This is a genomic window from uncultured Winogradskyella sp. (assembly GCF_947501905.1).
GTDB lineage: Bacteria > Bacteroidota > Bacteroidia > Flavobacteriales > Flavobacteriaceae > Winogradskyella.
The window spans coordinates 402,198-517,540 of record NZ_CANMXL010000004.1 but is presented as its reverse complement, the minus strand read 5'-3'; the positions used below and the strand labels follow the sequence as shown (position 1 = coordinate 517,540).

Below are 115,343 nucleotides of genomic sequence, written 5' to 3'. Positions count from 1 at the left end.
CCAGTTGTTTGTAAACTTCTAGAGGTTTGCCTTTGTATATGGCTAAACTACTTTTATAGTCTTGCTGTAGTGTTTCTCTTAGGCTTTGAAGTGTGTTGTGTATGAAGGTTACTCTAGCATCCTTTTTAGGAAGCTTATCTAATATTTCAGTATCAAAAATAAAAATAGGTAAAACGGGTAAGTTACTATTCAATGCATGATAAAGGCCTACATTATCATCGAGCCTTAAATCGCGCCTAAACCAAAATATATTTACTTTTTCAGGCTTTTTCATACTTGCCAAATAACGCTTCTAATTTGTTGGTTCTATAACTGAAGATTTCTTCTAATTTGGGTTTTACCAATATCGGATGTACTAATTGACCTAAGATACCAAAAGGGATTTTATAATCTATAATGTCTTCCATCTCAATACCGCCATCTATTTCTTTTATAAAATGCTTGTGATGCCAAAGTGCATAGGGGCCAAAACGTTGTTCATCCACAAAATATTCATGGTCTTTTACATGTGTAATTTCTGTGACCCATTTTGTTTTTATTCCTAAAACGGGTGTGACTATATATTGAATGATTTGCCCAGGAAACATTGGCTTGTCTGCACCAGATAAGATATTAAAACCCATATAATCTGGTGTGATGGTTTTTAGATTTTTTGGACTAGATAGAAACGCCCAAGCCTCTTCTTTAGTTATTGGGAGATTTTGTTTTTTATGGAGTGTGTATATTTTCATTTATAAAGGCATATAATTGATGATAGTTCTAGTTATTAAGTACAATGTATGCATTGAGAGATGTTGCAATACACAACCAAATTAAATAAGGAAGTAGTAAGTATTTAAAATTCTTTAAACGCTCATTTCTGAAGGTAATAAAATAATAGAAAAGAACTAAGGTTAACAGAATTATGATGACCATGCCAACTTGCATTAAGTGTTGATCAAAGAACACCCAATTCCAGCTTACGTTAAGCAACACTTGAAAACCGTATAAAATCCACAAAAATTTTGAAGCTCTTAAATAAAAAAGCTCTGCGAGATACCAAGAAAAACATAGCATAATTGTCGTCCATGCCGCTCCAAAAACCCAACCTGGCGGCGTCCAAGGTGCTTTACTAAGGTTATTATACCATTCTCCTGTTGAACCTCCATCCATGAGCCAGCTACCAAGAGCAAGGCCTCCAAAGTTTATAACTAGAAAGAGTATAAAAAAGTAAATTTTTTTCATTTTACTTTGAAGAAAGGATTTCTATTTGTTCTAAAATTAGTTGCGCTTCTGCTACTTTTTTATCACTAGCCGAGCGGTTTGTTGTAGACAATTTGTGCGACTCAGCTAAAAGCTTTTCGTATTGCTTTTGAAGCTTTTCTAATTCTGATGTTTTTTTGAATAACCCAAACATACTATTTTATTTTAGATGAGATGTAATACGAGAATTCATAGGTTTAGTAATAGAGTAGAAGTAGTCTAAAAATTCACCATCTTCGTCCACCAAATATTTTTGAAAATTCCACTTAACGGTAGAATTCTGTTTACCGTTAATCGCTTTTTTAGTTAGCCAAGCATAAAGAGGGTGTTGTAGAGATCCTTTAACATCTATTTTTTCTGTAATTAAGAAAGTAACGCCATAATTAACCTCACAAAACTCTTCAATTTCATTAGAATTGCCAGGTTCTTGTTTTCCAAATTGGTTGCAAGGCACACCAATAACTACGAGTTTATCTTTGTAACTATCACTTAACTTTTGAAGTTCTCTATATTGTGGTGTAAACCCACATTTTGAAGCTACATTTACGAATAAGATTTTTCTGCCTTTGAATTCGGATAAATCAATCGGATGACCTTGTAAAGAATTAATAGCAATATCATGTAAAGATTCTGTCGCATGTTGTCCTATATGTTTTTCTGTTGTTGATAGCGTACCAACAAAAGCTTTTAATGGATTCATAAGTCAATTATATTTTGAAACTAGTTATACCACAATCCATTTTAAAGATTTGACCAGATAAAGCTGCAGCTTTATCAGAAAGTAAAAATGTTGCCATATCTGCAACTTCTTGTGGTTGTAGGTATTTTTTTAGCGGATGACGTTCTTTCATATTCTCTATCATCCGGTCATTACGTAATAATTTTGAAGCTAAATCTGTATCAGTAACCGTAGGCGCAATTGCATTTACACGGATTGTTGGTGCTAATTCTGCACCTAAAGATTTGGTTAAACCCTCTACAGCAGATTTTGAAGCAGCCACAGAAGCATGAAATGGCATACCTAAATCCGAAGCCACTGTACTAAAAAATACAATCGAAGGATTATTACCGTTTTTTAAAGCGGATAAATACTTCTGAACAGTTTTTACCGCTCCAATGACGTTAATTTCAAAATCATTTTTAAAATCCTCTAAACTTAGTCTATTAATAGGCTTTAGATTAATACTTCCTGGGCAATATACCAAACCATCAGCTTCGTTGATATCAGGTAAATCTCCACTAACTATATCACAACTTAGGTGTGTGAGATTATGATGATTATTTTCTGGCTCAGTCCGGCTAATATTAATTACTTCATGATTTTTCAATAAGTTATTTACAATAGCATTACCAATGCCTTTGCTACCACCTACAACAATATATTTCCCCATTATTATGCAGCTGTTAAAGGACGTCCTTTAAGGCGCTTTTCTATCTTTTGTTTAATTACTGTTAGACGCTTCATTAGGTCCATTAATTTTGCATCTTTCTTTTGTTTGTAGACTTCATTAACAGCAAGAATTAATTCTTTTGCTTCTCTTGCAGCTACAATTCTATCACTTGTGGTTTTGAATGAAAACTTTCTGTTTTCAAATTCAACAGCTCTTTTTAAAATATCCATATTTAACTGTTTATATAATTTTGAAGTTCATTAATTTTTTCTGGCGTATTAAATGCACCGCCATAGTATGTTGTAATCGTGGTAGAAGTGTCATCTTTAACACCCCTTGAAGATACACATAAATGCTTTGCATCTATAACAATGGCAACATCTTCTGTACCTAACACATTTTTAAGCTCATTAGCTATTTGCTGTGTTAAACGCTCTTGTACTTGTGGGCGTTTAGCATAGTATTGTACAATTCTATTCAATTTTGATAAGCCTATGACCTTACCAGAAGAAATGTAAGCGACATGAGCTTTGCCTATGATTGGTACAAAGTGGTGCTCACAGTTTGAGTAGAAGGTAATGTCTTTTTCTACTAACATCTGGTTGTATTGATACTTATTATCAAACAACGCGACTTTAGGTTTGTTTTTTGGGTCTAAACCCGAGAATATTTCTTCGATGTACATTTTAGCAACTCGGTCTGGCGTTCCTTGAAGGGAATCGTCCGTTAAGTCCAAGCCCATAACATCCATGATTTCTGAAAATAATATAGAGATACGTTCTTTTTTCTCTTTATCAGACATATCAAAAGCATTGGGATTCATTGGTGTGTCTAAACTTGTAAATAAATGGTCGTCTCCAATATCTTCGATACTGAATCCGTTTAAGGCATGACCATTTTTAGTGGGAATTGTTTTTGTTTCCATTAAGAATCTTTTTAATGTGCTGTCTTTAAGAACTCCAACCTTAAATCAAAGCACGGTTTATCGTTTTGATATAGAGTTATTTGATATAGATTTTTGTCTCGAGCATTTAAATCTGCCTTCTTCAAAATTTCTTTTTTTGCTATGTTTTGTAGCTCTCCCTTGCACACGTGCTCTCCACATTTTGAAACTGCTTGGTTTCATTTCTCGACGCATGAGGTTAATCACTTCCTGTTCTTTTAGACTAAACTGAAACTTAATAGCATCGAAGGTTGTTCTGTCTTCCCAAGCCATTTCAATAATACGGTCTATTTCTCTTTCTGTTAATTTCATTTTACATGGGCATGGCGTGTGCCATATCATACTTTACTTTTTCGTTTAAAAGCTTGTCAAAAAACTTTTTATTTTCTTTGAAGGTTTTGTTATTTCTATAATGAACAAATCTTCCTTGTGCGTGTATGCTACTACCATTTGTTTTGTATATGACCAATTGATAATATGGAATTATCCATGTAAAATTCTTTAGTCCTTGGTTAATCATTAGTAATATACCTTTTGGTCGTAATTCTATGTTAGAATAATTAATGTCCGATACCAAATTAATCATTGATTTCATATTAGGACTTACTTCATCAATTATCATACGTTTGCTACCTACACCATTCATCTTCAACTTTTGTACCAAAGAAAATTCTGGACCTACTAAATCCGCTATTACTTGCTTATGCTCTTTATTGTAATAAGTTGTATCAATAATCATGTTATTTCAAAATTACGAATGTTTAATCTTTTTTTAAAATGATTAAACAAAAATTAACAGAGAATTATGATTGTAATTTTTTTACAGTAGAGACAGTAATTAATCAGTTTTAAGCATACGATTTCTATCGCTAATAGTATGTCGTTTTAGTATCCTAAAACTTTCACGGATAACATCAGGGTCTTTTTTCATATTCCAAAGAATATCACTAGCTTTTTTGCGGTTTATTTTAATATCTACAATAGGCTTGGGATAGTCTTTACCAAGCTCAAAATTATAAAAGCCAGATTCCATTGGTGTCATAAGATTAGGCTCATGTATAAAATGGATGTCTAAGTGAGCTAACTCTGGGACCCATTTTTTTATGAATATAGCATCAGCATCATACTTTAGACTATTGGTTGTTGGATTGTAAATTCTTAAGTTGTTAATGCCTGTTTCTCCTGCTTGCATTTGCAATTGGGGGAAATGAATACCAGGTTCAAAATCTAGAAACTGTTGTGATAGGTGTGTGGTAGCAGCTTGCCATGGTTGCCATAAAATATGTGTAAAAAATGAAGCGAGCATAGCACGCATTCTAAAGTTAACATAACCTGTTTCTATTAAGCATCGCATACTGGCATCTACAAGTGGAAATCCAGTTTGACCTTCTTTCCAAGCTTTTTGGTACTCATCAGATATACTCTTTTTGAGTTTATGGTACCCTTTATTTACACTAGCATGTTCCATGGTATGCTCCATTTCAAACTTTTGAATAAAATGAGCTTGCCAACGTAACCGCGATAAAAAAGCGTTAATATGTCTTTTATCTTTACTCTTTTCTTTTACGGCTTTACCTTTTTGAAATACTTGACGAATAGAAAGATTGCCCCAAGCTATATACGGAGATATACGACTACAACTAGTTCTGGAGTTTTCAGGTTTTGAAATGTTGAACATATAGTCTTTATATCGGTCTTCAAAAAAGGAGTTAGCATATTTCCATCCAGTTGTTGAGCCACCTTTTTGGAAACTTGTATCTATTGGTGTAGTTAAGTCCGTAAAAGATAAAAAGCTTTCTAAACTTGCAATTTCTTCTAAACTTAAGAATTGATTATTGGATGGTTCAAAGACCTCTAAATTCTGAGACATATAATCTTCCCAATTTTCAAACCAATTATCTCTATTTAATAAACCACGTTCTACACCATTATTTTTATTTTCTTTCCATTTAATAAAGTTATTTCTACAATAACGATTGAATTCTTTATCACGATTGTAAGTGACTAAAATTCCTGTTTCAGTATGAGAGAAAACAGTATCTATTTTATAAAGCTCTTGGAGCGCATTAAGAGTACTTATAATATCAGAGTTAATAGCTAGTACTTTAGTGTTATGTTGTTGTAGCTGACAGTTTATATCTCTAATTGATTCCCTTATAAAATTAAAATGTCGGTCACTATAATGATTATCATTTAATAATATATTTTCAAAAACATAGAGTAGTAGTGTTCGCTTTTCAGATTTAAGCGCATTAGAAATGGCTTCATTATCCTGAAGCCGAAGGTCACGTTTAAACCAAATAACATTAATAGGTTCTCTTTTTTTAAGCATTATCAAGTTTTTTAAAAAATGACTGTGCTGAATTGAAATGATTTTCTAACTTTTTTTTATCCATTCTGTCTAAATTTCCGAGTAGCATACCCAGCCTTGGATTACATGCAAAGAAGTCACGATGTTTGTCCATAAAAGTCCAAAACAAACCATCCCATGTTTCTTGCCAATCGCCCTTGCCATAATTACTCATTTTCTTTATATAATTACTGCTACTTATATAGGGTTTAGTAGACATTAAACCACCATCAGCAAACAAACTCATACCATAGACATTTGGTACCATAACCCAATCATAAGCATCTATAAAAAGCTCCATAAACCATTGGTATACATCGTCTGGGTCAAATTCGCAAAGCACCATAAAGTTTCCTAAAATCATAAGGCGTTCAATATGATGTGCATACGCCGTTTTGTTGACTTTCTTAATCACATCATCAACTGGTTGAATACCTGTTGTACCATCATAAAATGATTTTGGAATTTTTCTTTTAAAACCCCAAAAATTTTTGGTCCGTTCTTCTGTGCCTTTGACCTCATAAACACCACGAATAAACTCGCGCCAACCTAATATTTGACGTACAAAACCTTCAGTTGAATTTATAGGCACGTCATTTGAATTGGCATAAGAAATGGCTTTTTCAATAATATTTATTGGATTTAAAAGTCCGACATTGATTAATGGTGATAGTAAACTATGGTTCAGGAAATATTCTTCTTTGACAATAGCATCTTCATAGGCACCAAACTCATGAAAACGATACTCAAAAAATTGTTCTAACCAGGCTTCAGCTGATTTAAAATCTATCGGATAGACTATAAAATCACTTAACTCGCCATAATTATTTGGGAAGTTGTCCAGAATATAATTCTCAGCTTCCTTGTGATAATCTGTTTTACTAGGAAATTGAATATTTGGAGGTGTCTTATCTTTTGGGTATTTCTTTCGGTTTTCAGAATCGAATGTTAGTTTTCCTCCTTCTGGAGAATAACCATCCATTAAAATGTTTCGATTCTTCCGCTCATTTTTGTAAAACGAGGTTTGAAAGAATTTCTTTTTTGTAGATTTAAAAAATGATGATAAATCGCCTTTTGTGTTGATAAACAAAGGATTTTCAGACCATTTGATATCTAAGCCTTCTGCAGCATTTTTTATATGTTTTTCTAACCAATTATCTGTAGGGTCAATGATATGCACAATTTCTACACCTTCTTTTTTAAGATATGGTAGTAGTTTTCTAACATCACTTTTCTGATCTGTTGCATCAATATATTTAACGGTTTTACCTTCTTCTTTGAGGTATTTTGCATAGGCTTTCATACTTGCACGATGAAAAGCTATTTTTTGTTTGTGAAATTTATACTGATTAAAAAATAGATATTCTTCAACAAGATAAATAGTATCTACTTGCTCAAGAACTGCTGTAGTTTTAAAGAGTTGATGTGGAAATATGATATGTATTTCTTTAATGTTCATTTCTAAAATAAACTGGCTTGTAACCACAGACGTCTAAAATTTCCATTAGCGTCGTACCGCTCGGCTTGTAGGTTGACGTTGAATTTTCTATCTCTTGGGTCGTTACCTACGCCAGCCACATACATCCAATTGCCAAAGTTGCTGTGGACATCATAGTCGAGTAGGAGCGACTCAAAATATGCAGCGCCAATGCGCCAATCTAGCTTGAGCTCTTTGGCAAAATATGAGGCTACGTTTTGGCGTCCACGATTACTCATCCAGCCAGTTTCCTTAAGCTCAATCATATTTGCGTTTACAAAGTCGGATTGAGTTTCTCCATTTATCCATTTCTCAATTAGGTTTTTGTTGGTGCTCCAATTATACTCTTTTTTGAGAATTCCTTCTAATTTGAATATTTGGCTGCCATGTTTTAGAGAAACGTATTTAAAATAGTCGCGCCAAATCAACTCAAATATTAGCCAATATGTGGATTGATTTTTAACGTGTTCTTTTTCGAATTTTTTGACTTGCCAGTAAATTGTCCTTGCAGAAATACTACCATTTGCTAACCATGGCGAAAATTTTGAGCTGTAATCTAAACCCACCAAACCGTTACGTGCTTTTTTGTAAAATCCAAGCCTTTTAGTATTGAAGAAATAATCTTCTAACCTTATTAAAGCTTCGCTCTCACCACCTTTAAAGGGAAATGCAGAGTTTGGATGTGTCTCAAAATCATCAAATCCTAAATCTTGTAATGTTGGAATTTTTGTATTGTTTTCAATACGATTAGAAAGCGGTAAGATTTCGTTGATAGCTTCTTCTCGAATACCGACATACTTCTCCAATTTTTTTCGAAATACAGTAAAGACTTGAGGTAGATTATTAATCTCAAAATTAATATTATCAGGATGATACAATAATTGATTGTAATACTTGTGGAATTTTACATCAGGAATTAAAGATTGTACAGTTGTTTCACTTGCCATTTCATCTTTGGTCCAATCGTTTTGAAGGTAAATGTCGGATACATTATATGTCGATACAATTTCCGAAATCGTATCTTCTGGTGCGGATTGATATACTAATAAATCAATATTAAGTTTTTTAAGTTGAACTTTTAAATCGATGATGGTTTCTAATAGAAATTTTGCTCTGAATTTTTCAGTAGTTTTAAATCCGTACTTGTTGTCTTTAAAATACTTTGGATCAAAACAATATAAACCAACAACACGCTTTTTGCTTTTTGTTGCTTCTGAAAGTACAATGTTATCAATGGTTCTTAGGTCGTTTCTAAACCAAACTAAGCTTGAGTTATTTTCTGTTTTTTGCATTTATCACTACAGTATTTTACGTTTTCCCAATCTCGTTCCCATTTTTTTCGCCATGAAAATGGACGTTTGCAAGTCGGGCACATTTTGCTTGGTAGGTTTTGTTTTTTTATTCCTTTGGGCATTATTTTTTTTCTATCAGAGCATTTATCATTCCTCTAAAAACAAAGGCATGAAACGGTAATACAGAATACCAATACAGTCGTCCCCAAACACCTTTTGGTCTAAAAACTGCACGTTGATACAATTTATTTTTTACTATTTTAAATTCTAACCAAGCTTCGCCTGGTAGTTTCATCTCTGCAAAAAGAAGTAATCTTTTTTCTTCTTTGTCGGCAAATAGAACGCGCCAAAAGTCTAATGGGTCGCCAGGTTCTAGATAAGTATCGTGAGTTCTTCCACGCCTAAGTCCAACACCTCCAAAAAGCTTGTCGACATAGCCTCTTATTTTCCATAGTGTATTAAAACTATACCAACCATTACGACCTCCAATATTCCAAATTTTGTTAATTGTATAGTTTTCATCTTTTATTTCACGAGAACGGACATCTTTAAAGCATCCGTATTGAGGCAACTCTATGTGTTTTGATAACTGATCTTTGAAAACACCGCTACTCACTGCATCTTTCCAGCTAGAAACTACAGCATTTTGCTGTATTTTCTGAAATGCCAAATCCACTGCAGTTTTATAAGGCATTGGTATGATATCGATATGCGAATTGATATCACTGACTTTGCCGATGACTTCAACTTTCATACTATCTACCAAAGCAGCTGCGAGTTGAAATGAAGTAGACGTTACAAAATAGAGCCAGTATGATGATAGCTTTGGCGTTAAAATAGGTAGTGTGACGATATAACGCTTGAGCCCACGAACTTGAGCAAATTGAAGTAGCATTTCTTTGTAAGTTAATATTTCAGGGCCAAAAATATCATAAGAATTGTTGTAAAGTTTTTGATTTCCGAGTGAGTTAGATAGGTAAGTTAAAACATCTCTTATACCAATAGGTTGCGTTTTTGTGTTCAACCATTTTGGAGTAATCATAAAAGGTAGTTTCTCAACAATATCTCTAATAATTTCGAATGATGCACTTCCACTACCAACTATAATACCAGCACGGAAAGTTGTGAGCGCATATTTTTCAGATTTTAAAGTATTTTCTACTTGAAGTCTTGATTTTAAATGTTTAGATAATGAATCGTCATTAACAATGCCACTTAAATATATGACTTGTTTGCATTGAGTCTTATTGACTAAATCTTTAAAGTTTTGAGCGCATTTTCTTTCTAGTTCTTCAAAATCACTTGTAGAATTAGACATGGAGTGAATGAGATAATAAGCGGCTTCAATATCTTTAGGAATTTCTGCTGATTCTGGTTTAAGAAAATCGACTTTAATGAAAGTACACTGGGGATGCTCTTCGATTTCATCAGGAATACGTTCCATATCTCGAACGCAGCATATTAACTCATGGTTGTCTTCAAGTAGTTGTAATGCCAAGCGTTTAGCAATATAACCTGTAGTTCCTGTGAGTAATATTTTCATTGATTAGTCGTCTCTGTGTGCGTATCCTTTTTTTGGGCGTTGATAACCTAGACGGGTCTTCAATGTAGGAATAGCATAACCATCCAAGCCATTTATTGTCGCTGTCTTTCCTTTTGATAAGTCTACAAAACCATCTTTTTCCATTAAGTTATCAGCTACGTAAAGCTTTTCTATTTTACCAATGACTAGAATGGTGCTATTTGTTTTTATGTGGTATTCTTCAACAAATGTCATGGCTATTTGAAGCGGACAGCCTTTTACAAAAGGCGCATCAAAATTATCTTTGTATTCTTCTTCGAGTTTGGTAACATCAAACTCTGAAATAGATTTATCGTATTTAGCAGATGTATGATGCGCATCCTCAATAATATCTTGATGTATATGGTTTAATGTAAACTCACCAGTATTTTTAATATTATCGTAAGTATGCCTCATTACGGTTGTAGGTCTAGTAAAAAAACCAAACATAGGAGGATTTGAGCCAATATGTGTAACAGAGCTAAAAACAGCAACATTACTATTACCATCTTTATCTTTAGTACCGATTAAGTTTGCAGATTTGTATCCAGAGCAACTATTAATTAAATTAATGCGATAAAGATGGTGCATCTCATTAATATCATCTATACTAAACTCTGCCATTAAAGGTTTATAAAATTATTAATCTTAACGTTTTCGGCTTTTAAATCAAACATCAGGTTATACAATCCAAAAAAGGTTCTGTTGATATATATGAAGTGAGTTGAGCCTCTATTACCATTCATTTTTCTAAGTTCTGTACTTTTAGAGTAACGTTGTCCCATTTCTGCAACTTTGTTAAAGAATTCTGGATTAGAAAAATCGAAAGTCTCGTTATGAAACGGTTGCGTAAATAAACTTAATAAGTCATGAAACATGGCGCTAAAGAATTCTATTTCTTCAGGAGAATCGTCAGGGCGTAAGATTTCTAATTCATATAATTTTTCTGTAAAAATTTTTGGATTTTCTATGCTTTCTTTTTCAGCCAATTCAAAATAAGGAATGTAGAAATCATCAGGAATCGCCTTCATACATCCAAAATCTAGAGCTATGAGTTTACCTTCTTTAGACACTAAGAAATTTCCTGGATGTGGGTCTGCATGTACTTTACGTAAGTTATGAATTTGGAACATGTAAAAATCCCAAAGTGCTTGTCCTAATTTGTTTGACATATTTTGATCTTTATTATGCGCAACAAACTCTGAAAGATGTTCACCTTTCATGTAGTCCATGGTGATTATACGTTTAGAAGATAAGTCTTCATAATACTCCGGAAATTCAAGGTTTGGGATATGTTTACAGGCGTTTACAACAGCTTTACTCTGTTCTACTTCTAAGATATAGTTAGTTTCTTCTGTTAACTTATCTTCAACTTCTTTAAAGTACTTGTCAGAGTCTTTTCCTTTGATGTTAAACATTTTAATAGCAATGGGTTTTACTAAAGCCAAATCTGAGGCAATACTTTCTGCAACCCCAGGATATTGAATTTTCACAGCAAATTTTTTCCCATCCTTTTCTGCAAGATGGACCTGCCCAATACTGGCAGCATTTACTGAGGTTGCATTGAAAGTATCGAACAAATCTTCGGGGTGTTTTCCAAAATATTTTTTGAATGTTTTTATCACCAATGGCGGTGATAATGGAGGAACCGAAAATTGTGATAATGAAAATTTTTCGACATAAGCTTGCGGTAAAATGCTTTTTTCCATGCTTAACATTTGTGCGACTTTAAGAGCACTACCTTTTAGCTTTTTTAAGCTATCGTAAATATCTTCAGCGTTATTTTTATTAAGACGTTCTTTGGCTTCATCTTTAGAATTCACCATTTTGTCGCCGTAATACTTTAAATAATTAACACCAACTTTTGCTCCAGTAGTCACCAATTTAGATGCTCTAGATATTTTAGAAATGGGTATACTATCTATTGTTTTCATCTAGTTTTGGTGCATTTTTTCTTTGAACAAGAATTTGCCAAGGTCAATGATGCTTTTTAGTGGTGTGGTATCAATCAAATCAAAACTTGCTTTGACTGATTTCTCTATAAAAATATCTGTCTTCTCAAATGAAGGTGAGGTATCATCTAGCCAAAATTTCATGGTTACTAGTAACTGAAACCATGCAGATTCTTTGATACCTCTATTTTGAATTTTCTGTAATTGGTCTTGTTGTATATCTATTAGGTTTATATCTAAATGCTCGATATAGTTATTGAAGTTCTTTTTTAAATGGGATAGCGTTTTTAGAGACTTCATACTTTCTTTTTGATTTCCGATTGCATGAACTACGTAGCTCCTGTTAGCAGTTAGGTTTTCAAAAAAGGTATAATAAAAGCTTAATAGTTTGTTACGAGCATCGAAAGATTGATAATCTTCACTTTTTTCTAAAGTAGCGTGTGTGTTGTTGAAAAATATTTTGAATATGGACTGTTCAAGCGCTTCGAAAGAACCAAAGAATTCATAAAATTTAGATTCTTCGAAATTATTTTCCTTCGCGAATGCATATACCGATTTTGGTTTGTGGTCGTGCATTAGCACGTAATCCATATAAAAATTGATTAAGTCTGATTGAGATATAGTTTTCTTCTTTGCCATTACATAAAATTTACAATGTAAAGATAAGAATGTTTAACTATTTTTATTAATAGTTAAACAAAATTTAACAAGAATACTAATTTACTTTGCAATCTTCTGCACAGCAGTTATCATCTTTAACCAATTTGCAGCTAAAAACAGCAAGGATAGCTCCAATAAAAGGGGCGCTTAAGTATAGCCATAAATGCTGTAAGTTTCCTGAGATTACTGCAGGTGCAATTGACCGAGCAGGATTCATTGAGGCTTTTGTCATAGGACCAGCAAACATAGCTTCTAATAAAATGATTCCGCCTACCGCTATTGCAGCCATTGTGCCAATTTCTCTACTACCTGTAGATACATTAATGATAACAACCATTAGAAAGAAAGTTAATATAAGCTCTAAAACAAAGGCTTTGTAAGGTGAAAAACCTTCAGCTGGATATGTATGCCCAAAACTTTGACTTTCGGGAAATAAAAACCATAATAATCCAATTGCGAGAAAGGCACCAATAGTTTGAAATATGATATATCTTGGTACAGCTTTCCAATTGAACTTTTTTGCAACTGCAAATGCAACAGTAACAGCTGGATTAAAATGTGCGCCAGAAATCTCACCAAATGCATATATCATCGCCATTACAATTAAACCCCAAGTTATGGCTACGCCCACATGAGAAATATCTCCACCAGTAATTTCATTAATGGTCATGGCACCACAACCACAAAAAACCATGGCAAAAGTGCCAACCAATTCTGCAATTTCCTTTTTCATATTTAATTAATGTTAGAGAAAATGTATTTCATTTCTGTAGCAATTTGTAGACTACGCTCTTCATATTTCTCTAATTGCTGTGGCGTGTTATCAAATGCTTTTGGGTCATCATAACGTACAGGAATCCGTTGTTCTGCACCAGCAATAAATGGGCAGTTTTCATCAGCATGAGAGCATGTCATCACAGCAGCAAAGTTATTTTTAGGATTAAAATTTGCATCAAAAGTCTTTGAGAAACATATAATTGGATACAGGTCTTCAGCAAATTTCACAGCATAAACAGGGTTTTTCTCATTTGAAAGTTTATTAATCTCAAATCCTTGTTTTTTAAGTGTATCTCCAACTACAGGAAACATTGCAGTAGCTTCTGTTCCTCCAGAATAGCAAAATACATTTTTAACTTGGAAATAGCTTGCTATGGTTTGCGCCCATATTTGTGATAAATGGCTTCGCCTTGAGTTGTGAGTACAAATAAAGTTTAGATTGATATCTTGGTTATTATCTTTTTTAGTTTGAATATATTCTTTTAAAACATTTAAACCTGTTTTGCGGTCTTCAGGGATAGCAGATATATCTAAAGAATTTATTAGATTATTTAAAGTATTGAATTGCATATGATAGTGGTTAGAGATTAGCAACAACCAGATTCTGGTGAGCAACAATTAGCAGTTTGAGATTGAATTTCTGAAAGCTTTAATTTTTGCTTTTCTAATGGTATACCGCAGTTATCTTTTGCCAAACAATTTGTTTGTTTAGAAAGTAGTAAAAAGCTGCCTTCGGAATATCCTAAATTGTATTTTCCTATGGTTTCGGATTGGTACTCAACCTCAATTTCTACATCTTTCAATCCTAATTTATCTTCAGAAAGATTGATGATGTTTAATAATTTTTCTGGGTGCAATCTATGGTCATAATCGTTAGCTTCCCAAAGTTGAAAATTAATGACACTTTCTTGTCTTAATGTCCCACCACAATCAATAAATGTTTTTGAGATTTTTCCAACTTCTGTTACGTGAAAATGTCTTGGTACTAAGCTACCGTTTGGTAACTTAAACTCAATAGTTTCAAGTTGTTCCAAGTATGTTTTTATTTCTGATAGTTTCATGATTTATACGTTTTAGCAGCAATTATTGTCTAATGCATCTTGATTTAAAAATTCGTTTATAATACTTTTCATACTAGACCAATTATCTTTATGAATACAATAGCAAACACTTGTACCTTCAATATTTCCTTTAATTAATCCAATATTTTTTAATTCTTTTAAGTGTTGAGATATGGTAGATTGTGCCAAACCAATTTCTTCTACTAAATCACCACAAATGCACGAATTTGATTGAAAAATATGCTGTAAGATTGCAACTCTTGCCGGATGCGCAAAAGCTTTTGCTAAAAGAGAAATCTTGTTTTGCTTATCTGTAAATATTTCAGATTTAACTAGTCCCATATCCTATTTATTTATTTATTGCAATATTACGATTAATATATTTTCTACCCAACATTTTATCAAAAAATGATTTGTTAAATCATCATTAATTGATTTTAAGGGTTTCTTAACATCTTCTACTTTAGCTAAGCCTTAATTTTACACACTAACAAATTCTAACACTATATAAAATGAAAAAATTAGCACTATTAACTTTTGCATTTGCATTATTTTTTTCTGTAAATGCTCAGGTTGAAACGCCACAGCCAAGTCCTTTTTCTAAAATCGAGCAGAAGGTCGGATTAACAGATATTACTATAGAATATTCTAGACCAAGTGTTAAAGGACGTCAAATATTTGGTTCTTTAGAACCTTACGGAGGAAATATTTGGAGAACAGGAGCAAATAAGAATACAATCATTACTTTTAGTGATGATGTAACTATTGCTGGACAAAATGTAAAAGCTGGTTCTTACGCCATTTTTACAAGATTGAATTCTAAAACTGATTGGGATGTTATGCTATATTCAGATACAGAAAACTGGGGAGCGCCAGGAGAGTGGGACGATAGTAAAGTAGTAGCTTCGGCAAAAGTTGAAGTAATGGAAATTCCTTTTAATGTTGAAACATTTGCTATAGATATTAATAGTATTACAAACAATGGTGCCAATCTAGAGTTAATCTGGGAAAAAAGCTATGCCGCTGTTCCATTTACAGTTCCTACAGGAGATAAAGTTCAAGCTACGATAGACAAAGCATTAGCTGGACCGGGTATGGCAGATTATTATAATGCTGCAGTTTATTATACTACTGAAGGGAAAGACCCTCAACTCGCTAAGAAATGGATGGATAAAGCCTTAAGTATGGTAGATAAACCTCGTTTCTGGCACTTAAGACAAAAATCTTTGGTATATGCTGCTGCTGGAGACAAAACAGGAGCCATAAAAGCTGCGAAAGCTTCACTGGCTGATGCTGAAGCTTCTGGAAATGCTGGCTACGTAAAAATGAATAAAGATTCATTAAAAGAATGGGGAGGACTATAACACTTTAGTTAAACTATAAAATAAAAAAGCGACTTTTAAGTCGCTTTTTTATTGACACTATTTAGATTTTGTAAATCCTTGAATGAGATTGGTAATCACAATAACAAGCACGCAACCAAAGAGATTTAGCCATAAATAAGGCATCCAATCAAACCACCAGCCAACTATTATAATAACTTGAGTAATTAAAGCTCCTGTAAATACTGCATTTCCTTTAATGTGTTTAAAGAAAAATGCCAATAAGAAAATACCGAGTACATTTCCATAGAATATGGAGCCTATAATATTTACCAATTGAATAAGGTTCTCAGCAAGATTAGCAAAGCAAGCAATAATAATGGCAATAATACCCCAGGCCAATGTAAACCATTTGGTAACTCTAACCATTGAAGCATCATCCTTTTTGCCTTTTATATTGCGACTATATAAATCTATTGAAGTAATTGTTGCAAGCGCATTAATTTCAGACGCTGTCGATGACATTGCTGCTGATAGTATTACCGCTAATAATAAGCCAATAAGACCGACTGGTAATTGATTTAGAATAAACCGAATAAACATATAATCTCTATCATTAGTCTGTGTGTCTTTTGCTGCTGACTTGTACAACGTAGTTAATTCTTCAGATTTTGTGATATATGTTTCATTTTCAGGATTAGATTTTAATGCTTCGACTTCAGATTTTAGACTATTATATTCTGAAGTGTATTCTGGGTCAATTGCTTTTTTGATAAGAAATTTAGATTCTAATCGATACGTTTTTTCAATACTATCTAATTTTGAAATTTCTTTTTTTAGAGCTTGACTGTCGTTTTTGGCTAAAGAAATACTCAATTCTTTTTTCTCAGTAAAAAGAAGGTTCTGTTTTTGTTGTAATGACCTATACTCATCTCCGTATTCTGAAGCTAAAACTGTTTGAGTAGAAGCATCAATAAAGTTAAGTGGTGCAGGATTAAATTGATAAAAAACAAATACCATAATACCAACAAGTAGAATAAAAAACTGCATTGGCACCTTAAGTAAACCGTTAAAAAGCAGACCCATTTGCATCTCTTTCATACTTTTTCCGGAGAGGTAACGCTGTACTTGACTCTGATCCGTACCAAAATATGAAAGTGCTAAAAATGTTCCTCCAATCAGACCAGACCAAACGGTGTATCTATTTTCTAAATCAAATGAAAAATCAAGAACTTCCATACGTCCATTTGCACCAGCAATTTCTAATGCATCGCCAAAAGACACTTCGTCTGGGATTAAATTTAAAGTGATAAAGAGTGCAGCTAGCATCCCGGCAAAAATGACAAACATTTGCTGTTTTTGAGTTACGGTAACGGCTTTGGTTCCACCAGAAACGGTATAAATAATTACTAAAACACCAATGATAATATTAAGGTAAACAATATTAATACCTAATACGATAGACAAAATAATTGCAGGAGCAAAAATAGTTATACCCGCTGCTAAACCTCGCTGGATTAAAAACAGAATAGCGGTTAAACTTCTTGTTTTTAAGTCAAAACGATTTTCTAAAAATTCATAGGCTGTATAAACCTTTAAACGATGATACAGCGGAATAAAAATGGCACAAATAATGACCATTGCTATAGGCAGACCAAAATAGAATTGTACAAACCCCATACCATCAGAAAAGGCCTGTCCTGTAGTAGACAAAAATGTAATAGCACTAGCTTGAGTAGCCATTACAGATAGACCAATAGTCCACCATTTTGTGGTGTTACCACCTTTTATGTAATCTTGAGCACTCTTATTATTTCTAGTAACCCAAGTACCGTAGCCAACTATTGTTAATAGGGTAGCGGCTAGAACCGTCCAGTCAATCCAACTTAAAGCCATACTAAAATGCTTGAGTTATGAGGTAAAACAAAATGATGTAAATAAGATTTGCAACAAGTACAATGGTATACGATTTTAACCATGGTTGCTTTTCTGGAGATTGTTGTTCCATAGATTAATCGTTTAGTTTTGAGTTAGGTGCATTCTCTTTTCCTGCAGATAATAAATTTGCGAATAGGCGATAGGCTCCAGGAACTCCAGCAGGGAATTCTCTAAAGAAGCTTAAACCAGTATAGATGTAATTACCTTTTCCGTATTTGGCGACTAGTAGACTTCCCTTTTTTGGTGACTCTCCTTTATCATTAGATGAAAAAAGTGGTGTAAATTCTTCTCCCCAATTATTTGGAAAGTACAAGCCACGCTCCTGAACCCAACCTTTAAAATCATTTTCTGTAATCTTATTTGGAAAATTTAATACTGGATGATTTGGTTCAAGAATTGTAATCTCAGCATTTTCGTCGGTAACTCTGTCACGTGAGAGCTTTAGTTCATATGGTGCAATTTTATCGACTTTTATTCTTCTGCTAGTATTGTATTGTACAATTAGGTTTCCACCATCATTTACATAATCTAACAGGTATTTTTGCTTGAACTTTAATTCATCCAAAATATTATAAGCTCTAATACCAACAACAATAGCATCAAAATCACTTAGATTATCGGCAGTAATTTGCTCAGGTTTAATAATAGTAACATTATACCCAATTTGTCTTAAGCTTTCCGGGACTACATCTCCAGCGCCTTCAATATAACCTATGTTATTTCCTTTTTTCTGAATATCTAGACGTACCAATTTACTCTCGCTAGGCAAGTAAACTGTTTGAAATGGTATGTGCGCATAATCAATTTCTACAAGCTCTTTGGTATAAAACTCGCCATCTAAATTCACCATTGGCGTAATTAAGCCTTCACTCTGATTTTTTGGAGGAATAACTGTAAACACTAATGTTTGAGCATCTCCTTTGTTTTCGATTTCAATTTTTTGTTTCTCAGGAAAAACACTCCAATCGTTTGGGTACGCCATTTGCACATACCCTTCAATATTATTTTTACCAGCTTTAACAACAACCTCGATTTCTTTTTGCCTATCATTTTCAAAAATGAATACCTTGTCTTTAAGGCTAGCAGATACAGGAGGCACAATCTCGAAAGGGCGATATAATTCGCCTTTATCAGGTTTAGAATATCTGTAAACGACAGGTTTAGTAATTGGAATTAATACATTTTCAATGTTTAAATTGAATGTAACATTAATTGCTCTTGGTGTTTCTGGCTTACCAATTAAAGTTTGGTCCCCAACATTGTACATACCTAAACTCCCTTTTTTATTTAGCCAATAAGCAGAAGTATATGGTGTGCTATTTGGTATTGTAATGCCTTCTTCCAGATTAATCCTTTCATTTTTTTGAAGGCTAATATTCTTAGATACAGCTTCTTTTAAAGAGGTCATACTGTAAGACACTAATTGAATATTGGTGTTGCTTCTATTTAAAGCTTCAATTCTAAGTTGTACAGTCTCATTTTTAGTTGCAGTTGGACTGTTTGCCGAAACCTCTAGATACAAGCCAGTACATGCTTGGATGATTGTTTTTAGTTCTTCTGTTTTAATGTTTTTCCAATGCTCATCTTCTACATTTTGAAGCAATTGATAGGCTCTAACTAATTCTGGAATGTGAGCAGAAGGATTCGCAAAATTGAAGTTTGCCTCAATATTGCCTAATATATCTCCTATAGCTTTTCCGCCATTAATTCTATTCCAACTAATATCTATGCCTGCAAATGGACTATCACCATCAAGAGGTGTTCCTTTTAAGAACTCAATATATTCGTCCTGTGTTCCACGAGAAGTCATACGGCCAAATCCTTGACATAAATGTTGACTACTTGCAATAGACGCTAATTCGTTATTAGATAACCCTTTTAAAGGATAGTAAATACCCACATCAAAGTTGAGCATATTACTTTTATCTATTTTTTCGAAGGCTTCACGACTTCCATAACGCCACCAAGATGTATTATAGAATATACGTTGTGGCTGCCATGTATCCGTGTGCTTTAATTGCGTTGAATATTTTGAAGCATCGTTTACTAAATCAAAAGCTTCTAAACTCAACATAGCAGAACTGGTATGATGCCCATGTGTTCTTCCAGCTCTTCTATGGTCAAAACGGTTTATAATTATGTCTGGTTTAAACTGGCGGATATTCCAAACGACATCGGCTAAAACTTCATCTTTATTCCAAATGCTTAAGGTCTCATCTGGATGTTTTGAGTAACCAAAGTCATTAGCCCGGGTAAAACGTTGTTCTCCTCCATCGATTCCTCTTGCAGCTAGTAATTCTTGAGTACGCATAATTCCTAACAATTCTCTGATTTCTGGACCAATAAGATTTTGGCCACCATCGCCACGAGTTAAAGACAAATATGCTGTACGTGCCTTAACCTCATTGGACATGTAGGCGATTAGACGTGTGTTTTCATCATCAGGATGAGCCGCTACATAAAGTACAGAAGCTAATACATTGAGCTTTTGTATGGCTTCATATATTTCTGATGAATTTAGTTTTTTGGGTTGTTGTGCATTTACAGAATATGTAATAGCAATAAGGAATATGATACCTAGTTTTATGCGATGCATAGTGTTTTAGTTAGTTACTTCTCAAAGGTAAAAAAGTTACTATGCGGTGTATGAGATTTTAGATTTATTTAACGGTTAGTTTTCGTTTATAAATAACCTAATAGAATTGGTGCTATGCCAAAAAATAGAATAATAGTTAGAGCCAGCCAATATCTGTAATCTTTCGATTCTTTTTTTATGGTACTTATTATTATAAATATAATACATAAAACAAGCATTAATGTAGCTAGGATACCTAAGTAAAATATAGTTTTTTCATAACTAACGTCCCCAATTAAACTCACAGTATTTATAACTAAATAGAAAACAATAACATTAATGATGGCTATCCATATTGCAAAGCGAAAAGCCCAATTTTTATAATTTATTTTCATGAAATAATATTATTAAATAGATTTATCATGATTCAAATCATGAATATCTTTTTCTGTAAAGGCACGGAAGGAAAATTTATAGCCTTCATAACCCGCAATTGCATAAAAAAGAAGATCCATAGCACTAGCCGTTTCTTGCATAACTGCAAATGTCAATGAATAATCAAATGCTAATAATGTTTCTATGTACCCATAATCATATTCGTTAGCTAGAAAACCAAGGATACTTAAAAAATTCCCGAGAATACAACTTAGTAGAGCAATTATAGCTCCAGATATACCGAAAACTTGATCCATTCCTTTACCAATAAAACGCATAGTTAAGCCAACTGCTGCACCAATAGCAATTGCAACCAAACCTATCTGTAACTGAGTTACAACGGTAATCGCCGCCCAGGCTAATGCAGCTAGTACACCAACTAAAACACTGGCAAAGATTCCAGCTTTTAGATTTTGTTCTGAGCGAAATTTATTTAAATGCTCTTCAGAAATTTTTCCAATAACCTCATTGTGTTCAATGACATCTTCATTGTCAATTTTATCAACTTCTTTTTGGTCTATACTAAAGTCTTTACATTCTCCTTCAAAGTCAGCAATTTTATTTGTTAGCTTACAGATTAATCCAACCTTCATATCCATTTCGCGGTTGGTACAGGTTTTACAGAATTTAAGATGCTCTTGTCTAGTCATAAATTAATGGTTAGTTGATTTAATAACTACAAGTAAGTAAAATATTACATCTAATAAAAATTAAATAAGTATTTATTTTATGGATTATTTGCTATTGAAAGTGCCAATTTAAAACACTTCTATAAATCTAGCGGGTGTATTGTGCAGAACTATTTCAAGCCTAAAGTATCTCTTAGACCTTCATCCGAATTAGAGTTTTTGCCCCAATACGCAGACTTTATGGTTTTAATTTTGGTGGCTTTAGTAGTTAAGAGCTTAGCGTTAGGTCCGTAACCGTCACGAAACGTTTCTTCCCAGCTCAAAATGTCATATGGAAACTCTTGATTAAAATTAATTTTTATTGTTCTATTCAAATCGGGATAGAAAAGCGTATAAGTATTATCTTTTAATTCCGCTTTGGCATCATAAGCTTTAAACGTACCATGTTTTAATCGCATGTATTCTAACGACGGAATGGCTTTTATGTTTCCAGTAGGAAGCGATTTTGGATTAATACGTAGCTGAGTCCACAATTGATTTTCTGTTATAGATTTTTCAAGGGATATTTCTTGGTCAGCTTCAGATTGAAAATAGGAGTGAGACTTGATTTCAAAATCGTCTCTATTATTTAATTGCGCGTATACATGACCACACCATTCCTGTATTGAAGCCGAAACTTTGATGGCATGTTTGTTATTAGAAACAGGATAGAATGTACTCTGCATTATTGAATACGGATAAATCCCAGTATTAAAATTCTTAGTGGCATTTAACTTTAAAACAGGAATATTTTCTTTACTATAATTATCTGCCTTTACTTGTATTTCTGGTAAAAAGTCCTCAGTTACAAAAACTAATACAGCTTTACCATCTCTAACTTCGCCATAACGAGCTTGTTCTAATTTATAGGATGTTATTTCTGCTTCACCAGTATACCAATAATCATTAAAATCTTTTGATGGCAGAAAAGCTGGTTTTAGGGCTTCAGATTTTATTACGGCTTTAGCAATGATTGTATTTTCTGATTCTTGTTTTAATACTTCATCTTTACAAGAAATTGCAATAACAAAAGCACATATAAAACTTACAAAAACTGCAATGCTTTTTACAGAATTATTCATTTCAATTTTTTTGTTTTAAAGATACGACTTATTCGTCTTTTGAAATGTTAATTAACGTTTCGTAAAGTATATGTGTTGGTAGACCAACAACGTTGGTGTAAGAACCTTCAATCGAAGTAATGCCTATAGCCCCAATCCATTCTTGGATGCCGTATGCGCCAGCTTTATCAAAAGGTTTAAAGGCTTTTATATAATGCCAAATCTCTTGATCTGTTAGTTTTTTAAAAGTCACTTTGGTAGTTGTATTCGCTACTTTTTGTTTATTTTTTTGAGTAAAACAAATTGAAGAGATAACTTCATGTGTCCCATTACTCATGGACTTAAGCATGTTAAAGGCATCTTGTTCGTCTTTTGGTTTACCTAGAGCGTTATTGTTATGCCAAACAATTGTATCGCTTGTAACTAAGATATCATTAGATTTTAGCTCTGAAATAAAAGGCTCAGCTTTTAATTTTGATAAGTAATCTGTGATTTCTTCACGTTTCAAATGTTCTGGATATACTTCCTCTATGGGTTTAAGAATTATCTCAAAATCTAATCCTAAATCTTTGAAAAACTGATGACGTCTTGGAGAGCCTGATGCTAAAATAAGACGATATGGTTTTAGAATATCTTTCAGCATTATTTGAGTAGAATAAATTGAAATAACAATAAAGATAGAACACCAGTGAACATCACCAATTTTAAAACTGTACTAATATGCTTGTAATCTTTTTTATGTGTGACACTAAAGAGTTTTATAGTACTATAAATCATCGGCGCTACAATAAAAGCGAGGACATAACCAATAGCTAATGGTTGCTTGTAGAGGTTATTAGACAAATAAAAAATAATAATCAATAGCGGAATTATTGATAAAATGAAGACAAGTTTTGTGGCTCTACTTCTCCCTAAAAGTATAGGTATGCTTTGTATGCCCATTTTATAATCTCCATCCGTATCTTCAATATCTTTTACTAATTCTCTAAGTAAATTAATCATAAAAGCAAAGATGGCATAGTCTTTAATAAGTCCCAGAAAAAATAATTGTGAAGATTTGTTGCCATCACTAATCACAGGAATTAAATCGAAAATACCTACCAAAAGAATACTTAAACTTACTAAACCAGCAATTAATAGATTACCTACTAATGTAATACGTTTTAGGTAAGTAGAGTAGAGGTACAATAATCCAGATGTGATAATAAATAACACAAAAAATGCAGATTTATCAACAGCTCTCGATATCAGAAACCCAGAAACAAATCCTATAACATTTAATACAATAAATAGGTTTGTTGCTGATTTTTCAGAGATGTGATTACCGATGATTACAGATTCGGGTTTATTAATCGTATCTGCTTCAACATCTTCTATATCATTAATAATATAACCAGCAGCAGCAATAGATATGGTTGCTATTACTAGTAAAATAAAACCTAATGGTGTTAATGCGGTGTCTATTCCGTAATCTACTTTTAAGGGTTCTAAAAGCGCATACTTTATTAGAAGTTGTGCAAGTACTATTAGTAGAAGATTTTTCCAGCGAATAAGTTTAAAAAAGTATATCATAAATGGATGAGGTGAAGACCGATTTTAATCATACTTGGCATTAAAATTACCATTCCATTTGCCTTGTACTTTAAGCACTTGCTCAATAACATCTCTAACAGCACCTTTACCACCATTTTTGTGAGAAATATATTTAGAAACCTCTTTTATTTCAGGTACAGCATCTTGAGGACAACATGGTAAAGCCACTAACTTCATTACTGGATAATCTGGGATATCATCTCCCATATAGAGCGTTTGATTATTTGCAATTTCGTTTTTGCTGAAATAATCATTGAGCTGCTCAATCTTGTTATGAGCGCCTAAATAAATATCCTTAATGCCCAAACCACTAAGTCTTTTGCGAACACCTTCGTTAGAACCCCCAGAAATAATACAGACATTATAACCCGCATCAACAGCAGTTTTTAGAGCAAATCCGTCTTTAATATTCATTGCGCGAAGCATTTCGCCATCTGTTGTTACAGTCACAGAACCGTCAGTTAATACACCATCAACATCAAAAATAAATGTTGTGATATCGTTTAGGTATTCTTTATAGCTTTTATCGTTCATTATTCTTTTTTCGTTTTATATCAAAGCGATATTTAATGCCGTGAGTTTTCTGAATTGATTTTGTCATCAATTTATAGATTTCCTGATGCTCTTCATCTTGAATAAGCTTTAAATGCTTTTTTAAAGTTTTTTTATCATTTCGTTTTGCTGGACCAGTTTGCGCCATGTACGGAGACATATCTTGAACCTTGTTTGCAGTCTCTAAGATGAGTGGTTTTAGTAAATCAAACGCTATATTATCTGCATCACTAATTTCATGCGCAATACGGTACATTTGATTACTAAAGTTGTTTATAAATACTGCTGATACATGAAGTGTTTTCCTCTGCTCAGTAGTGATTTTATAAAACTCACTTCCAAGCGCAGTAGCCAAATCTTTGAGTAATTGCAGTTTTAATTTGTCTTCTGTTTCAATACAAAAGGGTACTTTTTTAAAGTCAATATCTGCATGCTTAGAAAAACTCTGTAATGGATAAAAAACACCACGTTTATTTTTCTTTTCTAAATCGTACATGCTCATAGTTCCTGAGGTGTGAACAATAAAGCGATTCTCAAATGGTAGTGTATCAGATAAGCTCGAAACGGCATCATCACTTACCGCAAGTATATAGATATCTGCATCTTTTAATTGCGATAAATCATCAATAACTTCAGTGTTATTTTTAAAACTTTTTATAGCACCATACGAGCGATTATACCATTGTTTAATCTCAACTGAATCTGAAGCTGAAAATGCTTTATATAAGTGAGAAGCTACATTGCCAGCTCCAAGTAATATTACTGAAATCATACTGCTAAAATACTAAGAAATCTACCGAGACAAAAATCCACTTAGCTTCAATAACTTAAAATTTAAACCTACCTTTGATGGAGTATGAAAAAGGCTGATATTAAAACTCGTGAAGATATCTATCTATTGGTTTCCTCATTCTATCAAAAGGTTAGAAAAGATAAAGCTTTAGGTCCTTTTTTTAATGAAACGATTAAAAATTGGGAAGAGCATTTACAACACTTAACCACGTTTTGGGAGTCTAGTTTGTTTCTAAAAACGAAGTTTACAGGAAATCCTTTAAAAGCTCACGTTAATGTAGATGCTAAACATAATAATAGTATTACTGAGTTGCATTTTGGGCTATGGTTAAACTTATGGTTTGAGACCATAGATGATTTATTTGAAGGCGATTATGCAGAAAACGCTAAACGTCGTGCACGTAAAATGGGCACTTTTTTATATCTAAAGATTTTTGAAGCTCGTAATTCATGACGAAATAAAGACAATAATTTCTTAAAGAAATTTAACAACTTTTAGTATAAACCATAGGTTAGAAAAATCGGTTAAAAGGCTTATCTTTGCACGAGCTTAAAATAAGCATACACTATGCAAAAGAAAATCGCTAATTTCCTATTTTCCACAAGACTTACCGCCACCTTATTTATTGTTTTTGCCGTTGCCATGGCTGTTGGTACTATTTTAGACCGTAACATGGATACTTCTCCAACACCGTTTACAAGACATTATATATATAATACTTGGTGGTTTGAAGCAATAATGGCATTTTTTATTATCAATTTTGTTGGAAACATTTTTAGATACCGCCTATTCCGAAAAGAAAAATGGGCAACATTGATATTACATTTATCATTTATTTTCATTTTGCTAGGCGCTTTTGTTACACGCTATATTGGTTATGAAGGTGCAATGGCAATTCGCGAAGGTGCAACAGAGAATCAGATGCTATCTCTAAAAACCTACATTAAAGGTAGAATAGTTGGTGATTACGAAATAAATGGACAGTTACAGCAACGCAATTTTGAAGAGGAAGTTGATTTTTCACAGCGTTTAGATAACGATTTTGAAGAAACCTATGATTATGGTGGGACTCCCATTACTATAACTGTTAAAGAGTTTATCACTGGAGCAGAAAAAGATATTATTCCTACTGATAATGGCGAAAAATACCTCAAAATTGTTGAAGCTGGAGGAGGCAAACCTCATAATCATTTTCTTAAAGAAGGCCAGACTCAGAGTATTCACAACATATTATTTACGCTTAATAAATATCAAGAAGGCGCTATAAATATTACAAATACAGATGAAGGAATATTTATAGATTCGCCTTACGAAGGTGAATATCTGACTATGGCAACCATGTCTCAAGGCAAACTCATCAAAGATAGTTTACAGCGATTGGTATTACGCTCAAGATACATCATCGAAAACATGCAAATGGTATTCCCTAAGCCAGTAGTTAAAGGCGAATTTGCTGTTGTAAAAAAATCTCAAATACTTAAAAATGATGAGGATGGCGTTATCTTAGATATTACAGCTAATGGTGAAACTAAAGAAGTAGGTCTATTAGGTGGTCAGGGCACAAATAATGGTTTTGAAACTCTTAAAGTAGGAGGGTTGGATATAGACATTCAATATGGTTCAAAGATTATTGAATTACCATTTTCAGTAAAACTGAATGACTTTATAGCCGAAAAATATCCAGGAACGGAAAATCAGTATTCTTCATACGAAAGTAAAGTCACGGTTTTAGATAAACAAAGCGAAGATTTTGATTATCATATTTATATGAATAACATATTAGACCATCGAGGTTATCGTTTTTTTCAGTCTGGTTTTGATCCAGACGAAAAAGGAACTATACTTTCTGTAAATCATGATATGTGGGGAACATACATTACATACGCGGGCTATTTTATGTTATACTTTGGGCTTATGGCAATTCTGTTTGCAAGACATACACGTTTTGATGATTTGCGTAAGCAATTAGAAAAAATAAAAAAGAAAAAGGCAGAGATACTTACTGCGTTTCTATTAATGTTTGGCTTGTTTGGTTTTGGACAAGAACATTCTGCTAATGATGGTCATAATCATGGTATGGAGTTACAGAAAGCGCAAATAGATTCCATATTAAAAGCTAATATAACACCGAAAGTGCATACAGACAAGTTTGCCAAAATGGTTGTTCAAGATGTAAGTGGTCGTATGATGCCAATGCATACATTTGCATCTGAAATTTTGCGCAAGCTTAGCAAAAGTGACACATACGAAGATTTTGATGCTACGCAGGTCTTTTTGTCTATGCAAGAGAGCCCTCAATTATGGACCAACACACCGGTTATATATCTAAAGCTTAAAAAGGGTGATTCTATTCGTAAAATTATTGGTGTTGATAAATCTCAAAAACATGTTCGTTTTGTAGACTTCTTTACCGAGAAAGGCGTATATAAACTTGAGCCATATTTAGCTGAAGCATATAAGGCGCAAATACCAAATGGTTTTCAGAAAGAGTTTAGAGAAACAAATGATAGAGTGCGATTATTATTTGATGTAGTTGAAGGTAATTCGGTAAAGATTTTTCCTATTCCTGAAGATGAAAATAACAAGTGGATTTCTTCGGATGAATTTAGACTTGGGGAGTACAGAAGCAAGATTAAAGATTCACTTTATGGCAATTTTATTAATAATGGGTTTAGTGCATATTTGCTGACCTTAAACCAAGCAAAGCAATCGGGAGATTTTTCTAAAGCTGAAGCCTTATTAGATGGTTTTCGTAAGGCGCAAAACAAATACGGAAGCAAAGTTATGCTTTCGGATAATAAGATTAATGCTGAAATAACATATAACAAATATGATATTTTTAAAAAGCTTTTTAGTTGGTATATGTATGCAGGAACTTTACTTTTTATTCTAATCATCGCCCAGATTTTTAAATACAAGAGTAAAGGTCTAAAAACAGCTATCAATGTTTTAGTAGGAGTTATTATTTTACTCTTCTTATTGCATACAGGAGGTTTAATATTACGTTGGTATTTATCAGGACACGCACCATGGAGTGATGCTTATGAATCCATGATTTATGTGGCTTGGGCTACAATGTTGTTTGGATTATTATTAGGTTTAAAAGGAAAAAAAGAAAAAATTCACAAATGGAATATTTCGGGAATTGTTCTAGTCATTCTAGGGAAAAGAGGTGCTTCGACTTTAACAGTAGCCTCTTCAGCATTTGTAACTTCAATGATATTAATGATTGCACATTGGAATTGGATGGACCCAGCCATAGCAAATTTACAACCAGTTCTTAATAGTTATTGGTTGATGATTCATGTCGCCGTAATTGTGGCTAGTTATGGGCCTTTTGCTCTGGGAATGATATTAGGTTTAGTATCGTTATTACTAATGATTTTTACAAATAAAGAAAATAAAGAACGCATGCTCATTAACATCAAAGAGTTAACCATTATTAACGAGATGGCTCTAACTGTTGGTTTAGTAATGCTAACTATTGGTAACTTTTTAGGTGGTATGTGGGCAAACGAAAGTTGGGGTCGTTATTGGGGTTGGGATCCAAAAGAAACCTGGGCATTAATAAGTATTATGATTTATGCTTTTGTAATACACATGCGTTTGGTGCCAGGATTAAGAGGAAAGTGGATATATAACTTGATGTCTATTTTGGCATTTGGTAGTATTCTAATGACCTATTTCGGTGTGAATTTCTATTTATCAGGATTACATTCCTATGCGAGTGGAGACCAGATTTTAAGTTTTCAATTTATAGCAATTACATTAAGTATTATTGCTATAGTTGCCTTTTTTGCTTTTAGAAAACATAAGCAGCATTACTAGTATATTTATTTTACTAGAATTTATTGAAGTAAAATTCATTTTTATTAACTTGTTGACATAAAACCAACTCATTAAATGAATAACTTCAAAAAGTTAGGCACTGCAAATTTCTTAATGCTAGTCTTATGTGCAGTCATAATTATTGTCGCAGAATACTTATTCTTAACTGGTGATAGATTGCACGGTATCTTTGTAGGGCTTTGGGCTCCAACGTTACTAGGTGTAATGATTTACCTTAAAATCTTAAACAATGGAGGCAGATGATATCGTATTTTGGTTCTCTATTGTAGTCTCTGCATTAGTAGCGCTTTGGGCAGTTCTTATCATTAGAGCTTATAATAATATTGGAAAAAGAAATTAGTAATTACTTATTACATTTCTTTTAATTCAAAAATAATGTGCATATTTGCCATTATGATTGCATAAGTTAAACATTCAGGGAAAATCATCGCTTCTTCATGCGATGTCTTTTTGTCAAGTAAAAATATTACTTGATGTATTTTATATTAAACTTATTTCAACTATGCAATCAAATAAAATCTCAATAAAACAATTTTTAAAATATTTTAAAATCGCTGTTTCTGGTAAGGAACAAGAATTTACTTCTGGTAGTATCCGAAGAGCCGTCTTTATGTTATCCATTCCAATGATATTGGAAATGCTCATGGAATCTATTTTTGCTATCGTAGATATTTTTTACGTCTCTCAAGTTAGTGTTAATGCTGTAGCTACTATTGGTCTTACAGAATCTGTTATTACTCTTGTATATGCTGTAGCAATTGGTCTTAGTATGGCTGCTACTGCTATAGTGGCAAGACGAATTGGTGAAAAAGATAATGAAGGTGCTTCTCAAGCTGCAGTACAAGTCATATTCTTAGGTGTTATAGTCGCTGCTTTTATTAGTGTCATAGGAATTATATATCCTAAAGAGATTCTTGGCCTTATGGGCGGAGAAGCAGACCTCATAGAAGAGGGTTATGGTTACACACAAATACTTTTAGGAGGTAACGTAACAATTATGTTACTCTTTTTAATCAATGCCATTTTTAGAGGCGCAGGAGATGCTTCAGTAGCTATGTGGGCTTTAATTGTATCCAATGGTTTAAATATTATTTTAGATCCCATATTTATTTTTGGATTTGGACCAATTCCTGCTTATAGTGTACAAGGCGCTGCAATAGCTACGACAATTGGTAGAGGTACGGCAGTTATATTTCAATTAGTTGTACTGTTTTACGGATGGAGTCGAATAAAAGTTAGTTTTAGAGACCTAGTCATAAGAGTGGCTGTTATGGTTAACCTTATTAAAGTTTCTCTAGGAGGTATTGGACAATTCTTAATAGGAACATCGTCATGGGTTATTTTAATGCGTATTATGAGCGAATTTGGTAGTGAAGTATTAGCAGGTTACACAATAGCTATTCGTGTTATGATGTTTACACTAATGCCAGCATGGGGAATGAGTAATGCAGCAGCAACATTAGTTGGTCAGAATTTAGGTGCAAAGAAACCTGACCGTGCAGAACAATCTGTATGGAAAACCGGAAAGTATAGTGCTGTTTTTATGGGTATAGTTTCTGTTATTTATTTATTATTCGCACCACAAATTGTTGGATTATTTTCTCAAGAAGCTGAGGTGGTTAAAAATGGCGCTCTTTGTCTTAGAATTATTGCAGCTGGTTATATTTTCTATGGCTATGGTATGGTAGTCATTAATGCCTTTAACGGAGCAGGAGATACGAAAACACCAACTTGGATTAACTTTATATGTTTTTGGTTATTTCAATTACCATTTGCTTACCTCATGGCGTTGACATTTGATTTTGGACCATTAGGTGTATTTTTAGCAATAACTTTAGCTGAGGTTCTCATCGTAGTTTTAGGTATTGTTTGGTTCAAAAAAGGATATTGGAAATCAGTAAAAGTATAACACACTTTTCATTACTTTTATAGTAATAAAAATACACATTATGTCAAAAGATAAATTAGGTGTAAATACTATATGCACGCATATTGGTGAAATTAAAGATGAGCAGTTTAAAGGTGCTGTCTCTCCAATGTATTTGAGTTCATCGTATGAATTTTTGGATGTGGATGTAAAGCGGTATCCTCGATATTTTAATACGCCAAACCAAGAGTATTTATCAAAAAAAATTGCAGCATTAGAAGGTACAGAAGCTGCTATGATATTTGGGTCAGGTATGGCTGCAATTAGCCATATGTTTTTGGCTTTTTTAAGTAAAGGTGATCATTTAGTCGTACAGAATACGCTCTATGGAGGTACAGTTAATTTTATAAAAGAAGAATTCCCAAAATATGGTATAGAATATACCTTTACTAATGGTTATAAGGTTGAAGATTTTGAAGCTGCTATTCAGTCAAATACAAGGCTGATACATATTGAAACGCCTTCAAACCCATTACTTACAATAACTAATATTAAGACTATTACTGAGTTGGCAAAGTCAAAAGGCATATTAACTTCTATTGATAATACGTTTGCATCACCTGTAAATCAAAACCCAATTGAGTATGGTGTTGATATGATAATGCATTCGGCCACCAAGTATTTTGGAGGTCATAGCGATATTTGTGCAGGAGCTGTGGCAAGTTCTAATGAGCATATAGAGCGTATATGGAATGTCTCAAAGAATTTAGGAGGCAGCCTAAGCGATATGACGGTTTGGATGTTAGAGCGCAGTATGAAAACTTTAGGATTACGAGTTAAAGCACAAACAAAAAACGCTTTAAAAATTGCCAAATGGTTAAACAAACATCCAAAAGTTTCGAAGGTTTATTACCCAGGTTTAAAATCTCATCCTGAGCATAAATTAGCGAAAGTCCAAATGAAAGGTTTTGGTGCTATGTTATCTTTTGAACTAGATGAAAGTTTAGATTCTGAGAGATTTCAGAGAGCATTAAAATTGATAAAATCGTCTATGAGTTTAGCAGGAATAGAGAGTACAGTTGTTTCTCCTCATTTGACTTCACATGCATTATTAACTCAAGAAGAGCGTAAAGCGGTAGGTATAAGTGACCAATTGATTCGTTTTTCTGTTGGAATAGAAGACCTTAAAGATTTAAAGAAAGATATTGAACAAGCTATGGAAGCATAGTTGATGATGTTTTAAAATATTATGATGAAATTAGATATATTAGCCATAGGTGCACATCCTGATGATGTAGAGTTGGGTTGTGGAGGAACAGTTGCCAAAGAAGTTGCCAATGGAAAAAAAGTAGGCATTCTTGATCTAACTCGTGGAGAGTTAGGCACACGAGGAACAGCAGAAACCAGAGATCAAGAAGCTGCTGATGCTGCAAAAATATTAGGTGTAGTAGTTAGAGAAAATGTAGCTTTTGCAGATGGCTTTTTTATTAATGATAAGGCACATCAATTAGAAGTTATTAAAATGATTAGAAAGTATCAGCCAGAAATTGTGCTTTGTAATGCAATTGATGATAGACATATAGATCATGGAAAAGGAAGTGAACTGGTTAGTGATGCTTGTTTTTTAAGTGGTTTAATTAAGATTGAAACTTCGGTTAATGGTGAGAGTCAATCACCATGGCGACCTAAAGGGGTTTATCATTATATTCAATGGAAAGATTTAAAGCCTGATGTTGTAGTTGATATAACGGGTTTTATGGAACAAAAAATGACATCTGTATTTGCTTATAAAACACAGTTTTATAACCCGGATAGTAAAGAGCCAGAAACGCCAATATCTAGTAAGAATTTTTCCGATAGTATTGAGTATCGCGCAAGAAACACTGGACGCATGGTAGGAGTAGAATACGCTGAAGGTTATACAGTTGAGCGTTACCCTGCTGTGGAAAGCTTATTTGATTTAAAATAAGTTAAAAAAAGCCTTTGCAGAAAATGGGAAATAATTTACATTTGCAGTCCTAATTAAAATGGTGGTTGTAGCTCAGTTGGTTAGAGCGCCGGTTTGTGGTACCGGAGGTCGCCGGTTCGAGACCGGTCTTCCACCCAAAATAAAAAGCCTTTCATATAATGAAAGGCTTTTTTTGTTTCTATAACATTGCGAATATTATTCAGCTTTATCTGCCACAATACGTTTATCTCTATTGGTAACTTCCCAAGCTGTATAAAAAACTAAGCGGGCTCTGTTTTCCAATAAATCATATTCAATTTTATCCGGTGTATCACTTGGTTTGTGATAATCTGCGTGAGTTCCGTTGAAATAGAAAATTACTGGAACATTGTTTTTAGCAAAATTATAATGATCAGAACGGTAATAATAACGGTTAGGGTCATTTTCGTCATTGTATGTGTAATCTAATTCTATGTTAGTATACTTTTTATTGACTTCTTCAGATAGCTCATGCAACTCAGTACTTAATTTGTCACTACCAATAAGGTAAACATAGTTACGGTCACCTTCCTCTCGTTTAGGGTCAATTCTACCTATCATATCTATATTTAAATCAGCAACAGTATTCTCAAGAGGGAAAATAGGATCCATATCTGTGTAATATCGTGACCCTAAAAGGCCTTTTTCTTCACCAGTAACATGTAAAAACAATATAGAACGCTTAGGTGAGTGTCCGTTTTTTACTGCTTCTTGAAAAGCTTCAGCAATTTCTAAAATGGCTACAGTACCAGAGCCATCATCATCTGCACCGTTATATACTTGACCGTTTTTAATACCTTCATGATCCAAATGTGCAGATATAACTAATATTTCATCAGGTTTTTCCGAACCTTTTATAAAAGCCACAACATTTTCCGACATGATGTCTTCAGTTTTTCTTTCGGCCTTTAATGTTAAATCAGTGTTTAAAACTTTTGCTGAACCATCTTCAGATATTGACCCATGTAAAGCCTTAGCTAAGTTTTCTTCAATCATAAGAAAAGCAAAATCATCACTTTTTGTCTTTAAAGATAGTCTTCCAGAAATTCCTCTTTTGTAGAAAGGTGCATATCTAGAAAATAAATTACCATCAAAATATAATATAGCTTTTGCGCCATTATCTTTTGCAGCTTCTCTTTTACTAGATAAAGATTGACGACCATTTGTCCATTTTGTATTTTCTGTTGTTCCAGAGGTTATGTAGTTTCCGCTAGCATCTTTAGGTTCACCTGCTTTTGCTAAAACAATTTTTCCTTTAACATCAATATCTTTATAATCTGAATAATTTTCTGCATCAATACCATGACCTACATAAACGATTTCTGATGTTTTTAAGTCTAAGCTTTTTGAGATTGCTAAGACAATATGATTAGTGTAAGCATCGTAAGACGTTCCGTTAACCATAATTTCTGCTTCAGCTACTTTTTGTTTTTGAAGTGGAACTTCTTGAAAATAATCATCACCACTATAAGGTGATGAAATTCCCATGGACATATATTGACTCTTCAAATATTCAACAGCCATTTTTTGACCTTTTTCTCCAGTATTTCTTCCTTCAAATTCATCAGAAGCATATTTGTACAATAAGGTTTTAAGCTCTTCTTGAGTTATCGTTTTTGCATAGTCTGCAGGATTCGCAACACTTTTACTTGAAGTTTTTGAGCTATTACCTTTTCCACCACCACAAGCAAATAAGATGGTAGATAAACATATGATAGGAATTAATCTTTTCATTATATAATTGAATTTTGTTTTTGGTTAATTATGGATTGTATTTAGTCTTGGGTTTAAAAATAACCAAATATTGAGGAGTAAAAATACAAATCAATGTTTGATTAACATACTTTAACATCAAAGCACTTCTTTTACAGGTGGATTATCAGAATTTGCCACATACCAAGCTGTTGCAAAAATTAACTGAGCTCTTTTCTGAAGAATTTTATAATTGATTTTATCTACAGTATCAGTTGGCTTGTGATAATCTTCATGCTCGCCATTAAAAAAGAAAATTACAGGTACGTTTTTTAGTGCAAAATTGTAATGATCAGAACGGCTATAGTATCTGTTAGAGTCGTTTAAAGCATTGTATTTATAATCGAGTTCTAGATGTGTAAACTCTTCATTGGCTTTACGGACTATAAAATCTAACTCTGTACTAATACGGTCAGAACCTATTAAATAAATATACTCTTCATTGCCTACATGCCTTTTGTCGACACGACCAATCATATCTGTATTTAAATTTGCCACAGTATTTTCTAACGGAAAAGCTGGGTTTTCAGTATAAAAAAGAGAGCCATAAAGGCCGTATTCTTCAGCGGTTAAATGTAAAAAAACGATACTTCGTCTTGGCCTGTGTCCATTTTCAGCTGCTAATTGAAAAGCTTGTGCAATCTCCATAATTGCAGATGTGCCGGAAGCATTATCATCAGCGCCATTGTGTATTTTACCATCGATTACACCCATATGGTCTGAGTGCGCAGAAATCACTAAAACTTCTTCTGGGAATTCTGAACCTTCTATATAAGCAACCACATTTTGTGAGGTTCTTAGTTCTTCTGGTAAATATGATTCTGGTATAGTTTGAAAATAATCAGGATACGTCTTCGGTGCTTTTATTTGTAGTGAATCGTAATACTTACGGATATAATCACAAACCTCATTATGCCCATCAGCACCAGCTCTACGACCAGCATACTTATCTGAAGCAATTTCGTTAAGGTGGATTTTTAAGTCTTCAGTAGTAATTGTATTTAGATACGTTTCTACAGGAGCTTTTTCAGAATAAGATATTGAGTTTTTTAAATCATCAACTTTTTCACTGTGTCGTTGATTAGAACATGTACCAACTAAAAGTAGCAGGGGAACAACTAATATCTTCATTTATACTAAATTATTGAAGCTCAAAAATAAAGGAAAAATTAGAATTGAATAAAAAATCTAGTCATCTATTTCTAGATCTTCTAATTCTTTTATGGCCTCATCTTCAGAAGATTCATCTAATTTCTCGAGCTCTTCAGTATTACCAACTTTAGCTTCTTGGAATATGCTCTTATAAATTACAAGCGACAGTGAAATAATAGATAGTAAGAAAACATATTGTATTGCCTTAGTCTTTAGCTGTTTTTTCTTTGCTAAGTAGAGTAATGTTATACCACATATAAAAGCTATAATAATTGGAAATATGGCTATTTTGTATAGCGGTGTTACTGATAATACCACGCCTAATATAGCAGAAATGAATCCTAGAATTATAAGTAGTTTCTTCATGATATTAGTTTTTTAAACCTGTAGCAGACTTTATTTTTAACTCACCATTGCCTACAGGGATTTTAAATTTAGCTAGTACAGGAACTTTATTTGCATCTGCCGTTAGCCATATAACATTAGCGTTATTTCCTTTAAGCAAATCAGAACCCCTAAGACTTATAGCTATTTTATAGCATTCTTTACGCCCAATATTTGATGAAATGGTTTCTTTTCCTAAATATTTAAATACCACTGTAGATTCTTCATTATCAAACAATACTTTGAAGCTAGAAGAATCTCCAACGTTAGCTTTATTAATATCTAAGTTACGCAATGTATATAGTGTAGCTACCAAATCTTTTGTTGAGCTACTGACATTTAAGGTTTTCTTTTCTTCCCATATTGTACCATCGCCACGACGCTTCTTTTTTATACTCTCAACTGATTTTGATTTACGTCTGTATTTGTATTGCATAAATTTGTAATAGCCACCTTCATTAATATCACGTTTATATAAATAAGGAGTTAAACTGGTTGGGCTAACATAGCTCTCGTATAAATCTCTAACCTTAAAGAAACTATCGAAATTGCTAAATGTTGTGGCTCTACATTTTAAACGCATCAAAGTGCTTTTTGAAGTACTTACTTTACTGGTTTCCATTGTTACTTGTGCAATGTCAGTAAGTAAACCAGACATATTATATGATGCTGTAAATACTAACTTCTCTCCAAAGCCAATGGTTTTGTTTTGTGCAGAGAGTAAAACTCCAGTTAAAAGAATAAACGTAAGTGATAGTCGTTTCATTGATTAAAGTTTTTTTAATAACGAAGTATTAAACATTTATTGTGCCGAAAATACAATGGATTATTAAAATTGAACACTTTTTGTTGAATAATTAGACTTCATAGTTATTATTTTAAATAAATAGAAAAAAGCCTTGGCAAAAGCAAAAAAGGATTTTATATTTGCATCCGCATTTAGGGAATACCTAATGAGACACTCAAGGAGAAATGGCAGAGTGGTCGAATGCACCAGTCTTGAAAACTGGCGAGGGTCACACCTCCGGGGGTTCGAATCCCTCTTTCTCCGCCAAGATTTATTCAAAATCGACTAAAGTCCTGTAAACTCAATGTTTATGGGACTTTTTATTTTACCCAAAACATCAAAATATGTATTAAAAACCATTCTGTTGGTGACCTATTAGGTGACCTTTTTTAAACCTTAATTAGGTCACCTAATTGTTTATAACTGTTTATAAATCAGCGCAATATATCAATTAAAAGACCTCGAAATTTTGTAAATTAATGTATAATTAAAGGTCACCAGAATGAACAAAACATTTGGATTATTATTCTACTTAAAAAAGAGTAAAGTAGATGCACAGGGCAAATGCCCTATTTACCTACGTATTACCATAGATGGTAAGCGTACAGAGATTAGTACAAAACGTACCATTGAGATTGAGAAATGGAGCGTTGAAGCCAATAAAGCTATTGGAAGAACCGAAGATATACGAGAGCTAAATGCTTATTTAGATTCACTTACTACAAAAGTATATCAAAGCCAAAGAGACTTAATACAAGATAACAAAGAGGTTACAACAGAAACCCTAAAAAACAAGTTTTTAGGTGTTGAGGAAAAGCAAAGAACACTTATAACCATCTTTAAAAATCACAACAAGCAAGTTGAAAAGTTATTAGGTAGAGAGTTTTCAGCAGGAACTTTAGAGCGTTATAAAACAGTATGTAAGCATCTGCAAGAGTTTATGCAACATCAATACAATGTAAGCGATATACCTGTAAACAAAATAGACCACAAGTATATTACAGATTTTGAGTTCTATTTAAAAACCGTTAGAAACTGCGGACATAACAGTACTATAAAGTATATCAAGAACTTTAAAAAGATAGTGCGTATTGCAATAGCCAATGATTGGATTAAAAAAGACCCATTTCTAAATTATAAAGTGCGTTTAAAAGAAGTAGAACGTCAATATCTTTCAGAAGAAGAAATACAAACAATGCTCGAAAAAGAATTACACACCAATAGATTAGAGCAAGTAAGAGACATTTTTATATTCTGTTGCTTTACAGGTTTAGCATATAGCGACGTTAAGAAGCTCTCAAAAGACAATTTGGTATTTGGTATTGATGGCGATAAGTGGATAAAGACAAAGCGTACTAAAACCGATACACGCAGTAACATTCCACTACTTCCAACCGCATTAGAGATTATAAAAAAATACGAGAACCATCCAGAAGCAGTAACAAAGGGCGTTTTGCTTCCTGTATTAAGCAATCAAAAGTCTAATGCCTATTTAAAAGAGATAGCAGACTTGTGTGGTATCAATAAAAACTTAACCACCCATTTAGCTCGTCATACGTTTGCAACTACTGTAACATTGTCTAATGGTGTGCCAATGGAATCAGTAAGTAAAATGTTGGGTCATAAGTCACTAAAAACGACACAACACTATGCTAAAATATTGGATAGAAAAGTGAGTGATGATATGGCAATTTTAAAACAAAAGTTTGCAGATAAAACAACTATTGACGCTTCCAAGAGAATAGCCAATTAACACTTACGCACAATAGCGTTAAACAAATTTCTTAAAATTGCTCAAAACCCTTGTTAATTCAAGGGTTTATGCTTTTAAAAAGGTATGTTTTTTGTTTATAACTGTTAATAAGTTTGTTTTATGTAAAGGTCAAAATATCGTAAATTAACGTAATATAAATCAGGTGTTTACACCTTTTAATACGTTTTAATACAGAATGACATTTGAAGTAATTACAAAGGATGATTTAAAGACTCTTAAACAGGAAATCATCACAGAACTGAAGACAATTTTAGGAAGCCAAACAGAGCAAAAAAAGTGGTTAAAATCAGCAGACGTACGTGAGCTATTAAATATCTCACCAGGTACGTTGCAGAATTTACGAATCAATGGTACGCTACCCTTTACCAAAATGGGTAAAACAATGTACTATGAGTATGATGATGTAATCAGAATTTTAACCCAAAACAAGAGTGCTTAATGAGAATATACATACCCGAAAACTTGGATATATTTGAGTTAACGCACAATAATCCACCAAGTTTTAAACCTTATAAGTTAGATAAGCTATGTTATATCCTGCATTTAATAAATGCTATTCCCTTAATGGATAAGAATATTCAGGGCGAAGATTTTGTGCCTATCAATGCAAAAAAATTGCAGGATAAAATACAGAACTATAAAAAGTATCTCAACTATTTAGAAAGCGATTTGCAAATTATTGAGTCCGATAATCATTATGTGGTTGGTGAAAAATCAAAAGGATTTCGATTTATTGAGCAATACAGAACACCTGTAAAATCAATGCAGGTTGAAGACTTTACTTTTAGAAACAAATTAAAAGCACATAAAAATCGCAAAATAGAGTCGGTTAAACATCTTGGCTTTTTAACAAAGTGGTTTAATGATAAGCTACGAATTGATTATGATTACATAAATGAATTTTTAGTTGAAGAGCATAATTTAAAAATAAAAGATAAAGCACTTTGGGATTACGACAGAGTGCGAAAAAAATACAAGCATCCAACAAATCAAATGGTACACGCTCAAATGAGCGCACAGAGGTTAAAATGGCAAGATTATAATTTAATGTTGGATGATAATGTATATCGCTTTCATACCAACTTAACCAATATGCCAAGTCGAATTAGAAATGGTGTTACGTATGATGGCCAAAAATTAATTTCATTGGACATTAAAAATAGCCAACCTTATTTAAGCACTATTTTGTTGAGTCGTGATTTTTGGATAGTGCAAAAATTTGAGCCAAATAAGAACAACTCATTGTCGATTGCTTTTGATGAACCGCAGAGTCGCTATTTTTCTTCTTTTAATCAAATAAATAAGGTTTTCAATGAAATAAAGTGTGATACATTAAATATTTCACATATAAATATTCATAACAAAGATTCTTACATTATGTTAGGAGAAATCCCCCAATCCCTTATAAATAATGAGTTTCAGAACTATATTGATTTAGTAGTGTCTGGGAAGTTATATGAGTATTTAGAAGATGCATTCTTACAGGAATTGGGTATTGAATTAAAAGACCGTAAAGAAGTAAAAGCGGCAGTTTTTCAAGTATTGTTTACATCCAACCAATTTAAGGGGCAAGCAGAAGCAGCACCCAAAAGGTTATTTGAGCAAAAGTTTAAAGCGGTATATTAAAATAAAAAGTAAGGACAAATCTCTACTTCCAAGATTATTGCAGAGCATAGAGAGTCATTTAATGATTAACGTCATAGCAAAGCGTGTTTCAGAAGAATATCCATTAGCACCTATATACACTATTCACGATAGCATATCTACTACTGCAGAATATGTAGATGCAGTTGAACAGATTATGATGGAAGAGTTAACCAAAGCTATTGGTGACCCACCAACAATAAAACAAGAGGTATGGTGTAAAAGCAATATGGCAAAACATCTTGAAACTATAAAAGAGAAAGCTAAAGTTGTGGCTTAAATAAAATAATTGCACAACCATTGCATTGTTAAATTTTTATCTTTGTAATTGTGAAATTTGTAACAGTCATATTATCATTTATAATACTATTGCTTTCAGCGAAGCCTTGTTCTGATGGTCAAAACATAGAAGACCAGCATCAAGACGAAATAAGTGTTAACCACAACCATCAAGAAGATAGTGACGATTCTTGTCCTGTAACTTGTATTTGCAATTGTTGCGGTATGACAATTACTTACGAACCAATCAAGAAATTTGATTTCAAACTCAATATTGAAATTTCAACGGAGTTAATTTCTACATATCAACCTATTTATAGATTTAATTTTCTTTCTAACATTTGGCAACCGCCACAAGTAATAAGCTAAAACAACACGATTTTAAATCAATTATTTAGTTAATTACAATTATAATTCAATGAATAAATATTTATTGAGCATAAAGCTCATATTAATACTTTGCCTATCATTACAGGCACAAACAACTGACATACAAATAAAAGTCATCACAGAGGTTGAAAACGAGCCTTTAATGGGTGCTACGGTTTACTTTGAAGCATTAGAAAAAGGTGCTGTAACTAATTTTGATGGTGTTGCAGAATTTACAGAAGTACCAGACGGTCAGCATCAAATAATAATTTCCTTTTTAGGTTTTGAAACATTTGAGACAACAATTCAAATTCCAAGTAATAATGAATTAGTGTTTAAACTAAAAGAGGGTGGTAATCAATTAGATGCTGTAGTACTGCAATCTACAAGAAGCACAAGAACAGTACGCAAAATACCTACACGTATCGAGTTTATTGGTGCAGAGGAATTAGGTGAAAAAGCAATAATGAACCCTACTAATATTTCTATGGTGCTTCGTGAAAGTACAGGAATACAGATGCAACAAACGTCTTTAAGTAGTGGGAGTACTAATATTCGTATTCAAGGATTGGATGGTAGGTACACGCAATTATTAAGAGATGGGTTTCCTCTTTATGGTGGATTTTCAAGTGGATTAAGTATTTTACAAATACCACCTTTAGACTTACAGCAATTTGAGATTATTAAAGGAAGTTCCTCTACACTTTACGGTGGAGGTGCTATTGCAGGATTGGTAAATATGGTATCTAAAACACCAGACGAAGAACCTGCTTTAGACATTATGCTTACGCAGACCCAAGCATTAGGAAGTACTGCTAATGTATTTTATAGCAAACGAAATGAAAAATTTGGTGTTTCACTTTATGGCTCTGGTCATTATCAAAAAGCATACGACCCAGAAGATGATGGCTTTAGCAACCTACCAAAAACAACATCAATTTCTTTTAATCCTAAACTGTTTTATTATCCATCAGATAAAACAACACTTTGGTTTGGATTAAACGGAACGTATGATGATAGAATTGGTGGAGATATTACCAAAATTGAAAGTGGAGAAAATGGCATTCATCAATATACTGAAGAAAACAATTCAAAACGATTAAGTAGTCAATTGGTGTATCAAACGCAATTAGATTCTGTTAGCTCATTAGAATTTAAAAATAGTGTCTCTTTTTTTGATAGGAATTTAACTGTTCCTAATTTCAATTTTGATGGTAAACAGGCTAATACCTTTACTGAAATTACATATAATAAAGCATCAGTAAAAACAGATTGGATAATTGGAGCTAATCTATATACCTCAAATTTTGATGAAAATGATAATGCACCATTACAGCGAGACCAAAAAGATGTGACTTTTGGCGCATTTGCAAATAATATCTACGATATTTCAGATAATTGGATATTGGAAACAGGATTAAGAGCAGATTACAATAACGATTTTGGATTCTTCCCATTACCAAGAATTTCATTACTCTATAAAAACAATAGTGGTTTTTCAAGTAGAATTGGTGGAGGTTTAGGGTATAAAATTCCAGATATTTTTACAGAAGAAGCAGAGTATATAAATTTCGAAAATGTTCTTGCAATAGATAAATCCACAGTAGATGCAGAACGTTCTTATGGTGTTAATTTCGATTTCAACTATCAAACACGTTTAACTGATGAGATTGGTTTTTCTGTAAATCAATTATTCTATGTTACAGCTATAAATGATGGATTACTTTTAAATACTACAGATAGCGGTTTGTTTGAGTTTGAGAATGCACCAGATGAAATCTTTAGCAAAGGAGCAGAAACAAATATTAAATTTACTTACAAAGACTTTAGATGGTTCTTAAACTATGCGCTTATTGATACCAAGTTAAACTATTTACCTGGTAATCCACAAAAGCCATTAACCGCAAAGCATAATGCAGGTAGTGTATTAATGTACGAATCAGATAAGTGGCGAATTGGTTATGAAACCTACTACACAGGAAAACAATTTTTATCAAACGGTACAGAAACTACAGATTTTGTTACTATGGGTTTGTTGCTAATGCGTAATTTTAAATTAGGTAGTGTATTTGTGAACTTTGAAAACTTTACAGATAGAAGACAAAGCAGATTTTCACCTTTGGTTTTACCACCACACGAGAATCCCGTATTTCCAGAGATTTATGCACCTACAGATGGCTTTATATTTAGTGTAGGGCTTATTATTAAACCATTCGGAAACGAAGACCACGATTAGTTATGGAAACAATAGAGCAATTATTAGAATCAAAAGATATTCGTATTACAGCAATGCGTTTGTTAATTTATAAGTTTCTTGCTGAAAAAGAAATTGCGGTAACATTAAGTGATATTGAAAATGCGTTTGAAAAAGCAGATAGAACTACACTTTACAGAACTATTAAAACTTTTGAAGAAAAGGATATTGTACATCAAATAGACGATGGTACAGGTATTACCAAATACGCTTTATGTGAACAAGGTTGTAGTTGTGATATAAAAACCGATTTACATTTACATTTCCATTGTAACAATTGCAATGAAACCATTTGCTTAACAGACCATAAAATACCTCAAATTAAAGTACCTGATGGTTTTGTTTCTGAAAATGTAAACTTGGTTGTAAAAGGTATATGTGATAAGTGTAGTGGATAACAAATGCACTTCCATTGCACTTACTATTAACTTACTTTTATCCAAAATTAGTGGATATGAAGTTTAATACTAAAATACCAAAACATCTTAAACAGGCTTATAACGAAGAATTAAAACTATACAGTTTATGTTTAGAAAATAAACAGTATGGTAATGCTTGGTATCATTTAGAGCGCAGTCATATAATAGGGCAATCTTACCCTATAGAACATACCTATTCACATTGGCTAATGCTAAAATTTGGGTTAAGACAAAAAGATACTAAAGAAGTATTCGGTCAAATTATTAGGTTACTTGTTGGTGGTTGGAAATCATTTATTGACCACGTTCCACTTGGCAATACAGGTGGTGCAAACGTACCACCACTAAAACATATGTCTATTCCAAGTGATATTGAAAAGCTATTAGAGAGTAAATGAAAAAAAAGAAAGTCAATTTAAGAGATTTAAAACCAAATTCAGAAGAACAACATTCTCACGATGATGGTCACAATCACGACCACGGAGATAGTAGTTCATTTAGAACCTATGTACCTGCAATCATAAGTTTTACAATGCTTATCATTGGAATAGGATTAGATTATTTTGATGTTTCTTTTTTTAAGGTTTGGATTCGTATTGCTTGGTACAGTATAGCATATCTATCTGTAGGTTTTCCTGTAGTAAAAGAGGGTTGGAATAGTATTAAAAAAGGTGATGTTTTTACAGAGTTCTTTTTGATGTCTATTGCTACAATTGGTGCGTTTATAATTGGTGAATATCCAGAGGGAGTTGCAGTTATGCTATTTTATGCAGTAGGTGAATTATTTCAAAATTCGGCAGTAAATAAAGCAAAAGGAAATATAAAAGCGTTATTAGATGTTAGACCGAAAGAAGCTAATGTTTATCGTGATGGTGATTATGTAAATGTTTCCCCAGATAATATAAATATTGGAGAGAAAATTCAAATTCGTGTAGGTGAAAAAAATCCTTTAGATGGAAAGTTGTTGTCATCAAAGGCATCATTAAATACATCAGCTTTAACAGGCGAAAGTAAACCAGATACTATTGTAAAAGATGAAAAAGTATTTGCAGGTAGTATTAATTTAGAAAGCGTTATTGAAGTTGAGGTAACCAACAAGTTTGAAGATAGTTCTATTGCGAGAATTTTAGACTTGGTTCAAAATGCGACAGCACGCAAATCTAAAACAGAATTATTTATTAGACAGTTTGCTCGTATCTACACACCAATTGTAGTGTTTTTAGCTATTGGTGTTACTTTTATACCTTACTTTTTTGTTGATGATTATGTATTTAGAGATTGGTTATACAGAGCATTAATTTTCTTGGTAATATCTTGTCCTTGTGCGTTGGTAATTTCAATTCCATTAGGATATTTCGGTGGATTGGGAGCGGCTTCAAAAAATGGAATTTTATTTAAAGGTGCTTCATTTTTAGATGCTATGACCAAGATAAATACATTGGTAATGGACAAAACAGGAACAGTTACCAAAGGTGTTTTTAAAATCAAAGAAGTAAAAGCAATCGGTTGGAATGAAACCGAATTTATGCAATACTTAATGGCGATGGAAGAACAATCCACGCATCCAATTGCTAAAGCAATTTTAGAGTATAAAGCAGAAGGAGAAGATTTTGAAGCTACCGAAGTATCTGAAATTGCAGGTAAAGGTTTAAGAGGGATTGTAAATAGTAAAACAGTTTTAGTAGGAAATAAAGCCTTAATGACTTCTAATAATATTGATGTTCCATCTGAAACGGAATCTATTGTAGAATCTATGGTTTTAGTTGCAATCGATAATCAATTTGCAGGTTATGTAGTCATAGCAGATGAATTAAAGGAAGATGCAAAAGAAACTATTACAGCATTACACAAAGTAGGCATTAAAAATATTATGATGCTTTCCGGTGATAAAGATTCCATCACGCAACAAGTCGCTAAAGAGTTGAATATCGAAAATGCTAAAGGTGGTTTACTACCAGAAGATAAATTAAACGAAGTTGAATCTTTAAAGAAGAATCCTGAAAATAAAGTAGCTTTTATAGGTGATGGTATTAACGATGCACCAGTTTTAGCAGCGAGTAATGTTGGTATTGCGATGGGTGGTTTAGGTAGTGATGTAGCTATTGAAACAGCAGATGTCATTATTCAAACAGACCAACCTTCAAAAGTCGTGAGAGCGATTAAAATAAGTCGTTCCACACGAAAAATCGTTTGGCAGAATATTATTTTAGCTTTTGGTGTTAAAGTCATTGTCTTGATATTAGGAGCAGGTGGTTTAGCCACAATGTGGGAAGCAGTTTTTGCAGATGTAGGTGTAGCATTATTAGCAATATTAAATGCAGTTAGACTACAACGAATGCGATGGAGTTAACCACTAAACTTCTGTTAAACAAAACCAACATTTGTTAAAATTTCGTAACTTCGCAATTAGTATGAAGAAGTTTTTCCATAAAATAATGTCTTTGTTAATGGCTTTCGTGGTGTTATTTTCTACGTTGTCATTTACTGTAAATATGCATTATTGTGGAGGTACTTTAGTAGAAACGGCTATTTTCCAAAAAGCTAAAGGTTGCGGTATGGAAATGGACAAGCCATCAACAGAAGGTTGTGCTATTACAAAGAAAAACTGTTGTGATGATGAACAATTAGCATTTGAAGGTCAAGACGAATTACAACTGCAATTTGATAAAATTACGTTTGAGCAACAGGTATTTATTGCTTCATTTGTTCATACCTATATTGACCTTTTCGAAGGTTTAGATAATAATGTATCTTCTTATGAAGAATACAAACCACCACTCGTCGTCAGGCAAATCTTCAAGATTGACGAGACTTATTTAATTTGATTTTTAAACAATAGACTGTGTTATCCTATGGCTTTATGCTATGTGGATAATTTGTTGTATTCGGTGTTTTCTCAACACCAATGTCTAACTGTTTAATAATCAAACTATATGCTTAATAAAGCAATCAAATTTCTTATAGAGAATAAACTCGTTGCAGTACTACTACTCGTCCTTTTCGTAGGATGGGGAACAGTAAATGCACCTTTCAATTGGGATACAGGATTTTTACCAAGCAATCCTGTAGCTGTAGATGCAATTCCAGATATTGGAGAAAACCAACAAATTGTATTTACAAAGTGGGATGGTCGTTCACCACAAGATATTGAAGACCAAATTACCTATCCATTAACCACATCCTTGTTAGGTATTCCTGGAGTAAAAACCATTCGTAGTTCGTCTATGTTTGGCTTTTCAAGTATCTATATCATTTTTGAAGAAGACATAGAATTTTACTGGAGTAGAAGCCGTATTCTCGAAAAACTAAACTCATTACCAAGTGGTTTATTACCTGAAGGTGTTAATCCTGCTTTGGGACCAGATGCAACAGGATTAGGACAAATATTTTGGTACACACTTGAAGGTCGTGATGAAAACGGAAACGTAACTGGTGGTTGGGATTTACAAGAATTGCGAAGCATACAAGATTACTATGTAAAATATGCATTATCCTCTGCAAGTGGTGTTTCAGAAGTGGCATCCATTGGTGGTTATGTTCAAGAATATCAAGTCGATATTAATCCAGAATTGATGCGTCAATATAATATAGGTTTACATCATATTGTAAAAGCAGTTAAGGAAAGTAATAAAGACATTGGTGCACAAACTATTGAAATCAATAATGCGGAATATTTAGTACGTGGTTTAGGGTATGTAAAATCTATTGAAGACATAGAAAATGCAGTCGTTACTTCCGAAGATTATACAGCAATACGAATTAAAGACATCGGAAAAGTATCATTAGGTCCTGCAACAAGACGTGGTTTATTAGATAAAGAAGGAGCTGAAATTGTAGGTGCTGTTGTCGTGGCGCGATATGGCGCAAACCCAATGGAAGTAATCAATAATGTAAAAGAGAAAATTAACGAATTAAGTGCAGGATTACCTTCAAAAGTATTAGCAGATGGTAGAACATCACAAGTAACCATTGTACCATTTTACGATAGAACCGTATTAATTCAAGAAACATTAGGTACACTTAACGAGGCATTGACTTTAGAAATACTTATTACCATTTTGGTTATTATCATTATGGTATTTAATCTTCGAGCTTCAGTATTAATTTCTGGATTATTGCCTGTTGCGGTTTTAATGGTTTTTATAGCTATGAAGTTCTTTGGAGTAGATGCAAACATTGTCGCTTTATCAGGTATTGCAATTGCTATTGGAACAATGGTCGATGTTGGTGTTATACTTTCAGAAAACATTATAAGGCATTTAGATGAAGATGATGGAACAAAACCCATTAATACAGTAGTATATAATGCCACAGCCGAAGTATCTGGTGCAATAGTAACCGCAGTAATGACAACCATCATCAGTTTCATTCCTGTATTTACAATGATTGGTGCAGAAGGAAAACTATTTAGACCGTTAGCATTTACTAAAACCTTTGCATTAACAGCTTCTATAATTGTAGCCTTGTTTTTAATTCCGCCATTTGCAGCATTTTTATTCAGAAAGAAAAGTATTAAAACCACTTTTAAATATGGTTTAAATGGTGTTTTAATAGCTTTAGGTATTGTAGCAATAGTCTATGGGTATTGGTTAGGATTGATTTTGATTGCTTTTGGAATTACAGCACTTCTCAATCTTCAAAATAAGATAACAGACAAACAAACTAACCTTATCAATATCATTATTTCAGCATCTGCGATAGTATTTCTGTTAGCCGAATATTGGAGACCATTAGGTGTTGATAAAAGCATCTTCTGGAATCTCATTTTTGTTAGTGTTATATGTTTTGGTTTATTAGGTGTTTTCTCATTATTCATCAAATATTACACACGCATTTTAAGATGGTGTTTAGATAATAAACTATTGTTTCTATCTGTACCAACAGCTATTGTAATTGCAGGTTTTTTCATTATGAAAAATACTGGTAAAGAGTTTATGCCATCCTTAAATGAAGGCTCATTTCTACTAATGCCAACTTCAATGCCTCATTCTGGCGTAGAAGAAAACAAACGAGTTTTACAGCAATTAGATATGGCAGTAGCCAGTATTCCAGAGATTGAAACGGTAGTTGGTAAAGCAGGAAGAACAGAATCAGCTTTAGACCCAGCACCACTATCAATGTACGAGAATATGATTCAGTATAAGCCAGAGTATATGCTGAATGAAAGCAGAGTGCGCCAACGTTACAAAGTAAATGAGGATGGTTTGTTTGAATTAAAAGATGGTCGATTAATTCATAACGAAAATATAGATGTCAGTTCGAGCGCAGTCGAGAACAAAGTGATAATCAAATCAACTTTATTAAATGTCCAAAGGTCTCAATTAATTGAAGACAAGGATGGCGAATACTATCGTAATTGGCGACCAGAAATTGAATCACCAGACGATATTTGGAATGAAATTGTAAGAGTCACCAAATTGCCAGGTGTTACGTCAGCACCAAAACTACAACCTATTGAAACCAGATTGGTAATGCTTCAAACAGGAATGCGAGCACCTATGGGAATTAAAGTAAAAGGTCAAGACTTAAAGCAAATTGAAGCGTTTGGAGTGCAATTAGAAAACATCATCAAGGATGCAGAAGGTGTTAAAGAAGAAGCTGTTTTTGCTGACCGTATTGTTGGCAAACCGTATTTGTTGATTGATATTGATAGAGAGAAAATTGCACGTTACGGAATTTCTATACAAGATGTTCAGGATGTATTAAAAGTCGCAGTTGGTGGTATGGTATTAACACAAACGGTTGAAGGTCGTGAGCGATATGGTGTTCGTGTGCGATACCCAAGAGAATTACGAGCAAATCCAACAGACTTACAACAGATTTATGTGCCAGTTGAAAAAGGTAGTCCTGTTCCATTAAGCGAATTGGCAACCATTCGTTACGAACAAGGTCCACAAGTCATAAAAAGTGAAGACACCTTTTTAGTAGGTTATGTCTTGTTTGATAAATTAGATGGTTTTGCAGAAGTAAGCGTTGTTGAAAATGCACAAGCATTGATTCAAGAAAAGATAGATTCTGGTGAATTGATAGTTCCAAAAGGAATCAACTATGCATTCACAGGAACTTACGAAAATCAATTACGAGCAGAAAAAACGCTATCTGTTGTTGTACCATTAGCATTGGCAATAATCTTTTTAATACTGTATTTCCAATTCCGTTCTGTAGCAACCTCATTAATGGTGTTTACTGGTATTGCAGTAGCTTTTGCAGGTGGCTTTATAATGATATGGCTTTATGGTCAAGATTGGTTTTTAAACTTCAACTTCTTTGGCGAAAATATGCGAGACTTATTTCAGATGCATCCCATTAATTTAAGTGTAGCGGTTTGGGTTGGGTTTATTGCACTATTCGGTATTGCAACAGATGATGGTGTAGTAATGGCAACCTATTTAACGCAAACTTTTGATAGAAATACACCAGAGAATAAAAAGGAAATTAGAGCGTCCATAGTAGAAGCAGGAGAAAAACGAATCAGACCCTGTTTAATGACAACAGCAACGACCATATTAGCATTATTACCAATACTCACATCTACAGGACGAGGAAGCGATATAATGATTCCAATGGCAATACCAAGTTTTGGTGGAATGCTTATAGCCTTAATAACCTTATTTGTAGTTCCAGTATTATATAGCTGGAAATCCGAAGTTCAACTTAAAAGAGCAACAAAATGAAATACATAATAATCAATTTAAAAACAGTCTTTGTTCTTTGTTCTTTATGCTTTGTTCTTTCTGCACAAAGTCAAGAGTTAGAGACGCTTATTGATGTAGCATTAAATAACAATCCAGAAATTCAAAAGTTCGAATTACAGTACAAGAGAGTTTCAGAAAAAGTAAACGAAGTAAATACATTACCTAATACTGAATTTGGTGTAGGTTACTTTGTGAGCGAACCAGAAACGAGAACAGGAGCGCAACGATTTAAAGTATCGGCTAAACAAATGTTACCGTGGTTTGGTACAATTACTTCACGAGAAAATTATATCAGTTCATTAGCCGATGCAAAATATGAGGACATTGTTATTGCAAAGCGAAAATTGATGGCTTCTGTATCACAATCCTATTATAATTTATACGCTAACAAAGCGAAACAAAGGGTGCTAACAGAAAACATTAAACTATTGGAAACCTATGAGACATTAGCACTAACATCTGTTGAGGTTGGTAAAGCATCTGCTGTAGATGTGTTGCGATTGCAAATGCGTCAAAACGAAATGCAACAACTAAAAGATGTTTTAAGTCAACAGTTTTTAGCAGAACAAACGAATCTTAATAATCTTTTGAATAGAGAAAATGATGTTGCTGTTACTGTAGTAGATAGTTTAATTATGCCTTCAGAAGACTTTGAAATCATTACTGAAAATTTAGCATTACATCCTGAATTGTTGAAGTATGATAAACTCTATCAGTCCATAGAACAATCAGAATTATTAAACCAAAAAGAAAGCAGTCCTATGATTGGTTTTGGATTAGACTATATCAATGTTTCCGAAAGACCAGATATGAATTTCTCGGATAATGGAAAAGATATTGTGATGCCTATGGTTTCCGTGTCAATCCCAATTTTTAATAAAAAATATAAATCTCAAACCAAGCAAAATGAGTTAGAACAGCAAGAAATAACAGCTCAAAAACAAGAACGATTAAACACTTTGGAAACGCTTTTAAGTAAAGCGATTAATGAACGTATTTCTGCAAGAATCAGTTATGCAACCCAAACTCAAAACCTAAAACAAGCTAAAGATGCAGAGGACATCTTAATTAAAAGCTACGAAACAGGCACAATAGATTTTAATGATGTTTTAGATATTCAAGAACTACAATTAAAGTTTCAAATGAACCAAATAGAATCTGTTAAGACCTATTATGTTCAAACCACAATTATTAATTATCTAACCAATTAAGGAATGAAAAAATTAATATATATAACAGTATTAGCATTTTTTATAATAGCATTTTCATCTTGTCGAGATAAAGAAAGTAAAACTCTTTCAACAGTAGTAAAACATTCAGGTGCTTTAAGAACAATAATGTCTGGTAATATTCAACCCGTAATCAGTTTAGACACACTTTCAAAAATGAAAAACCTTTACGCTCTTGGTGCTGTGGATAACCTCAAGGGCGAAATTCAAATATTTGATAGTCAACCAAGCAACAGTTTTGTGGTTGATAGTAGTTTACAGATTAAAGATTCTTACAACCTAAAAGCATCTCTATTAGTATATGCAGAAATTAAAGCGTGGGAATCTTTTGAAATAAAAAATTGTACCACAAAAAGTGATTTAGAAGAACAAATTTTCAAGATTGCTACAGAGTACAATATAGATACAAATAAACCATTTCCTTTTTTGTTAGAGGGCAACGTCAAATCTTTAGATTGGCACGTCATCAATTGGAAAGATGGTGACACTATCCATAATCATAAAAAGCACAAAGAATCAGGTTTAAATGGAACTTTGCAGAATAAAGACGTTGAAATAATCGGATTCTATTCTACAAAACATAAAGCAATTTTCACACATCATACTACCAATATCCATATGCATTTTAAAACGGAGGATGATGCTATTGCTGGTCATATAGATAACTTATTATTAAACAATTCTATAACATTAAAGCTACCAAAATAATGACACATACATATAAAATAACAGGAATGACCTGTGGCAGTTGTAAAGCATCTGTAGAAAAAAGTTTAGAAAGCATTGACAATGTTACTAATGTTGAAGTTAATCTCGAAAAAGGAGAAGCTGAAGTTACAATGAGTAGCCACGTCGCTACAGAAACTCTTAAAAAAGCCTTACCTGAAAAATATACGCTTTCTGAAAAGGAAGTTAAAAATATTTTTGCTTCTACAAGTACACCAAGTTTTGAAATGGAGCAAGAAAAAAGCAAACTACAGCAATTAAAGCCCTTACTACTAATCATCTTTTATATAGCAACCGCAAGTGTATTATTACATTATAAAGATTGGAGTTGGAGTGCATTTATGCTCGACTTTATGGGCTTATTCTACATTGTGTTTAGCTTCTTCAAGATGTTAGATTTAAAAGGCTTCCCAGAATCTTTCAAAATGTACGACCCATTAGCAAAACGAGTTCCTGCTTATGGTTGGATTTATCCATTTATTGAAACTGCTTTGGGTTTAATGTTTTTGATGCGATTTGAAGTTAAAATTGCATTAATAGTAACACTTGTTGTATTAGGTATTACAACCATTGGTGTAACGAAAACATTATTAGATAAAAAATCTATTAGATGTGCTTGTTTAGGTACAGCTCTGAAACTTCCTATGACAGAAGCCACTTTTATTGAGAATGCTATAATGATTGTGATGGCAGTATTAATGCTAATAAATTAAAACAATGGTAAACAGACATACAGCATTAAAAATTAGAAAAACCCATAGATATTTAGGCTTGTTTTTGGGTATTCAATTTTTGTTTTGGACTATTAGTGGTTTATACTTTAGTTGGACAGATATTGATGAAATACACGGTGACCATTTTAAAAATATGGAATATCAGCCTAAAGCATTTAACAACCTCATTAGTCCAACACGGCTTAATGTTTCACAAGGCATCAATACTATTGAATTGAGAGATATTGATAATTCACCATACTATTGGATTAACAAAGAACAACTATACAATGCTATCGATGGTAGTTTAAAATCTAATATAACAAAAGAAGAGGCTTTGTATATCGCAAGACTCAATATGAAAAATGGCTTAAAGGTTGAATCTATAGAGCAGATTAATGAAACAGGGAAACATCACGAGTATAGAGAAAAGTTATTGCCTGCTTACGTTATCTCGTATGAATTAGACGAAGCCTTAAAAGCTTATGTGTCTATAAAAGATGGAAAATTTCAGACGGTTAGACATCGAAGTTGGCGTTGGTTCGATTTTTTATGGATGACGCACACTATGGATTATGAGGGTAGAGACAACTTTAATACAGTAGTTTTAAGAGCATTCTCGTTGTTAGGCTTAATAACGGTTTTGAGTGGCTTTTTACTATGGTACACATCGTCACCATCAATCAGAAAAATATTAAAAAAGAAAAAAAATAATTAGAGATGAAAAAATATATCATTTATATAGGAATATTAGCTGTAGGGCTACTTTTAGGGTGGATACTTTTTGGTAACTCATCAAATAAAGAAACAGAGCACAATCATACAGATACAACAGAAACCAATCAAATGTGGACGTGTTCTATGCATCCACAAATTATGCAACCAGAACCAGGTGATTGTCCTATCTGTGGTATGGATTTAATTCCTGCCGAAAGTAGTGCAGATGGTTTATTAGCAGACCAATTCAAGTTAACTGAAAATGCGATGGCATTAGCCAATATTCAAACAACTGTTGTTGGTAAAGGAAATGTTGATGGCAACACCCTTAAGTTATCTGGTAAAATTGCTGAAAATGAAGAAGCAAACGCAGTACAAGTAAGTTATTTTTCGGGTAGAATAGAACGATTGAATGTCAGTTTTACAGGTGAAGAAGTACGTAAAGGTCAGCTATTAGCAACTATTTATTCGCCAGAATTGTATGCGGCACAACAAGAGTTAATTACAGCATCATCTTTAAAGGAATCGCAACCTGCATTATATAAGGCAGTTCGTAATAAATTGAAGTTGTGGAAACTTTCTGAAAGTCAAATTAATCAAATAGAAGAAACTGGAAAAGTAAAAGAAAACTTTCCAGTCTATGCAACCGTTTCAGGAACAGTTACCGAAAAATTAGTAGAACAAGGCGATTACATAAAACAAGGTCAACCATTGCTTAAAATTGCAAATCTCAATACGGTTTGGGCAAACTTTGATGTATATGAAAATCAAATCGATTTATTTAAAAAGGGACAAGAAGTTTTAGTGACTACAAATGCTTATGCTAATAAAGAGTTTAAAGGGAAAGTAGATTTCATTGAACCAATATTAAATACCAGAACAAGAACAGTAACCTTACGTGTGGTGCTTAATAATAAGAACGATGTATTTAAACCAGGAATGTTTGTAACCGCTAATATTGAACGAGTATCAAATAATAATGATGAAGTGTTAACAATCCCAGCATCTGCTGTACTTTGGACAGGTGAGCGTTCTGTTGTGTATTTAAAAACCAATCCAGACCAAACTATTTTTGAAATGCGTGAAGTTGTTTTAGGCAATCAAATTGGTAATGAATATGAAGTTTTAGAAGGATTATTTGTTGGCAATGAAATCGTGACTAACGGGACATTTACGGTTGATGCAGCAGCTCAATTACAAGGCAAAAAATCAATGATGAATAAGGAAGGTGGCAAAGTAATGACAGGTCACGAAGAACATACAATGGATATGATGACAGAAAAGGTTGATTTTAATAGTACTGTTGAAAAATCATTTCAACCTATTATTGACGCTTATATCAATCTTAAAGATGCTTTAATTCAGTCTGATATATCGTTAGCATCATCCAAAAGTGAAGCATTTAGAAAAGCATTGGAAGAAATGCCAGTAAGTCAAAGAGAGCAAACGCATAATTACTGGGCTATTTTGCATAAAACATCTAAAGGAATAAATGAAAATGTAACTCTGGAACATCAACGTAAACAGTTTCAAACAATTTCCGATAAGCTTATAGAAATGGTTAAAAACTTTGATAAGGGAAATGATAAGCTATATGTACAGTTTTGTCCTATGGCAGATAACAATAACGGTGCGTATTGGTTGAGTAAAGAAGAACAAGTTTTAAACCCATATTTTGGTGACGCAATGCTTAAATGTGGTGAGGTTAAACAAACAATAGAATAAATAAACACAGATAATAATTAAATTTTTAAAAATGAAGAAAGTAATTTTAAGCGTAGCTGTAATAATAGCTATGGGATTAACAAGTTGTAAAAACGAAACTAAAAAAGTTGAAGAAACTACAACAACAGAAGTGTCAAAAGAAATTGCAATGACAGATTTATCTTTTGGTGTGAGAGGTAATTGTGGTATGTGTAAAAGTACCATTGAAAAAGCAGCCAATAGTGTTGAAGGTGTTGCAAGTGCCAATTGGGATGTCGATAAAAAGAAGATTGATGTTTCTTTTGATGATACCAAAACAGATGCAATGGCAATTCATAAGGCAATAGCAGCATCAGGTTATGACACCGAAAAAGTTACAGGAAGTGAAGAAGCCTATAAAGATTTACCAGGTTGTTGTCAATACGACCACGAAATGGCTATGAATCAAACAGGAGAAATGAAATCGGAAGACCATTCAAATCACGACCATTAAGCCAATAATTTAAGAGTCTTTTTCGAAAGGCTCTTTTTTATTCCCCACAACCCAAAACCCAGTTTTTTCGTACCTCAAAAGCCTCTGTCTTTTGTGTTGTTCCGCTCGCCACAAAAGTTTAGCGTTTTTTTTGTCTTTAAGGTAATAGCATATTACAGCTTTGGTTTTCATAAAATCAAACCAAACTGCAATAAGCTATTCTTTTATTATTCTATCATAAAACCCTAAACTCACCCAAGCTATGTTACATAATACAAGTTATAGTAGCAAAAATCCTTACAAGGGTTTGCTAACGCAGTATTCTTATATTTTCGTAGCTATAACTGGTATTATGTAAAATATCCGCTTATCCCACGCTCACATTGGAACTTCAAACAAAATAACGTTATCTCATTCAACTGCACAAAATCATCGTTAAGTCCAAGTATTCCTTACCTCAAATCTTTGTTTGCTTTATTTCGTTAACTTTCATTTTAGGAAAAGTAAGATTGGATAATAAAATAAAAAAGAAAGCAAATATAGGTAGCTTCCATCTGCCAACGCTCTATACTGTAAAGGTCAAGCCCTACGGGTTTTGAATAAAACTTTTTTAAGAAGCAGTCGTAATAGGTTTCAAGATTTTAGAGTAAAAAACTTTTACCCAAAAACCTTGACAGCATCATCCACACTACCTTTAACATTGGCTATCTTTTTTCTTTTCTTCAAAAAAATTATGGCAAAAGAAAAAGCCCTACAATAAAAATTATAGGACTCTTTCAGCTTCAAAGGTCAGAATGAAACTTTTATGCTACTTCTACGATATTTAAAACGTTATATGCGCCATTTTTAAGCGGATACTGAACACCGTTAATCTCTTGGAAGAACTCAACCAATAAAACGAATATATCGTTTCCTGTGCCTGTTGGAACACCTGCAGGAGTTAGTGTTTGAGTTGCAGAGGTTGAATCAATAGGAATATTTACAGTTGGACTGTATTCAATTGAATTATCTGTTGTATCAAAGTCAACTTTTAAAAATGCTGAACTTAAACTTACGTGTGTTGCACCACTTGGATAAGCAATATCATTTGCAGGTGTTAAATTTGGAATCGTAATTTCACCAGTTGCACCATCTACCGTAAATGGAGCGAATAAAACAGCACTTAAAATGGCTCTATTATTAAAATCCAAGCCTTTTAATGTGGCTTTACCTTCTGGTGTTGCTAATCCTGTAGCTACATTTCTTTGTCCTCTTATAGAGGTTGTATCAAAGTTTTTAATTTGTGTCATTTTTTGAGTAACACGACTTGAAACTCGATTATCTTTAGCTCTAATCATTAAGTTTCTTACAGACGTTCTCAATAGTTTACCAGATGATGCAGAACTTCCAAATTCTGAACCGTTTTCACGAGTACGCTCAAACGCTGGGTCATTTTGAATACGCTCTTTAGAAACACCGCCTTTAGTTTTTACTAAATAACCCTCTTTTGCTTTGTAAAAAGTTAGATTGTCTAACGTTCCTTCTAACTTAATAATACCTTTTAATTTTGCCATAACTAATACATTTTTTGATGATGAATATCAAATATACGAGCTATTGACTGTCAATGCATTAGAGTGCTTCCGTAGTGTTTATAAGTTGCCAAAACTTCCGATTTCGTTAGTTTTTTCAATGGGATATTAGTCGTATATTGTATATAGGTGCTTTATAGCAACGGTATAGATAAAGTATAGTTAGAGTATTAATTTTAAATTTAAAGTGAATGAGTAGAATCTGTATTTACCCTAAAGACGTACAGGTAGTAACAGGAAAGAGTGAGCGTTATGGCAGAACAATAATCAAAGCAATTAAAGAACGCCTTAACAAAGAAGCTCATCAGTTAGTTACTATCGATGAATTTTGCGACTTTATGGGCTTTGAAATCAGTAAAGTACAAGGATTAATCAAGTAAATTCCTTATCTTTACTACAAGGTATAAAGGTGACCTATTAGGTGACCCAACAATGGTACAGGACTGAAACAGTAATAAATAAAGGCACTACGAAAGAGGTTCACTTACCTCTTTCTCCGCTAAAGCTTCATCAAAATTTGATGAAGCTTTTTTTATGAATGACTTCAATATAACATTCCGTATTTTTGCAAAAAAAGTTTATGAACGTTATTGAGCAATTAAAATGGCGGTACGCAACCAAAAAATTTGATGCGACTAAATCTATATCTCAAGAGCAATTAGCGATACTTAAAGAAGCTTTTAATCTTACGGCATTGTCTTATGGCTTACAAACCCTAAAGCTTGTAGTCATTGAAGATAAAGTTAAGCGAGAAGCTTTAGTAAAACATTCTTATGACCAACGCCAGGTAGTTGAAGCGTCGCACTTATTGATTTTATGTATTCAAAATGAAATTGATAATAACGATGTGGATGAGCATTTTGAAAATGTTACTGCAATTAGAAATACACCAGAATCAATCTTAGAGCCTTTTAAGAATCAATTGAAGTCTACAATTGAAACTATGCCAAAAGCAAAAAAAATGGATTGGGCAACACGTCAAGCTTATATTGCTTTAGGCAATTTGATGACAGTTTGCGCGTTAGAAAAGATTGATAGCTGTCCTATGGAAGGTTTTAATCCAGAGGCTTATGATAAAGCACTACGATTATCAGAAAAAGGATTACAATCAGTATTGTTGTTGCCTGTAGGATATAGAGCAGATGACGATATGTTTTCTACATTAAAAAAAGTTAGAAAACCTATAGAAAATACAGTAATAGATTTATAGTTTCTAGCTTAAGTATGTCAAAGTGTTATATTTGTTTTTTGATAAATTTTATGATATGAAAAATTGCATGTTTTTAGTTTTGTTGTGCTTGGTATCAATGCCAATTTTTTCGCAAAACATAGTTTGGGAAACAGATTATCCAACAGCATTAAGTAAAGCTCAACAGGATAATAAAATTTTAGTTATTTATTTTAATAATGGACAGAGTCCTAGCTTAGAGCGTGTAATTAAGAAACGTATTTTAAAATCTAATGAATTTAAAAATCATTCAAACAGTATTGTTGGATTATTAATTGAGAATACAAATAACAATGATGAACATCGATATAATAGCAGAGTTATTTCAGGTTATAACAAGGATAAAGTATTTCCTGCTATAAGTGTTATACACTTTAAAGCGAGAAAGTACTTGCCTTTGCTTACAAAATTTGAAGATGTTAATATCGCATCATTCTTAAATAAATTTAAAGACTTATCTAACTAACTATGCCAGGATTTGAATTATTTGGTGACGCTGAACGCGAAAGTGTTAATGAGGTCTTAGATAATGGTGTTTTAATGCGCTATGGTTTTGATGGTATGCGCAATGGACATTGGAAAGCCAAAGAGCTTGAAGCTGAACTTCAAAAAACATTTCAAACCAATCATGTACAATTAGTATCTAGCGGAACTGCAGCAGTATCTGTTGCTTTAGCATCAGCAGGCGTTGGAGCTGGAGATGAGGTTATTATGCCAACATTTACATTTGTCGCAAGTTTTGAAGCTATAATGATGCTAGGAGCAATTCCTATTCTAGTAGATATCGATAGTACATTAACTCTAGACCCAAAAGCTTTAGAAGCTGCGATTACTCCAAAAACAAAAGCTGTTATGGTTGTACAAATGTGTGGTAGTATGGCAGATATGGATGCACTTAAATCTGTTTGTGATAAGCATAATTTAATTTTTGTAGAAGATGCATGCCAAGCTATTGGAGGTACTTACAAAGGTAAACCTCTTGGGAGTATTGCTGATGTGGGCTGTTTTTCTTTTGACTTTGTAAAAACAATCACATGTGGAGAAGGTGGTGCTGTAATTAGTAACAATAAAGAATATTATATCAATGCTGACCACTACAGTGATCATGGTCATGACCATATTGGCAACGATAGAGGTGCTGAAACACATCCGTTTTTAGGCTATAATTTTAGAATATCAGAATTGCATGCAGCAGTTGGTTTGGCGCAAGTAAAACGTCTTCCAGAATTTTTAGCAATACAAAAACGTAATTTTAATATCATTAGAGCAGAATTAAGTCAAATTCCTGAAGTTGAGTTTAGAACTGTACCCGAAGGTGGAGTGGAAAGTTGTGCTTTTCTAAATTTCTTTTTACCAGATTTAAATATAGCTCGCAAAGTTTCTCAAGTTTTTAAAGAAAGTGGAGTAGATGCATGCTTTCATTATTATGATAATAATTGGCATTATATCAGAAAATGGGACCACTTAAAAGAATTAAAATCATTATTTCCAATTACACAAGAAGTAAAAGAAGGACTTCAATACCTTCAAGGTAAAACTTACGAACAGTCAGATAGTTATATTGCAAGAAATATTTCTTGCTTGATAAAGTTATCATGGACGGAAGAACAAGTAATGGAGAGAGCAAAAGTCATGAAACGTTGTATACTTGAGGTTTTAAATAGTTAAAATTACTGTTCTACCTATTATGTAGTGTTCTTGTATAGGTGATTTAATTTGGATATTAGTCATTGCAATCTATTTTTGAAGAAATTGCATTTATATGAAGATAAAGTCACTACTTTTTTTACTTTTCTACTGTTTTAATCTTTTACTTTTTTCACAGCAAATACCATTAGATTTTTCTTCGGATGATGATAATTTCATTGGTTTTGCAGGAAGTAGTTTTACTTTTCGTAGTGATTCTCCATCTAGCTCTACAAATAGAGGTGGGCAATTTTTCAATGACGGTTTACAGGCTTATCAAGGTTTTTATTTAGACCTAGCGCAACCTATAGTATTGAATAATGATAATAAGTTGTTTTCTCTTAGGTTTTATTCTTTTGACCCTAACGATCACAATATCATATTAAAACTTGAAGACAATACCAATACTGATGTTGAGGTAATGATGGAATTTAGTGTGCCATCACCATCAGATTGGACTACAGTAGTTTTTGATTTTGCAAATGCAATAGAGAGCACAACAGGAAATCCTATAAATGCATCAGGAAGTTATAGTAGAATTACAATTTTTATTGATGGTGGTTCAACGACTTCTGGAACTTACGTTATAGATGATATTACAAATGGAGATGTTACACCACCTGTAAACCCACATACAATTGATGTTGTTTATGACAATCTCGTATGGTCCGATGAGTTTGATGGGATGGTTTCTAATACTGTAAAAGAAGCTATTAACTCAGATAATTGGCATCACCAAACACAATTGCCAAATGGTGTGAGTTGGTATAATGATGAAGAACAGCATTACACCAACCGTATTGAAAATTCCTTTGTAGAAGAGGGTAATCTCAATATTGTAGCAATTTTTGAAGGTAGAATAGCAAATGGAGAAGGTTTTACAGATCAAGGCATTACAAAAGAGTATACATCTGCTAGGCTTAATTCTAAATTTGCATTCAAGTACGGTAGAGTAGATGTACGAGCAAAACTACCTACAAATACTGGTACATGGCCAGCTATATGGATGTTAGGTAAAAATATAGATGAGCCTGGTGCTTATTGGCAAATAGAAGGATTTGGGACAACAGGTTGGCCAGCTTGCGGCGAAATAGACATTATGGAGCATGGATTACATGCTTTAAATGAAATTAGTGTGGCTTTGCATACACCATCAAGTTTTGGAAATACTATGAATTCTGAAACTAAACTATTACCAGATGTAGCTAATACGTTTCATAAATACTCTATGAATTGGTCACCAGATAAAATAGTATTTCTATTAGATGATGTCCCATTTTACACATACAACCCTTCTGTAAAGAATTCATCTACATGGCCTTTTGATGAAGAGCAATATTTATTATTGAATGTTGCGATGGGTGGCAATGCAATTCCAGATATTGACCCAATGTTTGTAGACGATTCAATGGTAATAGATTATGTAAGAGTATATCAAAGCTCTGCATTAAGTATTGAAGAGAATGCGATTTACGATTTTAAAATATATCCTAATCCAGCAACTAACAATGTTAGTATTTCTAGTCAATTACCTATAGATAGATTAGAGCTTTATAATTCTATTGGGCAAAAAGTTAAAACGATTAATAATGCGTCGTCAATAGATGTATCAGATTTGCGACAAGGATTATACTTTTTGAATATACAATCAGGAAACTCTGTAGTTACCAAAAAGCTTTTGGTTAATTAGTAATTTACGTAATCAATTATTTCTAAACCATAACCAATCATACCAACACGTTTGGTTTGCTCGCTGTTAGAAATTAATTTTATCTTACTAATATTTAAATCATGCAAGATTTGTGCACCAATACCAAAATCTTTTGTATCCATAGCAATACGAGGCGCTTTTGCAATTTGCCCTTCTTTTTGGCTGCTTTTTAGAATAGAAAGTCTACTTAATAAATTTGTAGTTTGGTTTTGTTGATTTATAAACACTATAGCACCTTTTCCGGCTTTATTAATAACATTAAACATGTTATCTAACTTCTTATCAGGATTGTTGGTTAAAGTACCTAAAATATCATTATTTACTAATGTAGAATTGATTCTAGTTAACACTTCGTCACCAGAATTCCAGTTACCTTTAGTTAACGATATGTGTATTTGATTATTCGTAGTTTGCTTGTAAGCACGCAATCTATATTTACCAAAACGTGTTTCAATATCAAAATCTTCTTTCTTTTCTATTAAAGAATCGTGTTCCATACGATAGGCTACTAAATCTTCAATAGACACAATTTTTAAATCAAATTTTTTGGCAACATCTACTAGTTGAGGTAAACGAGCCATAGTTCCATCTTCATTCATTATTTCAACAATGAAACCAGCTGGTTTAAAACCTGCTAAACGTGCAAAATCTATAGCGGCTTCAGTATGTCCAGTGCGTCTTAAAACACCGCCTTCTTTTGCAACTAAAGGGAAAATATGACCTGGTCTAGCGAGTTCAAAAGGCTTTGTGTCTTTGTCGATTAAGGCTTTTATAGTTTTAGCGCGATCACTTGCAGAAATACCAGTAGTAACACCATTTCCTCTTAAATCTACAGAAACAGTAAAAGCAGTTTCCATTGGATCCGTATTATTACGTACCATCATGTTTAGCTCTAATTCTTTACAGCGCTGTTCTGTCAAGGGTGTGCATATAAGACCACGCCCGTGAGTGGCCATAAAGTTTACCATCTCTGGAGTAACAGCTTCCGCAGCTGCTAAAAAATCGCCTTCGTTTTCCCTATTTTCATCATCAACTACAATAATCACCTTTCCTTGGCGAATGTCTTCAATGGCTTCTTCAATAGTATTTAGAATGATTTTTGTGCTCACAGTTTCAGTAATCATAACATGTATTTTGATATTGCAAAGATAAGCTTATTTTATTTGCTCTAAGCAACTTAAATGGAAGTCTTCTTTGACTCTTGTCTTTAATAAAAAGTGCTTTATTGGGTAGAAGGGCAAACTTAATAATATGAGTAACGGATTAACCCTTTTACTAGATTGACCTATAAATTTATAAAATTTGGAATAATATACAGACGAAACTATAACGTATAACCCAAAGATGCCAAAGGCTATAAAACTTAATGACTTTACAATTTCAGATAACTCAGGTAGTTTATTGTTTTTAAATACAAAATGAAGAATCAAGAATATAGCTCCTAAGCTGAATGTCAGTAAGTTAGTTTTTGAATAGTCTATGTAGTCTTTTAAATAAGATTTGGCATGTTTAATATTTTCAGGAACGACTAGTTCTTTTTCTTCTAGTTCCGCAATTGTAATTTTTCTATCAAATAAATGCTGAAGCGCTATTTGCTTTGGTTTTTTATCTAAGTCAAATTCATCTTGTGACTTTACAATATCAATTAGTTCATCAACAGAGTGTTTGTTGTAGTAGCTGTAGGATTGAATATTCTTAATATTGTTTAGTTCTGACTTTGGTTTAAAGGCAAAGAATTTTTTTAAAGGTACCGTTATAAAATCAAGATTTATTAGTCCTCTATCATTTGTAGCCCGATAAGTTAGATAGATACTCAAAGGCAACATTATTAAAGTTGATAACCAAGTTCCCAATGCTGGGTCTATAGCATCTGTTTTGGCATTATTTTTAATAAAAATCCCAATAAAATGATAAGTAAGAAACAATAATATGGCTATAACCATTGGTAGGCCGATACCGCCTTTTCTTATTAAAGCACCTAGAGGAGCCCCAACAAAGAATAGAATAATACAAGCAAAGCCTAAAGCATATTTTTCGTGCAATGCTATAATATGTCTATTTCTATTAGATGTTTGTGCGCTAAATGTTTTTTCGTTGGTTTGAATAATTTGAGAAGTACTAGTTGCAGTGTTAAATGCTAATCCTAAAATTTGAACCTTGGTTTTGGTATTAAAAAGGTCTAAGATATCTGCATTTTGAATAGTATCGTTAGTCGCTTCATAAGAGGTCTTTAGGTTAGCATACGTACTTCTATTATATAAACTTGTGGAAAATGCTTCAAAATCTTTACTCCGTTTTTTATACAAGCTATCTATTGAGTAATTTAAGTCACTAACATCTTGCATGCTGTATCTATCGTCAGTATTTTTCTCATCTACATCTATTTTTAAATTACCTAAATCTATGTTTATAGTATAGGTTTTAAATTGACTTTGAGCATGAGGTTTACGCTTATTGAATTTTCGTATATCTCTAGTAATTAGTTCGTCATAAAAATTGCCATCTGAGAGTTCAAGCTTAAGAATATTAGAATCTTCAGCACTTTTTAACTCTCCTTTTTCAGCAATAATAACGGTATAGTTTCCGCTTCTAAATGATTTTTTTTGATGAATGACAACTTTGTCTAGATACTGTCCTCGCTCACCACTTTTTTTATCAACTTTGATATTAATGTTACCAATAGTATTGAATTGCCCTTCGGCAATTGCCAATGCAGGTTTTACTTTCGCAATATTTCGTCTTAGATTATAAAAATTATACTCTCCCCAAGGAATTACATTATTGGCAAAAAAGAAACACCCAAAACCAAGTGCTACTATAAAAACAGATAAACTCCTCATTGCACGTTGCAGCGAAATTCCTGTAGATTTCATGGCCGCAAACTCATAGTTTTCTGCAAAATTTCCAAAAACCATGATTGAAGCTAATAAAACTGTTAGTGGAATAACAAGAGGAATTAACTTAGGAGAATAATAAAAAATAAATTTAAAGGTAGTTACAATATCTAAGTCTTTACCGGCTAACTCTGAGATATATAACCAAAGCCCTTGTAAAACAAAAATGAACATAAATATTACAAATATGCTCACAAATGTGTTTAGGTAGGTTTTTAATATGTACCTGTCTAAAATTTTCAAGTCTAATCTATTTTATTGATGTAATAGTCTTTGTACTTATTTTCATCAAAAGTAAATAGAGTTTTTGGTATAGCTTGGTTGGTTTTAAAAGAATTAACGGTTAATGTAGTTTTTGTGCCGTTTTTACCAACTTCTATCAAATTATAAATATGTTTTGTTGTAGCATCAATACCTAATAGAACATGCTTTATTTCTGCATTACTGTCAATAGGTGTTAATTTTACATACTGAATTTTTCTACCCTTAACATTCTGAACAATGTCCATTTTATAAGTGTAGCCATCTTCATAAAAAGATAACATCTTACTAGGTGTTATTGTGCCTTCATCTTCTGTATTTTCTGAAGAAATAGTTACTTCTTCATCTTCTGGACTAATATTGTATAGCGTTTTACCGTCGTAAATACGAGTTACGCCTAAAACGTTTAATACATATTTATCATCTTGTATTGTAACATCACCCTTGGTTTCTTGCGTAATATTTTCGCTAACATTATTAAGCTCGTATTTAAAATCTACACTAATGTTTTCATAAGCTTTAACTTTCTTGCTCACTTCATTTAAAAGCGCTTCTGCCTTGTCTTGTGCAAATACAGTACTAGTGATAATTAATGCTAAAAGAATACTTATTTTTTTCATTTTGTTTTATTAAATGCCAATTATTGGCTTTCGTTTTCTAATAATTGTTCAAGAGCCATTAAATCTAGAACTAGTACTTGGCGTGCTTTACTGCCTTCAAAACCACCGACTATTCCAGCAGCTTCTAATTGGTCAATAAGTCTACCAGCTCTATTGTACCCTAATTTAAGTTTTCGTTGTAATAAAGATGCTGACCCTTGTTGCGCTGTGACTATAATTTGAGCAGCTTCTTTAAACAATTTATCTCTGTCTGCTATATCTATATCAAGATTTGTGCCACCCTCTTCGCCAACATATTCTGGAAGAAGATAAGCATCTGGATAGGCTTTCTGAGAGCCAATAAATTCAGTGATACGTTCTACTTCTGGTGTGTCAACAAAGGCACATTGTATACGGATTAAATCATTACCTTGAGTATATAACATATCGCCGCGACCAATTAATTGGTCAGCTCCAGAACCATCAAGGATAGTACGAGAATCTATTTTAGAGGTTACTCTAAATGCAATTCTGGCTGGGAAATTTGCTTTAATGATACCCGTAATTACATTTACAGAAGGACGCTGTGTGGCAATAATTAGGTGAATTCCAATGGCACGTGCTAATTGTGCTAAACGCGCAATAGGAGTTTCTACCTCTTTACCTGCAGTCATTATTAAATCTGCAAATTCATCAACTACTAAAACTATATATGGTAAAAACTGATGCCCATCATTTGGGTTAAGTTTTCGCTCTTTAAATTTCTTATTGTATTCAGCAATATTTCTACAAAATGCATTTTTAAGCAAATCGTAGCGGTTATCCATCTCAATACATAGTGAATTTAAAGTATTAATCACTTTAGTATTATCTGTTATAATGGCATCTTCACTGTCTGGTAGCTTGGCTAAATAGTGACGCTCTATTTTATTGAAGAGTGTAAGCTCCACTTTCTTTGGATCAACTAAAACAAACTTTACTTCCGCAGGATGCTTCTTATAAAGCAAAGAAGTCAGTACTGCATTAAGACCTACAGATTTACCTTGACCTGTTGCGCCAGCCATGAGCAAGTGAGGCATTTTTGCCAAATCAACAACTAGCGTTTCATTACTAATTGTCTTACCTAAAGCAATAGGTAATTGCATTGCTGAATTTTGAAATTTTTGTGACGCAATAGCTGAGTGCATCGATACTATTGTCGATTTCTTGTTAGGCACTTCAATACCTATAGTTCCTTTTCCTGGAATTGGAGCAATAATACGAATCCCTAATGCCGAAAGCGATAGGGCTATATCATCTTCAAGATTTTTAATTTTTGAAATACGAATACCAGCTTCAGGTACAATCTCGTATAAGGTCACAGTTGGACCAATCGTAGCAGAAATGCTTGTAATACCTATTTTGTAGTTATTAAGTGTCTCTACAATACGATTCTTATTTTCTTCAAGCTCGTCTTGGTCAATTGAGATGCCCTCGTTATCGTATTTTTTTAATAAATCTAATGGTGGAAATTGAAAATTACTCAACTCTAGTGTTGGGTCAAATTGTCCAAAATCCTCAACAAGTTTATCCGCAAGATTATCTGTCTCAGATTTTTCTTCTTCAGCAACCTCTATTTTCATTTCAACTTCAGGCTCAGGGTCTTTAATTATAACCTCCATTTCTTTCGGTGGTTCAACCTTAAGTTCTGCAGAATTATCTTTTTCTATTTTTGAATGTTTTGAAATAGTAGGCTCTACATTATCTAGAGGAATCTCAAATGCTGATTTTATAGATTCTGCCTCTTCCGAAAGACTATTGTCTATAGGAACTATTTTATCTTCAGTTGTATTTGATTCATTAGAAATGAAATCATCTTTGATATCTTTTTTAGCACTTTTAAATAAATTAACAAAAGTATCACCAGTGACATTAAAACGAATAGCTAAATACACAATAAGACCAAAGGCAAGTAGGAGAGCAGTACCTATTTTACCAATATAATCTTGAAAAAAGTGATTCATTTCATAGCCAATAACGCCACCAAGTATATCGTACTTGTGAGTGAAAAAGCCAAAAAATATAGATAACCATATCACGATTAGCGTTCCCCAAATCCAATGTTTACGAAGTCTAGATAACTTTAAATTTAATGTTACATAAACACCAGACAGAAATAATAACCCCGAAAATATAAACGACGGCAAACCAAATCCTTTGGTAATAAACCACTCGCTTAGCTTAGCTCCAAATTGATTAGCCCAATTTTTGGCTTCGACTTGTCTAGACGGGAATTCAGATAAAATGCTTTGATCCTCTTTACCTGTGAATAAGAAAGATACAAAGGAAATAAATAAAAGTACCCCCAAAATTATCAGTAAACTACCAACAATTAATTTTTGTTGGTTTGATAATTTTAAAGAGATAGGCTTACGCTTAGTCTTTGGTTTAGCTTTGGTTTTTTTCTTGGTTGTTCTTTTTGCCATTAATAAAATCCTAATAAAGGAAGTGATAGATTTAGTACTAAATCAAAAATACAAATAAGTAACGTTTATCCTAATGGTTTTGGTATTTATACTAACGTGTTATTAACAATAGTTTTGCAAAATTGCGTCAAGTTGGTCAACTGATTTTTTGAGATAGGATTGGTCACTCAAAAAATCGAATTCTAAAATATTATCAACACCCAAATACTCTTGATATTTCCCAGAAATATTTGCTTTTCCGTTATTGTAAATAACTTCTAATTCTAGATTATCTTCTCGAGAGTCAAATACGGCAATACCATTTAGCGAACTTTGACAAGCAACAAGTTTTGCATGAAAATTTCGCAATTCAAATAATGATATATAAAAATGACTATTGACAGAATATGAATTAATTTCTATCTTGATTTGTACCCTAAAGTCAGTTATTCTATTTGAAGAGTTTTCAAAGACTTCATCTATTCTTATTGATATTGAAGCATTTTCACCACAAATCTCAAATGTATCCATTTTTAAAAATTAAACACCTTAGGAATATAAATAATCCCAGCAGCAATAATCGCAGCTATGGAAGCAATAAGAACTGCGCCAGCACCAATATCTTTAATGAGGCCAATTTTTGGATGATGGTCAGGGTGAATAAAATCTGCCATATATTCGATAGCGGTATTTACACCTTCAACACTCATAACCATGGCTATCATCACTAGTTGAATCAGCCATTCTGTAGTAGAAATATTAAAATAAATTCCGGCAATAGTTACAATTGAGCCAATGATGAGCTGAAGTTTTATACTGTTTTCAGTCTTGACCAAAACTACCAAACCCTTAAAAGCATAACCTACACTTTTAAGGCGATTGACTCCAAAAGATTCTTTATTCCTATTTGGCATATATTAGTTTAAAGCATTTAAAGCTGCTTCGTAGTTTGGTTCTTCACCAGTTTCTGAAACTTGCTCAGTATGTAAAATAGTTCCGTCTGTATCTACAACAACAACAGATCTTGAATGAAGCGACTCAAAAGCACTATCTTTAAAAGTAACACCATAAGTATTTCCAAAATCTCCAGTCTTATAATCTGAAAGGTTTATAACATTATCTAAGCCCTCAGCACCACAGAAACGAGCCATAGCAAATGGCAAATCTTTAGATATGCATAGTACTTTAGTATTTTCTAAACCACTAGCTTTTTCATTAAAGGTTCTAATAGATTGTGCACAAACACCTGTATCAACACTCGGAAATATATTCAATACTAATCTTGAACCATCAAAATCTGTTAAAGTTTTATCTGCTAAATCTGTATTTGTCAATTTAAAATCTGGAGCTTTTGATCCAGTTTCTGGAAGGTTGCCTACAGTTGTTGCAGGGTTACCACCTAATGTAATATTTGCCATAGTTTATTTTTTTATTTCTGTTAAAAGTAAAGAATATAGATATGTTAAATGTGAATAAAATGATAAATAATTCACACCTAGAAGGTACCAACTAAACCAATTTGATTTGTAGAAAATCTAAGATTCCAAGAAATCATTTTTTTCTTCTTTGGATAATCATAAGCTTCTTCTTCAAATAAGAATTTATCAATGGCATCGACAACAATAATACTAAGTGCCGCACTAAAAGCAATATCTGTAAACCAATGGGCATCATCTATTAACCTAGATATTGGAGGTATTGCACCAACGGTATATATACCAGCTTTTACCCAAGGGTTTTCAAACTGTTTAGCAATAGAATGTGCCATGGTAACAGATAATACGGTGTGACCTGATGGAAATGACCGAAAACTTGACTCGTTAGCAAATGAAGAAAATTCTAAATGACCAGCTTCTCTGCTTGGCCTTGCACGGCCAATAGCATTCTTTGTAAATGTTTGTATTAAGCCTGTAGTTAATGATGATGAAATGATAAGAACACTGGTTTTTCTAATCTTTTCATTTTTTGTAAAAAGTCCAAAACCATATAAACCTGCATTTGCCATAAAATAGTTTTGTGGACTACCAAAATACCATCCAAAATCTCTAACAACTTGTGGAAAATCACTTCTTTGATTTTGGATAAACTCCTGTATAGGCTCATCAGTAAAAGTAAGTGCTGCAGTACCACCAAGTAAAATACCTAATTTGGCAAAGTCCTTTCCTTTCCAATGTAAAGGTCTAGTAAACGCATGACCGACGCTTTTTAAAGTATACCTCGTGTCGTATTTGGCCATCTGCCAAATGGTTTGAGGTTTTGTGCTATCTATCTGAGTTTTGAGTTGTTGTGAGTTAGACGTATTAATACTTAATAATAAAAAACCAATAAGAAAAATAAGTCTATATCTCATACTATCTTAATTCTGCACCAAGTTTAGACTCAAAATTAGTCTGTAGCTTGTTCATTATTTTATCAATTTGTTTATCAGTCAGAGTTTTATTTTCATCTTGTAAAGTAAAACTCACGGCATAACTCTTTTTACCATTTGGTAAGTTTTTACCTTCATAGACATCAAACAAATTTACATTTTTTAATAACTGTTTTTCAGTTTGCTTTGCGATAGTGAAAATATCCTCGAAAGTAACAGTATTGTCTATAAGTAAAGCAAAATCGCGACGAACCTCTGGATACTTTGGTATAGCTTTAAACTTTATACTATTATGCTTTGCCATTTCTAATACATTATCCCAATTAAAATCTGCAAATAGTACATTTTGAGAAATTCCAAAATGCTTAAGTGTTGCTTTTTTAACTAAGCCAAAATCTACCATTTTAAGTTTTCCTAGAGATAAGCTCATGCCTTCACTAAATAGGTCTGATTTTAGTGGAGAAGATTTCAATCGATGTAATCCTAAACGTTGTAAAATGATTTCTACTGTACCTTTTAAGTAAAAGAAATCACTTGGAGATAACTGAACTTTAGGGTCCCAATATTCATCTGATTTATTTCCAGTTACAAACAATGATAAATGCTTGTATTCTTCACGCTTCTCTGAATATTGATGATAAGTTTTACCAAACTCAAATAACTTTAAGTCACCACGTTTTCTGTTAATGTTATACGAAACAGCTTCTAAACCAGAGAATAATAATGATTGACGCATGACGCCTAAATCGTTACTCAATGGATTGAGCATTTCTACATTATGCTCAGCATCTAACTGAGCACTAAGTTCCATATATTTTGGTGTGGTTAATGAGTTAGCCATAATTTCAAAAAAGCCTTGAGAAGCTAATTGATTCCCTATAATATTCTGAAGTTTATAATCTTCAAAACGTGTAGAATTTGAAATTGAAGCATTTAGCTTTTCGGTAGTTCCAACATTATTATAGCCGTACACACGTAATATTTCTTCTATAATATCAGCTTCACGTTGTACATCGTTTCTGTATGCAGGAACAGTAAGTCCTAAACCAGTTTCGGTAACATTATTAACTTTTATTTCAAGAGAAGTTAGAATACTTTTGATAGTCTCTCTTGGGATTTCTTCACCTATTAATTTCTTTGCGTTATCAAAGCTTAAACGCACTTCAAAATCACCGATTTTATTAGGATAAGTGTCAGACACATCACTTGATATTTCGCCTCCTGCTATTTCTGTAATCATTAAGGCTGCACGCTTTAATGCATATTCAGTAATATTAGGGTCAATGCCACGTTCAAAACGGAAAGAAGCATCTGTATTTAATCCATGACGTTTGGCAGTTTTGCGTACACTCACAGGATTAAAATATGCACTTTCTAAAAAGATACTAGTTGTTCCTTCAGAAACACCAGAGTTTATGCCTCCAAACACACCTGCAATACATAGTGGTTTTTCGGCATCACAGATCATTAAATCATCTTTATGCAGCTCACGCTCTACCTCGTCAAGTGTTGTGAATTTTGTTCCAGCTGTACAAGTTTTTACTTCAATTTTATTGCCTGAGATTTTATTTGCATCAAAGGCATGTAAAGGTTGTCCTAATTCGTGAAGTACATAATTAGTAATATCTACAATATTATTAATAGGTGATAAGCCAATCGATTTTAAGCGATGTTGCAGCCAGCTAGGTGAGTCTTCAACCTTTAATCCAGAAATGGTAACGCCACAATAGCGTGGTGCTTTTTCTTTGTCTTGGACATCAACATCTATTTTTAGTGTTCTGCTATCTACATGATACGAGCTAACGGAAGGTGTAATCAATTCTAATTGTACATCCTTTTGCAATAAGCCAGCTTTAAGGTCACGGGCAACACCATGATGACTCATAGCATCAGCACGGTTAGGTGTTAAACCTATTTCAAAAACACTATCATTTTCGATTTCAAAAACTTCAGAAGCAAGTGTGCCTACTTTTAGTTTGGCATCTAAAACCATAATGCCATCATGAGATTTGCCTAGGCCAAGCTCATCTTCAGCACAAATCATCCCATGACTTTCTTCTCCACGTATTTTCCCTTTTTTAATTTTCCAAGCTTCACCTTCTTCAGTATATAATGTAGTACCAATAGTTGCTACAGGTACTTTTTGTCCAGCCGCTACATTTGGTGCACCACAAACTATTTGTAAAGGTGCTTCTTCGCCAATATTTACCGTAGTAACTTTTAATCTATCTGCGTTTGGGTGTTGCTTACAAGTTAATACTTCTCCAACAACAATACCTTTGAGTCCGCCTTTTACAGATTCGTAAGTCTCAATACCTTCAATCTCTAATCCAAGGTCCGTTAACAACTCACCAGTCTTTTCGGCATCCCAATCTATCTTAATAAACTGCTTTAACCAGTTGTAAGAAATCTTCATAAATCTCAATCTTATTTAAGATGTCAAAGATAATAATACTTATGGCTTAATGAAATTGAAAAAGTTTTTAGTTAAGAAAATAATTATTAACATTTTTAAATGAGGTAATTACCTTGTTTTTAGGTTGTTATTTTAAAATTGTTATTAGCTTTTTAAGCGCTTCATATTAGCTTAATAATAAGCATGTAATTAAATAATAATTTACGCATTGAAAATTACTAACACAACCTTAAACCAAATTTAACTAATGAAGAAAATTCTACTTTTTTCAATTTTATTGATTAGCTCGTTAGCTTATGCTCAAATACCTGCGTATTATAACGATGTTAATCTAAACCAAACAGGTACATCCCTAAAAGACGATTTAGCGTCTAAGATTACCACTACTCAAACAACCATTTTAAGTTATACACCTGGAGTTTGGGACGCTTTGCAACAATCCGATTTAGATCCCTCAGATGCCTCTAAAGTGCTTTTAATATATGGATACAATGACAATGATGGCGATTTTATGACAGATCGCTCACGTGGTGTTAACGACAACGGCGGAGGTATAGGTCTATGGAATAGAGAGCATGTTTATCCTAGATCTTTAGGAAATCCAAACTTAGGAAGTACTGGTCCTGGGAGTGATGCGCATTCACTTCGTCCTGCAGACGGACAGATGAATTCATCTAGAAATAATAGGAAATTTGCTGCTGGAAGTGGAAATTCTGGGATTACACCACAAGGAAATTTCTATCCTGGAGATGAGTGGAAAGGCGATGTAGCAAGAATGATGATGTATATGTATTTGCGTTATGACAGCCGTTGTCTACCAAGTAATGTAGCTGTTGGAAATACAGTAGCTGGAGATGCAAATATGATTGATGTTTTACTACAATGGAATGCTGAAGACCCAGTGAATGGTTTTGAAGATAACAGAAATGAAGTCATTGCTGGTATTCAAGGTAATAGAAACCCTTTTGTAGATAACCCAGCTTTTGCTACTCAAATTTGGGGTGGCCCTCAAGCCGAAGACCGTTTTGGTACTGGAACTCAAGATACTGAAGCACCATCTGTACCACTCAATTTAGTAGCTTCTAACACAACATCCAACTCTACAGTATTAACATGGTCTGCATCTACTGATAATGTTGGTGTAACTGGTTATAATGTTTTTCAAGATGGTGCATTTGTTGTAACCGTAAGTGGGACGATATACAATGTTTCCGGATTGGGAGCAAGTACCTTATATAGCTTTTCTGTAAATGCAACTGATGCTGCAGGTAATACCTCTGCGAATAGTAGTTCTGCAGTAGTAACAACTCAAGCTGCTGGAACCGGTGGAACAGCTTCAGAGTTATTTATTTCTGAGTATATTGAAGGCTCTTCAAACAATAAAGCTTTAGAAGTAGCCAATTTTACTGGAGCTACAGTTAATCTTTCTGGGTATTCGCTTAGAAAAGCTACAAATGGTAGTGGTTCGTTTACGAGTACTTATAATTTAACTGGGCAATTGGCTAACGGTGAAGTTTTTGTAGTCGCTAATAGTAGTGCAACTGCTGCAATATTAAATGAAGCGGATGCAACAAGTGGCGTTACGACGTTTAACGGGAATGATGCCATTGGTTTATTTAAAGACAATGTGTTGATTGATAAAATGGGTAATGAAAATAATAGTGCTAATTTTGCAAAGGATGTGACTTTAAGACGTAAGCCTTCTGTTTTAGACCCAAATACAACATATACTGTAGCGGAATGGGACCAATTCCCTCAGAATACCTTTGATGATTTAGGTTCTCATACTGTTGACGGCGGTACTGGTCCAGCACCAGATACTGAAGCACCATCAGTACCAACAAATGTTGTAGCGTTTAATGTAACAACAGATTCAGCAACTTTATCATGGTCAGCTTCTACGGATAACGTAGGTGTAACAGGATACGATGTTTACCAAGGCGCAAGTTTACTAGCTTCAGTAACAACAACGGGATACACAGTAACAGGACTAGCACCATCAACAAACTATGTGTTCTCAGTAAGAGCGAAAGATGCTGCAGGAAATGTGTCTAATGCAAGTTCTAATGTTGGAGTAACAACAGCAACACCTGCAGATACGCAAGCACCATCAGTACCAGCAAATGTTGTAGCATCTAACGTTACTACAGATTCAGCTACTTTATCATGGTCAGCCTCTACAGATAATGTTGGGGTAACTGGATACGATGTTTACCAAGGTGCATCGTTACTAGCTTCAGTAACAACAACTGGATACACAGTAACAGGATTATCACCATCAACCAACTATGTATTCTCAGTAAGGGCAAAAGATGCTGCTGGAAATGTGTCTAATGCAAGTTCTAATGTTGGCGTAACAACAGCAACACCCGCAGATACGCAAGCACCATCAGTACCTACAAATGTTGTAGCATCTAACGTTACTACAGATTCAGCGACTTTATCATGGTCAGCATCTACAGATAATGTAGGTGTAACAGGATATGATGTTTACCAAGGTGCAAGTTTACTAGCTTCAGTAACAACAACTGGATACACGGTAACAGGATTAGCACCATCAACAAACTATGTATTCTCAGTAAGAGCAAAAGATGCAGCTGGAAATGTGTCTAATACAAGTTCTAATGTGTCAGTAACAACGGATGCTGTAGTATTAAACTATTGTAACTCTCAAGGAAACAACACCAACTTTGAGTTTATTGATTTTGTAGCTTTAGGAGGGATTTCAAACGCTACAGGCTCAAATGGTGGCTACGGTGATTTTACAAATCTAACAGGTAACATTAACTACGGAACTAACACTATTGTTTTAAGTGCAGGTTTCCCTGGACAATCGTACACTGAGCAATGGAGAGCTTGGATAGATTTCAACCAAAACGGGACATTTGAATCTAGTGAAGAAGTCGTTTCTGGTTCGTCTTCAAACGGCGGAAATTTATCATATAACTTTACTGTACCAACATCAGCTGTTACAGGACCAACACGTTTAAGAGTATCTATGGAGTGGAATTCTGCACCTGGTGCATGTGAGACATTTACTTATGGTGAGGTAGAAGATTATACGGTGAATATCGGAGCTTCTGGGGCACGTTTAGCACCGTTAGCAGGTATTCAAATTGATGGTGAGTTAGGCGAGGAGGAATCTGTATTTAACTCTAAGGTTTACAACAGCTTCAATGCTTTAAATCTAGAAATGAAAGATAGCAGAGCAGTATCGTACACCATTTACAATATGTCTGGTCGTTTTGTGGCTAAAGGCACATTCAAAGGAAAGGTACAGTTAAATAACCTTGATTCAGGAATGTACATTATGAATATCAACGATGGTCAGCGTACCATTCAAAAGAAGATTATTAAAAAGTAATTTCAAATAAATCTTAATTAAAGCCCAACATTTTGTGTTGGGCTTTTTTATGTAAGGTATTTGTTGTTATTTCGAACTTTAATACAAACGTTTTAAAATGAGATATCTTTCAGTTTTCCTATTGACTTTAATATTTGTTTCTTGTAAAAACGAAGGAACGCCTCAAACTCTAAAAAACGGAACATATAGAGCTGTTTTAGAGGTTCAAGACAATCAGGAATTGCCTTTTTTGTTTAAAGTAGATTCGCCAACAACCTTGAAGATTTTTAATGCTGAAGAAGTGATTGAAGTTGATGAGGTGGAATACCGGAACGATTCTATTTTTATTACAGCACCCGTATTTGAAGGTTATTTTGCAGCCACTTTTGATGGGGATAATCTTAAAGGCGAATTTATTAAGGAAAGTTTAGATAGAATTGTACCATTTACAGCTAATTTTAATGAAGACGTACGTTTTCCGAAGTCGCCAAAAAGTCCAACATCAACCTCTATAGATGGTGTTTGGGAGGCGGTGTTTAGTCAAGGTGTTGAAGGTGATGAGTATATTGCCAAAGGTATTTTTGAGCAGGTAGACCATTTTGTATATGGAACCTTTAGAACCACTACTGGCGATTACCGTTATCTCGAAGGTATTATGGATGGTGACATTATGAAGCTCTCTACTTTTGATGGTGCGCATGCCTTTTTATTTACAGCAAAAGTCACTGACTCTACTATGGAAGGCCAATTCTACTCTGGTAACCATTGGAAAGAGCCTTTTGTAGCAAAGCGCAACCCCGATTACGAATTGCCAAGTGCGGATAGTCTAACCTTTTTAAAAGAAGGTTACGATAGTATAGACTTTACATTTCCTAATGCTAAAGGTGATATGGTGAGCCTTAAAGACGAGCGTTTTAAAGATAAGGTGGTTGTGGTACAGATTATGGGAACCTGGTGTCCAAACTGTTTGGATGAAAGTAAGTATTATGCAGACTTTTATAACAAGAACAAAGACAAAAATTTTGAAATTATTGCCTTGGCATTTGAGTATGCTAAAACTGAGGAAATTGCATTTAGCCGCATCGACCGTTTAACATCTAAAGTTGGAATAGATTACCCTATTTTATTGGCACAATATGGCACGTCTGATAAAATTAAAGCTCAAGAAAAACTCCCAATGCTTAACCATGTGTTGTCTTATCCAACTTCAATTTTTATTGATAAAACAGGAAAAGTACGTAAAATACATACTGGTTTTAATGGCCCAGCCACTGGTGATAAATACATCGAATTTAAAGCTGAGTTTGAAAGTTTTGTTGCGGAGTTATTGGCAGAGTAGTTTTATTGAAATACAAACCCTACTTTCTTCTCAAGTGTTTAAGGAAACGATGCTCCTTAATTACACTATTTATTATAATTGCAATAATTATGATAAGAGAAAGAATACCAGAAATTACAATATAGGTATAGAATCCTTCGGAAAAATAGTCCTTAAAATATGGAAGTAAGAGGTAGAAACCATACAAATACACTGCAATGCAGATTGGAGTGATATAATAATTTATCATCAAGCGGATTTTGTAATGTTTTTTGAGATATGCGTGGTATACCTTTTGACTCATTAAAACTAGCTGACTCTTCTTACGATACATAGAAATGAACTCTAATAGAATTCTAAATACAAGGCTAGAAATCATGAGTACCAAACCTAAAGTAAAGTTATTCCACTGATTTGAAGCAAAAGAAATAGTATAGAAGATTAATATAACTACAGTCAGAGACATAATTGTAATGCTCAAGTATTGTCCATTACGTTGTTGCTTTGCTTTGTTTAGAATGTCTTTAGCATTACTTATCTCAGAATTGTCATTCTGAGCATGCCATAATTTGTTTAAAGAATCATTTTCCATTTTTAATGCATTTTAAAAGTGATTTTCGAATCCGGCTTAAGCGTGTTCTTAATGTTCCATGTGCTAAACCAACTGTATTTGCTATAGTTACTTGAGGTATGTTTTCAAGTTCTAATAATATTAGTGCTCTATTTTGCTCAGTGAGTTGATCAATACAGCGATACATTTTTTTGATATTCTTTTCATTATTGTCATTTTTTTCATCATTACTGCTATTTGACAATACGTTTTCATTTATAGGTATACTTTTTTTGGATTTACGTAAATCCCCTAAGCATATATTTACCGCAATTCTATAAATCCAAGTGTCAATAGCTGATTTGCCCTTAAATGAATTTCTGTGATTCCAAACTTTTATAAAAGTCTCTTGAAGCCATTCATTGGCAAGTTCATTATTGCCAGAAGCATAACCTAAACACAACCGATGAACTTTGGGAGCATTTGAATTATAGATATTAGTAAATTCCTGTTCTGTCATTCTTTTGATGATAAAATCATTCGTATCTGTTTTGTAAACCATTCTGGCTTGTCTAACATGATAAAATGCGCACTGTCTTCGGCTAAAATAAAATTATAATCTTTTAAATTTTCATATTGACTTTTATAGGTCTGCGTTACCATATCTTTCCCATAAGGCTTAGTGGCGGCAATTATTGTAACAGGAATTGCTATTTTTTCTAAATCTTTTCGCATATCTAATTTAAGATAGTCAGTATATCCGTAAACATATGTTTTACGGTCAGATTCTAATATCCAGTTTTTAATTTTTTCTTGTGCAGATTCTTTAAGACTCATACCTTTAGACATCGCTTTGGCAGTTTGCTCAAAGGTTACATCATCCATTACAAGTTGTTGATTGTTATATGGGCTTTCATATACTAAATTATCAGGATTAAAATTAGGAATCATTAATGAGCCGGCAGCAGGAAGCGCATCAATTAATATGATTTCAGAAAGTTTTAAACCCTTTTGCGTAGCAAGCCAAGTGGCAATTGTGCCTCCCAAACTATGTCCAATTATGGTAGAATTCTGTAAATCATTTTTTAAGATATAGTTTTTTAGAGACGCATTGACTTTAGGTAACCAAGGAAATTCTATGGGTTCTTTTCCGCCAAAACCAGCTAAGGTAACCACATGACATTCGTAATTTTTTTCTAGCTCTTTTACAAGAGGACTCCAGATGTTTCCTGGAACTGTGAATCCTGGTATTAAAAGTATAGGATTACCTTTTCCTGTTACTTCTACGTGGATAGGTTGAGTTTTATTTTTTGCATTAATTGATAAAGAAAATACTATTGAGATAAAAAATATGATAACTTTTTTCATTGTTACTAGGTTTTGATTTCCCTTTTGATGTAGAAATCAAAAAATGTTACATTTTATTTTAAAATTGACATAAAATATAATCAATACGTATAACTGCCTGTATTTACAACTTTTTAAAGTGGTAGGTAAGTCACCATCAAAGCTTGTACAACAAATAAGACTACAAAAGGAATAAACAGATATCCTACCACATCGCGGGCTTGTATTTTAATGCCTTTACCCATCACAGGGAAAACGATTAAAAGGAAAAACGGCTGTAATAAATTGCTTAAGCTTTCGCCATAGGCCACAGACATAGAGGCACGTGCAGTCATGGCAGTAATTTCGGTTTGCGAGAGATTAGCGGCCAACTCTTGCACCATGTTAATAATACTCGGACCAATCACAGCGAACTCACCACCGGCTGATGGGATGGCAAAATTAATCACCCCACCTGTGACATAAGAGATAAACGCATAAGATTCTGGCGTAGCAATAGCTACTAAGGCATCACTAATTAAGGCGCCTAAACCAGAAGCAATCATAATGCCCATAATCCCTGCATAAAACGGGTATTGGAACAAAATACCTGAGATATTGCTGCTGGCGCGTTTCATGGCTATACTGTAACGCATCGGTGTAATGTGCAACAACATTCCTGTTATTAAAAAGATGAAAATCATAATATTAAAATTGAGGTCAAACCCATTTTTAATAAAATGATAAACAATATAAGTTACGCCTAGTAACCCCACGCCAATCTGTAACCAGCCTGCATTATTCAAAGCATCAGAAATGGCCCTAAACGGGAGTTTGTGAGACAAGGCTTCATCTTTTACAGAGTGATCTTCGATATTAGTTTCTGTAAGTAAGTCATTTAATTCTTTGCCCTTAGATGATTTTGGGATTAAAAGATAGATCAATAGTGGTGCGACTATAACAAAGAGTACAATCATGGCCATGTTAAGCGTAGAGCCCAAGCTATAACTCGTTGAAATGGTGTCTTTGAGGATACCACTTTCAATTAAAAAGTTGTTCTCTGTATTGAGGAGCAACGCAATAGAGCTCGATAAACCACATACCCAACCGTTAAAAGAAAAGTACACACAACCCACCAAAAATGGATAATGGATACCTTTTATTCTCAAGGCTAACTCACGTCCTAAAATGGCAGTAATCACAACCATGCCAAAGCTTATCAATGACAACAATGCACCTAAAGCAATCACTACTATATAAACTTGAGTAGGCGTTTTTATAATCAAAGCTAACCTGTCAATAGCATGTTTTACAGGATTGGATTGTGCAATACAGTAAGCCGTAATGATAATTAAGACAATCTGCATCCCAAAGGCGAGTAATTTCCAAAAGCCGTCGTACCAACCTTCTAAAACTGTTATGGGCTTTGAATCTGTAAGTGTGACTGCTAAAACGCCAGTGATAAGCGTAAGCAATAAGGCAAACACATATGCACTTGGCATGTATTTGGTAAAGCTGTCTGTGAATTTTTGTCCGAGTTTGGTGAGCATGAGTTATAGCTAATCTTGATATCTTAAATCGTTAAACAAATTTACAGAAGATTTGATGTATTGTGGTTTCTCTAATTCTTCCACCCATTTTTTCGCTACATAATCACTCATCTGTAGTCTTGAATCTACTTTTTGAAATGTTGGATTGTTTATCCACATCGGTTGTGAAGCCCAGTTCGCATTAATATAGCTAAAGGCTTTTATGATATCGCTATTGTCATTAATGGTTTTAAAGAACGGTATAAACCATTCTCCCCAAAGGCTTTTTGCTATTTCAGGATTTGTGAGTTGAGAATTAAAGTAAAGACCATCCATTTCTCTTGCTGGTGTTGCCTCAGCTATAAAGACTGGCTTATTGTGCTTTCTTGCAAAAGTGAGCATTTGGGTATCAGGATTTCCAAAATAGGAATAGCCGACCCAATCTACAATGTCATCTCCAGGATACCAGTCTTCTAATACATCTTGTCCTGAACCTGTGCCTTTGGATTGCCAAACAAAAGCCACATTAGTGACTTGTAAATCTTTGAAGATTGTGTGAATACGTTGCCACGATTTCAGATAGTGTTTTTTCTTGTAATGGTTCCAATCCCATCCATCAAATTCATAGCCAATCCTTAAAAACACAGGACGGTTTGTAGATTTAATCCATTCTCCTAATTCTATAATGAGTTTATCATGTTTCCCTTTCGCAATTTGTTTTTCATGATTCACAATAGACAAACCAATGGAAATTAAGGCATTGTTGAATTTTTCATCATTAAGGTAATAAGCGCCACAACTATCTCCAGCACCCCAATTTGCAACTGTTTTTAAGCCATCGTTTCCTCTATTATAATAGCCAAATGACTCGTCTCCAGGCGATATATTGGTGTATAGTGTTACGCCTGCTGGTACATCAAAATAATTGCAATAGCCATGTATGTAGCTTTCTAAGCCGCCAACAGCTTCTAAATCTTGACCAATAAAAACTAAGATTTTACCATCTTCTGGTTCAAACTTAGCTAATGAATCTTTGTTTTGAGAATTCCCTGCTAATGCAAAAAATAGCAGTAGTATAGAGAGACACTTTAGAACATTATTACAAGTTGTTTTTTTCAAAAAAATGATAATTTTTTGTTTTGAACTTTACCCATGTATGGTTTCAGATTTTCCGTAGCTTTTAATAATCTCGCCTTCAAATTCTACAAGTTCTTTCCAACGTTTTTCAACGTCGATATCTTTTCCGTATTTTCTAGCAAACGTAATAAATATGGTATAATGCCCAGCTTCACTTACCATTAAATCGTAATAGAACTTTGATAGTTTTGAATCGCTAATACGTTGCGAGAGTAATTTAAAACGCTCACAGCTCCGGGCTTCAATCATTGCAGAAAACAATAATCTGTCTACCAAACTTTGAGTTGGGTTACCACCACGATTCATAAACTTGTGGAGTTGGTTAACATAGTGGTCTTTTCGTTTTGGACCTAAAGTATAACCACGCTCTTTTATAATATTATGTACCATCTGAAAGTGTTCTAACTCTTCCATGGCCAGCTCAACCAATTTGGTTACCAAATCTTCATATTCGCTATTATGCGTAATTATTGTAATAGCATTTGTAGCGGCTTTTTGCTCGCACCAGGCATGGTCAACGAGAATTTCTTCAATATTCGATTCTACAATATTTACCCAACGCGGGTCGGTTTCTAATTTTAGGTGGAGCATATACTTTTACGTTATTCTACTGATGTCAAATATAGTTAGATTTTATGCGATTCTTAATGTTTAGTTAATTAACAACCTGCAAGAGTTCTTTAACATCTTCCTAACAGGAGTGCTTTCAAAATCAGTATAATTTGGTGGTACTACTAATCAAAACCAATATAAAAATGAAAACTACAATTACTTCTTTTGTAATGTGCCTGTTTCTTTGTGCTTCGTTTACATTATCTGCTCAGATAAATACCCCTCGTGGTAGCCAAATGGCGTCTGTAATGCAGCGCATTGGTACCACAGATATTACAATTACCTATTCTAGACCAAGTGTAAAAGAGCGCGAAGTCTGGGGAAAATTAGTGCCTTACGGCATGAACAATTTAGGTTTTGGGACTTCTAAAGCAGCACCTTGGCGTGCTGGAGCCAACGAAAACACGACAATTACTTTTACTCATGATGCTAAAGTAGAAGGCAAAGCTATTGCAGCGGGAACTTACGGATTGCATATCAATGTTAAGGATGCTGATAATGCAACTATAATTCTATCAACTGATAAAGATGCATGGGGAAGTTATTTCTACGACCCTGCTAATGATGCTTTAAGAGCAGATGTAAAGCTAAAAGATATTGCTCATATGGAGTTATTGACTTATGATTTTGAAGATGTAAAAGCCAACTCAGCAACAGCTGTGCTAAAATGGGAAAAGAAAGCTATTCCTTTTAATATTGAAGTGGATGTGACAGATATTGTGTTAGCCGACATAAGAGGTCAATTTAAAGGGCAAAAAGGGTTTACAAGACAAAACTGGGAACAAGCTGCTAATTTTGCTATGAATAATGGAGGAGATTTAGATGAAGCCCTTGGTTGGATAAACAATGCTTTAGAAGGTCAGTTTTTTAGTCAAAAAACAGTGAATGGTTTAGCTATTAAGGCTCAAATACTTCAGAAAAAAGGAGATAGTGAAGGTTTTGGTACTACAATGGATGAAGCATTAACATTAGCGACACCTGCGCAAGTCAACCGTATGGGATACGCAATGATTAATGCAAAAGACTATAATCGCGCTATTAAATATTTCAATACCAATTTAGCTAAAGACCCTAAAAATGCGAACTGGCATAGTAGTTTGGCTGATGGTTATAAAGCTAAAGGTGATAAAAAAATGGCGACTAAGCATTATAAAAAAGCACTGTCTTTAAATCCTAACGATAGAGTAAAGGCTAGTGTAGAAAAAGGATTGAAGGAGTTGACTTCAAAATAATAATATTTTCATCATCAAAACACGAGTAATTATGTTTTGAGGGGCCTGGTAATGGTTGGTGGCCAGGCCTTTTTTTTATGAGATATAATTCCAAATATTGCGATACTTACTCATTTGTCTGTAAGTCTCAAGTATAACATTGTTTTCAGGCGAGGCTAAACTAGGGTCTATTTTTAGCACTTGTTTTGCATAATAACGGGCTTGTTGTAAAATATCTTTATCCTTTACGATATCTGCAATTCTGAGATTAAGAACACCGCTTTGTTGCGTACCCATAATATCTCCTGGACCACGAAGTTTTAAATCGACTTCTGCAATTTCAAAACCATCACTGCTACGTACCATGGTTTCTAAACGTGTTTTACTATCATTACTGAGTTTGTGACTTGTCATTAAAATACAATAGCTCTGTTCTGCACCACGCCCAACACGACCACGTAATTGGTGCAATTGAGACAGACCAAAACGTTCTGCACTTTCAATAATCATAACCGAAGCATTAGGTACGTTAACGCCAACCTCAATAACAGTGGTAGCTACCATGATATTTGTTTCCCCTTTTACAAAACGTTGCATTTCATAATCCTTATCTGCAGGTTTCATTTTTCCATGTACAATAGAGATTTGATAGTCTGGCATTGGAAATTCTCTTGAAATACTCTCGTAACCATCCATTAAATCTTTATAATCCATTTTTTCACTTTCCTGAATTAATGGGTAGACGATATAAACTTGTCGTCCTTTAGTAATTTCATCTCTTATAAACTTGAAAACTTTAAGCCGATTATTATCATATCTATGAACAGTTTTTATTGGTTTTCTGCCCGCAGGTAATTCGTCAATTATTGAAATATCTAAGTCCCCATAAACAGACATTGCCAAGGTCCTAGGGATTGGTGTAGCCGTCATTACTAAAATGTGTGGAGGAGATGTGTTTTTCTTCCATAATTTTGAACGCTGAGCAACTCCAAAACGATGTTGTTCGTCTATAACTGCGATGCCTAAATTCTTAAATTTTACTTTATCTTCAAGTAGGGCATGCGTACCAATTAGTATCTGTAATTGTCCATTTTCAAGATTTTCATGAATTATTTTTCGTTCTGAAGTTTTAGTTGAACCTGTGAGTATTGAAATATTGATTTTCAGTAATTTACATAATTCATTTAATCCGTTATAGTGCTGGACTGACAAAATTTCAGTTGGGGCCATTAAGCAGCATTGAAAACCGTTGTCAAGCCCTATGAGCATTGACATAAAGGCTACTATGGTTTTCCCCGAACCTACATCGCCTTGTAAAAGCCGATTCATTTGCGCGTTACTTCCTAAATCAGATCTAATTTCTTTAATCACACGTTTTTGTGCATTGGTCAAATCAAAGGGTAAATGGTCTTTAAAAAATGTATTGAAATATGTACCAACTTCTTCAAACGGAAATCCTTTTATTTTGGATTTATGAATCAGATTTTTAAGAATTAATTGCAATTGAATATAGAATAACTCTTCGAATTTCAATCGGAATTGTGCTCTTGTTAAAAGCTCAGAAGTTTTTGGAAAATGAATATTTAAAAGCGCATCAGATTTTGAGATTAGTTTTAAATCATCTTTCAAGGTTTTAGGCAAAGTTTCTACAAAACGCCCTTTTGTTTCTAGAAAGAGTTGTTGCATTATTTTTGAAGCTACTTTGTTGGTAATGCCTTTATTTGAGAGTTTTTCTGTTGATGGATAAATGGGTTGCATTGCAGAACGCAGATTGTTTCCATGCTCTGATTGTAACTCTATTTCTGGATGAGGCATGCTGTATTTACCACTGAACCAATTGGTTTTTCCAAAAATGACATAAGTTTTTCCAACCTTTAAGCTTTCTCTAATCCATTTCTGACCACGAAACCAAACCAACTCCATCATACCTGTATCATCTTTAAAGTCAGCTACTAATCGTTTACCACGCTTTTGTGCAATTTCTCTAAAGCCAGTAATAGTACCGATAATTTGCACTTCGGCAGTATTGCGTTGTAGCTCATTAACCTTATAGAAACGCGTACGGTCTATATATCGATTAGGAAATAAATTGATGAGGTCTTGATAGGTGTGTATGCCAAGTTCTGAGCGTAACAAATCTGCCCGATTTGGACCAACACCTTTAAGATAATCGATGGGAGTTTGAAGATTAACACTCATAAAAGCGAATTTAATTCTTTTCGAGAAAACTTGTTGACTATAATTTGCATTTTGGCCTTATCCTTGTGTAGTTTTACGGTATGAAGAAATTCTTGTTCGTATTCTGTCTTTTTCAAGTTATCTATTTGTCTGCACAGCAAACGGAGTATGTGGATTTTATACAAATGAATTCTTTTCTTAGTGTGCAGCCAGATTCTTCAAAAATTAGAGGAAAAGTCTGGTATAGCTTAGATATTCTTAAATCTGTAGATTCTATTTTTTTAGATGCGGTAAATATGAATTTTAATAATGTTGAGATTAGAATTGAAGATGAGAATACAATTCCTGTCAATTTTCTGTTGAAAGACGATAAAATATATTTTAAACATTCATTTAAAGAAGGTGTATCGTATACTATATATTTTGATTATGTAGCTACACCCAAAAAAGCATTATATTTTTTAAAACGAAAAGAAGATTGGAATATTTGGACACAAGGCCAAGGCAAGTATACTAGTAACTGGTTGCCAAGTATTGATGATGTAAACGAAAAGGTTTTATTTAATTTAAGTATTACTGAGTGTGGTGATTACAAGGTTTTAGCTAATGGTTTTCAATCGGCAAGTATGCCATTACCTGATGATTGTGTAAAGTATCATTATAATATGCAAAAGCCTATGTCTAGCTACCTAGTTGCGCTAGCTATCGGTAAATACGATGTCAAAAAAGAAGTTTCAAAAAGTGGTGTCCCGATAGAACTGTATTACTATCCAGAAGATTCTGCTAAAGTGGAGTCTACGTACCGCTACACAAAGCAAATGTTCGATTTTCTGGAGGATGAAATCGGTTTTCCGTATCCGTGGCAAAATTATAAACAAGTCCCAGTGCATGATTTCTTATATGCAGGAATGGAAAACACAAGCTTAACCATATTCTCTGATGCTTTTATGGTTGACGATATTGGGTTTAATGATAAAAACTACGTTAATGTAAACGCTCATGAGCTAGCGCATCAATGGTTTGGAGATTTAGTCACTGCGACTTCTGGAGAGCATCATTGGTTGCAAGAAGGCTTTGCTACGTATTATGCATTATTAGCAGAAAAAGAAGTGTTTGGTGAGGATTATTTTTATTTCAAATTATATCAAAACGCCCAAGATTTAGCACGTCAGGATCAAGCTGGTAATGGAACATCCTTGCTAAATCCAAAATCAAGTAGTTTGACTTTTTATCAGCGTGGCGCATGGGTTTTGTATGCATTGCGACAATATATTGGAGATACGGTATTTAAAAAAGCTGTAAAAGCGTATTTAGAAAAGCATCAATTTTCTAATGTTGAAACCAAAGACTTTATTTCAGAAATTGAGCAGCTGTCAGGAAAATCATTGCAAACTTTTGTAAAGACATGGATTACTGATGAGACATTTCCTTTTGAAGCCGCTGTGCGAACTATTTATCAGGAATCAGAGTATATTCAAGAGTATACACAGGTAAATTGCGAAGCAAATTCTTCAAAATGCGCAGATTACCTTAAGTATTATGTGTCTGATGACGCTAAAGTGAAAGTCATTGCGCAGCGACCACAATTGATAAATGCTGCCACTTTTCAGAATGGTTTAAAAGTGCGACAAGCAATTTCAGCGTATTTAAAGTATGTGCCAAAAAATTTAAAATCAGAGTACGAATCGCTTTTAGAAGATAAATCGTATATAACTATTGAGAATGCACTTTATAATCTCTGGACTAGTTTCCCGACAGAGCGTTCAAAATACCTGAGTAAGACAAGAAATATAGAAGGCTTTAGTGATAAGAATGTGAGACTGCTTTGGTTGGTATTGCATCTGAATACGCCTGACTATAATTCTGATGCGAAGTCAGATATACTTGCGGAATTATTGGATTATACAAATGATTATTACAATGCAGAGTTGCAAATGAATGCATTTCGGTATTTAAAACTAATGAATGCCTGTGACGATTTATGCAAATCGAATTTAGAACAAGCAAAAAACCATCATAACTGGCGTATGACAAAGTTTGCAAAGGACATGTTGAATGAATTAAACAATCCTAAAAAATAATGCGGGCATTAGTAATTTCTGGAGGCGGCAGTAAAGGGGCTTTTGCAGGAGGTGTTGCGCAATACCTTATGGAGCGTGAAAAACGAAATTACGATATGTTTTTAGGGACTTCTACAGGAAGTTTATTAGTGCCACATCTTGCTGTTGGTGAAATAGGGAAGCTGTACGATATTTTCACCAATGTCCAACAGCACGATATTTTTAGTATTAGCCCTTTTGTGCAACGTAAAAAAGGGGATAGGGAATATGTATCTATAGATTTTATAAACTCGTTATGGCAGTTTATTCGTCGTAAAAGAACCTTTGGAGAGAGTAAGGCCTTAAAGCGAAATATAAAGCAGAACTTCACTTTTGAAGAATATCAGAAAATTAAAACGATAAAACACGACGTGGTCGTGACTGTTGCTAATCTGTCTATGAATCGGGTAGAGTACAAGTCTATCAGAGACTGTTCTTACGAAGAGTTTTGTGATTGGATATGGATTTCGTGTAATTATATACCATTTATGTCTTTAGCGACGCGTAATGGACATGAGTATGCGGATGGTGGTTTAGGAAGCGTAATCCCTATTCGTGAAGCTATTTTGAGAGGCGCTACTGAAGTAGATGCTATAGTTTTAGAGGCTGAAAACATGGATAAGCAAAAGGTTTTGGGTAAAAATCCATTTTCTTTAATGTTGAATTTATTTGGACATTTATTAGACCAGGTTGAGCGAAATGATATTGAAATAGGGAAGCTTGCTGCAAAAAATAAAGGTGTAAAACTTAATTTGTATTATACGCCGACATCTTTAACTGAGAACTCTTTGATTTTCAGTAAACGGCTAATGGAAAAGTGGTGGCAACAAGGTTATGATTATGCTGAACAAAAGCATGTATAATACATCAAATTACCATAGCTCGCCAACTTCTTTTTTTATAAATGAGAGACCAGCGCTACTAGGTGCGGACCTGTCCATTAAATTTGTTAGAATTACTTCTCTAAGTTTATCTGCAGAGTCTACTTTATCACTTAAACTTGACTTTCTTATGAGTTGAATAGTGGCATTTTTTGAAGCATTAATGACGTTCCAACATTCATCAGTAATGTAAATTTGCTGTGCTAAATTATGTTCAAACTCTTGTTCAATACTTGCTATAAGTAAAGATTCATAATCTCCTTTATTTGATGAAGTTGGCCTTACTCTAACAACCAATTTATTAGGTGAAATGCGCTCTAAAAATAATGCCATACGTTCGTAGGCTTGTAAGCGTAAAGGTAACGACTCTTTTTGCGTGTTTCTTTGAAGCTGAAAACGTCTTCGTCTGTTTTCGTTTTCTATATGTCCTTTAAAAAAATAATAGGCTATAGCTGCGACAATAATTGTTGGTAGTAAGCTTAAGAATAATTGTAGGATAGTATCTGAGGTCATAATATGATGTTATTTTCTAAAAACGATATATGCTTTTTTCTATTGTGCGATTAGAGTTCTAATTTTTTGTTTTGCCACCTAAATATATACAATCTTTTAAATCTTGCATATTATTAAAGTCAACTGGAGTCTTATTATAGCCAAATGTGCTATTGAATTCTTTTGTAAGGTTATGGTCATCAACGTTCATTTCAATATCCGACATGCTAAATTGACATGGATGCTCGTAACCTGCCGCATGTGTAATTTCTATGAGTTCCTTTTTAAAGGTTCTAAAATATTGTGCTAAACGTTCAGACTTTAAAGGAATGTTGATGCCATTTTGCAACCATTTACTTTGCGTAGCAATCCCAGCAGGACAACGATTTGTATGGCATATTTGAGCTTGAATGCAACCAATACTCATCATGGCTTCACGAGCCACATTTATACAATCTACACCCATAGCAAATGCCATAGCTGCTTTTGCAGGGAAACCTAACTTACCACTACCAATAAATACCACGCGGTCTTCTATGTTGTGTTTTTGAAATAGTTTGTAAATATCACTAAAACCATAAACCCAAGGTAAGGACACATGATCTGCAAAACTTGGAGGCGCTGCACCAGTACCGCCTTCGCCACCATCAACAGCTATAAAATCTGGTCCGCGATTTTCGGTTTTCATGATTTGTACTAATTCTTCCCATTGATCTAATTTTCCGATTGCGGCTTTAATGCCAACAGGTAAACCTGTAGCTTCAGCAATAGCTTCAATAAAATCTACCAATTCTGGTACGTTAGAAAAGGCTTTGTGGTTTGGTGGAGATAATACGGTTTTGCCTTCTTCAACACCGCGTATTTCAGCAATTTCTTTAGTGATTTTTACTCCTGGTAATACACCACCTTTTCCAGGTTTTGCACCTTGTGATAATTTAACTTCTATGGCACGAATAAAAGGATTGTCTTCAACAAGTTTAATCATTTTTTCCATGGAGAATCCGCCATCTTCTGCGCGAACTCCAAAATAACCTGTCCCAAAATGAAAGACCACATCACCACCGTTACTGTGATAAGGCGATAAGCCGCCTTCACCAGTATTATGGTAGGCGCCAGCTAATTTTACACCTTTATTAAGCGACTCTACAGCTTTTGCAGACAGTGAGCCAAAACTCATCGCAGAGATGTTTATGATTGATGCTGGGCGATAAGGGCGTTTTCGTTTATGATATGCGCCCATAACTTTAGCGCATGGGATAAAACATTTGTCAATAGCGTTTGGATGATTGTCATCTATCTTAAAGGGCATCATGGCATTATTAATAAAAATATGCTGATGTGCATAGATGTCTCTATCTGTACCAAAACCCTCGTAATTGTTTTCGTTTTTTGCAGAAGCGTATATCCAGCCACGTTCTATACGGTTAAATGGTAATTCTTCACGATTGTTAGCTACAAAATATTGACGCATTTCTGGACCAATACTTTCTAGTAAATAACGTAAATGCCCAACAATTGGGAAGTTATGACTTATGGTATGACTTCTTTGAAAAAAGATGTCTCTAATGGCTACAATAGCCAAAACAATAATAATCCATAGCCACCAAGATATGCTTCCTAGAAACTCTAAAACTGTATCCATATTAATTATTCAAATAATCTAGGGTAATTTGTGTAAATGCTTTTACGCCTAAAAGTAATCCACTCTCATCAATTTTAAAATCAGGTGTATGATGCGGAAAAGATTCTGCATTTCCTGGTGTCATTCCGCCTAAAAAGAAATACACACCTGGTACTTTTTCTTGAAAATAAGAGAAATCCTCACCACCAGTAGTGGCTTTCATGATCTGCACATTCTCTTCGCCAGCCACTTTTTGAATAGATGGTAAGATTTGAGCTGTTAAAGCCGCATCGTTATAAGTAATCGAGGTATTATTCTGAAAGGTAATCGTAGCTTCGCCACCATAAGCTTTGGCAATAGTCTCTACCATCTCTTTCATACGACGCTCAATCATAGCACGCATTTTTGGGTCGAGTGTTCTTACGGTACCAATCATCTCTGCAGATTCTGGGATGATATTAAAACGTGTACCAGAGGTTATTTTACCAACCGTAATTACAGCTGCTTCGTCTGTTAAACGCGCTTCACGACTGATGATAGTTTGTAAACCATCAATGATTTTTGCCGAAATTAAAATAGGGTCAACACCAGACCAAGGTTGTGAGCCATGTGTTTGCTTGCCTTTAACGTTAATTACAAAACGTTCTACAGATGCCATAATACCACCTGTTTTGTATTTAATAACACCAACTGGGGTTTGAGAATTAATATGTAAACCGAAAATAGCATCGACTTTAGGGTTGTCTAAAACACCTTCTTTAATCATGAGTTTTGCACCACCTTCTTCACCTGGTGGTGGTCCTTCTTCTGCGGGTTGAAAGATGAATTTTATAGTGCCATTAATCTTGTCTTTGTGCTTACTAAATACTTCTACGGTAGCCATTAATATAGCAATGTGTGTATCATGTCCGCATGCATGCATCACACCAGTTTCGGTATTTAAGAATGTGGTTTTTACTTCAGATTTAAAAGGTAAATCGTTACGTTCGGTTACTGGCAAAGCATCAATATCTGCTCTGATAGCAACGACTTTGCCAGGATTATCTCCTTTTAAAATACCAACAACGCCAGTTTTAGCGACATTGACTTCCACTTCTAAACCTAAAGATTTTAAATGCTTGGCAATCTTCTCAGCCGTTTTAAACTCACGGTTAGAAAGTTCTGGATTTTGATGAAAATCGCGACGCCACTCAATGAGCTTATCTTCGATATCAATAATGTCTTGTTCTATTGAGTTTTGTGCTGAAATGCTAATAGAAGCAAATAGGAGTAGAGCTAGGAGTTTTTTCATAGTATCATTTAAGTTAGTTAGGCTTTGTATTGCCAAATGCCAATTATGGGCTACTAAGATATTTAAAAAAAGAAAACCATTTCTGAAATTTCAGAAATGGTTTTGTTAATATATTAGTTATCGATTATAACTTATTCTATAATTATTTTTTTAGTGGCTACACCATCAGCAGTATATATCTTAAAAAAGTAAATTGAAGGGTTTAATGCAGATAAATCTATGGTCTGTACATCAGTAAATCCTTCTAGGTCTATTGCTTGTATGAGTGCGCCTTTTACATCTATAAGCTCTCCTTTTGTGAGGTTAAGCCCAGAGGTGTTTTTCAGAGTGAATTGTCCACTAGATGGATTAGGAAACAACGAAATATTTTTGCTTACAATATCGTCTAACTCGTCATTGGCTAGTGTTGTTTCTTCAGTGACGTTTACCGTAAATGTGCAACTGCTTGAGTTACCACCAGCATCTGTTGCAGTAATAGTTATTTCTGCCCCATCTTTAACTGCAACACCAGCAGGTATAGACTGAGAAATGATTACTGAGTCGGTACTATTATCTGTAGCGGTAGGTGTAGTTGTATAATCTGGTAGCTCATAATAAATACCACAATCTGCGGTTACATTTTGGTTACCTGGGCAATTGGTTATAGTTGGTGATTCTATGTCTGTAAGAGTATAAACTATATCTCCTGTTGTACTATTAACAGAACTAGTAACAAGGCTAAATTGTGATATAAAGCCACTTGGTGGTATAGAACTAAATGTAGAGTTTTCATAAAATGATATGTCTATATTATTAATTATAGCAAACGTATCATTATGTTTAAATGTACCTCCATTTAGAATATTAACTTTAACCTCGCCAAATATACCATCAGTATTATCGTTACCATTACCTGTAATAGTATCAAAATCGTTACTACTAAAGATATCAAAAATAAACTCTGCATTGTTAATCTCAATGTATTGGGTACCGCTACTACTCGTAAAACTAATGTTTCCAGAACTATTTGTAGTCCCTGGACTAAAGATAAAATCATTTAATATCCGAAGAGTAGTAGTAGGAGTAGTATGAAAGCTGTTAATATTACCTGTGCCAGTAAAAGCAGCTGTTAAAAATGAGCTATTAATTTGAGTATTACTACTTAAATTAATTGCTCCTCCATTTAAATTTATATTACCATACGAGTATAAATAAAAAGAATTTGGAGGTAAAGTCAAAGTACCGGAGATATTTATTTCGGTATTAAAACTATTTTCACTTGCATTATAGATACAATCTCCATCAATATTAATAATGTAGTTAGGGTTATATATACCGTCATCCCCAGGATAACTTGGTGACCAATTGGCTTGGTCTGTCCAGTTGCCCGTACCTGTGTAAGTGAACTCGGTTTGTGCTTGTGTTGCAATGCTTATTAGTAATGCTAGTGTAAGAAGTAGTTTTGTTTTCATTTTCTAAGATTTGTTATGTTTTTTATTTCCTACTTTACTTGCGACCCCTTAAAAGATATTGTCATGTTTCCCCCGAAACAATTGTCTCAATTTTAGAGCCGCAAGTAGAGCAAGTATTTTTAGTTTTTTATAAACTTGATGCTTTCTTCATTAATCTTAAGGAAATATATTCCTGCAGATAACTGAGATACATCAATTGTATTTTTACTTAAATCAATAGTTTTGGTTAATAGCTTTTGTCCTGAGGTGTTATAGATTTCAGCACCATAGGTATTATATAACCCAATTATATTTAGTGTACTTTTTGTGGGATTTGGATATAGAGTAATGTTGTTTTCTATAAATGAATCATTGCTAAGCGTAGAAGATAACTCGACAGTTACAGTGGATGTGCTGTAGTTTAAACTCCATGCAGTATTCGTAGGAGCAGTTGGGAAATTTATAGTATCAAAAGTACCAGAAATATCGTTAGCAGTTACGATAACAAAAGTGTCGCCAATATTAGGAGCAAAACCATTAAGTAAACTAATATCTAATGTACCGCTTAAATTTGCGGTGCCTGTAACTGCAAGTACATCGTATGTAGTTGCGTTTTCTATTTCCATAGTTAAGGTTGCACTATTGTGCGTATAATCATTGCCAAAAGTATATGTGCCAGCAGAATTCCCAGGACTTAAAATACCTTGATTGTTAAAACTTCCTGCATGACCTGTATTTGTTCCAGATAATGTACCATTATTAATAAAACTATTGCTGTCTACACTATTTAATGCTCCATTATTATTTACTGTGGCACCAAGATTATTTTCTACATATGCAATATCATTTACTGATAAGCTTCCGGAATTATTTATAGTTGCAAAATTTCTAAACCTAGAAAATGAATTAAAGGTAATTGAACCTCCAGAATTATTATGTAGCACAGAACCAGCTAATAAAACTACTTCTGATGTATTATTTAAAGTAATTGAACTGCCTGATTTATTTGTAATGGTTGCTGATGCATTTGTACTTAGTAATGAAGAACCTGTTAACTCTATTGTTCCTCCAGATTCATTTGTTAATACACCACCAGTTCTATTTAATATACCTGAACTGTTAATTACGTCTATTGTACCAGTATTAGATATATTACCAAAACTCGATATTGATGAGCCATTATCTATAGTTAATGTTGCATTAGCAGTATTAAATAACAGACTATTTTGATGCATTACAAATATCCCTGAATTACCGAAAATTGAGGAATTATGAATTGAGCCATTGACCGTCAATGTTGCTCCTATATTATTATTTAAAGTACTTCCAGTAGGATTATCTAATAGAGCACTTGTCTCTATCGTTATGGTGCCTAAGTTGCTTAAAACAGCATTATTATTAAACCTATCATTTAATGTTAATGTGCTCCCTGATTGATTGTTAAAAACAGAATTGTTGTTAATAGTTCCATTGTTTGTAATGATGCCGTAATTATCTAATGTTGAAGAATTATTTAACACCGCAGAAGTATTTACGTTAATTGTACTTCCAGATTGATTATTAAAAGCGCCACTGCTTTGGTTGATAATACTGCTACTTTGGTTTAGTGTTATAGTACCACTTATAAGATTGTTTACAATACCACCATTGTTTTCTATTCCACTATTAGTACCAGTAGCAGTAATTAACCCAGAATTGTCTATAGTACCACCGCCATTAAGATTAGTAGTTCTTAGCTGGCAGAAGCTGTTGAGGGTAATTGTTGCTCCGGCAAAATTAGTTGTGCGTCCACCTGAGGTGTTAAATATATTGCTTGATGAGTTTAGTATCACTGATCCACCAGTTTGATTATTAAACGTTCCTCTATTAGAAATGATTGTAGATATACCAATACCATTTATAGTTATATTTCCAGTATTGCTTATAGTGCCAATATTCTCAGTATTTCTATTCAGAGTTACATTTCCAGAATTATCTAATGTGACATTATTTGTAAACGCACCACTGTTGAAATTGAAATCACCGTCATTATCAATGATTGCGTTATTTGTTAGTGAACCACCAATTGATAGAGTTGCGCCTAAAAGATTATTTATCGTAGCATTAGATGAGTTATTTATAGAATTACCAGGGCTGATAGTTATGGTTCCTCCAGATTGATTATTAATTATACCTGACGAATTATTAAAAAAAGAAACATTACTAAAGACCGACGCACCAATGGTTAATGTCCCAGAGTTATTTAGTGCACCATTATTATCTGAATCGCTATCTAAAGTTAAACTTCCTGAATTTTCAAAAGTCCCATTATTTTCATAAGCTCCATTGAGTGTACTTACATCACCAATATTATTAATTGTGGCACTGTTTATAATAGAGCCATTTGAACTTATGGTTGCTCCGATAAGATTATTAAGCGTGCTACTAGCGACAAATAATGCTCCGCCAAAATCAACATTTATAGTTCCTGAGTTTTGAATTTCTGTTGTTACAGTAACAACTGTACCATTAGAAATTAGTACCGTATCGCCAGCATTTATGGTAGTGCCAGGATAACTTGGCGACCAGTTTACTGTATTTGTCCAATTACCATTACCAGTATAGGTATATGTGGTCTGAGAATAGGTTAAAAAAGAAACCGAAAAGGCTAAAAGTAGAAGTAGTTTTGTTTTCATTTTAGATATATTGATTACCTACTTTACTTGCGACCCCTTAAAAGATATTGTCATGTTTCCCCCGAAACAATTGTCTCAATTTTAGAGCCGCAAGTAGAGCAAGTATTTTTAGTTTTTTATAAACTTTATGCTTTCTTCATCAATCTTAAGGAAATATATTCCTGTAGATAACTGAGATACATCAATTGTATTTTTGCTTAAATCAATAGTTTTGGTGAATAGCTTTTGTCCTGATATGTTATAGATTTCAACTTCCTCAGAGGTCTTTAAACCTTTTATGTTAAGAATACTGTTTGTAGGGTTTGGGTAAATTGAATAATTAGAAAAGTTAAAATCTGTATTAGACAATGTTTGTTGAAACTCGTAAGCACCAACATCAATTGCTAATCCAACTATTCGTGTTCTTCCTGTTATGTCGGTTAATGGTGTATTTGGTAATGCAATACCAGCATCTATTAGAGCGCTACCTTGTGCGGGAATTAAACCGTCATCAATAGTTCCTAAAATATCATCAGAACCATCGATATCCATACTATTTACAAATGGGTCTGTTGTTAAAAGAGTACCATTTCCGCCACTATTAGATATGAAATTATTTGTAGAGTTTGCATTGGAAGATACAATATCAATACCCGTTGTATTATTAAAAAACACACTGTTTTTAATGGTAGATAGACTACTGGTTGAAGCTATCGCGTTACTTCCGATAGGCAAGTTTAGTGTATTGTTTATAAATGTAAGATTACTAAGTTCTGCCTGTGTACTACCAATTTGGTCAATAAATAGTACACTTAGATTTCCAGTATTATTATAAAATAGTGTATTAGAAATTAATGGTAAGCCACCAGAACCAAAATATAATGATGCTAGTATAGTTGCAGCGTTAGCTCTAAAAATGCAGTTTTGAATTTTAATTGAAGTGTTAGTTGCATTTATAGCAGCACCATTTGTAAATGTGACGATTTGACCTTCAATAGTAGCACCTCCATCTGGTCCAGAGTTATCTGGGCAAGGATCTGCTTCGCAAGGATCGCCAGACATAATAGGAAATCCTCTATCTGCATTTGCTTCTTCAATAATAAAACCATCTACAATTGTGTTTGCACTATCATTTATTGAAGTTATAATGTTTAGGATGTTGTCAGAGTTATCATTCAACACTCCAATATCACCACTTAAAATGGTTGGGTTTAATCCTAAATTTCGTTCCGAAATATCATTCTCATTACCAGAAAAACCACCATACATAGCCACATTATTAACTAAATGAAAACTAAAGTTACGATCGTCAAAAAAGTTTAGAGTTGAAAGTGGTGTGCTGTTTCTTGGTAAAACAGAGGGCTTATAAATTCCGGCGGCAACCCATATTTGGTCTCTAATACTACAAGTTGTAGCTTGGTCTATAGCCGATTGTAAATCTGTGTAAGCATTTGTCCAATTTTCACCAGTATTACTTCCTGTAGCATTTTGATCTACATAAATTATTTGGGTTGTATTAATAACATTTACTATAGCAGTTTCTGAATTACTATTGCCCGAGGTATCTGTTACAGTTAGAGTTACTATGTTTTCACCTAAATTAGTTTCATCAAACGATGTTATATCTAAATCGATATTAAGGATTTGACAATTGTCTGTTGACCCATTATTTATAGCGTCGGCAGTTATGGTAGCTGTAGGATTATTGCAGTTTATAGTAACTGTAACATCTTGTGTTATAACATTTGGCGCTAAATTATCTACTACTGTGACTTGTAGTGGAGTTATTGATGAATTATTGTTGCCATCAGTTACAGTAAGGATTACAGGAATAACTCCTGGCTCACCATTAACTGTAGCTGTATTGAGAGTATTCCAATCTGTGTTGGCATCTAGATTAAAAAAACTGGCGGTGTTGTTATTTGGAGAACTATCTAACAGAGTGTTATTTCCTGGACCTTGTTCGATACGGAAATAACCTACTAAATTTGGTTCATCACTACTGAGTATTTGACTGCGTTGGTCAGCAATTTCTTGAGCAGTAAGTGCTCTATCCCAAATTCGAAGTTCGTCTATAGTTCCTGTAAAGGTTGCGTTGCCCCAGTCAACTCCACCTAAAATAGTGTTGTTGGTTGTGCTTAGAGAACTTCCTGTTATACCAGTGGCCGTGTTTTGGAGTGTACCATTAATATATATTGATAATGTACCATTAACTTGGTCATAAACACCAGCAATATGTGTCCATTGGTTTAGCGTTACCGGACCACCATTAACAGCAAAATTTCCATCACTGGTAGTCACTTCAGCAAAATAATTACCGCCAAAATGAAGTATGCTATACTCATCAAAGAATGAGGTGCCAGAATATTTATCAATGACGACATCACCACCAGGATTAAATCCTGTAGGGTATATCCAACCTTCAAGTGTCCAAGAATTTGGTAAGTTTAGTGATGGCGTATTTGGAATTTCTGCATACTGAAATGATCCATCTAAATCTAAAGCTTGACTCGAAAAACCTTCAAACTCTAAATCGTCACAGGTAAACGTATTTGGATTAATAGTCACTGTTTCATAAACACAATCGCCTAAAAAATTAGTATAAATATCTGCCTCCGTGATTACAACTTCGCCATTTGCATCAAGTTCCGCTGTAATATTTTGTGCTATTGTGGTTTGTGGACACGGACAAGCGGTACTAAAGTTGTTTGCTGGGTCAATATTTACCCAATTGCTATTTGCATACGCTACATCATCTACTTGGATACAGAATAGGTTTGGTGTTGAGAAACTAGTAAACCCTATAATACTTGTATTGGCTCCGTTTTGCAAATTGAGTTGTGTAAGATGACTGTTATTAGAAATAACTAGACCCGTAAGGTTAGTTTGCAAACTTAAATCTAATGTAGTTATAATAGTACCACTTATATCCAATGATGATATACTCTCAGGAAGGTGTAGTGTAGATAAATTTAATGTATTTAAGGCACTTAGAAACGTTAGGTTGGTATTGGCGCTTACATCAAGAGCAGAAAGGTTTGTATTTCCTACGTGAAGATTTGATAGATTGGCGTTAGCACTTACATCAAGCGATGAAATGCTAGTACTACTTAATATAAGCTGTATAACGTCAGGATTATTACTTATGTCAAGTGCAGAAATACTTGTATTTCTTATATCAAGCGAAGAAAGGTTAGGATTGGAACTTAAATCTAATTCTGATATGTTGGTATTTCTTAGGAATAGTATTGAAAGGTTAGGGTTGGAACTTAAATCAATTGAAGAAAGATTAGTATCACTTACGTCAAGCAAATTAAGAAAGTTGTTGGAGCTTACATTAAGCGTAGAAAGATTTGTATTAGCTTTTACATCAAGCGATGAAATTCTAGTACCACTTACATCAAGCGACATAAGGTCAGTATTATCATTTAAATTAAGAGATTGAATGTTTGTGTTGCTTACATCAAGAAATAGAAGATTTGTGTTAAATCTTACATTTATAGATGAGATTGAAGAGTTACTTGCCAATAAAGTTTCTAAAGCAATAAAATCTTCTATACCGCTTAAGTTGCTAACGGGTAAGTTATCTATATCCAAAATAGTTACTGAGTCAATGTTAGTAGTTAATACTTGCCCGTCAATAACATCATCTAAGCCTAAATCAATAAGCCGCTGCTCAAAGACACTGTCTGGTATGCTTGTCGTTTGAGTATGAGATAAAACTGAAATTGAAAAGACAAAAAGCAGAAGTAATTTTGTTCTCATTGTGCGTAGTTTTGGAATGTTAAGAAATTAATAGCTAATTATGAGGACAAGTTATGCTCATAGGTAATTTCACACAATACGCATGCGTGTCAAAAACTACGTAGGCCTACGTAGTAGATTATAATGAAGAAATAAGTGTTTTGTTTTGCGAAACCCAATTGGTTAGTGCATCTTGATCTGAACTTAGGCTGAGCTTTTTAATAATATTAGCGCGGTGTTTTTGTACGGTTCTTACAGAAATTAGTAGTGTTTCAGAAATCTCTTTCGATGATTTTTTATGTGCTATTAATCTAATTATAGTGCGTTCAGAAGGTGAGAGTAATTTTATTTTTTGTAGCTCTGGTGATATCTGAGACTGAAACACGTCGTTAAAGGTAGAGCTGTAATAATTTTTGCCCTCAAGCACTTTGTATATGCATTTTTGTATTTCAGAAAACGGCTCATCTTTAAGTAAGTAACCAGAGATGTTTAGCGATTTAGCCTTGAAAATATAGCGACTTTCTTTGTGTGAGGTAAGAATGATAAATTTAGTTTTTAGGTCTTTCTCTTGGCATTTATTAATCACTTCGAAGCCAGATAAGAGTGGCATTTCAATATCTAAGATTGCAATTTCGTGAGTGTCAGAAGCCAGTTTTTCTAAAGCTTCAGCACCATTTGTAGCTGTTGTAATATTCTTATAATTATTACTAATCAGCTCATCCTTAAGCCCTTTTAAAAGCATTGGGTGGTCGTCAGCTACTAATATTTTTATATCTCTATTCATTAACTACGATAAATGTATTTTAGCTTTGGTCGTTGTACCTTTTCCTAGTTTACTATCAATTAGTAATTCTCCGTTTAAGATTTTAATACGTTCTTCCAATGTTTTTAAGCCTAAGCTAGTTTTGTTTTTTGCTGAGTTTACATCAAAACCTTTACCATTATCCTTAATCAGCACTAAAATAACATCTTTTTCTTTGTCTATGCTTATCGATATTGCTTTAGCTTCTGCGTGTTTTAAACTGTTATTGATGCATTCTTGAACAAATCTGTACAGATGCAAAGCGTTTTCATCGGTTAAGTCATCGTCAATATTTTCTATATCAGTAGAGACAAAAAGTTCATTGTTTTCATCAATATCTATTGCTAGTTGCTCAACACTTTCGGTAAACCCTAACTGTTTTAATAAAGGCGGAAAAAGGCCTCGAGAAATATGTCGTACTTCTTCGAGTGTATTATTAGTTAAATCTGATATTTCTGATTGCGCATTGTTTTGTGCCTTTCTTTTTATAAGTGTTAATTGCTGACTCACACTATCATGTAATTCTCTAGCAATGCGTTTGCGTTCGTCTTCTTGTGATTGTATGAGATCTAATGCAAATTGCTCTTGTAATCGATTTTTAATATTGGTTTGTTTTAGCATCCATAATAAAATAGAGATTGCTGCTAGGGATACCAGAAGAAAAAACCACCAAGTTTTGTAAAACAGGGCTTTACTATTGATGTTTACTAATAAAGACTCACCAACTTTGTTACCAGAAAAATCCTCAGCTTCAATCTCTAGGATGTATTTTCCTGAAGCCAAATTAGGAAACTGAATGCTGTTTTTGTCTTTTAGCTCTACCCAATCTTTATCGTTAAGCTTATACTTAAAGCTATAGCCATTGTTTACGGCATTTATGTTTTTTAAACCGAAATTAATATCCAGAGCACGATTCTCGCTAGGTAAAACAATGCTGTAATCGTTGTTAAAAACTTCACGATTATAATCGCTTTTGAATACTCTTTTAGATGTATCAAAGTGCTTTACTTTTAGTAACTCTAGCGATGCCGAATCGTTTTGTGCTTTCAAATCTTTTGGACTGAAAAAATTCAAGCCTTTTATAGCACCAAAAAACAAGCCCTTATCTGTTTTTAAAGCACTATATCTATTGCCTTCAAAATGACTAAGTCCGTCTTTTTCTGAAAAGCGAGTTGAGGTTTTATCTTCAGGGTTATAAGCTACAATACCATTAAATGTGTTAATCCACCAAGTTTTATCATCAAACAAAATAGTAGCTATACCAGCCTTTAAATCGTCTTTGTATATTGGAGTAAAGCTTTTTGTCTCAGCATTAAATGCAACAATTTGCCCTGACCTGGTTCCTAATAGATAGTCGTAATCTTTATGATATTCTAGCGTTAATATAAATCGATCTTCAAGTTGGGAAGGCAAGTTGTAAAAAGCTGTTGATTTGGTACTAAGATGATAAGTTAATAAGCCTTTGTTTGTACCAGCAACTAACAGATTATCTTTCTTTTTTATTTCTAAGTCATAAATATGCAATGAATCGGTTTTTGCTAAAACAGTATGCGCTTTAGTCTTGGTATTAAACTGCATCAAATTATAACCATTAGTACCATAAATAATAGTACTATCGTTAATTTTTTCCATACAGATAATTGGGTAGTGTCTGTAGGTTTCACCAGTTTTTTTGTTTTTATCTATTTTTATGATGTTACCATTACTATTACTCCAAATGGTATCTTCTTCGATAATAATATTTCTTGAAGAATAGGGTTTTAAAGGTCTTCCATTTTCAAATGCATCGTATGGGTAAACGCTATCCGTTTTTGTATTGAGCGTAAACCAACCATTTGCTTCAGTTGCTACTAAATAATTAATAGAATCAAGAGGTTTTATGGCTCTTAAGCTTAGATTTTCCAAATACTTTTTTACTGTCTTTTTCGGAAATTTAATATGGTGTAATTTTCCATTTGTAGCTAGCCAAACTTCATCATTCAGATTTTGTGAGGCAACTACTATTCTACCAACATTTTCGAATTTTGATTTATAAACACTGGAAAAACCATTGCCTTCTAAAACCTGAAAATTAATAGTATTATTTATGGAGTTAAATATCATAGCATTGCCAAATGCATCATTATAAGTCTTTAAATGTTCGCTATTAAGATTTATGTTTTTTTTAGGTTTAATTTCTAAAGAGATTGAATCTATTTTATGTAAAACAGAATTATTTTCTATAAATCCATAGATGGTATTATCGACTTTGAAGACTTCGTCTAGCCAAAATTTTTGAGTATCAATATTTCGATCTCGTATAAAAGTATCTATGGCATGTCTTTTAATGATTTTTCCATTCCAATCTAGATATGTAATAGGAAAATTATCATCACCAATAATACAATAATCTTTAAATGGTATAAAAACCGATGCTACATCTACCAAAAACTTATTTTCAGCACTTGTAAAGCTGAATAATTTTTTAATGGAAAGGTCACTCTTGATGATGTTTAATGTGATTGTTCTCTCAGATTGCGATAGAATATAGTCCTGATTTTTATAGTTAAAGACTTTGCTAAGACCAGATATTATTTTTTTTCCGTTAAATGATACAGTATCAAATTTAACTGTAAATGGGTCAAAAAGTAAAAGTACATTTCCAGATGCTGTAGTAGCGTTAATATAAAATTCGCCATCAAATCGCTTATAAAAACTATTAACTTTAATAACAGGTTGATTATTAATTAAGGGAAGAGGTATGTCATCAAAAGAGAATCCATTAAAGCGCTGTAATTCTAGCCTAGTGTCACTAAAAACTATAGTTCTAGTATCCATATTACTACCGGCTAGCCACAAAAAACCATCATTATCAAAGGCTAAGGCACTAATACTGTCTAATTCAATACCATCAGTTTTGTCATAGGTCTTATGATATAACTTTTGGGGTTGCCCGAAATTGAAATAAAACAGAAATAAAAAAAAACAACTACAGATTGTTTTCATTAATAGCTTTTAAAATATTTTAATTGAATCTCTAAAGTATAAAAATAGTCTTTTTAGGGTAAACCAATTGTTTATAATTATTCATAAATATGTCTTACAAAAACAAGTGGTTTACTTAAATTCACCTTTTTAAAATTGCTACTCGTTTGGAAAAATATTTAAGTCAACTTAATGATGCTCAATTAGCGCCAACACTACAAAAAGAAGGACCAATGATAGTCATTGCGGGTGCTGGTTCAGGTAAAACACGTGTACTTACTTTCAGGATTGCTTACCTCATGAGTCAAGGTGTTGACCCATTTAATATTTTGTCACTAACATTTACGAATAAGGCGGCACGCGAAATGAAAGGTCGTATCTCGGAAATTGTTGGCGATAGTGAAGCAAAAAATCTATGGATGGGTACGTTTCACTCTGTATTTGCTAAGATTCTCCGTATTGAAGCTGACCGATTAGGTTACCCAAGCAATTTTACCATTTATGATACTCAAGATTCAGATAGACTTATTTCTTCGATTATAAAAGAAATGGGATTGGATAAAGATATCTATAAATACAAGCAAGTACGCTCTCGGATTTCATCTTATAAGAATAGCTTGATTACAGTAAAGGCCTATTACAATAATCCAGAATTAATAGAATCAGATACTGCGGCAAGGCGTCCAAAAATGGGCGAAATTTATGCAGCATATGTAGAGCGTTGTTTTAAAGCTGGCGCAATGGATTTTGATGATTTGTTATTGAAAACCAATGAATTATTGACGCGCTTTCCGGATGTGTTGGCCAAGTATCAGGACCGTTTTAGATATATCTTAGTTGACGAGTACCAGGATACAAATCATTCACAGTATTTAATAGTAAGAGCTTTATCAGATAGGTTTCAGAATATATGTGTAGTAGGTGATGATGCACAAAGTATTTATGCGTTTAGAGGCGCAAATATTAATAATATTCTCAATTTTCAACGCGACTATGATGATGTAAAAGTCTTTAGATTAGAGCAGAATTACCGATCTACAAAAAACATTGTTAATGCAGCCAATTCGGTTATTGACAAAAACCAAACTAAACTTGATAAAGTCGTTTGGACGGCTAATGATGAAGGCGGGAAAATAAAAGTCAATCGACTAATGACAGATGGTGATGAAGGACGATATGTGGCGAGTACTGTCTTTGAAACTAAAATGCAAGAGCAATTGCACAATAGTGACTTTGCTGTGTTGTACCGAACTAATGCTCAGTCACGTGCCATTGAAGATGCTTTGCGTAAACGCGATATTCCTTATAGAATATATGGCGGTCTATCGTTCTATCAACGTAAAGAGATTAAAGACGTATTATCATATTTACGAGTAATTATTAACCCTGCGGATGAAGAAGCTCTTAAACGTATTATTAACTTCCCAGCAAGAGGTATAGGTCAAACAACTATAGATAGACTTATAGTCGCTGCAAGTAGCAATAATAAAACCATTTTTGATGTTTTAAGAAGTATTGATGATATTGAAATTAGTATCAACGGCGGTACTCGAAATAAGCTAAAGAACTTTGTAACCATGATAGAAAGCTTTCAGGTTATGAATACTAATGCTAACGCTTTTGAATTGGCAGACCATGTAGTTAAAGTTTCAGGATTAATAAAAGAGTTTAATAAAGATGGTACGCCTGAAGGCGTAGCCAAAATGGAAAACATTGAGGAACTCTTAAATGGTATTGGCGATTTTGTTGAAGGCCAAAAAGAGTTAGCTGACAGCACAGCATCATTGGCAGAATTTCTTGAAGATGTTGCCTTAGCTACTGATTTAGATGCTGATAAAGGTAATCCGGATCATGTGGCTTTGATGACGATTCATTTAGCAAAAGGTTTAGAATTTCCACATGTTTTTATTGTAGGTATGGAAGAAGATTTGTTTCCAAGTGCTATGAGTATGAATACGAGGAGTGAGCTTGAAGAGGAGCGAAGATTGTTCTATGTCGCTTTAACACGAGCCGAAAAACAAGCGTATTTAACATACACATTATCACGCTACCGATGGGGAAAGTTGATAGATGCAGAGCCAAGTCGCTTTATAGAGGAAATTGACGAACAATATTTAGATAATATAACGCCTATACAAGAACAGCGTTTCAACCCTATGCTTGATGCTTCAATTTTTGGAGATATAGAACCTAATAAGATTCGTTTTGCTAAACCAAAATCTCCAAAATTTAAGAGAAAAGAGGAGCGTAAAAAACCGGAAAATTTTCAGATTAGTGCTCCTAAGAAGATGACTCCTGTAAGTAAATCTTCATCAAATACAAATCTGTTTGATAGTAAATTAACAGTTGGTAATATTGTAAATCATCAACGTTTTGGTAGAGGAGAAGTTCTTAAAATTGAAGGTACTGGAAGCGATTTAAAAGCAGAAATTAAATTTTCAAATGGCGCTGTGAAAAAGTTATTATTACGTTTTGCTAAGCTTGAAATTATGCGAAGCAGATAATTATTTTATCATGCATACAGAATTGATGTTACCCTTGCCATCATATTCTGCAACGGAATTTGCTGGGTCTGTCATCCATTTGCCATCTACAATAAATTTGTAGTGGTATTTTCCACCAGCCAATAATGTGCTATACGTCCAACAATTATTTATTTTTTGCATTTTAAATAGGTGCTCAGACCAATCATTAAAATCTCCGGCTAGAATTACTGTTTCCGCACCTTCAAATTCACATAAACGGAACTCTACTCTTCTCTTAACATTGATTACAGAATTATAGCCTTCGTATTTATTAAGCGTTTTTGATGGGTTTTGTGGGTCAATCATCCATTTACCATCGACAATAAATTTATATTCGTAAATATCTGGACGTAACTGTAATGTAACTTGCCAGCCATCTTCAGTTGGTTTCATTTTAAAACCTGTTTCATCCCAACGATTAAAAGTACCAGACAAAATAACCTTATCTGCATCAGTAAAGCCTTTAAGTTTAAAACTTACATTACCATAATCTGTAGCAAAAGCACTATATAGCTTTAGATTATACACCATCATTTTTTTACCTTTTTTATCCCTAGCAGTTACACTATTTGCAAAATCTCTAGATGGTTCTGCCCAATGTTCTCCATTAACAACAAATTTAAATTCCCAATCAAAATCATTGGTAAAGTCATGAAGACTTTTCTTTAGTTCATAACGAGTGTCAGTAACTTTTTGCATTTCCCATTGATTAGTTGCCCAATCGTTAAACTCACCAGAGACGAATACTTGGTCAATAGTATGACCATTGTATTTTATGTTGGGATAATCATCAACATTAAACACAAAAGTGATAATATCACCTTTTATGGTATACCCTTTAATAGTACTATTTTGAGCAATACTACCTAAAGTAAAAGCCAAAAGAGTTATAAAGATGGTTATATGTTTTATGCTAATTTTCAATGCGTTATTAGTGGGTTTTTTATAAAATAAAGTTTTCGTTTTTTATAATTAATAATAGTACGTTTTTGTCTAAAAAACTCATACCCAAGTATACCATCCAAATTTGTACCAAATACGCCATACATATGCCTTAAATTTGTCAAAACCGTTTTCATAGGTCCAAAATAAATATTATCATTTAATTTAAATCTATATAAATTACCAGCTATCACTCGCTTAGATTTTCCACTTGCACCGGTGAGTTTAAGTGTTTGATTACTATAAAAATAGTCCAAAACTTTTTTATTTAATTTCTTGTTAATTTGGTTATATTCTGCTCCGGTATCTAAACCAAACTTCACTTCATGACCACCAACAAAACCAGTCAATACAATAGTATGCTTTTTTAATTTGAAATCTATGCTATCCTGAAATTTTTCGGCATATACTTTTTTCGACAATCTTTCGCCATGTTTATCGGTTTTTGTGAGCGTTATTTGATTAAGGTGCATATCAATGAACACTTCAAAATCTTTTAAAATACTATAGCCAATAATGCCTAGAAGGTTTATCTTTTTTACTTTTTCAAAATGAGATAAATCTATAACATCTGCATTAAGTTTATTTAATTGTAGCGCTTTAATACTTAAAGCACTAATATATTTTTCATTAACAGTTTCTATAGTTCCGTTAACGCCATTAATTTCTTCTTGGCTTTTAATTGAGCCATAATGTGTTTTAAAATGTTGACTATTTAAAATCAGGGTTTTTGAGCCTGTGTCAATAATAAAATTGCCTTCCTGGTTTAGTAATTGCGCTTCAACAACTATAAGATGGTCAATGACTTTAAAAGGGATACGTGTAGTCGTTTCATTTATAAATTCAGCTTTAGAAAATATAATTGGAGGCCTAGCTTCGGTAGCGAACACTTTTACCGAAATGAATAGTGCGATGAGTAGTTTGATTGATTGATGCATATTATAAAGACTAAAAGTTACAGCTAATTGTTACAGAATGAATAGGAATTATATTTTTTTTAGCATTTTTAGTCCTACTTCAAATGGATTATGTTTATTTTTATTTTATGGCAGATTTCATTAAGATATATCCTGAAAATCCTAATCCAAGAGAGATTCAAAAAGTTGTTGACGTTCTTAAAAAAGGCGGATTGGTTATTTATCCTACTGATACAGTTTATGGTTTAGGATGTGATATAACTAATATTAAGGCATTAGAACGGATTGCCAAGATTAAAGGTGTAAAGCTAGAGAAGTCTAACTTTTCTTTTATTTGTGAAGACTTAAGTAATCTTAGTGATTATGTAAAGCAAATAGATACTTCTACATTCAAAATACTAAAACGAGCGTTGCCAGGCGCATATACTTTTATTCTTCCAGGTTCTAAAAATTTACCAAACCCTTTTAAAAAGCGTAAAACAGTAGGTATTCGTGTACCAGATAATTCAATAATATTGAGTCTTGTTAATTTACTAGGTAACCCAATTGTTTCGACTTCAATACGTGATGATGATGATGTTTTAGAGTATACAACCGACCCCGAATTAATTCATGAAAAATGGGACAACTTGGTTGATGTAGTTATTGATGGTGGTTATGGTGATAACGAAGCCTCTACTGTTATTGACTTATCAGAGGATGAGCCAGTAATTATAAGAGAAGGAAAAGGTAGCTTAGAAATATTTTAGATGCGCTTTATGACCTTGGAGACTCTGTCTGTTATAGAGTAGAATAATGCTAGTGATATAATGCCACATACCAAAAAGCCAATGAATAGTGGTGTTACAGAATCTATTACAAATTTGCCAATGTAATCTGCTATTGGTACTGCCATAACTGTTGAGATAAATCCATTTAATGCCGAGCCTATACCTGCAATATGTCCCATAGGTTCCATGGCTAATGCTCTTAGATTTCCAAAAATAAAACCTATACTAAAAAACTGAAGTGCAAAAAAGCCTATTAATACCTCAATACTTGGATTGTTTCCAGAAGAGAACATTACAATGTATACTAAGGAAATTAATACAAAACTCAACATAGCAACATTTACAATACGTCGCATTCCAAATTTAACGACTAACTGACTATTCATAAAAGTAGATAGACCAACGGCAATTGCTAAACTCGCAAATATCAAAGGAAATTCATCTTTCATATTATATTGCTGTTCAAAAATTCGCTGAGACGTACTCAAATAAACCATAAAAGAACCCGTAATTAAGCCAGAAAGAATGGTGTAAATAACAGCAGGTTTTATTTTGAAGAATTGAATAGTTCCTGTTTTAAAAATGGATAGTCTGTATTTAATACGGTGTTTATCCTTTAAAGTTTCTGGCTGTCGAACCCAAAACCATAGCATTACTAAAATACCAAAGCAGAGATTAAAAATAAAAATGGATTTCCAGTGATAGTGTTGCATTAAAAACTGGCCTAATGTAGGAGCTATTACTGGAACCAAAATAAAAATCATAACAACTATAGATAAGATTTTTGCCATGTAATCTCCACTATATGAGTCCCTAACCATTGCAATACACATTGTTCTTGGTGAAGCCAATCCTATGCCTTGGAGTATGCGTCCAAAGATCATCATTTCAAAGCTCTTAGTCGTGATGCAAATAATTGAAGCTATTACAAATACGATAAAACCTATATACACAATGGGTTTACGTCCAAAACTGTCTGATAAGGGGCCAAATAACAATTGTCCTATACCTAAGCCAAGAAAAATGGATGTAATTAATTTTGGATTATCTGTTGGGTCACTAACATTAAGAAAACTTCCCATGTCTGGTAAAGCAGGTAAAACAGCATCTATTGAGAGAGCTACAATAGACATCAACGCGGCCATTAAAACAACAAACTCAACTTGTGACCGATTTTGATTTACCATACTGTAAAAGTAAGCTAATATTTAGCTACTTTTAGTCTTCAGAATTTCTTTTATGAATATCGAAATCTAAATCTTAAATACCTATAAACTCATGCAACAATCCTTAATTAAACTCTATAAAAGAGATTTAAATGCAGTTAAGAAAGAACTTAATTCTTATCATAACGAGCAAGTCATTTGGCAAATAGAAAAAGGTATATCTAATTGTGCAGGTAATCTAGCATTGCATCTAGTAGGAAACTTAAATCATTTTATTGGTGCAGTATTAGGCAATACAGGTTACATCAGACAACGAGATTTAGAATTCTCTCAAAAAAATGTTCCTGTTGTTGAAATGGTTAAGATGCTAGAGGATACTGAAAAAGTTGTAGAGCAGACATTAACAAACCTAACAGATGAAGATTTACAAAAGGAATATCGAAGAAATCCTTTTGAAGATTTTATGACAACTGAATATTTTTTATTGCATTTAAAATCCCATCTTTCATACCATTTAGGGCAAATTAATTACCATAGACGCTTATTAGAATAGTACATTTACAGAAAATCACATACTTATATGCGACACCTCAAAGAGACGTCATCCGATAAAACCAAAAAGAAACCTAAAGTAAGTATAGGTAAAGCATTTAAAACTATTATTTGGCCGAAGAGAAGTCTAGTATTTATAGGACTTTTTTTAATAGTAATAAGGAGTTTAGCTGGGTTAATTTTACCATGGCAAAGTAAAGTATTGTTAGATGAAGTTGTACCTAATAAAGATTACAGTCAGCTTTATACGTTAATAGCCATTGTAATTTCTGCAATAGCGATTCAAGCTGTAACATCTTTTGCACTAACCAAAATACTAAGTGTTCAAGCTCAATATTTAATTAGCGAGTTACGAGCTCAAGTTCAAAAAAAGGTATTGTCTTTGCCTATTAGCTTTTTTGATAACACAAAATCCGGAGCATTAGTATCACGCATAATGAGCGATGTAGAAGGAGTACGTAACCTCATAGGTACCGGATTAGTTCAGCTTGTAGGTGGAACATTTACTGCAATTATTTCTTTAATCATCCTCATAAATTTAAATCCTTGGATGACGCTATTTGTATTTGTTCCCTTATCACTTTTTGCATTTATTGCTTTAAAAGCATTTAAATACATTCGTCCAATTTTTAGAACCAGAGGAAAGATTAATGCAGAAGTAAAAGGTAGGTTAACTGAAACCTTAGCAGGTGTTAGAGTTATTAAAGCCTTTAATGCCGAAGCCCAAGAAAATAAAATATTTGAGAAAGGAGTAGATAATATTTTTCAGAATGTAAAAAAGAGTCTGACAGCTACTGCATTTATGACGAGTTCTTCAACTTTTTTGATAGGTGTCGCTACAACAGGTATTATGGGTATTGGCGGTTATTATATGATGCAAGGTACAATGACTACGGGTGAGTTTTTGTTTTTTACATTAATACTAGGTTTTATGATTGCGCCAATTGTGCAAATGAGTAATATCGGAAGTCAGCTTACAGAAGCACTAGCAGGATTAGATCGTACAGAAGAGCTTATGAACATGACGGCTGAAGAAGATGACGAAAATAGAACTATTAGCTTAAATAAATTAAAAGGACACATAGAATTTAAAAATGTATCATTTGAGTATGAAGACGATAAACCTGTTTTGCATGATATTAATTTTAATGCGCCATCAGGTTCTGTAATTGCTTTAGTTGGTAGTTCGGGCTCTGGCAAATCTACTATTGCAGGTTTGTCAGCAACATTTTTAAATCCAAAATCAGGAAAAATAACCATTGATGGTGAAGATTTATCTAAAGTAAAATTAAATAGCTTCAGAAAGCATTTAGGTGTTGTTCTGCAAGATGAATTTTTGTTTGAAGGCACTATTAGAGAAAACATTATGTTTCCAAGACCTAACGCTACTGAAGCACAATTACAACATGCAGTAAAAGCAGCTTATGTTAATGAATTTACAGACCGCTTTGATGATGGTTTAGAAACTTTGATTGGAGAGCGTGGCGTAAAACTTTCGGGAGGTCAACGTCAACGAATAGCTATTGCTAGAGCTATTTTAGCTGACCCTAAAATTATTATTTTAGATGAAGCGACCTCAAATTTAGATACTGAAAGTGAAGGTTTAATTCAAAAAAGTTTATCGGAATTAACTAATAACAGAACAACTATAGTTATTGCTCACAGATTGAGTACAATTAAACGCGCAGACCAAATTTTAGTTGTTGAATCAGGCAAAATTGTTGAGCGTGGTAATCATGAAGAATTATTATCGACTAAAGGGAGGTATTATGATTTGTACACCTTCCAGGCAAAAATATAAGTATTAAAGCATTTTTAAATTCTGCATAATGAAATTCAAAAACATCATCACATTAATAACAATTATATCTTTTCATATTAATAGTTTCTCTCAGGACTTGACGTTTGAAGAGTATAATCCAAAATCGACTTTAGTTGTCCCAGGAAAAATCATAAAACGCGCAAAATTCCCTTTTATAGACGTTCATGGACATCAGTACCGAATGGCAACTCAAGATTTAGAACCGGTCATTTCCGCTATGGATACACTTAACTTGCAAACCATGGTAAACCTGAGTGGACGTTCGGGTGAAGACTTGATTAAAGCACTTGAGAATGCGAATACCTATTACCCCGGACGATTTGTACTCTTTTGTAATATCAGTTTTGAAGGAGCTGGAGCAGAAGGATGGATTGAAAAAACAGTAGCACAACTTGAAGCTGATGTTAAAGCAGGTGCAGTAGGATTGAAAGTTTATAAAAGTTTGGGCTTGAGAAATAAAGATTTTGAGGGAAACCGACTTGCTATAGATGATTCGCGTCTTGACCCTATTTGGGCTAAATGTGGCGAATTAGGCATCCCCGTTTTAATTCATTCTGCCGATCCAAAATCGTTTTGGGATGATTTTGATGGTGATAATGAGCGTTGGTTAGAGCTTAAAACCCGACCACGTCGTAAACGTGGACCAAATAACCCCGCGCCATGGGAACAAATTATTGCTGAGCAGCATAATATGTTTAAAAGGCATAAGAATACCACTTTTATAAATGCGCATATGGGTTGGTATGCTAACAATCTAGGGAAGCTCGGAAAATTATTGGATGAAATGCCTAATATGAATGTTGGTATTGGAGCAATCATAGCTGAATTAGGTCGCCAACCAAGGTTTGCCAAAGCTTTTTTTGAGAAGTACCAAGACCGTATTTTGTTTGGAAAAGACAGTTGGAAACCAGAAGAATTTCCAACTTATTTTAGAGTTTTAGAATCTGATGATGAATATTTTCCTTACCACAAAAAGTATCATGCATTTTGGCCTATGTATGGCTTAGACTTATCGGATGAGGTATTAAAAAAGGTATATTATAAGAATGCCTTACGAATTGTACCAGGTATTGATAAAACTAAATTCCCAAAATAAATATTTTAAAGTGGGATGTTCCCATGCTTACGTTTTGGTCTATTGACTTCCTTGTTTTCTAGCATGCTAAACGCTTTTATAAGCTTACGTCTTGTATTTTTAGGAAGTATAACTTCATCTATAAAACCGCGTTCAGCCGCACTATAAGGATTCGCAAAAAGTTCTGCATACTCAGCTTCTTTTTCTTTCCATTTGGCTTCTTTGTCATCAGCAGCAGAAATTTCGCGTTTAAAGATGATTTCGGCTGCTCCTTTAGCGCCCATAACCGCAATTTCAGCATTTGGCCAAGCAAAATTCATGTCAGCACCAATGTGTTTAGAGTTCATAACATCATAAGCACCACCGTATGCTTTACGAGTAATTACTGTAATTCTTGGTACAGTTGCTTCACTAAACGCGTATAATAATTTTGCACCGTTGGTAATAATAGCGTTCCATTCTTGGTCGGTTCCTGGTAAAAACCCTGGTACATCTTCCAATACTAAAAGCGGAATATTAAAAGCATCACAGAAACGTACAAAGCGTGCCGCTTTTGTAGAGCTATTAACATCTAATACACCTGCCAAAAACATAGGTTGATTAGCCACAACACCAACAGATTTACCTCCTAAGCGTGCAAAGCCTACTATAATGTTTTCTGCAAAATCTTTATGAATTTCATAGAAAGAATCTTCATCAATAATACCTTCAATAACCTGATGCATGTCATAAGGTTTATTTGGATTATCAGGAACAATGTCTGATAAGTTTTCTCTGACTTCGTCTTTTAAATCAAAC

Annotated in this window: 102 protein-coding genes and 2 tRNA genes (2 of these 104 cut by a window edge); 41 read left to right on the top strand and 63 right to left on the bottom strand. The window is 33.6% G+C overall.

What is annotated here, in order from left to right:
• From Q0770_RS12245 to Q0770_RS12140, 22 genes are all read right to left on the bottom strand, one after another.
• Positions 1-274, bottom strand: the 5' portion of a protein-coding gene (locus tag Q0770_RS12245; RefSeq protein ID WP_299117366.1) for a deoxyribodipyrimidine photo-lyase. It extends 1,037 nt beyond the left edge of the window; 274 of the gene's 1,311 nt are visible here — the first part of the coding sequence; its start codon is at positions 272-274; its stop codon lies beyond the left edge, outside the window.
• Positions 261-731, bottom strand: a complete 471-nt coding sequence (locus Q0770_RS12240) for an SRPBCC family protein (RefSeq protein WP_299117364.1) — start codon at positions 729-731, stop codon at positions 261-263. The genes Q0770_RS12245 and Q0770_RS12240 overlap by 14 nt, the downstream gene beginning before the upstream one ends.
• A gap of 28 nt (positions 732-759) precedes the next feature.
• Positions 760-1,224, bottom strand: coding sequence for a TspO/MBR family protein (locus Q0770_RS12235; protein WP_299117362.1), 465 nt, complete (start codon positions 1,222-1,224; stop codon positions 760-762).
• 1 nt (position 1,225) lies between these two features.
• A complete protein-coding gene (locus Q0770_RS12230; protein ID WP_299117360.1) occupies positions 1,226-1,396 on the bottom strand; it encodes a Lacal_2735 family protein in 171 nt (56 codons plus the stop codon).
• A gap of 6 nt (positions 1,397-1,402) precedes the next feature.
• Complete coding sequence (locus Q0770_RS12225; protein ID WP_299117358.1) at positions 1,403-1,942, bottom strand: glutathione peroxidase; 540 nt, start codon at positions 1,940-1,942, stop codon at positions 1,403-1,405.
• 7 nt (positions 1,943-1,949) lie between these two features.
• Complete coding sequence (locus Q0770_RS12220) at positions 1,950-2,633, bottom strand: SDR family NAD(P)-dependent oxidoreductase (RefSeq protein ID WP_299117356.1); 684 nt, start codon at positions 2,631-2,633, stop codon at positions 1,950-1,952.
• Between the two features lie 2 nt (positions 2,634-2,635).
• The gene (locus Q0770_RS12215; protein WP_299117354.1) at positions 2,636-2,863 is read right to left on the bottom strand and encodes a hypothetical protein; all 228 of its coding nucleotides are present in this window, start codon (positions 2,861-2,863) and stop codon (positions 2,636-2,638) included.
• Between the two features lie 2 nt (positions 2,864-2,865).
• Entirely contained in the window at positions 2,866-3,558 is a 693-nt protein-coding gene (folE, locus tag Q0770_RS12210; protein WP_299117352.1) for a GTP cyclohydrolase I FolE, read from the bottom strand.
• Between the two features lie 57 nt (positions 3,559-3,615).
• Entirely contained in the window at positions 3,616-3,888 is a 273-nt protein-coding gene (locus tag Q0770_RS12205; protein WP_299117350.1) for a TIGR03643 family protein, read from the bottom strand.
• 1 nt (position 3,889) lies between these two features.
• Positions 3,890-4,315: a hypothetical protein gene (locus Q0770_RS12200; protein WP_299117349.1), complete on the bottom strand. Its 426-nt coding sequence runs from the start codon at positions 4,313-4,315 to the stop codon at positions 3,890-3,892.
• A gap of 99 nt (positions 4,316-4,414) precedes the next feature.
• A complete protein-coding gene (locus Q0770_RS12195; RefSeq protein ID WP_299117347.1) occupies positions 4,415-5,908 on the bottom strand; it encodes a cryptochrome/deoxyribodipyrimidine photo-lyase family protein in 1,494 nt (497 codons plus the stop codon).
• Positions 5,901-7,385 carry a cryptochrome/photolyase family protein gene (locus Q0770_RS12190; protein WP_306420472.1) on the bottom strand — a complete coding sequence of 495 codons (1,485 nt, stop codon included), beginning with the start codon at positions 7,383-7,385 and terminating at the stop codon, positions 5,901-5,903. The genes Q0770_RS12195 and Q0770_RS12190 overlap by 8 nt, the downstream gene beginning before the upstream one ends.
• 2 nt (positions 7,386-7,387) lie before the next feature.
• Positions 7,388-8,695, bottom strand: a complete 1,308-nt coding sequence (locus tag Q0770_RS12185) for a DASH family cryptochrome (protein WP_299117345.1) — start codon at positions 8,693-8,695, stop codon at positions 7,388-7,390.
• Positions 8,665-8,817 carry a DUF2256 domain-containing protein gene (locus Q0770_RS12180; RefSeq protein WP_299117344.1) on the bottom strand — a complete coding sequence of 51 codons (153 nt, stop codon included), beginning with the start codon at positions 8,815-8,817 and terminating at the stop codon, positions 8,665-8,667. Before Q0770_RS12180 ends, Q0770_RS12185 begins: the two co-directional genes overlap by 31 nt.
• Complete coding sequence (locus Q0770_RS12175; RefSeq protein ID WP_299117342.1) at positions 8,817-10,238, bottom strand: SDR family oxidoreductase; 1,422 nt, start codon at positions 10,236-10,238, stop codon at positions 8,817-8,819. The genes Q0770_RS12180 and Q0770_RS12175 overlap by 1 nt, the downstream gene beginning before the upstream one ends.
• Before the next feature lie 3 nt (positions 10,239-10,241).
• Complete coding sequence (locus Q0770_RS12170) at positions 10,242-10,880, bottom strand: flavin reductase family protein (protein ID WP_299117340.1); 639 nt, start codon at positions 10,878-10,880, stop codon at positions 10,242-10,244.
• Positions 10,880-12,190: an AarF/ABC1/UbiB kinase family protein gene (locus Q0770_RS12165; RefSeq protein WP_299117338.1), complete on the bottom strand. Its 1,311-nt coding sequence runs from the start codon at positions 12,188-12,190 to the stop codon at positions 10,880-10,882. The genes Q0770_RS12170 and Q0770_RS12165 overlap by 1 nt, the downstream gene beginning before the upstream one ends.
• Positions 12,191-12,847 carry a TetR family transcriptional regulator C-terminal domain-containing protein gene (locus Q0770_RS12160; RefSeq protein WP_299117336.1) on the bottom strand — a complete coding sequence of 219 codons (657 nt, stop codon included), beginning with the start codon at positions 12,845-12,847 and terminating at the stop codon, positions 12,191-12,193. It lies immediately after the preceding gene.
• A 76-nt stretch (positions 12,848-12,923) separates the two neighbouring features.
• Positions 12,924-13,601, bottom strand: a complete 678-nt coding sequence (locus tag Q0770_RS12155; RefSeq protein ID WP_299117334.1) for an MIP/aquaporin family protein — start codon at positions 13,599-13,601, stop codon at positions 12,924-12,926.
• A gap of 2 nt (positions 13,602-13,603) precedes the next feature.
• On the bottom strand, positions 13,604-14,215 hold the full coding sequence (locus Q0770_RS12150) for a low molecular weight phosphatase family protein (RefSeq protein ID WP_299117333.1): 612 nt from the start codon (positions 14,213-14,215) through the stop codon (positions 13,604-13,606).
• Between the two features lie 17 nt (positions 14,216-14,232).
• Positions 14,233-14,706 (bottom strand): DUF6428 family protein, encoded by a 474-nt coding sequence (locus Q0770_RS12145; protein ID WP_299117332.1) that lies wholly within the window; start codon positions 14,704-14,706, stop codon positions 14,233-14,235.
• Positions 14,707-14,718: 12 nt separating this feature from the next.
• The gene (locus Q0770_RS12140) at positions 14,719-15,048 is read right to left on the bottom strand and encodes a helix-turn-helix transcriptional regulator (RefSeq protein WP_299117330.1); all 330 of its coding nucleotides are present in this window, start codon (positions 15,046-15,048) and stop codon (positions 14,719-14,721) included.
• A gap of 170 nt (positions 15,049-15,218) precedes the next feature.
• Between Q0770_RS12140 and Q0770_RS12135 the strand changes: the two genes are divergently transcribed.
• On the top strand, positions 15,219-16,070 hold the full coding sequence (locus Q0770_RS12135) for a DUF2911 domain-containing protein (protein ID WP_299117329.1): 852 nt from the start codon (positions 15,219-15,221) through the stop codon (positions 16,068-16,070).
• Between the two features lie 57 nt (positions 16,071-16,127).
• Here Q0770_RS12135 and Q0770_RS12130 read toward each other — a convergent pair whose 3' ends face one another.
• The 8 genes from Q0770_RS12130 to Q0770_RS12095 form a co-directional block, all read right to left on the bottom strand.
• Positions 16,128-17,924: a sodium:solute symporter gene (locus Q0770_RS12130; protein ID WP_299117328.1), complete on the bottom strand. Its 1,797-nt coding sequence runs from the start codon at positions 17,922-17,924 to the stop codon at positions 16,128-16,130.
• A gap of 115 nt (positions 17,925-18,039) precedes the next feature.
• A complete protein-coding gene (locus Q0770_RS12125) occupies positions 18,040-20,562 on the bottom strand; it encodes a PIG-L family deacetylase (protein WP_299117326.1) in 2,523 nt (840 codons plus the stop codon).
• Between the two features lie 386 nt (positions 20,563-20,948).
• Positions 20,949-21,626, bottom strand: a complete 678-nt coding sequence (locus Q0770_RS12120; RefSeq protein ID WP_299117324.1) for a hypothetical protein — start codon at positions 21,624-21,626, stop codon at positions 20,949-20,951.
• A gap of 149 nt (positions 21,627-21,775) precedes the next feature.
• Complete coding sequence (locus Q0770_RS12115) at positions 21,776-22,726, bottom strand: septum formation inhibitor Maf (RefSeq protein WP_299117323.1); 951 nt, start codon at positions 22,724-22,726, stop codon at positions 21,776-21,778.
• A gap of 28 nt (positions 22,727-22,754) precedes the next feature.
• Positions 22,755-23,348, bottom strand: a complete 594-nt coding sequence (locus tag Q0770_RS12110; protein ID WP_299117321.1) for a Maf-like protein — start codon at positions 23,346-23,348, stop codon at positions 22,755-22,757.
• The gene (locus Q0770_RS12105; RefSeq protein ID WP_299117319.1) at positions 23,348-24,277 is read right to left on the bottom strand and encodes a geranylgeranylglycerol-phosphate geranylgeranyltransferase; all 930 of its coding nucleotides are present in this window, start codon (positions 24,275-24,277) and stop codon (positions 23,348-23,350) included. The genes Q0770_RS12110 and Q0770_RS12105 overlap by 1 nt, the downstream gene beginning before the upstream one ends.
• Positions 24,278-24,301: 24 nt before the next feature.
• Positions 24,302-24,832 carry an HAD family hydrolase gene (locus Q0770_RS12100; protein ID WP_299117317.1) on the bottom strand — a complete coding sequence of 177 codons (531 nt, stop codon included), beginning with the start codon at positions 24,830-24,832 and terminating at the stop codon, positions 24,302-24,304.
• Complete coding sequence (locus Q0770_RS12095; RefSeq protein ID WP_299117315.1) at positions 24,822-25,622, bottom strand: Rossmann-like and DUF2520 domain-containing protein; 801 nt, start codon at positions 25,620-25,622, stop codon at positions 24,822-24,824. The genes Q0770_RS12100 and Q0770_RS12095 overlap by 11 nt, the downstream gene beginning before the upstream one ends.
• Positions 25,623-25,706: 84 nt before the next feature.
• On the opposite strand from Q0770_RS12095, the gene Q0770_RS12090 reads away from it, so the two are divergent.
• From Q0770_RS12090 to Q0770_RS12060, 7 genes are all read left to right on the top strand, one after another.
• Entirely contained in the window at positions 25,707-26,096 is a 390-nt protein-coding gene (locus Q0770_RS12090; RefSeq protein WP_299117313.1) for a group III truncated hemoglobin, read from the top strand.
• Between the two features lie 114 nt (positions 26,097-26,210).
• Positions 26,211-29,471, top strand: a complete 3,261-nt coding sequence (gene ccsA, locus Q0770_RS12085) for a cytochrome c biogenesis protein CcsA (RefSeq protein WP_299117311.1) — start codon at positions 26,211-26,213, stop codon at positions 29,469-29,471.
• A gap of 75 nt (positions 29,472-29,546) precedes the next feature.
• Positions 29,547-29,735 carry a hypothetical protein gene (locus Q0770_RS12080; protein ID WP_299117309.1) on the top strand — a complete coding sequence of 63 codons (189 nt, stop codon included), beginning with the start codon at positions 29,547-29,549 and terminating at the stop codon, positions 29,733-29,735.
• 259 nt (positions 29,736-29,994) lie between these two features.
• Positions 29,995-31,401, top strand: coding sequence for an MATE family efflux transporter (locus Q0770_RS12075; protein ID WP_299117307.1), 1,407 nt, complete (start codon positions 29,995-29,997; stop codon positions 31,399-31,401).
• A 40-nt stretch (positions 31,402-31,441) separates the two neighbouring features.
• Positions 31,442-32,587, top strand: coding sequence for a PLP-dependent aspartate aminotransferase family protein (locus tag Q0770_RS12070; RefSeq protein WP_299117305.1), 1,146 nt, complete (start codon positions 31,442-31,444; stop codon positions 32,585-32,587).
• A 24-nt stretch (positions 32,588-32,611) separates the two neighbouring features.
• The gene (bshB1, locus tag Q0770_RS12065) at positions 32,612-33,328 is read left to right on the top strand and encodes a bacillithiol biosynthesis deacetylase BshB1 (protein ID WP_299117303.1); all 717 of its coding nucleotides are present in this window, start codon (positions 32,612-32,614) and stop codon (positions 33,326-33,328) included.
• A gap of 60 nt (positions 33,329-33,388) precedes the next feature.
• Positions 33,389-33,464: transfer RNA gene (locus Q0770_RS12060), tRNA-His, on the top strand.
• A 59-nt stretch (positions 33,465-33,523) separates the two neighbouring features.
• On the opposite strand, the gene Q0770_RS12055 is transcribed toward Q0770_RS12060, so the two are convergent.
• The 4 genes from Q0770_RS12055 to Q0770_RS12040 all read right to left on the bottom strand — a co-directional run bounded on the left by Q0770_RS12055 (position 33,524) and on the right by Q0770_RS12040 (position 37,400).
• Positions 33,524-35,080: a M28 family peptidase gene (locus Q0770_RS12055; RefSeq protein WP_299117301.1), complete on the bottom strand. Its 1,557-nt coding sequence runs from the start codon at positions 35,078-35,080 to the stop codon at positions 33,524-33,526.
• 117 nt (positions 35,081-35,197) lie between these two features.
• The gene (locus tag Q0770_RS12050) at positions 35,198-36,229 is read right to left on the bottom strand and encodes a M28 family metallopeptidase (protein WP_299117299.1); all 1,032 of its coding nucleotides are present in this window, start codon (positions 36,227-36,229) and stop codon (positions 35,198-35,200) included.
• A gap of 57 nt (positions 36,230-36,286) precedes the next feature.
• Positions 36,287-36,616: an FUSC family protein gene (locus Q0770_RS12045; protein ID WP_299117297.1), complete on the bottom strand. Its 330-nt coding sequence runs from the start codon at positions 36,614-36,616 to the stop codon at positions 36,287-36,289.
• A 4-nt stretch (positions 36,617-36,620) separates the two neighbouring features.
• Complete coding sequence (locus tag Q0770_RS12040) at positions 36,621-37,400, bottom strand: DUF3108 domain-containing protein (RefSeq protein ID WP_299117295.1); 780 nt, start codon at positions 37,398-37,400, stop codon at positions 36,621-36,623.
• Between the two features lie 200 nt (positions 37,401-37,600).
• Between Q0770_RS12040 and Q0770_RS12035 the strand changes: the two genes are divergently transcribed.
• The 18 genes from Q0770_RS12035 to Q0770_RS11950 all read left to right on the top strand — a co-directional run bounded on the left by Q0770_RS12035 (position 37,601) and on the right by Q0770_RS11950 (position 56,437).
• A tRNA-Ser gene (locus Q0770_RS12035) sits at positions 37,601-37,688 on the top strand.
• Positions 37,689-37,923: 235 nt separating this feature from the next.
• The gene (locus tag Q0770_RS12030) at positions 37,924-39,174 is read left to right on the top strand and encodes a site-specific integrase (RefSeq protein ID WP_299117293.1); all 1,251 of its coding nucleotides are present in this window, start codon (positions 37,924-37,926) and stop codon (positions 39,172-39,174) included.
• 196 nt (positions 39,175-39,370) lie between these two features.
• On the top strand, positions 39,371-39,634 hold the full coding sequence (locus Q0770_RS12025) for a helix-turn-helix domain-containing protein (protein ID WP_299117291.1): 264 nt from the start codon (positions 39,371-39,373) through the stop codon (positions 39,632-39,634).
• A complete protein-coding gene (locus Q0770_RS12020) occupies positions 39,634-40,821 on the top strand; it encodes a hypothetical protein (RefSeq protein WP_299117289.1) in 1,188 nt (395 codons plus the stop codon). The genes Q0770_RS12025 and Q0770_RS12020 overlap by 1 nt, the downstream gene beginning before the upstream one ends.
• A 61-nt stretch (positions 40,822-40,882) precedes the next feature.
• Positions 40,883-41,119 carry a hypothetical protein gene (locus tag Q0770_RS12015; protein ID WP_299117287.1) on the top strand — a complete coding sequence of 79 codons (237 nt, stop codon included), beginning with the start codon at positions 40,883-40,885 and terminating at the stop codon, positions 41,117-41,119.
• A 50-nt stretch (positions 41,120-41,169) separates the two neighbouring features.
• Positions 41,170-41,487 (top strand): DUF6660 family protein, encoded by a 318-nt coding sequence (locus tag Q0770_RS12010; protein ID WP_299117285.1) that lies wholly within the window; start codon positions 41,170-41,172, stop codon positions 41,485-41,487.
• Between the two features lie 49 nt (positions 41,488-41,536).
• Positions 41,537-43,723 carry a TonB-dependent receptor gene (locus tag Q0770_RS12005; RefSeq protein ID WP_299117283.1) on the top strand — a complete coding sequence of 729 codons (2,187 nt, stop codon included), beginning with the start codon at positions 41,537-41,539 and terminating at the stop codon, positions 43,721-43,723.
• A 2-nt stretch (positions 43,724-43,725) separates the two neighbouring features.
• Positions 43,726-44,139, top strand: a complete 414-nt coding sequence (locus Q0770_RS12000; RefSeq protein ID WP_118386909.1) for a Fur family transcriptional regulator — start codon at positions 43,726-43,728, stop codon at positions 44,137-44,139.
• A gap of 56 nt (positions 44,140-44,195) precedes the next feature.
• On the top strand, positions 44,196-44,558 hold the full coding sequence (locus Q0770_RS11995; RefSeq protein WP_299117277.1) for a DUF3703 domain-containing protein: 363 nt from the start codon (positions 44,196-44,198) through the stop codon (positions 44,556-44,558).
• The gene (locus tag Q0770_RS11990; protein WP_299117275.1) at positions 44,555-46,510 is read left to right on the top strand and encodes a heavy metal translocating P-type ATPase; all 1,956 of its coding nucleotides are present in this window, start codon (positions 44,555-44,557) and stop codon (positions 46,508-46,510) included. Before Q0770_RS11995 ends, Q0770_RS11990 begins: the two co-directional genes overlap by 4 nt.
• A gap of 61 nt (positions 46,511-46,571) precedes the next feature.
• A complete protein-coding gene (locus Q0770_RS11985) occupies positions 46,572-46,985 on the top strand; it encodes a hypothetical protein (RefSeq protein WP_299117273.1) in 414 nt (137 codons plus the stop codon).
• Positions 46,986-47,093: 108 nt separating this feature from the next.
• Positions 47,094-50,834, top strand: coding sequence for an efflux RND transporter permease subunit (locus Q0770_RS11980; protein ID WP_299117271.1), 3,741 nt, complete (start codon positions 47,094-47,096; stop codon positions 50,832-50,834).
• Entirely contained in the window at positions 50,831-52,066 is a 1,236-nt protein-coding gene (locus tag Q0770_RS11975) for a TolC family protein (protein WP_299117269.1), read from the top strand. The genes Q0770_RS11980 and Q0770_RS11975 overlap by 4 nt, the downstream gene beginning before the upstream one ends.
• A 3-nt stretch (positions 52,067-52,069) precedes the next feature.
• Positions 52,070-52,792 carry an acetolactate decarboxylase gene (locus Q0770_RS11970; RefSeq protein ID WP_299117267.1) on the top strand — a complete coding sequence of 241 codons (723 nt, stop codon included), beginning with the start codon at positions 52,070-52,072 and terminating at the stop codon, positions 52,790-52,792.
• A complete protein-coding gene (locus Q0770_RS11965) occupies positions 52,792-53,523 on the top strand; it encodes a heavy-metal-associated domain-containing protein (protein ID WP_252158454.1) in 732 nt (243 codons plus the stop codon). The genes Q0770_RS11970 and Q0770_RS11965 overlap by 1 nt, the downstream gene beginning before the upstream one ends.
• 4 nt (positions 53,524-53,527) lie before the next feature.
• Positions 53,528-54,241: a PepSY domain-containing protein gene (locus Q0770_RS11960; RefSeq protein ID WP_299117263.1), complete on the top strand. Its 714-nt coding sequence runs from the start codon at positions 53,528-53,530 to the stop codon at positions 54,239-54,241.
• Positions 54,242-54,243: 2 nt separating this feature from the next.
• A complete protein-coding gene (locus tag Q0770_RS11955; RefSeq protein ID WP_299117261.1) occupies positions 54,244-55,965 on the top strand; it encodes an efflux RND transporter periplasmic adaptor subunit in 1,722 nt (573 codons plus the stop codon).
• Positions 55,966-55,996: 31 nt separating this feature from the next.
• Entirely contained in the window at positions 55,997-56,437 is a 441-nt protein-coding gene (locus tag Q0770_RS11950; protein ID WP_299117259.1) for a heavy-metal-associated domain-containing protein, read from the top strand.
• Between the two features lie 782 nt (positions 56,438-57,219).
• Here the strand turns inward: Q0770_RS11950 and Q0770_RS11945 are convergent.
• Entirely contained in the window at positions 57,220-57,969 is a 750-nt protein-coding gene (locus Q0770_RS11945; RefSeq protein ID WP_298993925.1) for a hypothetical protein, read from the bottom strand.
• 209 nt (positions 57,970-58,178) lie between these two features.
• Between Q0770_RS11945 and Q0770_RS11940 the strand changes: the two genes are divergently transcribed.
• The 5 genes from Q0770_RS11940 to Q0770_RS11920 all read left to right on the top strand — a co-directional run bounded on the left by Q0770_RS11940 (position 58,179) and on the right by Q0770_RS11920 (position 62,591).
• A complete protein-coding gene (locus Q0770_RS11940) occupies positions 58,179-58,367 on the top strand; it encodes a hypothetical protein (RefSeq protein ID WP_035325018.1) in 189 nt (62 codons plus the stop codon).
• A gap of 200 nt (positions 58,368-58,567) precedes the next feature.
• Entirely contained in the window at positions 58,568-59,197 is a 630-nt protein-coding gene (locus tag Q0770_RS11935) for an NAD(P)H-dependent oxidoreductase (RefSeq protein ID WP_299117257.1), read from the top strand.
• 55 nt (positions 59,198-59,252) lie between these two features.
• Complete coding sequence (locus Q0770_RS11930; RefSeq protein ID WP_299117256.1) at positions 59,253-59,681, top strand: hypothetical protein; 429 nt, start codon at positions 59,253-59,255, stop codon at positions 59,679-59,681.
• A 2-nt stretch (positions 59,682-59,683) separates the two neighbouring features.
• Positions 59,684-60,883: a DegT/DnrJ/EryC1/StrS aminotransferase family protein gene (locus Q0770_RS11925; RefSeq protein WP_299117254.1), complete on the top strand. Its 1,200-nt coding sequence runs from the start codon at positions 59,684-59,686 to the stop codon at positions 60,881-60,883.
• Positions 60,884-60,977: 94 nt separating this feature from the next.
• Positions 60,978-62,591 (top strand): family 16 glycosylhydrolase, encoded by a 1,614-nt coding sequence (locus tag Q0770_RS11920; RefSeq protein ID WP_299117252.1) that lies wholly within the window; start codon positions 60,978-60,980, stop codon positions 62,589-62,591.
• Here Q0770_RS11920 and ribB read toward each other — a convergent pair.
• From ribB to pheT, 9 genes are all read right to left on the bottom strand, one after another.
• The gene (gene ribB, locus Q0770_RS11915) at positions 62,588-63,736 is read right to left on the bottom strand and encodes a 3,4-dihydroxy-2-butanone-4-phosphate synthase (RefSeq protein ID WP_299117250.1); all 1,149 of its coding nucleotides are present in this window, start codon (positions 63,734-63,736) and stop codon (positions 62,588-62,590) included. The genes Q0770_RS11920 and ribB overlap by 4 nt on opposite strands.
• Positions 63,737-63,766: 30 nt before the next feature.
• On the bottom strand, positions 63,767-65,749 hold the full coding sequence (locus Q0770_RS11910; RefSeq protein WP_299117248.1) for an LptF/LptG family permease: 1,983 nt from the start codon (positions 65,747-65,749) through the stop codon (positions 63,767-63,769).
• A gap of 2 nt (positions 65,750-65,751) precedes the next feature.
• The gene (locus tag Q0770_RS11905; protein WP_299117246.1) at positions 65,752-66,387 is read right to left on the bottom strand and encodes an outer membrane lipoprotein carrier protein LolA; all 636 of its coding nucleotides are present in this window, start codon (positions 66,385-66,387) and stop codon (positions 65,752-65,754) included.
• A gap of 20 nt (positions 66,388-66,407) precedes the next feature.
• Entirely contained in the window at positions 66,408-68,831 is a 2,424-nt protein-coding gene (locus Q0770_RS11900) for a DNA translocase FtsK (RefSeq protein ID WP_299117244.1), read from the bottom strand.
• A 102-nt stretch (positions 68,832-68,933) separates the two neighbouring features.
• Positions 68,934-69,341, bottom strand: coding sequence for a hypothetical protein (locus Q0770_RS11895; RefSeq protein ID WP_299117242.1), 408 nt, complete (start codon positions 69,339-69,341; stop codon positions 68,934-68,936).
• A gap of 2 nt (positions 69,342-69,343) precedes the next feature.
• The gene (locus Q0770_RS11890) at positions 69,344-69,724 is read right to left on the bottom strand and encodes a diacylglycerol kinase family protein (protein ID WP_299117240.1); all 381 of its coding nucleotides are present in this window, start codon (positions 69,722-69,724) and stop codon (positions 69,344-69,346) included.
• A gap of 3 nt (positions 69,725-69,727) precedes the next feature.
• Entirely contained in the window at positions 69,728-70,228 is a 501-nt protein-coding gene (gene tpx / locus Q0770_RS11885) for a thiol peroxidase (RefSeq protein ID WP_299117238.1), read from the bottom strand.
• 77 nt (positions 70,229-70,305) lie between these two features.
• Positions 70,306-71,160: a phosphatase PAP2 family protein gene (locus Q0770_RS11880; RefSeq protein WP_299117236.1), complete on the bottom strand. Its 855-nt coding sequence runs from the start codon at positions 71,158-71,160 to the stop codon at positions 70,306-70,308.
• A 1-nt stretch (position 71,161) separates the two neighbouring features.
• Entirely contained in the window at positions 71,162-73,594 is a 2,433-nt protein-coding gene (gene pheT / locus Q0770_RS11875; RefSeq protein ID WP_299117234.1) for a phenylalanine--tRNA ligase subunit beta, read from the bottom strand.
• 247 nt (positions 73,595-73,841) lie between these two features.
• On the opposite strand from pheT, the gene Q0770_RS11870 reads away from it, so the two are divergent.
• Together Q0770_RS11870 and Q0770_RS11865 are read left to right on the top strand one after the other, a co-directional pair.
• Entirely contained in the window at positions 73,842-76,958 is a 3,117-nt protein-coding gene (locus Q0770_RS11870) for an endonuclease (RefSeq protein ID WP_299117232.1), read from the top strand.
• A gap of 97 nt (positions 76,959-77,055) precedes the next feature.
• A complete protein-coding gene (locus Q0770_RS11865; RefSeq protein ID WP_299117230.1) occupies positions 77,056-78,276 on the top strand; it encodes a peroxiredoxin in 1,221 nt (406 codons plus the stop codon).
• 19 nt (positions 78,277-78,295) lie between these two features.
• Here Q0770_RS11865 and Q0770_RS11860 read toward each other — a convergent pair whose 3' ends face one another.
• The 6 genes from Q0770_RS11860 to Q0770_RS11835 all read right to left on the bottom strand — a co-directional run bounded on the left by Q0770_RS11860 (position 78,296) and on the right by Q0770_RS11835 (position 83,388).
• Entirely contained in the window at positions 78,296-78,847 is a 552-nt protein-coding gene (locus tag Q0770_RS11860) for a hypothetical protein (RefSeq protein ID WP_299117228.1), read from the bottom strand.
• Positions 78,837-79,325, bottom strand: a complete 489-nt coding sequence (locus Q0770_RS11855) for an RNA polymerase sigma factor (protein WP_299117226.1) — start codon at positions 79,323-79,325, stop codon at positions 78,837-78,839. Before Q0770_RS11855 ends, Q0770_RS11860 begins: the two co-directional genes overlap by 11 nt.
• A complete protein-coding gene (locus Q0770_RS11850) occupies positions 79,322-80,173 on the bottom strand; it encodes an alpha/beta fold hydrolase (RefSeq protein WP_299117224.1) in 852 nt (283 codons plus the stop codon). The genes Q0770_RS11855 and Q0770_RS11850 overlap by 4 nt, the downstream gene beginning before the upstream one ends.
• A 113-nt stretch (positions 80,174-80,286) precedes the next feature.
• The gene (locus Q0770_RS11845; RefSeq protein ID WP_299117222.1) at positions 80,287-81,681 is read right to left on the bottom strand and encodes a short-chain fatty acid transporter; all 1,395 of its coding nucleotides are present in this window, start codon (positions 81,679-81,681) and stop codon (positions 80,287-80,289) included.
• A 9-nt stretch (positions 81,682-81,690) separates the two neighbouring features.
• Entirely contained in the window at positions 81,691-82,779 is a 1,089-nt protein-coding gene (locus Q0770_RS11840) for a glycoside hydrolase family 26 protein (protein WP_299117220.1), read from the bottom strand.
• A gap of 27 nt (positions 82,780-82,806) precedes the next feature.
• The gene (locus Q0770_RS11835; RefSeq protein WP_299117218.1) at positions 82,807-83,388 is read right to left on the bottom strand and encodes a tRNA-(ms[2]io[6]A)-hydroxylase; all 582 of its coding nucleotides are present in this window, start codon (positions 83,386-83,388) and stop codon (positions 82,807-82,809) included.
• A gap of 164 nt (positions 83,389-83,552) precedes the next feature.
• Between Q0770_RS11835 and Q0770_RS11830 the strand changes: the two genes are divergently transcribed.
• Positions 83,553-84,641 carry a DUF2911 domain-containing protein gene (locus Q0770_RS11830; protein ID WP_299117216.1) on the top strand — a complete coding sequence of 363 codons (1,089 nt, stop codon included), beginning with the start codon at positions 83,553-83,555 and terminating at the stop codon, positions 84,639-84,641.
• Positions 84,642-84,716: 75 nt separating this feature from the next.
• On the opposite strand, the gene recG is transcribed toward Q0770_RS11830, so the two are convergent.
• On the bottom strand, positions 84,717-86,819 hold the full coding sequence (recG, locus tag Q0770_RS11825) for an ATP-dependent DNA helicase RecG (RefSeq protein WP_299117214.1): 2,103 nt from the start codon (positions 86,817-86,819) through the stop codon (positions 84,717-84,719).
• A gap of 80 nt (positions 86,820-86,899) precedes the next feature.
• Here recG and Q0770_RS11820 point away from each other — a divergent pair, with 80 nt between their 5' ends.
• Positions 86,900-88,879, top strand: a complete 1,980-nt coding sequence (locus Q0770_RS11820) for a M1 family metallopeptidase (protein WP_299117212.1) — start codon at positions 86,900-86,902, stop codon at positions 88,877-88,879.
• Positions 88,879-89,760: a patatin family protein gene (locus tag Q0770_RS11815; RefSeq protein ID WP_299117210.1), complete on the top strand. Its 882-nt coding sequence runs from the start codon at positions 88,879-88,881 to the stop codon at positions 89,758-89,760. The genes Q0770_RS11820 and Q0770_RS11815 overlap by 1 nt, the downstream gene beginning before the upstream one ends.
• 9 nt (positions 89,761-89,769) lie before the next feature.
• On the opposite strand, the gene Q0770_RS11810 is transcribed toward Q0770_RS11815, so the two are convergent.
• The 8 genes from Q0770_RS11810 to Q0770_RS11775 all read right to left on the bottom strand — a co-directional run bounded on the left by Q0770_RS11810 (position 89,770) and on the right by Q0770_RS11775 (position 104,797).
• Positions 89,770-90,291 carry a hypothetical protein gene (locus Q0770_RS11810; RefSeq protein WP_299117208.1) on the bottom strand — a complete coding sequence of 174 codons (522 nt, stop codon included), beginning with the start codon at positions 90,289-90,291 and terminating at the stop codon, positions 89,770-89,772.
• A gap of 58 nt (positions 90,292-90,349) precedes the next feature.
• Positions 90,350-91,912 carry an FMN-binding glutamate synthase family protein gene (locus tag Q0770_RS11805; RefSeq protein ID WP_299117206.1) on the bottom strand — a complete coding sequence of 521 codons (1,563 nt, stop codon included), beginning with the start codon at positions 91,910-91,912 and terminating at the stop codon, positions 90,350-90,352.
• Position 91,913: 1 nt separating this feature from the next.
• Entirely contained in the window at positions 91,914-93,182 is a 1,269-nt protein-coding gene (locus Q0770_RS11800) for an amidohydrolase (RefSeq protein WP_299117204.1), read from the bottom strand.
• A gap of 131 nt (positions 93,183-93,313) precedes the next feature.
• The gene (locus tag Q0770_RS11795; protein ID WP_299117201.1) at positions 93,314-94,633 is read right to left on the bottom strand and encodes a T9SS type A sorting domain-containing protein; all 1,320 of its coding nucleotides are present in this window, start codon (positions 94,631-94,633) and stop codon (positions 93,314-93,316) included.
• 119 nt (positions 94,634-94,752) lie between these two features.
• The gene (locus Q0770_RS11790; protein WP_299117199.1) at positions 94,753-97,287 is read right to left on the bottom strand and encodes a T9SS type A sorting domain-containing protein; all 2,535 of its coding nucleotides are present in this window, start codon (positions 97,285-97,287) and stop codon (positions 94,753-94,755) included.
• Positions 97,288-97,395: 108 nt separating this feature from the next.
• On the bottom strand, positions 97,396-101,031 hold the full coding sequence (locus tag Q0770_RS11785) for a LamG-like jellyroll fold domain-containing protein (RefSeq protein WP_299117197.1): 3,636 nt from the start codon (positions 101,029-101,031) through the stop codon (positions 97,396-97,398).
• A 118-nt stretch (positions 101,032-101,149) separates the two neighbouring features.
• Positions 101,150-101,794, bottom strand: a complete 645-nt coding sequence (locus Q0770_RS11780; protein ID WP_299117195.1) for a response regulator transcription factor — start codon at positions 101,792-101,794, stop codon at positions 101,150-101,152.
• A 3-nt stretch (positions 101,795-101,797) separates the two neighbouring features.
• Entirely contained in the window at positions 101,798-104,797 is a 3,000-nt protein-coding gene (locus Q0770_RS11775) for an ATP-binding protein (RefSeq protein WP_299117193.1), read from the bottom strand.
• A 146-nt stretch (positions 104,798-104,943) separates the two neighbouring features.
• Between Q0770_RS11775 and Q0770_RS11770 the strand changes: the two genes are divergently transcribed.
• Positions 104,944-107,280, top strand: a complete 2,337-nt coding sequence (locus Q0770_RS11770) for an ATP-dependent helicase (protein WP_299117191.1) — start codon at positions 104,944-104,946, stop codon at positions 107,278-107,280.
• Here the strand turns inward: Q0770_RS11770 and Q0770_RS11765 are convergent, their stop codons facing one another.
• On the bottom strand, positions 107,281-108,183 hold the full coding sequence (locus tag Q0770_RS11765) for a glycogen-binding domain-containing protein (protein ID WP_299117188.1): 903 nt from the start codon (positions 108,181-108,183) through the stop codon (positions 107,281-107,283).
• A 38-nt stretch (positions 108,184-108,221) separates the two neighbouring features.
• On the bottom strand, positions 108,222-109,181 hold the full coding sequence (locus tag Q0770_RS11760) for a pepsin/retropepsin-like aspartic protease family protein (RefSeq protein ID WP_299117186.1): 960 nt from the start codon (positions 109,179-109,181) through the stop codon (positions 108,222-108,224).
• Between the two features lie 107 nt (positions 109,182-109,288).
• On the opposite strand from Q0770_RS11760, the gene Q0770_RS11755 reads away from it, so the two are divergent.
• Positions 109,289-109,909 (top strand): L-threonylcarbamoyladenylate synthase, encoded by a 621-nt coding sequence (locus Q0770_RS11755; RefSeq protein WP_299117184.1) that lies wholly within the window; start codon positions 109,289-109,291, stop codon positions 109,907-109,909.
• Here Q0770_RS11755 and Q0770_RS11750 read toward each other — a convergent pair.
• Positions 109,906-111,117 carry a multidrug effflux MFS transporter gene (locus tag Q0770_RS11750; RefSeq protein ID WP_299117182.1) on the bottom strand — a complete coding sequence of 404 codons (1,212 nt, stop codon included), beginning with the start codon at positions 111,115-111,117 and terminating at the stop codon, positions 109,906-109,908. The genes Q0770_RS11755 and Q0770_RS11750 overlap by 4 nt on opposite strands.
• Before the next feature lie 91 nt (positions 111,118-111,208).
• Between Q0770_RS11750 and Q0770_RS11745 the strand changes: the two genes are divergently transcribed.
• The 3 genes from Q0770_RS11745 to Q0770_RS11735 are packed head-to-tail and all read left to right on the top strand — an operon-like array spanning position 111,209 to position 114,566.
• Positions 111,209-111,649, top strand: coding sequence for a DinB family protein (locus tag Q0770_RS11745; protein WP_299117180.1), 441 nt, complete (start codon positions 111,209-111,211; stop codon positions 111,647-111,649).
• Between the two features lie 27 nt (positions 111,650-111,676).
• Positions 111,677-113,449, top strand: a complete 1,773-nt coding sequence (locus Q0770_RS11740) for an ABC transporter ATP-binding protein (protein WP_299117178.1) — start codon at positions 111,677-111,679, stop codon at positions 113,447-113,449.
• A gap of 28 nt (positions 113,450-113,477) precedes the next feature.
• Positions 113,478-114,566 (top strand): amidohydrolase family protein, encoded by a 1,089-nt coding sequence (locus Q0770_RS11735; protein ID WP_299117176.1) that lies wholly within the window; start codon positions 113,478-113,480, stop codon positions 114,564-114,566.
• Positions 114,567-114,571: 5 nt separating this feature from the next.
• Here the strand turns inward: Q0770_RS11735 and Q0770_RS11730 are convergent, their stop codons facing one another.
• Positions 114,572-115,343: the 3' portion of an acyl-CoA carboxylase subunit beta gene (locus tag Q0770_RS11730; RefSeq protein WP_299117174.1), read on the bottom strand. It continues 770 nt past the right edge of the window; the window shows 772 of its 1,542 coding nt (coding positions 771-1,542); its start codon lies off the right edge, out of view — the gene reads right to left on this strand; the stop codon is at positions 114,572-114,574.

What these genes read in the sequence shown, in the direction of transcription:
- Q0770_RS12240 (WP_299117364.1), bottom strand. Translation starts at nt 731, where the DNA reads ATGAAAATATACACACTCCATAAAAAACAAAATCTCCCAATAACTAAA.
- Q0770_RS12235 (WP_299117362.1), bottom strand. Translation starts at nt 1,224, where the DNA reads ATGAAAAAAATTTACTTTTTTATACTCTTTCTAGTTATAAACTTTGGA.
- Q0770_RS12230 (WP_299117360.1), bottom strand. Translation starts at nt 1,396, where the DNA reads ATGTTTGGGTTATTCAAAAAAACATCAGAATTAGAAAAGCTTCAAAAG.
- Q0770_RS12225 (WP_299117358.1), bottom strand. Translation starts at nt 1,942, where the DNA reads ATGAATCCATTAAAAGCTTTTGTTGGTACGCTATCAACAACAGAAAAA.
- Q0770_RS12220 (WP_299117356.1), bottom strand. Translation starts at nt 2,633, where the DNA reads ATGGGGAAATATATTGTTGTAGGTGGTAGCAAAGGCATTGGTAATGCT.
- Q0770_RS12215 (WP_299117354.1), bottom strand. Translation starts at nt 2,863, where the DNA reads ATGGATATTTTAAAAAGAGCTGTTGAATTTGAAAACAGAAAGTTTTCA.
- folE (WP_299117352.1), bottom strand. Translation starts at nt 3,558, where the DNA reads ATGGAAACAAAAACAATTCCCACTAAAAATGGTCATGCCTTAAACGGA.
- Q0770_RS12205 (WP_299117350.1), bottom strand. Translation starts at nt 3,888, where the DNA reads ATGAAATTAACAGAAAGAGAAATAGACCGTATTATTGAAATGGCTTGG.
- Q0770_RS12200 (WP_299117349.1), bottom strand. Translation starts at nt 4,315, where the DNA reads ATGATTATTGATACAACTTATTACAATAAAGAGCATAAGCAAGTAATA.
- Q0770_RS12195 (WP_299117347.1), bottom strand. Translation starts at nt 5,908, where the DNA reads ATGCTTAAAAAAAGAGAACCTATTAATGTTATTTGGTTTAAACGTGAC.
- Q0770_RS12190 (WP_306420472.1), bottom strand. Translation starts at nt 7,385, where the DNA reads ATGAACATTAAAGAAATACATATCATATTTCCACATCAACTCTTTAAA.
- Q0770_RS12185 (WP_299117345.1), bottom strand. Translation starts at nt 8,695, where the DNA reads ATGCAAAAAACAGAAAATAACTCAAGCTTAGTTTGGTTTAGAAACGAC.
- Q0770_RS12180 (WP_299117344.1), bottom strand. Translation starts at nt 8,817, where the DNA reads ATGCCCAAAGGAATAAAAAAACAAAACCTACCAAGCAAAATGTGCCCG.
- Q0770_RS12175 (WP_299117342.1), bottom strand. Translation starts at nt 10,238, where the DNA reads ATGAAAATATTACTCACAGGAACTACAGGTTATATTGCTAAACGCTTG.
- Q0770_RS12170 (WP_299117340.1), bottom strand. Translation starts at nt 10,880, where the DNA reads ATGGCAGAGTTTAGTATAGATGATATTAATGAGATGCACCATCTTTAT.
- Q0770_RS12165 (WP_299117338.1), bottom strand. Translation starts at nt 12,190, where the DNA reads ATGAAAACAATAGATAGTATACCCATTTCTAAAATATCTAGAGCATCT.
- Q0770_RS12160 (WP_299117336.1), bottom strand. Translation starts at nt 12,847, where the DNA reads ATGGCAAAGAAGAAAACTATATCTCAATCAGACTTAATCAATTTTTAT.
- Q0770_RS12155 (WP_299117334.1), bottom strand. Translation starts at nt 13,601, where the DNA reads ATGAAAAAGGAAATTGCAGAATTGGTTGGCACTTTTGCCATGGTTTTT.
- Q0770_RS12150 (WP_299117333.1), bottom strand. Translation starts at nt 14,215, where the DNA reads ATGCAATTCAATACTTTAAATAATCTAATAAATTCTTTAGATATATCT.
- Q0770_RS12145 (WP_299117332.1), bottom strand. Translation starts at nt 14,706, where the DNA reads ATGAAACTATCAGAAATAAAAACATACTTGGAACAACTTGAAACTATT.
- Q0770_RS12140 (WP_299117330.1), bottom strand. Translation starts at nt 15,048, where the DNA reads ATGGGACTAGTTAAATCTGAAATATTTACAGATAAGCAAAACAAGATT.
- Q0770_RS12135 (WP_299117329.1), top strand. Translation starts at nt 15,219, where the DNA reads ATGAAAAAATTAGCACTATTAACTTTTGCATTTGCATTATTTTTTTCT.
- Q0770_RS12130 (WP_299117328.1), bottom strand. Translation starts at nt 17,924, where the DNA reads ATGGCTTTAAGTTGGATTGACTGGACGGTTCTAGCCGCTACCCTATTA.
- Q0770_RS12125 (WP_299117326.1), bottom strand. Translation starts at nt 20,562, where the DNA reads ATGCATCGCATAAAACTAGGTATCATATTCCTTATTGCTATTACATAT.
- Q0770_RS12120 (WP_299117324.1), bottom strand. Translation starts at nt 21,626, where the DNA reads ATGACTAGACAAGAGCATCTTAAATTCTGTAAAACCTGTACCAACCGC.
- Q0770_RS12115 (WP_299117323.1), bottom strand. Translation starts at nt 22,726, where the DNA reads ATGAATAATTCTGTAAAAAGCATTGCAGTTTTTGTAAGTTTTATATGT.
- Q0770_RS12110 (WP_299117321.1), bottom strand. Translation starts at nt 23,348, where the DNA reads ATGCTGAAAGATATTCTAAAACCATATCGTCTTATTTTAGCATCAGGC.
- Q0770_RS12105 (WP_299117319.1), bottom strand. Translation starts at nt 24,277, where the DNA reads ATGATATACTTTTTTAAACTTATTCGCTGGAAAAATCTTCTACTAATA.
- Q0770_RS12100 (WP_299117317.1), bottom strand. Translation starts at nt 24,832, where the DNA reads ATGAACGATAAAAGCTATAAAGAATACCTAAACGATATCACAACATTT.
- Q0770_RS12095 (WP_299117315.1), bottom strand. Translation starts at nt 25,622, where the DNA reads ATGATTTCAGTAATATTACTTGGAGCTGGCAATGTAGCTTCTCACTTA.
- Q0770_RS12090 (WP_299117313.1), top strand. Translation starts at nt 25,707, where the DNA reads ATGAAAAAGGCTGATATTAAAACTCGTGAAGATATCTATCTATTGGTT.
- ccsA (WP_299117311.1), top strand. Translation starts at nt 26,211, where the DNA reads ATGCAAAAGAAAATCGCTAATTTCCTATTTTCCACAAGACTTACCGCC.
- Q0770_RS12080 (WP_299117309.1), top strand. Translation starts at nt 29,547, where the DNA reads ATGAATAACTTCAAAAAGTTAGGCACTGCAAATTTCTTAATGCTAGTC.
- Q0770_RS12075 (WP_299117307.1), top strand. Translation starts at nt 29,995, where the DNA reads ATGCAATCAAATAAAATCTCAATAAAACAATTTTTAAAATATTTTAAA.
- Q0770_RS12070 (WP_299117305.1), top strand. Translation starts at nt 31,442, where the DNA reads ATGTCAAAAGATAAATTAGGTGTAAATACTATATGCACGCATATTGGT.
- bshB1 (WP_299117303.1), top strand. Translation starts at nt 32,612, where the DNA reads ATGAAATTAGATATATTAGCCATAGGTGCACATCCTGATGATGTAGAG.
- Q0770_RS12055 (WP_299117301.1), bottom strand. Translation starts at nt 35,080, where the DNA reads ATGAAAAGATTAATTCCTATCATATGTTTATCTACCATCTTATTTGCT.
- Q0770_RS12050 (WP_299117299.1), bottom strand. Translation starts at nt 36,229, where the DNA reads ATGAAGATATTAGTTGTTCCCCTGCTACTTTTAGTTGGTACATGTTCT.
- Q0770_RS12045 (WP_299117297.1), bottom strand. Translation starts at nt 36,616, where the DNA reads ATGAAGAAACTACTTATAATTCTAGGATTCATTTCTGCTATATTAGGC.
- Q0770_RS12040 (WP_299117295.1), bottom strand. Translation starts at nt 37,400, where the DNA reads ATGAAACGACTATCACTTACGTTTATTCTTTTAACTGGAGTTTTACTC.
- Q0770_RS12030 (WP_299117293.1), top strand. Translation starts at nt 37,924, where the DNA reads ATGAACAAAACATTTGGATTATTATTCTACTTAAAAAAGAGTAAAGTA.
- Q0770_RS12025 (WP_299117291.1), top strand. Translation starts at nt 39,371, where the DNA reads ATGACATTTGAAGTAATTACAAAGGATGATTTAAAGACTCTTAAACAG.
- Q0770_RS12020 (WP_299117289.1), top strand. Translation starts at nt 39,634, where the DNA reads ATGAGAATATACATACCCGAAAACTTGGATATATTTGAGTTAACGCAC.
- Q0770_RS12015 (WP_299117287.1), top strand. Translation starts at nt 40,883, where the DNA reads ATGATTAACGTCATAGCAAAGCGTGTTTCAGAAGAATATCCATTAGCA.
- Q0770_RS12005 (WP_299117283.1), top strand. Translation starts at nt 41,537, where the DNA reads ATGAATAAATATTTATTGAGCATAAAGCTCATATTAATACTTTGCCTA.
- Q0770_RS12000 (WP_118386909.1), top strand. Translation starts at nt 43,726, where the DNA reads ATGGAAACAATAGAGCAATTATTAGAATCAAAAGATATTCGTATTACA.
- Q0770_RS11995 (WP_299117277.1), top strand. Translation starts at nt 44,196, where the DNA reads ATGAAGTTTAATACTAAAATACCAAAACATCTTAAACAGGCTTATAAC.
- Q0770_RS11990 (WP_299117275.1), top strand. Translation starts at nt 44,555, where the DNA reads ATGAAAAAAAAGAAAGTCAATTTAAGAGATTTAAAACCAAATTCAGAA.
- Q0770_RS11985 (WP_299117273.1), top strand. Translation starts at nt 46,572, where the DNA reads ATGAAGAAGTTTTTCCATAAAATAATGTCTTTGTTAATGGCTTTCGTG.
- Q0770_RS11980 (WP_299117271.1), top strand. Translation starts at nt 47,094, where the DNA reads ATGCTTAATAAAGCAATCAAATTTCTTATAGAGAATAAACTCGTTGCA.
- Q0770_RS11975 (WP_299117269.1), top strand. Translation starts at nt 50,831, where the DNA reads ATGAAATACATAATAATCAATTTAAAAACAGTCTTTGTTCTTTGTTCT.
- Q0770_RS11970 (WP_299117267.1), top strand. Translation starts at nt 52,070, where the DNA reads ATGAAAAAATTAATATATATAACAGTATTAGCATTTTTTATAATAGCA.
- Q0770_RS11965 (WP_252158454.1), top strand. Translation starts at nt 52,792, where the DNA reads ATGACACATACATATAAAATAACAGGAATGACCTGTGGCAGTTGTAAA.
- Q0770_RS11960 (WP_299117263.1), top strand. Translation starts at nt 53,528, where the DNA reads ATGGTAAACAGACATACAGCATTAAAAATTAGAAAAACCCATAGATAT.
- Q0770_RS11955 (WP_299117261.1), top strand. Translation starts at nt 54,244, where the DNA reads ATGAAAAAATATATCATTTATATAGGAATATTAGCTGTAGGGCTACTT.
- Q0770_RS11950 (WP_299117259.1), top strand. Translation starts at nt 55,997, where the DNA reads ATGAAGAAAGTAATTTTAAGCGTAGCTGTAATAATAGCTATGGGATTA.
- Q0770_RS11945 (WP_298993925.1), bottom strand. Translation starts at nt 57,969, where the DNA reads ATGGCAAAATTAAAAGGTATTATTAAGTTAGAAGGAACGTTAGACAAT.
- Q0770_RS11940 (WP_035325018.1), top strand. Translation starts at nt 58,179, where the DNA reads ATGAGTAGAATCTGTATTTACCCTAAAGACGTACAGGTAGTAACAGGA.
- Q0770_RS11935 (WP_299117257.1), top strand. Translation starts at nt 58,568, where the DNA reads ATGAACGTTATTGAGCAATTAAAATGGCGGTACGCAACCAAAAAATTT.
- Q0770_RS11930 (WP_299117256.1), top strand. Translation starts at nt 59,253, where the DNA reads ATGAAAAATTGCATGTTTTTAGTTTTGTTGTGCTTGGTATCAATGCCA.
- Q0770_RS11925 (WP_299117254.1), top strand. Translation starts at nt 59,684, where the DNA reads ATGCCAGGATTTGAATTATTTGGTGACGCTGAACGCGAAAGTGTTAAT.
- Q0770_RS11920 (WP_299117252.1), top strand. Translation starts at nt 60,978, where the DNA reads ATGAAGATAAAGTCACTACTTTTTTTACTTTTCTACTGTTTTAATCTT.
- ribB (WP_299117250.1), bottom strand. Translation starts at nt 63,736, where the DNA reads ATGATTACTGAAACTGTGAGCACAAAAATCATTCTAAATACTATTGAA.
- Q0770_RS11905 (WP_299117246.1), bottom strand. Translation starts at nt 66,387, where the DNA reads ATGAAAAAAATAAGTATTCTTTTAGCATTAATTATCACTAGTACTGTA.
- Q0770_RS11900 (WP_299117244.1), bottom strand. Translation starts at nt 68,831, where the DNA reads ATGGCAAAAAGAACAACCAAGAAAAAAACCAAAGCTAAACCAAAGACT.
- Q0770_RS11895 (WP_299117242.1), bottom strand. Translation starts at nt 69,341, where the DNA reads ATGGATACATTTGAGATTTGTGGTGAAAATGCTTCAATATCAATAAGA.
- Q0770_RS11890 (WP_299117240.1), bottom strand. Translation starts at nt 69,724, where the DNA reads ATGCCAAATAGGAATAAAGAATCTTTTGGAGTCAATCGCCTTAAAAGT.
- tpx (WP_299117238.1), bottom strand. Translation starts at nt 70,228, where the DNA reads ATGGCAAATATTACATTAGGTGGTAACCCTGCAACAACTGTAGGCAAC.
- Q0770_RS11880 (WP_299117236.1), bottom strand. Translation starts at nt 71,160, where the DNA reads ATGAGATATAGACTTATTTTTCTTATTGGTTTTTTATTATTAAGTATT.
- pheT (WP_299117234.1), bottom strand. Translation starts at nt 73,594, where the DNA reads ATGAAGATTTCTTACAACTGGTTAAAGCAGTTTATTAAGATAGATTGG.
- Q0770_RS11870 (WP_299117232.1), top strand. Translation starts at nt 73,842, where the DNA reads ATGAAGAAAATTCTACTTTTTTCAATTTTATTGATTAGCTCGTTAGCT.
- Q0770_RS11865 (WP_299117230.1), top strand. Translation starts at nt 77,056, where the DNA reads ATGAGATATCTTTCAGTTTTCCTATTGACTTTAATATTTGTTTCTTGT.
- Q0770_RS11860 (WP_299117228.1), bottom strand. Translation starts at nt 78,847, where the DNA reads ATGGAAAATGATTCTTTAAACAAATTATGGCATGCTCAGAATGACAAT.
- Q0770_RS11855 (WP_299117226.1), bottom strand. Translation starts at nt 79,325, where the DNA reads ATGACAGAACAGGAATTTACTAATATCTATAATTCAAATGCTCCCAAA.
- Q0770_RS11850 (WP_299117224.1), bottom strand. Translation starts at nt 80,173, where the DNA reads ATGAAAAAAGTTATCATATTTTTTATCTCAATAGTATTTTCTTTATCA.
- Q0770_RS11845 (WP_299117222.1), bottom strand. Translation starts at nt 81,681, where the DNA reads ATGCTCACCAAACTCGGACAAAAATTCACAGACAGCTTTACCAAATAC.
- Q0770_RS11835 (WP_299117218.1), bottom strand. Translation starts at nt 83,388, where the DNA reads ATGCTCCACCTAAAATTAGAAACCGACCCGCGTTGGGTAAATATTGTA.
- Q0770_RS11830 (WP_299117216.1), top strand. Translation starts at nt 83,553, where the DNA reads ATGAAAACTACAATTACTTCTTTTGTAATGTGCCTGTTTCTTTGTGCT.
- recG (WP_299117214.1), bottom strand. Translation starts at nt 86,819, where the DNA reads ATGAGTGTTAATCTTCAAACTCCCATCGATTATCTTAAAGGTGTTGGT.
- Q0770_RS11820 (WP_299117212.1), top strand. Translation starts at nt 86,900, where the DNA reads ATGAAGAAATTCTTGTTCGTATTCTGTCTTTTTCAAGTTATCTATTTG.
- Q0770_RS11815 (WP_299117210.1), top strand. Translation starts at nt 88,879, where the DNA reads ATGCGGGCATTAGTAATTTCTGGAGGCGGCAGTAAAGGGGCTTTTGCA.
- Q0770_RS11810 (WP_299117208.1), bottom strand. Translation starts at nt 90,291, where the DNA reads ATGACCTCAGATACTATCCTACAATTATTCTTAAGCTTACTACCAACA.
- Q0770_RS11805 (WP_299117206.1), bottom strand. Translation starts at nt 91,912, where the DNA reads ATGGATACAGTTTTAGAGTTTCTAGGAAGCATATCTTGGTGGCTATGG.
- Q0770_RS11800 (WP_299117204.1), bottom strand. Translation starts at nt 93,182, where the DNA reads ATGAAAAAACTCCTAGCTCTACTCCTATTTGCTTCTATTAGCATTTCA.
- Q0770_RS11795 (WP_299117201.1), bottom strand. Translation starts at nt 94,633, where the DNA reads ATGAAAACAAAACTACTTCTTACACTAGCATTACTAATAAGCATTGCA.
- Q0770_RS11790 (WP_299117199.1), bottom strand. Translation starts at nt 97,287, where the DNA reads ATGAAAACAAAACTACTTCTACTTTTAGCCTTTTCGGTTTCTTTTTTA.
- Q0770_RS11785 (WP_299117197.1), bottom strand. Translation starts at nt 101,031, where the DNA reads ATGAGAACAAAATTACTTCTGCTTTTTGTCTTTTCAATTTCAGTTTTA.
- Q0770_RS11780 (WP_299117195.1), bottom strand. Translation starts at nt 101,794, where the DNA reads ATGAATAGAGATATAAAAATATTAGTAGCTGACGACCACCCAATGCTT.
- Q0770_RS11775 (WP_299117193.1), bottom strand. Translation starts at nt 104,797, where the DNA reads ATGAAAACAATCTGTAGTTGTTTTTTTTTATTTCTGTTTTATTTCAAT.
- Q0770_RS11760 (WP_299117186.1), bottom strand. Translation starts at nt 109,181, where the DNA reads ATGCATCAATCAATCAAACTACTCATCGCACTATTCATTTCGGTAAAA.
- Q0770_RS11755 (WP_299117184.1), top strand. Translation starts at nt 109,289, where the DNA reads ATGGCAGATTTCATTAAGATATATCCTGAAAATCCTAATCCAAGAGAG.
- Q0770_RS11750 (WP_299117182.1), bottom strand. Translation starts at nt 111,117, where the DNA reads ATGGTAAATCAAAATCGGTCACAAGTTGAGTTTGTTGTTTTAATGGCC.
- Q0770_RS11745 (WP_299117180.1), top strand. Translation starts at nt 111,209, where the DNA reads ATGCAACAATCCTTAATTAAACTCTATAAAAGAGATTTAAATGCAGTT.
- Q0770_RS11740 (WP_299117178.1), top strand. Translation starts at nt 111,677, where the DNA reads ATGCGACACCTCAAAGAGACGTCATCCGATAAAACCAAAAAGAAACCT.
- Q0770_RS11735 (WP_299117176.1), top strand. Translation starts at nt 113,478, where the DNA reads ATGAAATTCAAAAACATCATCACATTAATAACAATTATATCTTTTCAT.